The 115,343-nt window shown below is 43.3% G+C and carries 111 protein-coding genes and 1 pseudogene (1 of these 112 running past the window's edge); 86 read left to right on the forward strand and 26 right to left on the reverse strand.

The window, feature by feature from the left end:
- A partial coding sequence (locus IGI66_RS13825) for a universal stress protein (protein WP_438849302.1) occupies positions 1-425 on the forward strand: 425 nt, incomplete at its 5' end.
- 34 nt (positions 426-459) lie between these two features.
- On the opposite strand, the gene IGI66_RS13830 is transcribed toward IGI66_RS13825, so the two are convergent.
- Both IGI66_RS13830 and IGI66_RS13835 read right to left on the reverse strand, forming a co-directional pair.
- Positions 460-720, reverse strand: a complete 261-nt coding sequence (locus IGI66_RS13830; RefSeq protein ID WP_438849303.1) for a hypothetical protein — start codon at positions 718-720, stop codon at positions 460-462.
- Positions 707-961, reverse strand: a complete 255-nt coding sequence (locus tag IGI66_RS13835) for a DUF5960 family protein (RefSeq protein WP_086305276.1) — start codon at positions 959-961, stop codon at positions 707-709. Before IGI66_RS13835 ends, IGI66_RS13830 begins: the two co-directional genes overlap by 14 nt.
- A 275-nt stretch (positions 962-1,236) precedes the next feature.
- Between IGI66_RS13835 and IGI66_RS13840 the strand changes: the two genes are divergently transcribed.
- Positions 1,237-1,410, forward strand: a complete 174-nt coding sequence (locus IGI66_RS13840) for a hypothetical protein (protein WP_157777026.1) — start codon at positions 1,237-1,239, stop codon at positions 1,408-1,410.
- 49 nt (positions 1,411-1,459) lie between these two features.
- On the opposite strand, the gene IGI66_RS13845 is transcribed toward IGI66_RS13840, so the two are convergent.
- Positions 1,460-1,831 (reverse strand): hypothetical protein, encoded by a 372-nt coding sequence (locus tag IGI66_RS13845; protein WP_431380040.1) that lies wholly within the window; start codon positions 1,829-1,831, stop codon positions 1,460-1,462.
- A gap of 240 nt (positions 1,832-2,071) precedes the next feature.
- Between IGI66_RS13845 and IGI66_RS13850 the strand changes: the two genes are divergently transcribed.
- Positions 2,072-2,962: an Rpn family recombination-promoting nuclease/putative transposase gene (locus IGI66_RS13850; RefSeq protein WP_438849304.1), complete on the forward strand. Its 891-nt coding sequence runs from the start codon at positions 2,072-2,074 to the stop codon at positions 2,960-2,962.
- A gap of 198 nt (positions 2,963-3,160) precedes the next feature.
- Positions 3,161-3,598, forward strand: coding sequence for a universal stress protein (locus tag IGI66_RS13855; protein ID WP_438849885.1), 438 nt, complete (start codon positions 3,161-3,163; stop codon positions 3,596-3,598).
- 22 nt (positions 3,599-3,620) lie between these two features.
- On the opposite strand, the gene IGI66_RS13860 is transcribed toward IGI66_RS13855, so the two are convergent.
- Entirely contained in the window at positions 3,621-3,941 is a 321-nt protein-coding gene (locus IGI66_RS13860) for a DUF960 family protein (RefSeq protein ID WP_086305273.1), read from the reverse strand.
- A 191-nt stretch (positions 3,942-4,132) separates the two neighbouring features.
- Between IGI66_RS13860 and IGI66_RS13865 the strand changes: the two genes are divergently transcribed.
- Both IGI66_RS13865 and IGI66_RS13870 read left to right on the forward strand, forming a co-directional pair.
- Entirely contained in the window at positions 4,133-5,020 is an 888-nt protein-coding gene (locus IGI66_RS13865; protein WP_438849305.1) for a diacylglycerol/lipid kinase family protein, read from the forward strand.
- Positions 5,021-5,041: 21 nt separating this feature from the next.
- Complete coding sequence (locus IGI66_RS13870) at positions 5,042-5,449, forward strand: pyridoxamine 5'-phosphate oxidase family protein (protein WP_010778908.1); 408 nt, start codon at positions 5,042-5,044, stop codon at positions 5,447-5,449.
- 59 nt (positions 5,450-5,508) lie between these two features.
- On the opposite strand, the gene IGI66_RS13875 is transcribed toward IGI66_RS13870, so the two are convergent.
- Positions 5,509-6,768, reverse strand: coding sequence for an MFS transporter (locus IGI66_RS13875; RefSeq protein ID WP_288226862.1), 1,260 nt, complete (start codon positions 6,766-6,768; stop codon positions 5,509-5,511).
- A gap of 420 nt (positions 6,769-7,188) precedes the next feature.
- Between IGI66_RS13875 and IGI66_RS13880 the strand changes: the two genes are divergently transcribed.
- The 6 genes from IGI66_RS13880 to IGI66_RS13905 all read left to right on the forward strand — a co-directional run bounded on the left by IGI66_RS13880 (position 7,189) and on the right by IGI66_RS13905 (position 11,978).
- Positions 7,189-7,755, forward strand: coding sequence for a glycerol-3-phosphate responsive antiterminator (locus tag IGI66_RS13880; protein ID WP_010778910.1), 567 nt, complete (start codon positions 7,189-7,191; stop codon positions 7,753-7,755).
- A gap of 104 nt (positions 7,756-7,859) precedes the next feature.
- Positions 7,860-8,636, forward strand: a complete 777-nt coding sequence (locus tag IGI66_RS13885; RefSeq protein WP_438849306.1) for an SDR family NAD(P)-dependent oxidoreductase — start codon at positions 7,860-7,862, stop codon at positions 8,634-8,636.
- A 58-nt stretch (positions 8,637-8,694) separates the two neighbouring features.
- Positions 8,695-9,816, forward strand: a complete 1,122-nt coding sequence (locus IGI66_RS13890) for an ABC transporter ATP-binding protein (protein WP_010778912.1) — start codon at positions 8,695-8,697, stop codon at positions 9,814-9,816.
- Positions 9,817-9,827: 11 nt separating this feature from the next.
- Complete coding sequence (locus tag IGI66_RS13895; protein ID WP_010778913.1) at positions 9,828-10,448, forward strand: ABC transporter permease; 621 nt, start codon at positions 9,828-9,830, stop codon at positions 10,446-10,448.
- Positions 10,449-10,452: 4 nt separating this feature from the next.
- Positions 10,453-11,361, forward strand: coding sequence for an osmoprotectant ABC transporter substrate-binding protein (locus IGI66_RS13900; RefSeq protein WP_010778914.1), 909 nt, complete (start codon positions 10,453-10,455; stop codon positions 11,359-11,361).
- Entirely contained in the window at positions 11,361-11,978 is a 618-nt protein-coding gene (locus IGI66_RS13905; protein ID WP_086305269.1) for an ABC transporter permease, read from the forward strand. The genes IGI66_RS13900 and IGI66_RS13905 overlap by 1 nt, the downstream gene beginning before the upstream one ends.
- Before the next feature lie 23 nt (positions 11,979-12,001).
- On the opposite strand, the gene IGI66_RS13910 is transcribed toward IGI66_RS13905, so the two are convergent.
- Entirely contained in the window at positions 12,002-12,718 is a 717-nt protein-coding gene (locus tag IGI66_RS13910; RefSeq protein WP_086305268.1) for a MurR/RpiR family transcriptional regulator, read from the reverse strand.
- A 205-nt stretch (positions 12,719-12,923) separates the two neighbouring features.
- On the opposite strand from IGI66_RS13910, the gene IGI66_RS13915 reads away from it, so the two are divergent.
- The 5 genes from IGI66_RS13915 to IGI66_RS13935 all read left to right on the forward strand — a co-directional run bounded on the left by IGI66_RS13915 (position 12,924) and on the right by IGI66_RS13935 (position 18,637).
- Positions 12,924-14,411: an FAD-binding oxidoreductase gene (locus IGI66_RS13915; RefSeq protein WP_010778917.1), complete on the forward strand. Its 1,488-nt coding sequence runs from the start codon at positions 12,924-12,926 to the stop codon at positions 14,409-14,411.
- A 66-nt stretch (positions 14,412-14,477) separates the two neighbouring features.
- Positions 14,478-15,266 (forward strand): electron transfer flavoprotein subunit beta/FixA family protein, encoded by a 789-nt coding sequence (locus IGI66_RS13920; protein ID WP_010778918.1) that lies wholly within the window; start codon positions 14,478-14,480, stop codon positions 15,264-15,266.
- Positions 15,266-16,192: an electron transfer flavoprotein subunit alpha/FixB family protein gene (locus IGI66_RS13925; RefSeq protein ID WP_438849307.1), complete on the forward strand. Its 927-nt coding sequence runs from the start codon at positions 15,266-15,268 to the stop codon at positions 16,190-16,192. Before IGI66_RS13920 ends, IGI66_RS13925 begins: the two co-directional genes overlap by 1 nt.
- Positions 16,193-16,240: 48 nt before the next feature.
- A complete protein-coding gene (locus tag IGI66_RS13930) occupies positions 16,241-17,017 on the forward strand; it encodes an SDR family oxidoreductase (protein ID WP_010778920.1) in 777 nt (258 codons plus the stop codon).
- 174 nt (positions 17,018-17,191) lie between these two features.
- Positions 17,192-18,637, forward strand: coding sequence for an FGGY-family carbohydrate kinase (locus IGI66_RS13935; protein ID WP_010778921.1), 1,446 nt, complete (start codon positions 17,192-17,194; stop codon positions 18,635-18,637).
- Between the two features lie 111 nt (positions 18,638-18,748).
- Here the strand turns inward: IGI66_RS13935 and IGI66_RS13940 are convergent, their stop codons facing one another.
- A complete protein-coding gene (locus tag IGI66_RS13940; RefSeq protein WP_438849308.1) occupies positions 18,749-19,492 on the reverse strand; it encodes a homing endonuclease associated repeat-containing protein in 744 nt (247 codons plus the stop codon).
- 190 nt (positions 19,493-19,682) lie between these two features.
- Here IGI66_RS13940 and ade point away from each other — a divergent pair, with 190 nt between their 5' ends.
- Entirely contained in the window at positions 19,683-21,422 is a 1,740-nt protein-coding gene (gene ade / locus IGI66_RS13945) for an adenine deaminase (protein WP_438849309.1), read from the forward strand.
- A gap of 155 nt (positions 21,423-21,577) precedes the next feature.
- Positions 21,578-22,120, forward strand: a complete 543-nt coding sequence (locus IGI66_RS13950) for a 5' nucleotidase, NT5C type (RefSeq protein WP_438849310.1) — start codon at positions 21,578-21,580, stop codon at positions 22,118-22,120.
- A 184-nt stretch (positions 22,121-22,304) separates the two neighbouring features.
- Here the strand turns inward: IGI66_RS13950 and IGI66_RS13955 are convergent, their stop codons facing one another.
- Positions 22,305-23,321 (reverse strand): hypothetical protein, encoded by a 1,017-nt coding sequence (locus IGI66_RS13955; RefSeq protein WP_438849311.1) that lies wholly within the window; start codon positions 23,319-23,321, stop codon positions 22,305-22,307.
- Between the two features lie 543 nt (positions 23,322-23,864).
- The gene (locus IGI66_RS13960) at positions 23,865-25,631 is read right to left on the reverse strand and encodes a Na/Pi cotransporter family protein (protein WP_010778926.1); all 1,767 of its coding nucleotides are present in this window, start codon (positions 25,629-25,631) and stop codon (positions 23,865-23,867) included.
- Between the two features lie 273 nt (positions 25,632-25,904).
- On the opposite strand from IGI66_RS13960, the gene IGI66_RS13965 reads away from it, so the two are divergent.
- The 14 genes from IGI66_RS13965 to IGI66_RS14030 all read left to right on the forward strand — a co-directional run bounded on the left by IGI66_RS13965 (position 25,905) and on the right by IGI66_RS14030 (position 39,695).
- Positions 25,905-27,305, forward strand: a complete 1,401-nt coding sequence (locus IGI66_RS13965; protein ID WP_438849312.1) for a glutamate decarboxylase — start codon at positions 25,905-25,907, stop codon at positions 27,303-27,305.
- Positions 27,306-27,328: 23 nt separating this feature from the next.
- The gene (locus IGI66_RS13970) at positions 27,329-27,646 is read left to right on the forward strand and encodes a DsrE family protein (RefSeq protein ID WP_010778928.1); all 318 of its coding nucleotides are present in this window, start codon (positions 27,329-27,331) and stop codon (positions 27,644-27,646) included.
- 191 nt (positions 27,647-27,837) lie between these two features.
- Positions 27,838-29,763, forward strand: a complete 1,926-nt coding sequence (locus IGI66_RS13975; protein ID WP_438849313.1) for a BglG family transcription antiterminator — start codon at positions 27,838-27,840, stop codon at positions 29,761-29,763.
- Positions 29,764-29,767: 4 nt separating this feature from the next.
- Complete coding sequence (locus IGI66_RS13980; RefSeq protein ID WP_010778930.1) at positions 29,768-30,082, forward strand: PTS lactose/cellobiose transporter subunit IIA; 315 nt, start codon at positions 29,768-29,770, stop codon at positions 30,080-30,082.
- A 39-nt stretch (positions 30,083-30,121) separates the two neighbouring features.
- Positions 30,122-30,460 (forward strand): PTS sugar transporter subunit IIB, encoded by a 339-nt coding sequence (locus IGI66_RS13985; protein ID WP_086305258.1) that lies wholly within the window; start codon positions 30,122-30,124, stop codon positions 30,458-30,460.
- A 15-nt stretch (positions 30,461-30,475) separates the two neighbouring features.
- On the forward strand, positions 30,476-31,825 hold the full coding sequence (locus IGI66_RS13990; RefSeq protein WP_086305257.1) for a PTS sugar transporter subunit IIC: 1,350 nt from the start codon (positions 30,476-30,478) through the stop codon (positions 31,823-31,825).
- 48 nt (positions 31,826-31,873) lie between these two features.
- Positions 31,874-32,956 (forward strand): M24 family metallopeptidase, encoded by a 1,083-nt coding sequence (locus tag IGI66_RS13995; RefSeq protein ID WP_438849314.1) that lies wholly within the window; start codon positions 31,874-31,876, stop codon positions 32,954-32,956.
- On the forward strand, positions 32,940-33,986 hold the full coding sequence (locus IGI66_RS14000; protein ID WP_438849315.1) for a M42 family metallopeptidase: 1,047 nt from the start codon (positions 32,940-32,942) through the stop codon (positions 33,984-33,986). The genes IGI66_RS13995 and IGI66_RS14000 overlap by 17 nt, the downstream gene beginning before the upstream one ends.
- Positions 33,973-35,163, forward strand: a complete 1,191-nt coding sequence (locus IGI66_RS14005; protein ID WP_438849316.1) for a MalY/PatB family protein — start codon at positions 33,973-33,975, stop codon at positions 35,161-35,163. Before IGI66_RS14000 ends, IGI66_RS14005 begins: the two co-directional genes overlap by 14 nt.
- Positions 35,164-35,337: 174 nt before the next feature.
- Complete coding sequence (locus tag IGI66_RS14010; RefSeq protein ID WP_438849317.1) at positions 35,338-36,978, forward strand: BglG family transcription antiterminator; 1,641 nt, start codon at positions 35,338-35,340, stop codon at positions 36,976-36,978.
- Complete coding sequence (locus IGI66_RS14015) at positions 36,975-37,424, forward strand: PTS sugar transporter subunit IIA (protein ID WP_314575704.1); 450 nt, start codon at positions 36,975-36,977, stop codon at positions 37,422-37,424. Before IGI66_RS14010 ends, IGI66_RS14015 begins: the two co-directional genes overlap by 4 nt.
- Entirely contained in the window at positions 37,421-37,702 is a 282-nt protein-coding gene (locus IGI66_RS14020) for a PTS sugar transporter subunit IIB (RefSeq protein WP_435933730.1), read from the forward strand. Before IGI66_RS14015 ends, IGI66_RS14020 begins: the two co-directional genes overlap by 4 nt.
- 4 nt (positions 37,703-37,706) lie before the next feature.
- Complete coding sequence (locus IGI66_RS14025) at positions 37,707-38,957, forward strand: PTS ascorbate transporter subunit IIC (protein WP_438849318.1); 1,251 nt, start codon at positions 37,707-37,709, stop codon at positions 38,955-38,957.
- A complete protein-coding gene (locus tag IGI66_RS14030; protein WP_438849319.1) occupies positions 38,958-39,695 on the forward strand; it encodes an SIS domain-containing protein in 738 nt (245 codons plus the stop codon).
- 34 nt (positions 39,696-39,729) lie between these two features.
- Here IGI66_RS14030 and IGI66_RS14035 read toward each other — a convergent pair whose 3' ends face one another.
- Positions 39,730-39,909 (reverse strand): hypothetical protein, encoded by a 180-nt coding sequence (locus IGI66_RS14035; protein WP_010778936.1) that lies wholly within the window; start codon positions 39,907-39,909, stop codon positions 39,730-39,732.
- A 74-nt stretch (positions 39,910-39,983) separates the two neighbouring features.
- Here IGI66_RS14035 and IGI66_RS14040 point away from each other — a divergent pair, with 74 nt between their 5' ends.
- From IGI66_RS14040 to IGI66_RS14065, 6 genes are all read left to right on the forward strand, one after another.
- Positions 39,984-40,163 carry a hypothetical protein gene (locus tag IGI66_RS14040; RefSeq protein ID WP_438849320.1) on the forward strand — a complete coding sequence of 60 codons (180 nt, stop codon included), beginning with the start codon at positions 39,984-39,986 and terminating at the stop codon, positions 40,161-40,163.
- Positions 40,164-40,257: 94 nt separating this feature from the next.
- A complete protein-coding gene (locus tag IGI66_RS14045) occupies positions 40,258-40,446 on the forward strand; it encodes a CsbD family protein (protein ID WP_010778937.1) in 189 nt (62 codons plus the stop codon).
- Positions 40,447-40,577: 131 nt separating this feature from the next.
- A complete protein-coding gene (locus IGI66_RS14050; RefSeq protein WP_010778938.1) occupies positions 40,578-41,177 on the forward strand; it encodes a short chain dehydrogenase in 600 nt (199 codons plus the stop codon).
- A 189-nt stretch (positions 41,178-41,366) separates the two neighbouring features.
- Positions 41,367-42,281, forward strand: a complete 915-nt coding sequence (locus tag IGI66_RS14055; RefSeq protein WP_438849321.1) for an AraC family transcriptional regulator — start codon at positions 41,367-41,369, stop codon at positions 42,279-42,281.
- Positions 42,274-43,221: a glycosyltransferase family 2 protein gene (locus tag IGI66_RS14060; protein ID WP_438849322.1), complete on the forward strand. Its 948-nt coding sequence runs from the start codon at positions 42,274-42,276 to the stop codon at positions 43,219-43,221. The genes IGI66_RS14055 and IGI66_RS14060 overlap by 8 nt, the downstream gene beginning before the upstream one ends.
- Positions 43,214-44,008: a Cof-type HAD-IIB family hydrolase gene (locus tag IGI66_RS14065; protein WP_438849323.1), complete on the forward strand. Its 795-nt coding sequence runs from the start codon at positions 43,214-43,216 to the stop codon at positions 44,006-44,008. The genes IGI66_RS14060 and IGI66_RS14065 overlap by 8 nt, the downstream gene beginning before the upstream one ends.
- A 38-nt stretch (positions 44,009-44,046) precedes the next feature.
- On the opposite strand, the pseudogene IGI66_RS14070 reads toward IGI66_RS14065, so the two are convergent.
- Positions 44,047-46,140: pseudogene (locus tag IGI66_RS14070) on the reverse strand (LTA synthase family protein).
- A gap of 200 nt (positions 46,141-46,340) precedes the next feature.
- Complete coding sequence (locus IGI66_RS14075) at positions 46,341-47,084, reverse strand: epoxyqueuosine reductase QueH (protein ID WP_438849324.1); 744 nt, start codon at positions 47,082-47,084, stop codon at positions 46,341-46,343.
- Between the two features lie 237 nt (positions 47,085-47,321).
- Between IGI66_RS14075 and IGI66_RS14080 the strand changes: the two genes are divergently transcribed.
- Complete coding sequence (locus IGI66_RS14080; protein ID WP_438849325.1) at positions 47,322-48,062, forward strand: methyltransferase domain-containing protein; 741 nt, start codon at positions 47,322-47,324, stop codon at positions 48,060-48,062.
- A gap of 35 nt (positions 48,063-48,097) precedes the next feature.
- On the opposite strand, the gene IGI66_RS14085 is transcribed toward IGI66_RS14080, so the two are convergent.
- A complete protein-coding gene (locus tag IGI66_RS14085) occupies positions 48,098-48,640 on the reverse strand; it encodes a helix-turn-helix domain-containing protein (RefSeq protein WP_086305229.1) in 543 nt (180 codons plus the stop codon).
- Positions 48,641-48,904: 264 nt separating this feature from the next.
- On the opposite strand from IGI66_RS14085, the gene IGI66_RS14090 reads away from it, so the two are divergent.
- The 13 genes from IGI66_RS14090 to IGI66_RS14150 all read left to right on the forward strand — a co-directional run bounded on the left by IGI66_RS14090 (position 48,905) and on the right by IGI66_RS14150 (position 63,716).
- Positions 48,905-49,684: a radical SAM protein gene (locus tag IGI66_RS14090; RefSeq protein ID WP_431379205.1), complete on the forward strand. Its 780-nt coding sequence runs from the start codon at positions 48,905-48,907 to the stop codon at positions 49,682-49,684.
- A 77-nt stretch (positions 49,685-49,761) separates the two neighbouring features.
- Entirely contained in the window at positions 49,762-52,164 is a 2,403-nt protein-coding gene (hypD, locus tag IGI66_RS14095) for a trans-4-hydroxy-L-proline dehydratase (protein WP_367378615.1), read from the forward strand.
- A gap of 563 nt (positions 52,165-52,727) precedes the next feature.
- Positions 52,728-53,657: a thioredoxin-disulfide reductase gene (gene trxB, locus IGI66_RS14100; RefSeq protein WP_301516699.1), complete on the forward strand. Its 930-nt coding sequence runs from the start codon at positions 52,728-52,730 to the stop codon at positions 53,655-53,657.
- Positions 53,658-53,737: 80 nt separating this feature from the next.
- A complete protein-coding gene (gene trxA, locus IGI66_RS14105) occupies positions 53,738-54,055 on the forward strand; it encodes a thioredoxin TrxA (protein ID WP_010778953.1) in 318 nt (105 codons plus the stop codon).
- Positions 54,056-54,101: 46 nt separating this feature from the next.
- Positions 54,102-54,566 carry a glycine/sarcosine/betaine reductase complex selenoprotein A gene (gene grdA, locus IGI66_RS14110; protein ID WP_086305222.1) on the forward strand — a complete coding sequence of 155 codons (465 nt, stop codon included), beginning with the start codon at positions 54,102-54,104 and terminating at the stop codon, positions 54,564-54,566.
- Positions 54,567-54,648: 82 nt separating this feature from the next.
- Entirely contained in the window at positions 54,649-56,184 is a 1,536-nt protein-coding gene (gene grdC, locus IGI66_RS14115) for a glycine/sarcosine/betaine reductase complex component C subunit beta (RefSeq protein WP_438849326.1), read from the forward strand.
- A 3-nt stretch (positions 56,185-56,187) separates the two neighbouring features.
- A complete protein-coding gene (gene grdD, locus IGI66_RS14120; protein WP_438849327.1) occupies positions 56,188-57,345 on the forward strand; it encodes a glycine/sarcosine/betaine reductase complex component C subunit alpha in 1,158 nt (385 codons plus the stop codon).
- Positions 57,346-57,452: 107 nt separating this feature from the next.
- Entirely contained in the window at positions 57,453-58,778 is a 1,326-nt protein-coding gene (locus IGI66_RS14125) for a glycine/sarcosine/betaine reductase component B subunit (protein ID WP_438849328.1), read from the forward strand.
- A gap of 49 nt (positions 58,779-58,827) precedes the next feature.
- Positions 58,828-60,147, forward strand: a complete 1,320-nt coding sequence (gene grdH / locus IGI66_RS14130; protein WP_438849329.1) for a betaine reductase selenoprotein B — start codon at positions 58,828-58,830, stop codon at positions 60,145-60,147.
- A 75-nt stretch (positions 60,148-60,222) separates the two neighbouring features.
- Positions 60,223-61,686 (forward strand): BCCT family transporter, encoded by a 1,464-nt coding sequence (locus IGI66_RS14135; RefSeq protein WP_438849330.1) that lies wholly within the window; start codon positions 60,223-60,225, stop codon positions 61,684-61,686.
- A gap of 175 nt (positions 61,687-61,861) precedes the next feature.
- Complete coding sequence (locus tag IGI66_RS14140) at positions 61,862-62,560, forward strand: GntR family transcriptional regulator (RefSeq protein ID WP_316406053.1); 699 nt, start codon at positions 61,862-61,864, stop codon at positions 62,558-62,560.
- Between the two features lie 41 nt (positions 62,561-62,601).
- Positions 62,602-63,159, forward strand: coding sequence for a DUF3841 domain-containing protein (locus tag IGI66_RS14145; protein ID WP_438849331.1), 558 nt, complete (start codon positions 62,602-62,604; stop codon positions 63,157-63,159).
- Positions 63,117-63,716, forward strand: a complete 600-nt coding sequence (locus IGI66_RS14150) for a DUF3841 domain-containing protein (protein ID WP_438849332.1) — start codon at positions 63,117-63,119, stop codon at positions 63,714-63,716. Before IGI66_RS14145 ends, IGI66_RS14150 begins: the two co-directional genes overlap by 43 nt.
- 52 nt (positions 63,717-63,768) lie before the next feature.
- Here IGI66_RS14150 and abc-f read toward each other — a convergent pair whose 3' ends face one another.
- Positions 63,769-65,262: a ribosomal protection-like ABC-F family protein gene (abc-f, locus tag IGI66_RS14155; RefSeq protein WP_438849333.1), complete on the reverse strand. Its 1,494-nt coding sequence runs from the start codon at positions 65,260-65,262 to the stop codon at positions 63,769-63,771.
- Between the two features lie 637 nt (positions 65,263-65,899).
- On the opposite strand from abc-f, the gene IGI66_RS14160 reads away from it, so the two are divergent.
- From IGI66_RS14160 to IGI66_RS14195, 8 genes are all read left to right on the forward strand, one after another.
- Positions 65,900-67,648 carry a glycoside hydrolase family 13 protein gene (locus tag IGI66_RS14160; RefSeq protein WP_438849334.1) on the forward strand — a complete coding sequence of 583 codons (1,749 nt, stop codon included), beginning with the start codon at positions 65,900-65,902 and terminating at the stop codon, positions 67,646-67,648.
- Positions 67,649-67,746: 98 nt separating this feature from the next.
- A complete protein-coding gene (locus IGI66_RS14165; protein WP_438849335.1) occupies positions 67,747-68,118 on the forward strand; it encodes a DUF1304 domain-containing protein in 372 nt (123 codons plus the stop codon).
- Between the two features lie 83 nt (positions 68,119-68,201).
- Positions 68,202-68,714: a DUF1456 family protein gene (locus tag IGI66_RS14170; protein ID WP_431379195.1), complete on the forward strand. Its 513-nt coding sequence runs from the start codon at positions 68,202-68,204 to the stop codon at positions 68,712-68,714.
- Between the two features lie 243 nt (positions 68,715-68,957).
- A complete protein-coding gene (gene ppdK, locus IGI66_RS14175; RefSeq protein ID WP_438849336.1) occupies positions 68,958-71,588 on the forward strand; it encodes a pyruvate, phosphate dikinase in 2,631 nt (876 codons plus the stop codon).
- Between the two features lie 611 nt (positions 71,589-72,199).
- Positions 72,200-73,618: a dipeptidase PepV gene (gene pepV / locus IGI66_RS14180; RefSeq protein WP_010778970.1), complete on the forward strand. Its 1,419-nt coding sequence runs from the start codon at positions 72,200-72,202 to the stop codon at positions 73,616-73,618.
- A gap of 86 nt (positions 73,619-73,704) precedes the next feature.
- Positions 73,705-75,624 carry an OPT/YSL family transporter gene (locus IGI66_RS14185; RefSeq protein ID WP_010778971.1) on the forward strand — a complete coding sequence of 640 codons (1,920 nt, stop codon included), beginning with the start codon at positions 73,705-73,707 and terminating at the stop codon, positions 75,622-75,624.
- A complete protein-coding gene (locus IGI66_RS14190; protein WP_010778972.1) occupies positions 75,617-75,982 on the forward strand; it encodes a PqqD family protein in 366 nt (121 codons plus the stop codon). Before IGI66_RS14185 ends, IGI66_RS14190 begins: the two co-directional genes overlap by 8 nt.
- Positions 75,983-76,164: 182 nt before the next feature.
- Complete coding sequence (locus IGI66_RS14195; RefSeq protein WP_438849337.1) at positions 76,165-76,746, forward strand: nucleotidyltransferase family protein; 582 nt, start codon at positions 76,165-76,167, stop codon at positions 76,744-76,746.
- A 49-nt stretch (positions 76,747-76,795) separates the two neighbouring features.
- On the opposite strand, the gene IGI66_RS14200 is transcribed toward IGI66_RS14195, so the two are convergent.
- Complete coding sequence (locus tag IGI66_RS14200) at positions 76,796-77,074, reverse strand: zinc ribbon domain-containing protein (RefSeq protein ID WP_438849338.1); 279 nt, start codon at positions 77,072-77,074, stop codon at positions 76,796-76,798.
- Positions 77,075-77,285: 211 nt separating this feature from the next.
- Here IGI66_RS14200 and IGI66_RS14205 point away from each other — a divergent pair, with 211 nt between their 5' ends.
- From IGI66_RS14205 to IGI66_RS14220, 4 genes are all read left to right on the forward strand, one after another.
- Positions 77,286-79,676 (forward strand): Xaa-Pro dipeptidyl-peptidase, encoded by a 2,391-nt coding sequence (locus IGI66_RS14205; protein WP_010778975.1) that lies wholly within the window; start codon positions 77,286-77,288, stop codon positions 79,674-79,676.
- A 99-nt stretch (positions 79,677-79,775) separates the two neighbouring features.
- Positions 79,776-80,690, forward strand: a complete 915-nt coding sequence (locus IGI66_RS14210; RefSeq protein ID WP_010778976.1) for a DMT family transporter — start codon at positions 79,776-79,778, stop codon at positions 80,688-80,690.
- Positions 80,691-80,774: 84 nt separating this feature from the next.
- Complete coding sequence (locus IGI66_RS14215; RefSeq protein ID WP_086305189.1) at positions 80,775-81,719, forward strand: TMEM175 family protein; 945 nt, start codon at positions 80,775-80,777, stop codon at positions 81,717-81,719.
- A gap of 95 nt (positions 81,720-81,814) precedes the next feature.
- Positions 81,815-82,363 carry a hypothetical protein gene (locus tag IGI66_RS14220; protein ID WP_438849339.1) on the forward strand — a complete coding sequence of 183 codons (549 nt, stop codon included), beginning with the start codon at positions 81,815-81,817 and terminating at the stop codon, positions 82,361-82,363.
- 57 nt (positions 82,364-82,420) lie between these two features.
- Here the strand turns inward: IGI66_RS14220 and IGI66_RS14225 are convergent, their stop codons facing one another.
- Positions 82,421-82,750 carry a hypothetical protein gene (locus IGI66_RS14225; protein ID WP_010778979.1) on the reverse strand — a complete coding sequence of 110 codons (330 nt, stop codon included), beginning with the start codon at positions 82,748-82,750 and terminating at the stop codon, positions 82,421-82,423.
- Between the two features lie 236 nt (positions 82,751-82,986).
- Between IGI66_RS14225 and IGI66_RS14230 the strand changes: the two genes are divergently transcribed.
- Entirely contained in the window at positions 82,987-83,481 is a 495-nt protein-coding gene (locus IGI66_RS14230; protein ID WP_010778980.1) for an Lrp/AsnC family transcriptional regulator, read from the forward strand.
- Positions 83,478-84,641: an aminotransferase class I/II-fold pyridoxal phosphate-dependent enzyme gene (locus IGI66_RS14235; protein WP_010778981.1), complete on the forward strand. Its 1,164-nt coding sequence runs from the start codon at positions 83,478-83,480 to the stop codon at positions 84,639-84,641. Before IGI66_RS14230 ends, IGI66_RS14235 begins: the two co-directional genes overlap by 4 nt.
- 65 nt (positions 84,642-84,706) lie before the next feature.
- On the opposite strand, the gene IGI66_RS14240 is transcribed toward IGI66_RS14235, so the two are convergent.
- Complete coding sequence (locus IGI66_RS14240; RefSeq protein WP_314575600.1) at positions 84,707-85,897, reverse strand: AI-2E family transporter; 1,191 nt, start codon at positions 85,895-85,897, stop codon at positions 84,707-84,709.
- A 206-nt stretch (positions 85,898-86,103) separates the two neighbouring features.
- Here IGI66_RS14240 and IGI66_RS14245 point away from each other — a divergent pair, with 206 nt between their 5' ends.
- Positions 86,104-87,225, forward strand: a complete 1,122-nt coding sequence (locus IGI66_RS14245) for an AI-2E family transporter (protein ID WP_010778983.1) — start codon at positions 86,104-86,106, stop codon at positions 87,223-87,225.
- Positions 87,226-87,482: 257 nt separating this feature from the next.
- Here IGI66_RS14245 and IGI66_RS14250 read toward each other — a convergent pair whose 3' ends face one another.
- A complete protein-coding gene (locus tag IGI66_RS14250; protein WP_010778984.1) occupies positions 87,483-88,877 on the reverse strand; it encodes an amino acid permease in 1,395 nt (464 codons plus the stop codon).
- 318 nt (positions 88,878-89,195) lie between these two features.
- Here IGI66_RS14250 and IGI66_RS14255 point away from each other — a divergent pair, with 318 nt between their 5' ends.
- On the forward strand, positions 89,196-90,188 hold the full coding sequence (locus IGI66_RS14255; RefSeq protein WP_438849340.1) for a hypothetical protein: 993 nt from the start codon (positions 89,196-89,198) through the stop codon (positions 90,186-90,188).
- Positions 90,189-90,205: 17 nt separating this feature from the next.
- Here the strand turns inward: IGI66_RS14255 and IGI66_RS14260 are convergent, their stop codons facing one another.
- Positions 90,206-91,171 (reverse strand): response regulator transcription factor, encoded by a 966-nt coding sequence (locus IGI66_RS14260; protein ID WP_314575590.1) that lies wholly within the window; start codon positions 91,169-91,171, stop codon positions 90,206-90,208.
- 273 nt (positions 91,172-91,444) lie between these two features.
- On the opposite strand from IGI66_RS14260, the gene ptcA reads away from it, so the two are divergent.
- From ptcA to IGI66_RS14290, 6 genes are all read left to right on the forward strand, one after another.
- Positions 91,445-92,464, forward strand: coding sequence for a putrescine carbamoyltransferase (gene ptcA / locus IGI66_RS14265; protein WP_010778987.1), 1,020 nt, complete (start codon positions 91,445-91,447; stop codon positions 92,462-92,464).
- 121 nt (positions 92,465-92,585) lie between these two features.
- Positions 92,586-94,007 carry an APC family permease gene (locus IGI66_RS14270; protein WP_086305181.1) on the forward strand — a complete coding sequence of 474 codons (1,422 nt, stop codon included), beginning with the start codon at positions 92,586-92,588 and terminating at the stop codon, positions 94,005-94,007.
- Positions 93,961-95,058 (forward strand): agmatine deiminase, encoded by a 1,098-nt coding sequence (gene aguA / locus IGI66_RS14275; protein WP_010778989.1) that lies wholly within the window; start codon positions 93,961-93,963, stop codon positions 95,056-95,058. The genes IGI66_RS14270 and aguA overlap by 47 nt, the downstream gene beginning before the upstream one ends.
- A gap of 9 nt (positions 95,059-95,067) precedes the next feature.
- Positions 95,068-95,997: a carbamate kinase gene (gene arcC / locus IGI66_RS14280; protein WP_010778990.1), complete on the forward strand. Its 930-nt coding sequence runs from the start codon at positions 95,068-95,070 to the stop codon at positions 95,995-95,997.
- A 117-nt stretch (positions 95,998-96,114) separates the two neighbouring features.
- A complete protein-coding gene (locus IGI66_RS14285) occupies positions 96,115-96,789 on the forward strand; it encodes a lysostaphin resistance A-like protein (protein WP_438849341.1) in 675 nt (224 codons plus the stop codon).
- Between the two features lie 118 nt (positions 96,790-96,907).
- Entirely contained in the window at positions 96,908-97,576 is a 669-nt protein-coding gene (locus IGI66_RS14290; protein ID WP_438849342.1) for a CPBP family intramembrane glutamic endopeptidase, read from the forward strand.
- A 101-nt stretch (positions 97,577-97,677) separates the two neighbouring features.
- Here IGI66_RS14290 and IGI66_RS14295 read toward each other — a convergent pair whose 3' ends face one another.
- Complete coding sequence (locus tag IGI66_RS14295) at positions 97,678-100,245, reverse strand: transglycosylase domain-containing protein (protein ID WP_316406034.1); 2,568 nt, start codon at positions 100,243-100,245, stop codon at positions 97,678-97,680.
- Between the two features lie 180 nt (positions 100,246-100,425).
- Between IGI66_RS14295 and IGI66_RS14300 the strand changes: the two genes are divergently transcribed.
- Both IGI66_RS14300 and IGI66_RS14305 read left to right on the forward strand, forming a co-directional pair.
- On the forward strand, positions 100,426-101,379 hold the full coding sequence (locus tag IGI66_RS14300; RefSeq protein ID WP_010778993.1) for a hypothetical protein: 954 nt from the start codon (positions 100,426-100,428) through the stop codon (positions 101,377-101,379).
- A 546-nt stretch (positions 101,380-101,925) separates the two neighbouring features.
- Positions 101,926-103,986: a hypothetical protein gene (locus tag IGI66_RS14305; RefSeq protein ID WP_438849343.1), complete on the forward strand. Its 2,061-nt coding sequence runs from the start codon at positions 101,926-101,928 to the stop codon at positions 103,984-103,986.
- 134 nt (positions 103,987-104,120) lie between these two features.
- Here IGI66_RS14305 and IGI66_RS14310 read toward each other — a convergent pair whose 3' ends face one another.
- Both IGI66_RS14310 and IGI66_RS14315 read right to left on the reverse strand, forming a co-directional pair.
- Entirely contained in the window at positions 104,121-104,657 is a 537-nt protein-coding gene (locus IGI66_RS14310) for a YbaK/EbsC family protein (protein WP_010778995.1), read from the reverse strand.
- A gap of 61 nt (positions 104,658-104,718) precedes the next feature.
- The gene (locus IGI66_RS14315; RefSeq protein ID WP_438849345.1) at positions 104,719-106,179 is read right to left on the reverse strand and encodes a helix-turn-helix domain-containing protein; all 1,461 of its coding nucleotides are present in this window, start codon (positions 106,177-106,179) and stop codon (positions 104,719-104,721) included.
- 391 nt (positions 106,180-106,570) lie between these two features.
- Here IGI66_RS14315 and IGI66_RS14320 point away from each other — a divergent pair, with 391 nt between their 5' ends.
- Entirely contained in the window at positions 106,571-106,825 is a 255-nt protein-coding gene (locus IGI66_RS14320) for a TfoX/Sxy family DNA transformation protein (protein ID WP_010778997.1), read from the forward strand.
- Between the two features lie 69 nt (positions 106,826-106,894).
- A complete protein-coding gene (locus IGI66_RS14325; protein WP_167540793.1) occupies positions 106,895-107,065 on the forward strand; it encodes a hypothetical protein in 171 nt (56 codons plus the stop codon).
- A gap of 59 nt (positions 107,066-107,124) precedes the next feature.
- Here IGI66_RS14325 and IGI66_RS14330 read toward each other — a convergent pair whose 3' ends face one another.
- Positions 107,125-107,493 (reverse strand): YccF domain-containing protein, encoded by a 369-nt coding sequence (locus IGI66_RS14330; RefSeq protein ID WP_438849346.1) that lies wholly within the window; start codon positions 107,491-107,493, stop codon positions 107,125-107,127.
- A 126-nt stretch (positions 107,494-107,619) separates the two neighbouring features.
- Between IGI66_RS14330 and IGI66_RS14335 the strand changes: the two genes are divergently transcribed.
- Positions 107,620-108,543, forward strand: a complete 924-nt coding sequence (locus IGI66_RS14335; RefSeq protein ID WP_438849347.1) for an alpha/beta hydrolase — start codon at positions 107,620-107,622, stop codon at positions 108,541-108,543.
- A 37-nt stretch (positions 108,544-108,580) separates the two neighbouring features.
- The gene (locus tag IGI66_RS14340; RefSeq protein WP_438849348.1) at positions 108,581-109,222 is read left to right on the forward strand and encodes a carbonic anhydrase family protein; all 642 of its coding nucleotides are present in this window, start codon (positions 108,581-108,583) and stop codon (positions 109,220-109,222) included.
- Positions 109,223-109,268: 46 nt separating this feature from the next.
- Here the strand turns inward: IGI66_RS14340 and IGI66_RS14345 are convergent, their stop codons facing one another.
- Positions 109,269-110,081 (reverse strand): HAD family hydrolase, encoded by an 813-nt coding sequence (locus IGI66_RS14345; RefSeq protein ID WP_431378380.1) that lies wholly within the window; start codon positions 110,079-110,081, stop codon positions 109,269-109,271.
- A 302-nt stretch (positions 110,082-110,383) separates the two neighbouring features.
- On the opposite strand from IGI66_RS14345, the gene IGI66_RS14350 reads away from it, so the two are divergent.
- Genes IGI66_RS14350 through IGI66_RS14360 form a run of 3 tightly spaced genes read left to right on the forward strand, consistent with a single transcriptional unit; the run spans position 110,384 to position 112,315 of the window.
- Positions 110,384-111,238 carry a glycosyltransferase family 8 protein gene (locus IGI66_RS14350; protein WP_438849349.1) on the forward strand — a complete coding sequence of 285 codons (855 nt, stop codon included), beginning with the start codon at positions 110,384-110,386 and terminating at the stop codon, positions 111,236-111,238.
- Positions 111,235-112,122: a glycosyltransferase family 8 protein gene (locus tag IGI66_RS14355; RefSeq protein WP_438849350.1), complete on the forward strand. Its 888-nt coding sequence runs from the start codon at positions 111,235-111,237 to the stop codon at positions 112,120-112,122. The genes IGI66_RS14350 and IGI66_RS14355 overlap by 4 nt, the downstream gene beginning before the upstream one ends.
- A gap of 19 nt (positions 112,123-112,141) precedes the next feature.
- Entirely contained in the window at positions 112,142-112,315 is a 174-nt protein-coding gene (locus IGI66_RS14360) for a hypothetical protein (RefSeq protein WP_205242236.1), read from the forward strand.
- Positions 112,316-112,391: 76 nt separating this feature from the next.
- Here IGI66_RS14360 and IGI66_RS14365 read toward each other — a convergent pair whose 3' ends face one another.
- Positions 112,392-112,862, reverse strand: coding sequence for a MarR family winged helix-turn-helix transcriptional regulator (locus IGI66_RS14365; RefSeq protein WP_010779005.1), 471 nt, complete (start codon positions 112,860-112,862; stop codon positions 112,392-112,394).
- Between the two features lie 616 nt (positions 112,863-113,478).
- On the opposite strand from IGI66_RS14365, the gene spx reads away from it, so the two are divergent.
- Both spx and IGI66_RS14375 read left to right on the forward strand, forming a co-directional pair.
- The gene (spx, locus tag IGI66_RS14370) at positions 113,479-113,904 is read left to right on the forward strand and encodes a transcriptional regulator Spx (RefSeq protein ID WP_438849352.1); all 426 of its coding nucleotides are present in this window, start codon (positions 113,479-113,481) and stop codon (positions 113,902-113,904) included.
- A 150-nt stretch (positions 113,905-114,054) separates the two neighbouring features.
- A complete protein-coding gene (locus tag IGI66_RS14375) occupies positions 114,055-114,651 on the forward strand; it encodes a hypothetical protein (RefSeq protein ID WP_438849353.1) in 597 nt (198 codons plus the stop codon).
- An 88-nt stretch (positions 114,652-114,739) separates the two neighbouring features.
- Here IGI66_RS14375 and IGI66_RS14380 read toward each other — a convergent pair whose 3' ends face one another.
- Positions 114,740-115,343: the 3' portion of a LytR/AlgR family response regulator transcription factor gene (locus IGI66_RS14380; RefSeq protein WP_438849354.1), read on the reverse strand. The gene runs 140 nt beyond the window's last position; only the last 604 of its 744 coding nucleotides appear in the window; the start codon falls outside the window, past its right edge; the stop codon is at positions 114,740-114,742.

Raw genomic sequence — 115,343 nt, forward strand, 5'->3', positions numbered from 1 at the left:
TGAAAGAATCATACAAAAGAATTCTTGTCGCAGTCGATTCATCTGAACAGGCACGACGCGCGTTTCAAGAAGCCATCGAAGTCACTCGCAGGAATGATGCCCATTTGTATATTTTGATCGTCTCTGATACCAACCATTTAGGTGCCGAGCCCTATGCGGTAGACCAAGTCGTCAAGCAAGCGCATAAAGCAGCCGGAGCAGTCGTAGAGTCCTTGGAAGAATTGATCCCAGAAGATATTGCACACACGACGATCGTCGATGATGGCAATCCGAAAGCAAAAATCGTTGCCTACGCAGAAGAGGAAAAGATCGATTTGATTTTGATGGGCGCGACGGGTACCGGAACCTTTTCACGTCTGTTACTCGGTTCAACCACTGCATTCGTCGTGAACAATGCCCCGTGCAACGTCATGGTCGTTCGCTAACATAGAAGAAGCCAGCACATTTTTGTGCTGGCTTTTAACTTGCAGTTTGATGGGCTTGAATATCCGTCATAAGTTTGGTTTTTCCTAACACCGCGTATTTTGCGATGATCAGTTGGCCCCGCGCATTTCTTCTTCCCGATACAACGATCGTCAGCCCATTTTCCACATCCGCGAGAAAATTCAACGAGTGGGCCGCAATCAAACAGTTGGTACCAGCAAGCTGAAAATAAACCAGCGGCTGTTGGGAAAATTGGATGATCTTCAACTTCTCTACTGTTCCCTTAAGCGATTCCATCAGCCTTCCTCCTCGTATGGATGCCTTTAAAAACAAGCTCATTATTTTTACGTTCAAATTGGAAATAAATATCCTTCTTCCGCCCAGTCTTAACGGCAGGAATAACAAAATAATCGCGATCTTCCGCATCCATCTTCGCTGTGATCTGATTCAAACATAAGGCCAGCGGCAAAGAGTCCTTCACTAAGGAATCATACGTGCGGTAAAAAAGTTCAACAGAATCTGGACTAATCATAGACATGGTCATCACCTCATACATAGTATACGAACATTTGTTCGATAAGTAAAGAAAAAAGAGAGCCCTTTTTATAAAACTACGCAAAAAAAAGAAACCTCCATGTATTAATGGAAAGTTTCTTAAAAAAATACCTGTTTTACTAAAACAAAGACGATCACCCAAAAAAGCAGGCAAAAGAGCAGGGCGATTCGGTATATGATGTGTTTGGGCTGTCGATAGAGCCAGTGGGACAATTTTTTCATAGCTAAATTCCTTTTTTATTCGTTGTGGAACGTCGATTGATTGACATGAAAATCTTTCTATTGAAGAGAGAAAAACGCACACCAGCAATTTCTGCAGGCGTGCGTTTGAAAAGCGTGGACGGTTGGAATCGAACCAACACCTCTGTCTTAAATGCGGACTACATCATTGAACGAGTAAAACACCAAGTTCATCCACGCTTATCAGTATAGCGAAACGTTCGATAGATTCAAAGAACACGCGCGCTTAATTAAAAAATTATTATACTTTGCCCTTTTTCAAGGACTCTTCGGAAAATTCTTTGGCAATCATCCACCCATAGCTTTCAGTAATCGCCGCAGCGGTGGAGCCATTAACGATATTACCGGCAACAGGAAGCTTGCCTGCTAAGAAGCGGGCCGTCATCTGCCCAGCCTTTTGCGCTAAAAACTGTGTTGCCAGCGCCTTTGCTGCGCCTTGCTCCAGCTTGACGTGGAACACTTTTCCTAAGGCGATCACCATCGCTGTCTGGATCGGCAATAAAACCGTGGCATCAGGGAAAGGCAATTGCGCCATCCCCGCACCGACACCGGCAGCGGCTGTGGAGGCACTATGAATGATGAGATGGGCTTTTCTTCGTTGTGTTTTATTCATCTCTGATTCTCCTTATTCGTTCTGTGAAGAAAGTGTAGCACCCTGATCAGAAAAGGACAATTTATACAACCTGCCTTAAAGCAGTTTTAAAGAATCATGTACTCACAGGCGTCCCTTGCGAAAGATTCCTGTGTTTTTTTGCGTAGGTTGTTGTAGAAGAAAATCGAGAGCACATGCTATAATGGGGGCGAGAAAAGCCTTCCTTGCTTGCACGTGTGCTGTCTGGAAGGTCGTGAAACGATGAAAAACTATTTGCCAACAAATGATTTACTCTTTAAAAAAATGCTCACCTCTGAAGATTCCGCGTCAATCCTTAAAAATTTTGTCAAAGATCTGCTCGGCTTGGAATTCAAGTCCCTGACCCCCAAGGAAACATACCACATCGATAGTTATAAAAAAGCCTTTGAAAATGTAGAAATCGGATTGACCGAGGTCGATATCTTGGCTATCACGGAAGACGGCAGCCATGCGACGATCGAATGCCAAATTCAACCGCATCAATACTTCCAAGAACGAACCCTGTTCTATCTCGTCGAAGCCTTCCGCGCTGCTTATGGCAACAGCGATGCCGAGACATTCATAAAAAAGAACAACTTTTCAACATTGCGACCCGCCTACGGAATCAATATCATTGATTTTCATTTATTCGATAAAGAACAAGACGCCCTGCAAATCTACCGTCTGCTGAACGAGAAAACCCATCAGCCATTTTTAGGCACCAAAAAAAGAGAACTATTTGTCCTTTGTTTCCTAAGTCTAAAAAATAAACACGTCGCGCCAAACAGCGCCTCTCAATACTGGCAATATTTCCTAAAAACCGGAGAAGTCCTACAAGACGCCCCATCCTACATTAAAGCAGCAAAGAAGAAGATCAGTTATTACCAACTGAACAAGGAGGAAAGAACCATGATCATGAGAATCAATAAAGCCAAAGCCATCGATGACGCTGTACGATCAACACAGTTGATGGAGGCACGAGAAGAAGAGCGTGCGAAGAGAGACCGAGAGATCGCACTCAACTTATTAAAAACGGACCTTTCACTCATTCAGATTTCAGAAGCAACAGGAATGCCTGTGGAAGACATTAAAAAGCTGAAAAACCACGAACGCCATACTACTGAAAGCGAATAGAATTGGTTGTACAAAGGTACTGATTGCTAGGAACGGGACTTGAGGAGGGGAAGTGAGAATCTCCCCGACTTTTTTAACACGTATTCGCGGGGCTTATTTGGAGTGTCCTAAAAAAATAAAAAAACAAAGAGAAAGAAGTAGTTTTCTTTTTAGAATAGGGACCAGAATGATAAACTAAGGGGGAAAGAGGTGGCAAAAATGGTGGACGAATATAAGAATATTTTAGTTGCTGTGGATGGCTCGGAGCAGTCTAAAAAGGCCTTTGATGAGGCGATCAATATCGCAAAAAGGAACAAGGGGAAATTGATTTTGGCGACCGTGATCGACACGGCTAGTTTCAGTGGAACGACTGGGGGAAACTCGATTCCTTTGATGCAGGAAGTCCATGAGAAGGCGCAGAAAATCATCACGGATCTGGAGCATCATCGCGTGGCGGAGGAGCAAGAGGTTCATTTGACTTCGCAAATCATTGCTGGCAATCCCAAACGGGAAATCGTGGAGCTGGCTGAAAAGCTGGAAACAGATTTGATCGTGATGGGGGCGACTGGATTAGGGGCGTTATCACTGATTTTTGTCGGTTCAACCACCGCGTACGTCGTCAATCAAGCACCCTGCAATGTGATGGTCGTAAAATAACAAAAACGTTTGGCCGTAGTGGTCAAACGTTTTTTTCGTCTAGCGTCATGAGCAGCTCTTCGCCAGTATCATAGACATACATTACTTTTGGAAATTCGATGTCGTCGTAGGCTTCGACATACGGGGCGGTGATGCCATCTGAGAAATAAGGCTCACTTTGGGAATAGACGACACTGAGTGTACGGGCCATTTTGTTTTTAAAAAAGTGAAAACGTTGCGGCGAAGTCAGGGGCAATCCCTTTAGTGGCCGCATGAAGATCATGTGCCAAATTTCCTGCTGCATATGCTCAGGAATCGCAGTGAAGGGGACGTCGCTTCTTCGTGGTTTTTTCGGTTCAAACAATTTCTTCACCCTCTCTTTGCTTTATCATAGCAGTTTTTTAATAGAAAAAAAGTGAAAATGCTCAAATTCCTATGATTTAGGTCGTTAAAACAGTTTTTTTGCCTTAAAAATGATAAGGTAAAAGAGAGTAGTTTTAGTTATTTAGCGCGAAAAGAAACGTGAAAACAGCAAATGAATGAGGGTGAAAGAACATGCGCTATGGAATTTTTTTTAATCCGAATGCAGGAGACGGAGATGCGGAGGAATCAGCAAAAAAAATGCGTGAGAAGTTTGGAAAAGCGGGGCACTCGGCAGACTTTTTAACGGCACCTGATGCGGAGAAAGCAATCAAGAAAGTGAAAGAGGCGATCGACGATTACGATGGTCTTGTCGCGATCGGCGGGGACGGTTCTTTGAACATCGTGGGGACAGCGTTTGTTCAGGCTGGAAAAGCCATTCCGTTAGGCATCATCCCTGGAGGAACGATTAATAACTTCGCGAAACGCTGGCATCTTCCAATGGACGAGGAAGAGGCGATGGACGTGATCCTCGCGGGTCATCAACGGAAGGTCGGGATCGCTGCCTGCGACGATCGGCAGAAAGCCATTATCAGCTCCTTTACCTTTGGGTCCTTTGCGGATATTTCCAACGAAGTGCGGCAAAGTGAAAAGCGGAAATTCGGGTTGATCGTGTATCCGTTAAAAGCGTTGAAGCAAGTCGGGAAGGATACTTCTTATCCCGTCGAGATCACCGCAGACAATTACCACGAGAAATTGAAGGTGTGGTTCTCTTTAGCAACGACCACCCATTCGATCGGCGGCAGACCGTATGTCGATACCGATTATGATGAGCTTCATGTCAGCATCTTGCACAATATGCGTCTCAGAAAATTGCTTCAGCTCTTGCGTTTTGTATTTACGGGACGCTTAAAGGATTCAGATGCTATGACGTATCTGGAGACGAACAAGTTGGAGATCACGCCTTTGACGGATAAAAAAATCTATTCCCGTATTGACGGGGACAAAGGACCAGCATTGCCGTTAACCGTGGAATTTTTGGCAGATTTTGTGCCGCTTTATGTACCAGAAACACACGAATAGTACAAGCGAGGGGGGACAAAAATGGATAAGAATATGGAGAAGTTGTTGGCAAGTGCAGACACGTTCACAATGATCACAATGGACAATCGCGGATTTCCCCATGCGATCGCTATTTCACCGCCGTTGGAACGAAATGGGTTTTACTATTTCAAATTTTACATCAATGGCGACGGCCGAACCGCAGAGAATATTCGCCAAAATCGCATTGGCAGCTTGTTTTGCTTCAACAAAGAAAAGCATGAAAGTATCGCGTTAAAGGGGTACTTGTTTGTGGAAGAGTTGGTCGAATACAAAAAATTGGCTGCGCAGCTCAATGAATTTCAAAAAGAGCTGGATTATGAGCATCCAGTCATCGCAGTCTTTGAGACCTTGAGCGTCAAGCATTACGAAAATATGCACGGTGAATTTTTGGATGTGCCGGAAAAATAACAAAAAGGGTCAACTCTTGTAGGAGTTGGCCCTTTTGTATGTGGCTAGAGGAACGATGGTTAGTCGATGTTCGCTGAGACTGTTCCAGAAGCTTTGGCTCTCTTGATAATGACAGCCAATACTAATGAGAAGATGATACACCCAATGCCCATGGCGATCGCATACATGAACATCATGTTGAAGCCGGCTTTTCCTGGATTATTATCCAACCAGCCGCCGATCATGGTGTACATGAAGACATCCGGCAAATAGCCAAGACACGAAACGAGTCCAGAAACACGTCCGGTCATTTCCACTGGGAAGCCCGCATCATCAATGATCGCGAAGTACTGACTGCGAACTACATAGATGAAGAACAAGCCGAAGATAAAGTTCACGATGACGGCAACCAGCATCCCTGCGTTGGCTGGCAATACTAAGAAACCAGCGAAGCTGAGTGTCAGCAAGGCTGCACCGCCGATGATTACCCGCAGACGAGACCCTAATTTATCTGCGATGATCCCGCCGATGATCCCGCCGGCAGCTTGAACTAAATAACGGATCGCGCCGAGCTGTGCACCGCCTGAGACAGACAAGCCATAAACATTGATGGCAAATGTATTGATGTAGCCTAAAATGCCATACATACTGTAGGCAAAGAAGACGATCGCTACTAAGACCCATGTACGAGGGATCTTAAGCGTTTTGAACATACCGATAACTACTTTAGAAAGAGGCTCTGAATGTGTTTCTGCTTCCGTGTCTTCAATAACAAACCAATTTAAAATACCAATGACGAAAACAGTGATCGCACAAACACGAATAGCCCAAGCGGTTCCTAAAACTTCATTTGAGAAGCGGACGAATACCGCATTCATTCCAACAACCAACAACCAATTCAGCAACCCGCGTAAACCTTCTTGCCAACCAAACAAACGTCCTTGCTCCGAACTGTCGCCCAACATCCGTGTGGCTTTGATGGCCGCAGACCAATACGTGATGATCGTCGAGATCCCCATCAAAACGAAGATGAGTCGGCTGATCTGAAAGCCTGGGAATGTGGAGAACCACCAACCCAAAACGCCTGTCACTAAGAATGAAACGGTCAACAACTTCCGTGCGGAGAACTTATCCGCGACAACTCCGCCGACAAAGTACGAAAAAGTCGCCATCGTCGCATACCCTGATGAGAGCATCCCCATCTGCGCGTTGGTCAGATCCATCGCTTTTTGAATCGGTACATAAAACGTCTCCCGAATGTACGGGAGCTGGAAAATGATTCCGGCACCGGCTGACAGTAGTAACAACGTTCCCCATTTTTTAACTGCTTCTCTGTTCATATAACACCCTCCTGCTTGTGAATTTTTCTACAAAAAAACAAAAAAGAAGCAACGCTTAAAAAAGCGTTACTTCTCTCTGGTCTCCAGTAACACCCAAAGTATAGAATTATATGAAAGCGATGTCAACGTTTTTTTTGAACCTATAGTCAAATAAAGTGTCTTTTTTTTGAATGATAAGAAGGAGAAACAGTCAAAAAACGTTGCTATTTCAATAAAAGATAAGGGGTTTATTAGCTTAAGAGCGATTGACGAAATTCTTATTTTCCCGTAAACTATAAAAATAATCACTTTCAGAGATGAACAGTGAATGGACGTTTTTTCTTCTCGCTATAGCTGCTCACGGCGAATTTCTCATGAAAGAGTTTGTGAGGTATGGTAGAATGAAAGCGTATTAAATTACTTGGTAGGGACAGTAGACAGATGAAAAATAAAATTATACAAATGATGGAAGACAATCCATTGATTGCAGCGATCAATAGTAAACGCAGTTTTGAGAAAGCGTTGACCTGCGAAAGTGACATTATCTTCGTTCTTTATGGCGATGTTTGCAGCATCGTGGATATTGTCGACCAATTAAAAGAAGCTGGAAAAATCGTGATGGTCGATGTGGATCTGATCGATGGACTGGCGACCAAAGAGACAGCGGTTGATTATTTGAAGCGAGCCACAAAAGCAGATGGCATCATCAGCTCAAAGTCGATCTTGCTGCGGGCGGCGAATGCGCGGGGACTTTTTACAGTCCATCGGTTCTTTTTGATCGATTCAAAATCGTTTCACAATTTGCCTAAGCAGTTAGGAACGTCAAAGGCCGATGTCGTGGAGGTGCTGCCGGGAGCGATGCCCAAAGTACTTTCCTGGGTGCAGGAGGTCGTGGATGTTCCGATCATTGCCAGCGGGTTGGTTTGCGACAAGGAGCTCGTCATGACTGCCTTGCAGGCAGGAGCAGTAGCCATTTCAACCACAAACATGGATGTTTGGGAAATATAAAAAATAGAAAACGGTCGTTGATGCTAAGAGGAGAGAGAAAAGCGGACACCAGCTTATTTGGTGTCCGCTTTTTTGTCTGCATACGGACCGATGGGGGGACATAAATGGAAATAACAGAATTCAGCATGGATCTTTTCTCGCTGAGGGGGAAATCAGCCATCGTCACAGGAGGCAACACCGGCATCGGGCGTGCCTTCTCGTTGGCGCTCGCGCAAAGTGGTGCGAATATCCTTGTTCCGAGCTTGATCGATGATGATGGGACGACGCAGAAGATTATTGAAGAGACGGGTTCCTGCTATGTTTTCATGGAAGTGGATTTGACAGATGAAGGGGTCCCTCAGCAGGTGGTAGAGCATTGTGTCGAGGTCTTCGGAACAGTAGACATACTGGTGAATTGTGCGGGGATGTATCTTTCTGAGGAGGTTCGTCACTTCGACCGTGCCAAGTGGGACCCGATGATCCAATTGAATTTGACGGCGGCATTTGAGATGTCTCATGAGGCAGCCAAAAAAATGATTCCGCAAAAAAGCGGCAAGATCATCAACATTTGTTCGCTCTTTGCCTTCTTAGGCGGACAGTCGTCCCCAGCAAATGCGGCGGCGAAGCATGGATTGGTCGGGCTGACTAAAGCCTACTGCGACGAATTGGCGGGGCATAATATTCAAGTAAATGGCTTGGCGCCGGGGTATCTGGCTACGGATATGACGAAGCGGGATCGCGACGACCCTGTGACCAATCAAAAAGTTTTGGCGCATGTGCCCGCCAATTATTGGGGAGAGCCGGCGGATTTGATGGGGTCGCTGATATTCTTGGCTAGTTCGGCCTCGAATTTTGTGAATGGCCATATTTTACCCATTGATGGCGGGTATTTGGTTCGATAATCTCTAGCCGCCCAGATTCACTGGCGGCCTAGTACATAATGGATGGAGGAAACAGTGTATGATCGAGTTTGAACAGGTTGAAAAAAGATATGGAGAAAAAGCAATCGCCGTCCACCCGTTTGATTTAACGATTGAGGATAATCAGTTTATTTGTGTTATTGGTACGAGCGGAAGCGGAAAAACCACCTTGGTGCGGATGATCAATCGCATGATCGAGCCGTCTAAGGGCAGTATCAAGATCAATGGAGAAGACGTTACGCAGCTAAATGAAGATGAATTACGCAGAAAAATCGGGTATGTGATCCAAAACATCGGATTATTTCCCCATATGACGATCAAGGAAAACATCATGATCGTTCCAAAGCTGTTGAAATGGAGCGAAGAGAAGAAGGCGGGGATCGCGGAACGCTTGATTCAGCGGGTGGATCTGCCGTTGGACTATTTAGAGCGCAAGCCGAAAAATCTTTCTGGCGGGCAACAGCAGCGGATCGGCGTGATTCGTGCATTGGCAGCGAGTCAGGACATCATTTTGATGGACGAGCCGTTCGGTGCCTTGGACCCGATCACCCGAGACGCGCTGCAGGAGATGATCAAAGGCTTGCAGCAGGAGATGAAAAAGACGATCGTTTTTGTCACCCATGATATGGATGAGGCGATCAAGCTGGCGGACAAGATCATTATCATGGACCACGGCGAGATCGTTCAATACGACACGGTGGAAACGATCTTGGAACATCCTGCCAATGATTTCGTAGAGGAGCTGATCGGAAAACGCAAGCGAAACAGCTACTACAACAATGAAATGACTGTGGCGGACTTGATGGTGCCCCGGGTCGAAGCTATTTCCATCAGTAAATCGATCACGGATGCGATCCGCCAAATGTCGGAAAAGAAAGTCGATACGTTATTGGTCGTGGACGATCAGCGATGCTTAAAAGGATTTGTCGACATCAATTTTGTGGAGCGGAACATCTCGAAGCTGAAGCCCAATACGTCTGTTTTTGAAGTGATGGGAAAAGACACGGCCAGCGTGAATCAAAACGACCGGGTCGCAAATGTGATCGAGCCATTGATCAATCACACCTACAAATACCTGCCCGTGGTGGATGACGAGGAACATCTGGTTGGGATCGTGACCCGTTCGTCCTTGGTTTCACTCGTACAAGAACAGTTGCAATAGGAGGTGATGGTATGAATTTTTGGTCTGAATATGGCAATGAGATTTTATTGAAATTTTGGGAACATTTTTATTTATCCTTTTTTGCGATTTTTTTAGGGATTCTTGTGGCGGTGCCATTGGGGGCGTTATTGACGCGGTTGTCTAGAGGATCAGAAACCGTGATCAAAGTCGTGGGCGTCTTTCAAACGATCCCGTCATTGGCATTGCTGTCCATCATGATCCCGCTTTTTGGGATCGGAAAAATTCCGGCGGTCATCGCGCTGTTTTTGTATTCGTTGCTGCCGATCTTGCGAAATACGTATGTGGGCATCAAGTCTGTCGATGCGACTTATCTGGATGCTGCTAAGGGCATGGGCATGTCGCAAATGCAGCGGCTGCTGCAAATCGAGCTGCCGTTAGCGATGGGGGTGATCATGGCTGGGATTCGCGTGTCGACGGTCTATGTCATTTCATGGACGACGCTGGCTGCTTATATTGGTGCAGGCGGTCTGGGGGATTATATTTTCAACGGCTTGAATTTGTACCGGATGGACTTAGTTATGATGGGGACGATCCCTATCACGCTATTGGCGTTGGTCTCTGACGCGCTGTTGAAACGTTCTGAACAAAAATTAACGATGGATCGAGGGTGAGCCGATGAAAAAGCGAAACGTACTTTTAGTGGCGATGATCCTTCTTTTTGGAAGTTTTATCATGCGCAATTTTTCTACCAAAGACGACACGATCACGGTGGCTGGAGGGGTGACCTCTGAATCACAGATCTTAGGAAATATCGTCGTCGAGCTTCTCCAGCATTCAACGAATAAAAATATTGTCTATCTAAACAATTTAGGCTCTGCCAACTTGATGCACGAGGCGATGCTGCGGGGCGATCTAGATATCGCACCGACGCGCTATACGGGGACGGATCTGATCGGGACCTTGGGATTGCCGACAGAAAAAGAGCCGGACAAAGCATTAAAGATCGTGCAGCGGGAGTTTGATAAACGCTTCGGCTTTGATTGGTTCCCAAGCTATGGGTTTTCCAATCAGTTTACCTTTATGGTGACGCAGGAAACCGCAAAAAAATACGGGCTGAAAAAAGTCAGCGACCTGCAAAAAGTCGCTGGGAAAATGCGGCTAGGCTCTGACCAAACCTGGTACAAGCGGGAAGGCGACGGCTATAAAGGGTACACCGAGGAATACAATACGACCTTTCAACGGGTCTATCCGATGCAGGTGGGGCTGCTTTATGATGCGCTGGTGTCAAATGAATTGGACGTGATCTTGGGGTATTCGACCGATGGACGTGTGGGAAGCTATGATCTGGTGATGCTGGAGGATGATTTGAAATTCTTCCCGCCGTATACAGCGAGTGTCGTGGTTTCTGGCGAGACATTGAAGGCATATCCTGAACTCAAGCCGATTTTATTGAAATTGCAAAACACGATCGACACGGAAACGATGCAGCGCTTGAATTATGAATCAGACAACGAGCTGCTGGAGCCGAAGATCATCGCGCGGCGCTTTTTGGAACAGCACAATTATTTTGAGGAGGGAAGCTGATGCTGGATAATTTGATGCAATACTTGAGTGAGAATTCCTCCTATTTGATCGAGCAATTTGGGATTCACGTCTACATTTCGGTGATTGGCGTCGTACTGACCTTTCTGATCGGCTTTCCATTAGGGATCTTGCTGTCGGAACGCCCAAAGCTCTCAGATTTTGTGATCGGCATCATCAATGTGATCCAGACCGTACCGTCGATCGCGATGCTGACTGTTTTGCTGATATTGATGGGCTTGGGACAGAATACGGTGGTCGCTACAGTGGTGCTGTATTCGTTATTGCCGATCGTCAAAAATACGTATGTCGGGTTGGTCAATGTCGATCCGATGTATATCGATAGCGCCAAAGGAATCGGGATGAATCGCTATCAAATCCTGTATATGATCAAGATCCCGTTGGCGATGCCGGTAATTTTGGCGGGCATCCGTAATGCGCTGGTGATTTCTGTCGGGATCACGACGATCGGTTCCTTCGTCGGCGCTGGCGGTGTCGGGGATGTCATTTTGCGGGGAATCGCGATCACAGATGGCGCACCCATCATCATCGTCGGGGCGGTCCTGTGTGCCTTCATCGCGATCATGATGGATTGGCTGTTTGATTGGATCATGAAATAAGCACAAAAAAAAGGCCTCCGCAATTATTCATTGCGGGGGTCTTCTTGCGTCAGCTTACGAATCACTTCTTCGATATACATCAATAAGATCGTTCGCGTCTTTTCATGAGACTTCAACTGCTCGTTCTGATGCGATTTTGTCAGAAAAATGATCTCACTGCTATCCAGGGAAAGGTCTGTATTTAATTCTTCCATCACCAGCAATGATTTTGCGTGGTGTTTTTTTGCTTCTTCAAACAAAGGATCAAAGTTGGCGAATTTTCCGGCGACGGAAAAAACCAACAGCAACGAATCCTCTGTCAACAGATCAGGAATCAAGGATGGCTGACTCACGCGAATGACATTTTTATTCAGGGTGAAATTTAGTTTGTATTCAAAGTATTCCATACAAAAATTTGTCGGGCCATAGCCGAAGAGCAATATTTTTCCAGATTGCTGAATCAGCTCTGCTAAATAATCGACGGATGCTTCATCAAAGTTTTCCATGAACTCTTTGATGCGGGCAAACTCACTATTCAACCGTTTCTGTTTGACCAATTCTTTGCCGGTCAAGAAGCGGAAATATTCTTTATACCCGGAAAAGCCCATCTTCTTTACCATTTTTGAAATCTTCGAAGGGGAAACATCGGCGAGTTTCGCGGCTTCGGTGATGGTCAAGTTCGTCTTTTCTCGGCTTTCTTCTAACAAACGAGCATGGATAGTGCGTTCGAGCTCATTCATTCGATCCAACTGAATCTTCATCGCGGGGCCTCCTTTGTATCTTGACACAAGCATAGCACGGCCATCTTCTAAAAAGCAAATATAAAGCGGAAAATTTTCCTATAAATACAAAAAAATTTAAAATAAATAGAAAATCTAATCAAATTTTAATGAAAAAGCGGATTCTTCACTTTATACTGAACTCAGGAAAAGCGCTTTCGAAAAAAAGATGAATGGGGTTATTTGAATGAGTTCTGAGACATTAGTGAAAGAAGCAATCATTAACGACGTAAAAAACATCGTTTCTGAGGAACAGGTAGTGACGGATCATGAAACATTGTACGATGCGGCCTCTGACCGTTACCGTAAATACATGAAAGCAAAAGGTGTTTTGGACAATCCATTGCCAACGGCGGTCGTTTATCCGAACAATCCAGAAGAAGTCAAAGAATTATTGATGTACTGTAATGAAAATGATATCAATGTGATTCCGCGCAGCGGCCAAACAGCGACAGAGGGCGGACTTGAAAACTGGAAAGACCTGGCATTAGTGATCGACGGTTCTCATATGAACAAAATCTTAAAAATCGATGCGTACAACATGCAGGCGACGGTTCAAGCAGGTGTGCCTTTGCAGGCGTTGGAAGATGAATTAAGAAAAATCGGCTATACGACAGGGCATTCACCGCAATCAAAACCGATCGCACAATACGGCGGCTTGGTTGCTACCCGTTCGATCGGACAATTTTCAACTTTATACGGCGGGATCGAAGACATGGTCGTTGGGTTGGAATGTGTCTTCCCGAATGGGCATATCTCGCGCATCAAAAATATTTCACGTCGTGCCGGCGGACCAGACATTCGCCATATCGTTATCGGGAATGAAGGAACGCTTTGCTACATCACTGAAGTAACGGTGAAAATCTTTAAATATTACCCAGACAACAACAAATTCTACGGCTATCTAGTGAAGGATGTAGAAGACGGGGTAAAAGTTCTCCGTGAAGTGATGGTCAATGGCTACCGTCCATCGGTTGCTCGGACGTATTCACCAGAAGACGCACGTCAACATTTCTACCATTTCTACGAAGGGCAATGTGTCTTGATCTTCATGGCAGAAGGACCTGAAGGCATTGTGGAAGCAACAGGCAAAGGCATTGAAGAAGCTGTTGAAAAATTCAAAGACGGCATCGTGAAGCAAGTGGATTCGCAATTGATCGAAAACTGGTTCAACCAATTGAACTGGACGCAGCAAACGATCGACGATGAGATCCAGGGCATGATCGACAATGACAAGCACGATGGCTATACGACTGAAGTTTCTGCGGATTGGGAAACCATCACAAAAATCTACAACAATGTGATTGAACGGATTCGCAACGAATTTCCTCGTGCGGACGATTTGACTATGCTGGGCGGGCACTCTTCCCACAGCTACTTGAATGGAACGAATATGTACTTCGTGTATAACTACGATATCAATTGCGAACCAGAGGATGAAATGAAAATTTACCACCATCCGATCCAAGCGATCATCGTTGAAGAAACATTGAAATTAGGCGGTTCGATGTGTCACCATCACGGAATCGGTAAATACCGGAACGAATGGACCAAAGACGAGCATCAATCGGCTTACTATATGCTGGAAACATTGAAAGAAGCGTTTGATCCAAAAGGAATCATGAGCTTCGGGAATATCTATCCAGTCCAAGAAGGCTACAAGTACCAAAAATAAACGTACATTTCTCGGCAAGGAGGCTTTTGCTTCCTTGTCAGAGAGTGTAAAGAGAAGGGGTTTACTGTGAAAATCATTTGCTTAGTCAAATTCGTTCCAGACACGGAGAAATTTGAATACGATTATGAGACAGATAAGATTGATCGAGACGCATCAAAGCTTATCCTGAATCCAGATGATAAGAACGCTGTGGCCTTTGCGATGCGGCAAAAAAAACAGGACCCTTCTACTTCTATTGAAATTGTCACGATGGGCCCGATGAAGCTTGAAGAGGAAATGAAAGACTTTGTGCGCTTAGGTGCGGATCATGCTGTTTTGATCAGCGATCGCCGCTTTGCCGGCAGTGATTCTTTGGTAACGAGCCGCATCCTCGCACGGTATCTTGAGACGACGTCTTTCGACCTTTTGCTTACTGGCACCCACACTCTGGATGGCGGCACCGGACATGTAGGTCCTCAGATTGCTGAATTGATGGGGATCAATCAGTTTTCGACAATTGTTGCAATCCCAGAAGTGACGCGGGAATTTTCGATCGTTGAAGCGTTGCAAGAGGAAAAAACGTACCGCTTGAAGATCAAAAATCCAAGTGTTTTAAGTGTGACGCACCAAATGAATTTGCGGTTAGGGTTTGTTCGTTATGAAAACATCGGGAAAAATGTGGACGATCACTTTTCACTGGTGACCAACGACACGCTGCAATTGCCTCTTGATGCAATTGGCGGCAAGGGTTCACCCACGAAGGTGAGAAAAAATGTGGTCGTAAAAAGGGAACAGGTCGCCCATAAAGTGGTGAAGGTGGACGACGAAGGCATCGAAGAAGTGGTGCATTTTCTAAAGGAAAAGGGGTACGTATAATGTTCAAGGGACTCATTGTGATCGACAACGATCGGGTCGCTGATTCACTGGATCTGGTGGCTGTTGTGGAACGACTGGCAGGAGACGAAGAATCCTTTATTTACGGCTTAGGCATCAATTTGACGGAAGACGTAAAGGGATTGGATGCTGTGATCGCGGTGGATGCGCCGACGATCCAGTCGAAGGATAGTCAGTTAGTGACGACGATCATTGAACAGGTGCACAGAGAGTATCAATTTGACAGTATCATCCTTTTAGCGACAGAATTTGGGCGAATGGTGGCCCCGAGAGCGGCGATGCGTCTTGAGGTAGGATTAGTGGCTGATATTACCGATATAGAGGTCGACAAACGCGGGAAAAAATTGATTCGCCCAGCCTTTTCAGGCAACATCATGGCGAGTATCGTCTGTGACTCTTCACCGATCATGGCGAGTGTCCATCCCAATGTTTTTCACGCAGCAGATCAGACGAAGATTCCGCAAAAGATCCCCTTTGTTCCGGTTGAATTGAAAGCGTCATCAATCGAAGTGTTAGAGGTTGTCGAAAACGAACAAAGCGCGGTGGATATTCGGGAAGCCTCTGTCCTCGTCTCAGCGGGAGGCGGCTTCAAGCGACCCATCGCGGAGCTGCAGGAGCTGGCGGAGGAGCTGTCGGGTGCAGTCTCCGCGTCGAAGCAATTAGTCGATCGCAAGAAAGCGCCGAGAGAGATCCAAGTTGGTCAATCCGGCAAAACGGTCAGCCCCGATCTGTACATTGCGTTAGGCATTTACGGATCGACGCAGCACATTGAAGGCTTAAAAAACGTCAAAGAGATTCTTTCGGTGAATACCGATCTTGGTGCACCAATGAATTATTTAGCCAGCCTCGTCGTCCATGGCGATGCGGCAGAATTCGCACGAAAACTAAGTACCAGACTCAAGGGATAACCCCCAAGCGGGTGAAAAAACAAAAATAAAGGAAAAGAAGGTAGAAAAATGGAAATCAAAGATTTTAAAATGGACATGTTTCATATCAAAGGGAAAAACGCGATCGTCACAGGCGGAAATACTGGATTAGGCCAAGCATTCTCATTGGCGTTAGCTGAAGCAGGAGCGAACATCTTCATGCCTTCGATCATGCCGGATGATCCAGAATTCAATGCGGTGTTAGAAGAACGCGGTGCGAAAACAGCGTACATGGAAGCAGACATCACGAAAGACGGCGTGTGCCAAGAAGTCGTTGAAAAATGTGTCGCTGAATTCGGCTCTGTCGATATTTTAGTAAACTGTGCGGGCATTTGCCCATGTGACGACGTCGTCAGCTACGGCCGCGACAAATGGGACCCAACCATCAACATCAATTTAACAGCTGCTTTTGACATGAGTCATGAAGCTGCGAAAGTCATGATCCCGCAAAAGAGCGGAAAAATCATCAACATCTGTTCTATGTTCTCTTTCTTAGGCGGACAATGGGCACCTGCCTATGCCGCGTCTAAACACGGGTTGGCTGGGTTGACAAAAGCTTACTGTGACGAATTGGCACAATACAATATCCAAGTGAACGGGATCGCACCAGGCTACTTCAAAACACACGCGGCGAAAGCATCGATTGAAGATCCAGAACGCAGCAAATGGATCGTTGACCATACACCAGAAGGACGTTGGGGCGATGTGGCGGACTTGATGGGTGCCACAGCCTTCTTAGCATCTGAAGCGTCACACTTTGTGAATGGCCATATCTTAGCAGTCGACGGCGGTTTCCTCGTACGCTAAAGCCTGTTCCTTTTTAAGACTGAGAACCCTATTCTCAGTCTTATTTTGCCAGTTAAGGACGAAGAAAAAATGACGGGTCCTCAACGGATTAAAGGAAACGTTTTGTTGAAGGACATACTGCACGGGAAGCATTATATAATAGAAGAAAAAAATCAGATGGGCAAGGAGAGGCATATGGAAAAGAAATATATCGTTGGGATCGATGGCGGCAGCCAAAGTGCGAAGATCGTGATTTTTGATCTTGAAGGAAACATCGTGGGTGAAGGAAAAGAAGCAACGCGGCCTATGATTCTTGGAGAGGATGTTTTGGTTGAACATCCAGGTGACGATCTATGGGATGCGCTATGCAGTGCGTCGAATAAAGCAATGGATGAATTCGGTGTACGGAAGGAAAATATTGTTGGGATCGGGCTTGGGTTTATTCGCTGCTGCCGTGTCCTGCTGAAAAAGGATGGAAGTCTAGCGCAGCCGGTCATTAGCTGGATGGACAAACGGACCTCGACCCCTTATGTTCATGAAAATCCAGAGGTACAATACGTCACTTCGACAAGCGGGTACATCACCCATCGTTTGACCGGCGAATTCAAGGACAATATCGGAAACAACTTTGGGCAATGGCCGGTGGATTACGAAACATGGGATTGGTCAAAAGACGAGGACGTTTTAAAGCAATACAACCTGCCAGAGGAGATGCTGTTTGAAGCGGTGAAACCTGGCGATCAGTTAGGAACGGTCACGAAAGAAGCGAGTGAAAAAACAGGTCTGCCAGAAGGCTTGCCGGTTTTTGCCACAACGAGTGACAAGGCGGTTGAAGCGTTAGGTGCCGGCTTGATCCAAGACACGAGTGCGGTGGTGTCGCTGGGAACATATATTTGCAGCATGATGATGGGCAAAACGATGCCGCCAAGCGATGCAGTGAATTACTGGGGGATCTTATCTTCGATGCCCGGTCGTTACATCTACGAAGGCTATGGGATTCGCCGCGGCATGTGGACCGTTTCATGGTTCAAGGATCTTTTAGGCGAAAAAATCAGTATTCGTTCAAACTATCAAGGCATCAGCGAAGAAGAATATTTGAACGAGCAGGCAAGTAATATTCCAGCCGGCAGTGACGGACTGATGACGAAATTGGATTGGTTGGCGAATCCGTGGGAACCCTTCAAGCGCGGCGTGATGATCGGTTTCAATGCCCATCATGATTATCGCTACTTGTATCGTTCGATTTTAGAAGGCATTGCTTATACCATGAAAAACAATGTGACGAACATGACGGATGAAATGAACCATCCTATCGATGAAGTCATCGTGACAGGGGGCGGCTCCAACAGCGATCTTCTGATGCAGATTTTTGCGGATGTGTTCAATTTGCCAGTCAAACGAAATGTCGTAAATGGCAGTGCCAGTGTCGGTGCAGCGATCAATGCGGCCGTTGGCTTGGGAATTTATGAGAGCTATGAAGAAGCCGTGGAAAAAATGGTCAAGGTAAAAGATGTCTTCACGCCGAAACCAGAAAACGTGGCGGTCTACAAACGCTTGAACGAAGAAGTGTACCAAGGATTAACGGATTACACGGACGAAGTGTTGAAGAAAACTTACAGCGTGCTGCATCCAGAAGGATAATAGCACACGAAAAAAGAGCCCTTCCTTATTGCTGGAAGGGCTCCTTTTTTGAGCAATCGTTCATAATTGATCGATCGACGCGCGAACACAGAGAGGGACACGTCTGAAGGTCTATTCCTTTTCTACAAGCGAAGGCTCGTACTCATTCTCCTTGGTAAACGCTTCAAATGACCCGTACAGGCGCTCCACGTGATCCAAATAGCCGAATTCTTCCTCAGTCGGTAATCGTTCTTGGATCAGGACGAAGGTTTTTAGCTTGTTTACGAGCTCTTTTTTTGAGAGAGGGGCGATTTCTTCTTTATGCAGTGCCAAACCTTGGCAGTGTAGGAATTTCTCGTAGGAGCCGAAATATCTTTTTATTTGTCTTTCGCTATAGCCAAATTCCTTCGCTGTTGGGATCTGGCCGTACTCTCTTACGAAAAACGCCAGCTCCTCCAGCAAAAATTTTTCGGTGATCTTGATGCCCATCATCCCCGCGGTTCTATGTCTCTCTGTTGGGGTTGGCTGAGAGCGGATGTGCATCAAGGTGTACCCGGTATTTTTAAGAAAGCCTAAATAATTGCGGTATTCCTTTTTGATCGATCGGGTATGTGCGAACTCCTGCTGCGTCGGGGTCCGTCCTTTTGATTTGATAAATGATTTTAGCCGCTGCTCCATCTCCTCTCTAGTCAGCAGCTTCGGTTCGACGCGGTAGGGAACGAGTCCTTGACTGAGAATAAATTCCTTGTAGGAGCCAAAATGTCGATTGATCGAACTAGAATTTCCAAATTCAGTCAGGCGAGGCGGCCGCCCTTTTTCCTTAACAAATGCCATTAGCTTTTCGATTAATTCTTCCTTTGTAATTGATTTAGCCAAGTATACCAGCCTCCTTTATTTTTTTATTACCATACTATTAATGTACAGAAAATAATTAGCAAAACCAATAATAGTTGCGTGATTTCATACTCTTTTTACGCGGCTTTTTTGATATTTTTGAATACTTTTTTACAGCGAAGGCTTCAAGGGTGCTATAATAGAAAAAATATTTTAAAAGGGGTGCAGGAATATGAACAAAAAGACATTGAAACGTTTGATCGACGTAGCCGCAGGGCGTTTGCCAGCAGATATTGTTTTAAAAAATGCACGCGTGATCGATGTGTACCAAGCAGAAATCATGGAAGGCGACGTTGCCATCGTGGATGGACGAATCGCTGGCGTCGGGGAAGCGTATGAAGGAAAAGAAACCCTCGATCTACAGGGCAAATTTGTGGCACCAGGCTTTATTGATCCTCATATTCATGTGGAATCCTCTTATGTGACACCAGAAGAATTTGGCAGATTGCTGGTTCCCCACGGCACAACGACTGTTCTAGCTGATCCCCATGAGATCGTGAACGTTCTTGGGCTGGAGGGGCTGACCTATATGGTAGAGGCGGCGAAGGAAACCGCGCTGGACATCCGATACATGATGCCTTCTTGTGTGCCGGCGACGAACATGGAGAATGCGGGGGCAGTCATTGAAGCCGAAGATATGATCCCTTCATTTGAAGAGAATCATGTCGACGGCTTAGCGGAATTCATGAATTTTCCGGGCGTGATCCATGCAGAAGACAGCGTTTTGGACAAACTTTTAGCCGCAAAATCACGGGGCTTACGGATCGACGGGCACTCTCCAATGGTGTTCGCCAAAGACCTTAACGCCTATGCGGCAGCAGGAATTTCCAATGACCATGAATGCTCCACGGTGGAAGAGCTGAAGGACCGTATCGCGCGCGGGATGTATGTCTTTTTACGAGAAGGCTCGGTCACACAAAACTTGCGGACGCTGCTGAAAGGCGTAACAGAAAATAATTACCAACGATGCGTGTTGTCTGCGGATGATTTGCAGGCAAAAACGATGCTGGAAAAAGGCCACCTGGATAACAGTATTCGTATTTGTATCGAAGAAGGGGTCTCACCGATTCGAGCGATCCAGATGGCAACGATCAATGCCGCGCAATGCTGCCAATTGTCCGATCGCGGCGCTGTGGCGCCAGGCCTAAGAGCCGATTTAGTTATTTTTTCTGATTTGACAAATCCGACGATCGAAGCAACATATATCGCTGGAGAATTGATCGCTGAAAATGGCGACTATTTGCCGACAGTGAACCGAATCTCGACAGAACAAGTACAATCCAGCGTGCACATCAACAAATTCCAGCCGGAGCAGCTAGCACTCACGCTCACGAGCGACAACGCACGAGCAATCGAAGTCATCCCTCAAGAAGCGTTGACCAATGAAGCCATTGTTTCGGTGAAAAGAGACGAAAACAATCACTTTGTCTTTGATCTGAGTCAGGATGTCACGAAGATCGCAGTCATTGAACGGCATCATGATACAGGAAATGTTTTTGTGGGACTGCTGAAAGAGTACGGATTGAAAAAAGGTGCGATTGGACTATCGATCGCCCATGATTCCCATAATTTGATCGTCACAGGAGCAACGGATGAAGACATGGCTGTCGCTGTCCACGCCTTGAAGGAACAAGAAGGCGGCGTGGTGCTGGTTGAATCGGGAAAAGTGATCGGAAGCATGGCCTTGCCGATCGCGGGATTGATGAGCGATCTTTCCGGGGAAGCAGTCGCAAAACAAGAAGCAGAGATCAATCACTTGGCCCATCGCGTGTTAGGTGTCTCAGAAAAAGTCGATCCGATCATGACGTTGGGCTTTATGTCATTGGCGGTCATCCCAAATCTAAAAATCACGGATATCGGGTTAGTCGATGTCACGAAGTTTGAAATCGTGCCTGTATCTGTAGAAGCGTAAAAAAAGAGCAAGAGGAAAAGAGGGTATCTTTTCGTCTTGCTTTTTCATTTTTGATAAACAGTAAGATTGACGAAGCCTTGAAATTAGAGGAAAATATTCACAAAGAAGGCCTCTTTATTTGTAGAAGAGAACCTACGTTTTAATAAACTAGAGGAGTGAGATTATTGGTAAGAATCGCAGTTGATATGGATGAAGTGATCGCTGATTTTGTTTCCAAAGAGATCCGGCTGTTTAATGAAGCAAACGGGACAACGTACGTGAAAAATGATCTGGCGGGGAAGAAATTACGAGAATTGCACCCCGAGCATGAAGAAAGCATTCGCGAACGCGTTAAGGATACCCGCTATTTTTCGGACCTTCCGTTAATTGACGGAGCGAAGGAAGCCTTAGAGAAATTGTCTGAAAAGCACGAAATTTTCATTACCACTGCGGCAATGGATTTTCCTACCTCCTTTAATGCAAAGTACGCGTGGCTGCAGGAGCATTTCGCCTTCATTCCGAAAAGCCATTACGTTTTTTGCGGAGACAAGTCGATTATTTCTGCGGATTATTTGATCGATGACCATAAGCATCATTTGGAAGATTTTCAAGGCCAAGGGATTCTTTTCGCGGCGCCCCACAACTATTATGAAGAGTACCCACTAAAAATGAATAGCTGGGATGAAATCTACGAGTATTTTGTTGAAACATATGGATAGTCAGCTATCCCACGTTCTTTTTTGATCAATCTATCGTCTGAAAAATGAGGCTACACGCCTCTTTTTTTAGGCGTATTTTGCGTTCTTTAAGAAGTCCTGAGGAAGAGGACGGGAGCTTCTCTCCAGCAGGCGCCAATTTTTAGCCGCACGAAATACGCCTTTGATGGCTGTCATCAAAGCGCGATCACCGTCTTTTTCGTTTGTTTAAGGCCTTTTTGATCTTTCGCTGCCGCTTTCGTTCCTCTCGAGCTTCCTGAATCTGTTCTTTGGTTTTTCCAATTTTCATATAGGAGGTATCCGGTTTTTGCAGCGATTCAGGGACGTATTTTGTGGAGGAGGGGGCTTTTTCTGAAGCGCCGCGTGTTTTCGAACTGCTGGGAGGTGCAGCAGAAATACTAGCGGTATCCAGCGAAGCTTCATCTGGGAGCGCGGTGCTTGTTTGTTTAACCTTCTCTTCGCAGAACAGAGCTGCGGTGTTCTTCCCGGTAGAAGCCGCGACTGCTTGTTTTCGTGCAGCGGAACGCTTCGGTTTCTCAGGTGTTTTGGCAGCAGGCGTCTGCTCCTCTTTGATAGTCACTACCGGTTCGACATCTTCAGCATCGACGCGTCCCTTTACGCTTTTATATCTAACGTATTCCGCAAAACGGCGGACTCCTGCAGTTTTGAAGATCGTCAACGTGGTCAAGATTTTCAAAATGCCGCGCGTTTGCTCTGTGGATTGGACCCTTTTGATATTCTGAAGCGCCCACGTGTGTCGTTTTCCCGTCACATCTTTAAATACGGAGACCAGATTAAATTGATAATCAGAAAGGATCGGTACTTCGCGGTTCTTCTCATCTAACAGGGCTTTATAGGCACTCGCTTCCCGAGTATAGTCACGAAACGCCGCCTCACTTGCAAATAAACGCTGAATGACCGTTTTCCAGTCCTTTTCATCTGGAAAATAATCCTGAAAATAAACACAATGCTGGCGCAACGTATCCGTAGGTTCAGAAGTTAGAAAAATGTTGCGGATCAAGTCGGACAACTCATTGATCGAATAATCGCCGACACTCAAGGCATGACGAACCAAGACCGCAACAAAATATTCTACGACCTCCCCAGCATTATTGGTTTCCTCAAAATACGTGCTGATCCGTTTCAATAAATTATCTTTCTTGATTCCAAATAATTGTCTTTGTCCAAGGCTCGCTGCGTTCATCCTGATCATCCTCCATGTCTCTTTTGTGTAATCGGTTACAACTGATTTATACCAGCATGATAATATAAAATAACTAGCTTGTAAATAGGTTTTGAAATACCTTTTTCCTTTAAAAAAGCTAAAAAGTTTGAGTAACGAGTTATATAACATAAATTATTATATAAATGAACGTGCTGCTTTAACTATAAATAACAAATAATCTGTAAGTGTGTCGGGAAGAGGAGGAAGAGAAGTTTTTATTTGGTAAATTCAAATTTATGCAGGAGATAGTGATGTGTTTTGCTTTTTATGTTGAAAAGAAAATTATTGAAGCGTTTAAATAGAAAAATAGTGTTAGATGAAAGAAATGAAGAAATAAGATACGCAATATTTTTTTGATACGAGGAGGATGTCTTATAAGCTCCTTGTTATTCACTCGGATTTTTTTACTCTCATAGTTTCTACAACAATAATGTACCGCGTTTCTTTAATCATGCATCCTCCATTTCGCACATCAAAAAAACTCAACCTGCCCCTCTTACTGAGAATGGCAGGTTGAGTTTTTTAATCCAATACCTCGCTGGTATTCGTGAGTGGCGTCTCCGCTGGTTCTTCGGGGACTTCATAATGGAAGTTCGAGGTATCGTATTTGAAGTTGTATTTATTTCCTATAATGTATTTCGCGATGTGGAGGGTACGGTCGCTGGAGCGTTCTAAGTTTGAGCTGATGTCGATCAGTAGAACCCCATCTGCGGCGCGTCCTTCTCCTTTGGTCATGAGCCTGATGTATTTCTTTCGTAAAAGTTCGACTAATTGATTGATCTCCGTTTCGCGCTCCAGCATTTTTTGTGCGAGGGCGATGTCATCGTTTTCTAGTACTTGAAGGGCGTCGCGGACATTTTTCAGGACCTTATCGAATAGGCGCTCCAGGTCTTCGTCTTGAAGCAGGAAGGTTTGTCGCCCGTTCGTGGTGCTTGTTTTGTTGCGCTTGTCTTTTGCCCGCTGCTTTTCTTCTAAGGCGATGGATTCTTCGACATAACGCAGGATATTCATCGAATGATCCCCGATTCGTTCGAAGTCTTTCGTGAATTCCAAAAGCATGGCTTGTTCTTGACTTTCTAGAGGCGAAAGCTCGGCCATGGAGATTTTCACTAAGTATTCGGTCAATTCAATGTCGCATTGATTGATCGCGTCTTCGTATTGCTGGGCGTCGTCGTGCCATTCTTCTTTGTTTTCATGATAATATTTTCGGGCAGCTTCTAAAGAAGAAATGACGTAATGCCCCATTTGAACGATCTCGCCTTTGGCTTGTTCGATTGCCATGACCGAAGACGTGTGGATGATCGGCTCACTCAGCGTAACTGGGCGAATGTTCAAATTTTTCTCGCTGCCAGGAACGATCTTCTTCACGAGGATTTCAATTTGCGGGATGAACCAGAATTGGATCGCCAAATTTGAAAGATTGAAGAGACCGTGAGCGAAGGCCAGCTGCATGGCTGGATTCAGCCCAAGGGTATCCGCGATCATTACGACGACTCCGGTGAAGGGCGTTAACAAGATCGTAAACAGGACAGCCCCGAATAAATTGAAGATGACGTGAGATGCAGCCGTTCTTTTTGCGGCAACACTGGCGCCAAGGCAGGCGATGACAGCGGTGATGGTCGTGCCGATGTTGTCGCCAAATAAAATCGGCAGTGCCGCACCAAGGGTCACACTTCCTTGCATGTAGAGTTGCTGCAAAATCCCGATCGTGGCACTGGAGCTTTGCAGGACCATCGTCAATAAGGTCCCGATCCCTACACCGAGAATGGGGTGATGGGAGACACTGATCATCAAGTCATTAAATTGCGGCAGTTCCTTTAGCGGGTCCATTGCGGAACCCATTAATTTCAATCCATAAAAAAGTGCGCCGAAGCCAAAAAGGATCTGTCCGATCGATTGAAGCGAGGGCCGTTTTGCAAAAAAGAGCAGGATCGCCCCAACACCGATGATCGGCAGGGCATATTCACTTAAGTTGAACCCAATGATGAAAGCGGTAACAGTTGTCCCGACATTGGCTCCCATGATGACACCGATCGCCTGCCGCAAGGTCATGAAGCCGGCACTGACCAGACCAACGGCTAGAACGGTCGTCCCTGAACTGCTTTGAATGACTCCAGTGACGAGCAGTCCTGCTAGTACAGCGCGAAAAGGCGTTGAGGTAAAACGATTTAGGATTTCTCTCAGCCGATTTCCGGCTGCTTTTTGAAGTCCATCTCCTAAATACTTGATCCCGAAAAGAAAAATTCCTAATCCACCTAAAAAGGTGAAAAGCATTTCTTGATAAGACATAGTGCGTCCTCCGCTAATTATTTTTTTGCATGCTACTACCAAAATAATAGATTCACAAGTAAAAAGAAAGCCTTTTATTCAAAAAAATCATAAAAATATTTAAAAAATCTGCTTTTTTTGAATGAAATCGAAAAAAGCGTGTGGACGCTGAAATAAATGAGAGGAATTCTTTTGTAATTTATAGCGCTTTCAGCTACTCTTAAGAGGAAGGAGTATTCGGGAAATGATTGGATAAATTTAGGACATTTTTGACTAAAAAGGGGACGTGATCAGATGCTTTATGGAAAGAAAGATCGACGAGAGGCCAGTTATTTAGAACCCATTTTTGGGTCGCGAAACGAAGAGGAGACGCTGCCGTCCTATCGGCTTGGCGAACAATCGATCGAACCGCGGATCGCCTATCAAATGATCAAGGACGGACTGTTGGATGAAGGGAATTCCCGTCAGAACTTGGCAACGTTTTGTCAGACTTTTATGGAGCCGGAAGCGGTCAAGCTCATGAGCGAGACACTGGATAAAAACATGATCGACAAGTCCGAATACCCGCGTACCGCCGAAATGGAAAATCGCTGCGTCAATATCATCGCGGATCTGTGGCATGCGAAGGGGCCAGAGAAATTTGTCGGGACCTCCACGATTGGTTCCTCTGAAGCGTGCATGCTCGGGGGGATGGCGATGAAATTCGCCTGGCGCAAGCGAGCAGAGAAGCTGGGTGTGGCGGTTCAGGCGAAAAAACCGAATTTGATCATTTCTTCAGGCTATCAGGTCTGTTGGGAAAAGTTTTGTGTCTATTGGGATATTGAGCTGCGAGAGATCCCGATGTCCGAGGATCATTTGTCCCTAGATGTCGAAAATGCGCTGGAAGCGGTGGACGACTATACGATCGGGATCGTTGGGATCTTAGGCATCACCTACACAGGACAGTACGACGACATCCAGAAGCTGGATCAATTAGTAGAAGAATACAACCAACAGACGGATCACAAGGTCTATATCCATGTCGATGCAGCGTCAGGCGGGTTGTACGCGCCTTTTGTTGAACCCGCATTGGTATGGGATTTCCAATTAAAAAATGTGGTCTCTATCAACACGTCGGGGCATAAATATGGACTGGTCTATCCTGGGGTCGGCTGGGTCGTATGGCGAGACGAAGCGTATCTGCCGGAGGAATTGGTGTTCAAAGTCAGCTACCTTGGCGGGGAAATGCCCACGATGGCGATCAATTTTTCCCACAGCGCGTCGCAAATGATCGGGCAATATTACAATTTCGTCCGTTTTGGCTTTGACGGGTATCAGAGTATCCATCAGCGCACCCATGATGTCGCCGTCTATTTAGCCAAAGAAATCGGACGGTCCCGTCATTTTGAGATCATCAACGATGGCACGCAGCTGCCGTTGGTTTGCTACAAGCTGGCGGAGGACACGAATCGCAGCTGGACCTTGTATGACTTGTCGGACCGGCTGCTGATGAAGGGCTGGCAAGTGCCGACCTACCCGCTGCCTAAAAAGTTAGACAAGCAAATCATTCAACGAATCGTCGTACGAAGTGACTTTGGAATGAATATGGCCCACGATTTTGTCGAAGATCTGAAAGCGGCGATCAAGGAATTGGAACACAGTCATTTGGTTTTTCATGAAGAGACAGAACGGAAGAATTATGGCTTTACTCATTAAATCAATCAAAGGAGGCGCTAGTGATGAAAGTTGTTTTTCATGTGGATGAGTTAGGAATGATCCGAGAGGCTCGGCACAATATCGAGTATGTGCTGTTGACGGAGCCGGAGGCAGAAATCGTGTTGTTAATGAATGGTGAAGCGATCCAAGGGTATCTATTGCCGCGGGTGATCAAGTTTATGAAGGAGTATCCTCACGTGACTTACCAAGCGTGTCACCGTTCCATGCGGAATTTCCATGTGCGTTCGAAGCAAATGCATGATCAAGTGGACATAGTTGAATCCGGGGTGATCGCTCTAGTCGGGCTGCAGGAAAACGGGTATTCGTATATCAAATGTTAAAAAAGAAGTCCTTCAATTTGAAGGGCTTTTTTTGATGATTTCCGAAAAAAACATCGGTCATTTTTGACGAGTGTGCTTTAATAAGAGAGGCACAAAGCATTCAGACTTTTTTTGCATAATTAATTAGAAAAAGTTGCCATTTTAAGTAAAGGGCTTACATTGTATAGTTTATTTGTAAGCGGGAGGTCGTTATGAGACAAGAAAAAATTGTTGAATACTTATATGCGAAGAAGCACGCGATTGCGCCTAAGGCATTAGCGGCTGAATTTCAAATATCCGAACGCACACTTGCAAACGATATCAAATGGTTGAAGGATATCGGAGCTGCGGAGGGCTTTACGATCGAACGGATTCGATCGGCGGGCTATCAGTTAAAAATTTTTGATTCGGGAAGGTTTCGCAGCTACTTGTCCCAGTCAAAGCAGCAGGAGCGGGTGGATAATTCCAGTCCGCAGGAGCGAATCAAAAACATCGAATTGCTGCTATTGTTCAATGAAGATTACATTACGATGCAGCAGATCGCGGAATGGCTGGACATCAGCTTATCGACGGTGAAGGCCGATATCAAGCAGGTAGAACAGTTCTGTGAGCAGTACGAGCTGTCCCTCTTCAGCAAGGCCCATTATGGCTTGAAGATTCTTGGGACAGAGACGAGAAAACGGCGGGCGATTCTTTATTTGATCCGAAACACGATCCACACGCCGGTGTTGACGGAAAAGTACAAAGAGTTCAACTTTGTGTTCGATGAGACAGACTTGCGCCAGTTTTTACAGGAGCAGCTTCAGCGCAACCAATTGAAGATCAGCGACATCGTCTTTGAAAATATCGTTCAGCATATTCGATTACTCAGCTTTCGGATCATGCAAAACAACACATTGAGTCATGAGGAGATCGAGGAGCCGGCGATCGTAGATGGGTATGATCGGCTGACGGAGGAATTAGTCAGCTATTTAGAAACAACGTATCACTTGGTATTTTCTAAGGAAGAAAAAAGATACCTTGAAGAACAGTTGAGGGGCAAATTTGCGGTACTAGACGATGTGGTCAGCAATCAGTCTCTACGGTCATCGATCGAGAAGGCACTGGATTTTGTTGATCGGCAGTACCATACACAGTTTCGCAACGATCAGGAGTTAGCCAACGCGCTGCTGATGCACGTGGCACCGTTATTGCAACGGCTTTACACCGGCCACCAATTGGAAAATCCTTTAATTGAAGACATTTATACGCAATATGCCAACGTGTTCAACGTGGCGATGGTTTTTATCAATGAATTGAACAAGGATCTGGATGCGGACATCAGCAAGGATGAGATCGGCTACGTCGCGATTTATTTTGCGGCGAGTTTGGAAAAGCAATCCAATCAAGTGATTGAGGATTACCAAAAGATCGCGGTGATCTGTTCGACCGGAGGCGGGGCGGCGTATCTGCTAAAAGTCAATTTGGAACGATTGTTCAGCAATGCGGAGGTCTCGACCTTTGCGCTAAACGAGAGGGATCAAATTGATTCAAGCTTTGATCTCGTGATTTCGACAGTTCCGCTGAATCAGGCGGTCTTTGAGATCCCGATCATTTACACGAAGACGATCCTTAGTCATGCAGAGATCACAAAAATCGAGAAGGATCTGAACCTTCTGCGAGAATCGCAAAACAAGCTCTTCGACGTCCACCACGTCATTCTCAGTCTATTTGATCCTGAATGGTTTCAAATCCAGGAAGGCGGCAACGCGTATTTACAGCTTCTTGAAAATGAAGGCGCTCGCTTAGAGGAAGCGGGCTGGGTCGAAACTGGGTTCAAGGAAAGTGTCCTGCGGCGGGAGAAAATGATCGACACGATCTATCAGCATGGGGTCGCTGGACCGCACCCGATGGAGCAGGCGGCGATCAAGGAAGTCATTGATGTGGTTTTACTGAAAAAACCGCTAACCTATCGAGACAAGCAGGTCCGAATCATTTTCCTGATCACTATTAAAAAGGACCATTTAAATCTTCACAAAGAAATCAGCCGCTTGATGATCAAAATGATGGACGATCCGTCATTAGAACTGCAATTGGCAAAAATAACGAATTTTCAAGACTTTGTGTCTTATATGAAAAGCTTAATGAAAGAAGGATAACCCAATGAACGAACAAGAAATGGATATTTTTAAGATTATTTCCGCGGCAGGCGACTCTCGTGGGTCCGCGTTTGAAGCACTGCGCTTGGCTCGCAAAGGCAAATTTGACGAGGCGGATGCCAAGATGAAGGAAGCCAAAGAAAAAAGCATTGACGCACATGACGTACAGACGAAATTGATCACTAGTGAGATCAATGGCGACAAAACGGAGACCAGTTTGTTGATGGTCCATGCGCAGGATCACTTGATGACCAGTATTCTGGCGCGTGATCTGATTGAAGAAATGATCGGTATGCTACGGGAACAAAGTGAAGCATAGGCTTTACATGAAGATAAAAACGTTTAGGAGGAAAAGAATATGAAGACACTATTAGTTTGTGCAGGAGGCTTTTCAACGACCATGATGATGGAATCGATGAAAAAAGTCGTCAAAGAATCAAAAAGCCTAGAGGAAAGTGATTACCCAATGGAAGCCATCGGGGTGGATAAATTGGAACGCTACATCAATGATTATGATGTGATTTTGGTTGGGCCGCAGTTGAGCCACAAATATGACTTCATCAAAGGCGAAGCAGAAAAAGCAGATAAGCCGACGGTGCTGCTGACTTCAGACATCTACGGGTCAATGGATGGCGCGACGGTCATGAAGCAGGCGTTGGTGGCGTATCGTAAAAACCAAGCAATGAAGACGCAATAGACAGGAGGAAAGAAAATGGAAAATCCAAAGAAACAGGGTGCCTTTGAAAAGGTTGAAGGGTTCATTCGGAAAACATTGGTGCCGATCGCTAATAAAGTGGATAGCAATCCCTATTTGACAGCGATCAAAAAAGGGATGGTCGTCATGACCCCGGTGCTGTTGTTAGGGTCGATCGCAGCTATTTTTCCATCGATCCCTGAGTTTATCAAGACACAGGCGGTCGCGAATTGGTTTGAGAATTATGGGTATATTTTTGGGATCATCTCTAAAGTTTCCTTAGGCTTGGTCGGCTTGTATGCCGTGTTGGCCATTTCGTATTTCTTGAGTGAACATTATAAGCTGTACACGGTGGGTTCCATGATGCTTTCTGCGATCGCCTTTCTGATCGTCGCCATGGATGTCGATGACAACGGCAATATCGTTGCTGCGTATCTCGATTCAAAAGGCTTGTTCACCGCTATTTTTGTCGCTATTATTTCGGTAAAATTGTATCAGTTCTTCACGAAGCATAAATTGGTGATCAAGATGCCTGAAGGGGTGCCGGATTTTGTCTCTAGCTCCTTTGAATTGATCACCCCAACCGCAGCCATCGGGGTCTTGTTCATCGTGATCCGTGCCATCACAGACAGCTTGTCAGGCGGGGTCTTGTTGCCGCAGGTCATCATGGATGTACTGGCACCAGCGATCGGCAGCCTAGATTCATTGTGGATCATCTATATCGTCTTGGTTCTGCGTCTTGTGTTCTGGTTCTTCGGTATCCATTCTGCTGTATTGTCACCGATCCTGTCACCGATCGCCGTACAATATCTGTCTGAAAACATCGCGGCTCACGAAGCGGGACAGCCTTTGCAGCACGTGATTACAAATGGAACGTTGTCGGCATTTGCGAACTTTTCTGGCTCAGGAGTCACGATCGGGTTAGTCTTAGCGATGCTGATCAGCAAGTCCTTACGCTACAAAAAAGTCGGTGCGGTGGCCCTGTTGCCGTCGCTATTCGGAATCAACGAACCGGTCCTCTTTGGTGTACCGATCATCTTGAATCCAGTGTTAATGATCCCCTTCATCTTCGGTGGCGCACTGGTGGGAATGTTCCCGATGATCTGCATGAAATTAGGATTACTGAACTATCCGCTTTTTGACCCGCCGTATGTTCCTGTCTTTATGGAAGGCTTTTTAACAGGCTTTGACTGGCGCGCCATCGTGATCCAGGTGATCCAAGTAGCCATGTCCTTTGGCTTGTACCTGCCATTCTTTAAAGTCTTGGAAAAACAAGAATTGGAACGTGAAGCTTTATTAGAAGCGGAAAAATCAAGCTCTGTCATTTCAGATGACGACGAACAATATTTGACCGATATTGATTTCTAGCCAAAAAGGACAGTTGCGACTGTCCTTTTTATTTTAGGAGATGAAAAAATGAACATGGACGCATTACGAAAACGATTAGTAGAACAAAAGCTGGACGGTCTCTTAGTGACGGACAAAATCAATCGCCGTTACTTGTGCGGCTTCACTGGATCGAATGGCCTGCTCGTGGTCACTGAAAAAGAGGCGCAGTTATTTGTGGACGGGCGCTATACCAAACAAGCACAACAACAAACGACCAATGTAGAAATCTGTGAGATTCCTGTTGGGGGCGATCTGTTCTCCCTGTTGCGGCGATCTGTCACTGGCTTAACGTTGGGGTTTGAAGCGGGCACGATCTCCTATGACACTTTTACAGGCTTCCAGTCATTGATGGCAGAAGTCGGAGGGACACTCATTGCTACGAGACAGCTAGTCGAAGGCTTACGGATGATCAAGTCCGAAGCGGAGATCAGCGCATTACGAAAAGCGGCTGCCCTCGCGGATCAAACGCTGGAACGCATTTTGCCTATGATTCGCGTCGGCATGACAGAACTAGAGCTGGCGAATGAGATCGACTACCATAGTAAAAAGCTCGGGAGTGACGGTCCTGCGTTTGAAACGATCGTCGCCTCGGGGGAGCGGACCGCGTTGCCTCATGCCCATGCCAGTCAGAAAAAAATTGCGGCGAATGAATTGCTCATGATCGACTTTGGTGCGATCTATCAAGGCTATTATTCTGATATCACGCGGACGTTTGCTTTTGGCGAAGTGAAAAAAGAAATCGAAGACACCTACCAAAAAGTTTTAGCAGCGCAAAAACACGCGATCGAAGCCGTCGCGTTTGGAAAAACCTTGGGAGAGCTTGACCAGACCGCGCGGCAGGCACTTGAACAAGACGAACTGGCCGACTATTTCAGTCACAATCTCGGTCACGGCATCGGTCTTTCTTGTCACGAATATCCAGCACTGGCACCAAAAGAAACCGTCACGATCGAAAAAAATATGACCTTCACGATCGAGCCGGGCGTTTATTTGCCGAATGCTGAGTTTGGTATTCGGATCGAAGACGACATCCTGGTGAATGACGCGGGTCACGGGGAACGCTTGACACATTTTAACAAGGAGTGGATGACAATTGACTGCAACCGATAGCTTATTAATGGCTCTATCCAATTTAGATGCGTTGCCGGGACAAGAGATGCAGGTGCAGCAGGCGCTGCAAGAAATCATTGATGAACCGGCGACAAAGGACGCCTTTGGGAATCTTTATTTCGGAGAGGTAAAAACAAAAAAGAAAACAATCGCCTTATATGCCCATATGGATGAGGTGGGATTTTTCGTGCATCGCATCAGCGACGACGGGTTTGTCTCTTTTTACCCGATCGGGGGCTGGTGGGGACATGTGATTTTAGGGCAGCAAGTACGGGCGACTTGTCGTAAAAACGGTGCTGTATTAGAAGGAATCGTGGGAACATTGCCCAAAACAAGCCATAAAATGACAGAAGTCGTACCAATCAGCGAGATGTACATTGATTTTGGTGCCCATTCAAAAGAAGAATTAGAAGAAGCCGGCTTGCAGGTGGGGGACATGATCTTACCGAATACGACAGCCAAGAAAAGCTTTAACCAAAAGAAAATCATCGGCAAGGCACTGGATGATCGTGTGGCCTGTGCGGTGATGGCGCAACTCAAAAACCAAGTGGAGACGAAGAATATTGAGGTGATCGGTGTTGGTACAGTCCAAGAAGAAGCGGGAACACGCGGGTCAAAAGTCGCGGCCGCTCACGTGGATGCAGACATCAATATTGTCATCGATGTTGCGAATGGCAAAGATACACCTAAAGCGGCGGAGGTTCCGAACCGCATCCAAGGGAAGGGTCCGGGACTCGTTCTGGCAGATAAAACAGCACTAGGCAACATAAAATTGATCGATTACTGCAAAGAAGTGGCAGAAAAGAATCATCTTCCTTGGCAGTACGATTTACTTGGCGGTGGTGGAACAGATGCCGGTTCGGTACAGCTTTTTGCAGGGAAACCGACCCTGGTTTTTTGTGTGCCGGTTCGGTACTGCCATTCATGGCAGTCGATCGTAGAGATCGCGGATGTGGAAGCGACCATTGATTTATTGTCGGCAGTGATCCGATCCTTCGATGAAGGAGGAATCGACCTTGAGCAATTTTAACGAGCAGCGTTCGCGCTACGGCACCTATTCTACCCAATGGGATTACGTGCAGGACCGTTTTGGGGAAAAAGACTTGCTGCCGTTTTCTATTTCGGACACCGATTTTATGATTCCTGACGGCACGATCGCCGTTTTGGATGAAGCCGTGACAAAGGGATTTTTCGGCTACACGCGCTGGAATCATCTGGACTATAAAGAAAGCATCGGTCATTGGTTCAAGCAGGAATTTGATTGCTCTATCGATCCAGAATGGTGTGTCTATTCACCAAGTGTGATCTACAGCTTGTCCGTCTGTCTTCAATTACTCAGCCAAAAGGGGGAGAAAGTCATGACCTTCACCCCTTGCTACGATGCCTTTTTCAACTGTATCGGCGGCAATCAGCGAGAACTCCTCGCCTTCTCGCTGACCAATCAGAACGAAGAGTTTACGATCGACTTTGCAGCATTGGCAGACGCCTTTGAGACGGAAAAACCGGCGATCTTCCTCCTATGTAATCCCCACAATCCAACTGGGCGGGTGTTCACAAAAGACGAACTGACCCGTTTGATTGCGCTCTGCAACCAGTACGAAGTGGCGATCATCAGCGATGAGATCCACATGGATGTCCGCCGACCAGGAAAACAACATTTGCCCATCTTACAGTATGCTGATCAAATCGAGGTTCCAGTGGTTTTGCTGTCGTCCGCGTCTAAAACCTTTAATTCTCCAGGATTGGGCGGCTCCTACGGCATCTTTTCAGATGAAGGATTGCGGGAACAATTCTTAAGTGTATTAAAAGGACGCGACGGCTTGTCCTCGATCCCGTATCCAGCACTGTTAGCCACGATGGATTGCTACAGAAATCAGAAAAAATGGGTGGAGGAATTGAATCAGACAGTGGACGAAAACTTCGCCGAACTGAAAAAAATTTTGGCTAGTGACCCACGTCTTCGCTTTACGATTCCCGAAGCCACCTATCTAGGGTGGATCAATATTGAAAACGTACCCTATTCAATGGAGGAACTACAAAGGGTTTTAGTGAAACAAGAGAAGGTCGCCATCATGAAAGGCGAGACCTATGGACCCGAGGGGGCGACCTATCTGCGCTTCAACCTCGGTGCTCCAAAAGAAAAAATCATCGACGGGGCAGAACGGTTGATGCGTGGGATTCGGTATTTGGATGAAAGACTCTCTTAAATAGAGGGTCTTTTTTTTTGACTATTTTACGAACATGTTATATTAAAAAAATAGATTTTATTATTCTATTTAAAGGATTGAGGTGTACAGCGTTTTTTTATATTTGAAAACTATTTTTTGGTCTACTCGGTTGTTTGAGAGAATGATACATTTAGTAAGAAGGTGAGGATGAGAATGGATAATGGGATTATAGATAGTAAACAGCGTAAATTTTTAATCATAAAGCGTCTGTTGAATCAGGAACATCTAAGTTATCAGCAGTTATCGGAGGATTATTATGTTTCACGAAGCAGCATCGCGAATGATATTTCTTATATTAAAGATTTATTTTCTAAAGAAGATCTATTATTAACGTTTGACAATTCAGGTACTTTTTTTAAGGGGTCAGAAGTTCAAATACAACGTGTATTGAAACGAGTAGTTCTAAATTTGCTGAACAATGATCAGTCAACAGCATTATTTATAGATGCTGTATTACTGGATAAAGTTTCAAAAGGTTTTTACCGAGCATTGAACGAAAAGAAAATTGAGATACCTGAAAGTTATATTCAAAATATTATCGTGTCTATTGTATTGATTATTCAACGGTCAAAAGAGAAGCATCACATTCGTTGGGAAGGAAACAATCAATACGGAAAACTTTTTCTCGAATTTGATAAGTATCCATTAATCTACGGTCTTCTAAATGGACTGGAAGAACAAAACATCTACACTTTTTCACAAGAGGAAATCCAATATTTAACGTACTTAATTGTCGGCAGCGGATTACGATTTTTTATGAAAGATGATGCTATTCCGTTTAGTTTTCGAGGAAAAGTGCGACTTTTGATCCAAAAAGTCAGCGAAGGGTTGCAAGCAGATTTAACTCAAGACGGGCGACTAGAAGAGGATTTGGTTGTTCATCTGTATCAACTGATTTTACGACTAGAAGCACAGTCCTCCGTGATCAATCCCTTAATCGAGGAAATAAAGCAAACATATCCATCACTTTACGGTGTTGTCTGGTTTGCTTTGACAGATTTCTGTAAGCCTTATCAAATTGCATTGTCCGATGACGAAGTAGGTTTTGTCAGTATCCATTTCCAAGCAGCATTGGAGAGAATCAAAAAGATGCATAAAATTCTATTTGTTTGTCCAAATGGAATAGGGACAAGTTCCTTCGTTTCCGCTAAAATTCGGCGCATCCTCCCTGATGTTGACAGCATTGAAACTGTATCAATAGTAACACTGGAAAAATTGGATCTTTCAGATGTGGATTTTATTATTTCTACTGTAAAGATTCCTGATTGTGAAAAACCAGTTGTTCGGATCAGTCCAATGGTCACAGTGAATGATATGAAACGAATCATGAATCATTATATTGATCTGATTATCGTAAAAGAGAAGAATCGTTTGCAAAAAGTAGAAATAACTCATACGACACAAGCATTTATTGATCAGAGTATTCTATTTAAAAACTTTTCAACTAAAAAAGAAGCTCTTGATTTTATGATTGATCAACAAGCATTTTCTGATGTGGAGCTGAAAAAATCGTTTGAATCTTCTGTTTGGGAGCGTGAAAAATTACAATCAACTTATTTAGACAATGGTTTTGCAATTCCACATGGTTCTCCGGAGTTTGTTGAAAAGACGGCGATTTCGATCGTTATCTTGGATAAGCCAATTAATTGGGGAAATCAAAAAGTCGATATTATCGTTCTTTTGATGATCAAGGAAGAGGAAGTGCGAAAAGTGGAACCTGTGATGGAATTGATTATGCAAGGAATAGAAGATAAAAATTGGTTTATTTCAAAAATGATGGAGGTTAAAAAATGAGTTTAGCAGATACGTTATTGCCAAGAGAACAAATTCAAGTTGTGGAAACATTAAAAAGCTGGCAAGAAGCAGTCAAACTAGCCAGTGAACCATTGTTAAAAAGGAACTTTATTACCCCAGCTTATATTCAATCAATGATCGACAGTGTAGAGGAACATGGACCGTATATGGTTTTAACAGACTATTTTGCTTTGATGCATGCACGACCGGGAGTTGGGGTAAATCAACAAAGCGTAAGTTTGTTAGTAGTGCGTGAATCGGTAAATATGCTTGAGAAACCAATAAAGGTTTTTTTAGTACTTGCAGCGATGGATAATCAAAGTCATTTGGAAAGCTTGCAGAAGATTATGACGATATTTATGGATACAAAAAAATATCAGCTTATTTTAGAGGGGAATAAAGAAAAGATTATTGAGTTATTCAATGAAGGAGGAAATGAAAGATGAAAATTTTAGCAGTATGTGGATTTGGTGTAGGAAGTTCGATGGTATTGAAGATGACGATCGATAAAGTAGTGAAGGAATTAGAATTGAAAGCGACGGTTGAAAATACGGACCTTTCGACCGCCAAAGCGACACCGGCTGATGTTTATTTTACGAGTAATGAATTGTTAAATGAATTAAAATCGTCGGTTAAAACGCCTGTTTATCCGATTAAAAAATATATGGACGTTACTGAAGTTCGCGCGCAAATGGAAAAATTTTTGAACGAAAGAGAGGGATAGGATAATGGGGTTTATTACAGATCATATTCTAAAAAATCCACCAGTGCTGTTAGGATTAATTGCTATGATTGGGTTAGTCATTCAACGTAAGTCGGTTTCTGAAATTATTAAAGGCTCGATGACAGCAGCATTCGGAATGGTGATTTTAACGGCTGGAGTCAATATGTTAGTGGGGACAATTGCACCAATCAATGTAGCCGTTCAAACACAACTAGGCGTAAAAGTCGCTGAAGGTCTTTCTGATGTTACTTTTACTGCTGAATATGGTGGTACTGTAGGGCTAGCCATGTTTTTGGGTTTAGTTTTACATTTAATGATCGCACGATTCACACCTGTTAAAACAATTTTTTTAACAGGTCATATGCTATGGTGGTTTCCGTTTGTTCTAGTAGCAGGTGGTGTAGAGGCAGGCATGCGTGGGACAATGTTGATTGTTGTTAGTGCGATTTTATCCGCTATTTATTGGTCCTTCATGCCATGGATCATGAGAAAGTATGTTTGGGATGCTACGGGGGATGATTCCTTCTTAATAGGTCACCCTACAGGTATCCTATCTTTGATATCGGGATTCGTTGCGAAGCGTGTAGGAAATAAAGAACGCTCGACAGAGGACTTGAACATCCCTGAAAGCCTTTCTTTTTTCAGAGAAATATCTATTACCGGTGGACTAGTCATGTTTCTTATGAATCTCATTGTGGGATTCATTGCACCTGTTTTGATTCCAGAGGGCGGAAATATCATCATGTTTGCGATTGAAGCAGGATTAAATTTTGGTGCCGGATTACTCATCATGCTTTATGGCGTTCGTCTCTTGATCAATCAGATTATCCCTGCTTTCCAAGGAATTGCCGAAAAAGTCGTTCCGGGTGCAAAACCAGCATTTGATGTGCCGATTCTATTTAATTATCGACCAAATGCTGTAATTATCGGCTTTATTGTCGCAATGATTACATCAACGATTTTAGTTATTCTAGTTAATAGTTTTGATTTATTTGGAATTTTGATTGTCCCATTAGTTATTACTAGCTTTTTCGAATGTGGAGGCGCCGCAGTAATTGGTGAAGGTCAGGGTGGACTAAGAGGTGCTGTTATTGGAACAATGGTAGCTTCTGTCGCTATGGTATTTTTAGTAGGTGTATCAGCTGTTATTTTTAGTACAACAATTCAAAACTGGATTTTGATTTTTGGAGGCAATGATCTCTCTTTATGGGGAATGGTAGGTAAATTAGTAGGAAGCTTGTTTGGAGGAATCTAAATGTTTCAATATTTTGATAGAATTCAGAAAATCGTAAGAGAAGTTGAGCAAGTAGAAAAAGAAGGAATATGTAAAGCCATCGATTTACTGGCGGCTGCTAGTTTGAATGGGGATGGGGTCTATATATTTGGTGCGAGTCATGCAGGGATTTTATCTGAAGAACTGTATTATCGTGCCGGTGGAATGATGACCATCAATCCAATTTTTGGACGTGAGCTGATGCTGGATCAGTCACCAATAACGGTAACTAGTAAGATGGAGCGTTTAGAAGGGTACGGGATGGCTCTCGCCTCCAAGGTCAATTTTGAAAAAGGGGATGTCCTGATTCTGCATTCCGTATCTGGAAGAAATCCAGTCACGATTGATCTAGCGTTAAGTGCGAAAGAAAAAGGAGTCACGATTATTGCGCTGACAAATATGAAGTATTCAGAGCAAGTTTCGAGTAGGCATTCCTCTGGAAAAAAACTATATGAGGTTGCAGATGTCATTTTGGATAATCATGGAGACATTGGAGATGCTTGTTGCGAGATCGAAGGGATTGAACAAAAAGTTGGTCCCAGTTCAACAGTTGTTGGGGCGTTGATTTTAAATACAATCATTGTTGAAGTAACAAGAAAACTAATAAAGAGCGGCATTGACTACCCGCCCATTTTTTATTCCGCCAATTTGGACGGAGGAGATCAACTGAATCAGGAATTGTTTAAAAAATATGAAAAAGTTATTCACTATCGTTTATAAAATAAAAAAACAGAGAAGCAGCCAACGTTTTTGGCTACTTCTCTGCTTTTTCGTTCCATTTTTTAGGGCTCCAGATATTGCCTTCCAGAGCGATCTGCAAACTTTCATTGTCGTCTTCTAATTGTTCGATATATTTCACCGCTTCGTCAACGACGAATTGGTACTTTTCCTCTGAAATAGCCCCTAATTGTTCCTGTAACCATGTATTTCGCATTTACTTCACCTCAGAAGCAGTGTAGCATAGAATCAAGAAGAGATTGGTGCGCGGTGCTTGGGAGGAAATGTACAATGGAGATGAATGAAAGCGTTCTTTTAGTTGTGAAAGCAGAGTTAGTTGCGGCAAAAAATGAATTGAGAAGGCTGGAGCAATTGACGCTTTCCAGTGAACTGAAAACGGAGCGGATCAAGGCGTTGCAGTGGGAGATCGAACAGGCGGAAGCTGTATTGACAACGCAAGCAGATTCTTAGCCATCTTATTTTCCTGGTGGTAGAATAAATTTAGAGATAGAGTCAAATGTATTTTTCTCTAAGAAAAATAGAAGAATCATTAGGAGGGTTTATTATGGCAAACAACGATGAGCTAAAAGGTAAAGTGAACGAAGCTAAAGGAAAAGTAACCGATGATGAATCAACTGAACTAAAAGGGAAAATCCAACAAGGCTTCGGTAAAGCGAAAGACAAAGCAAAAGAAACAGCAGATGATGTTGCTGGTAAAATCAACAAAAAGATCGACAAGAACAAAGAAGATTAAGTCTTAGACCTGCGATGGCGGGTCTTTTTTTCATGTCAATTTATGCTGAAAGCTTTTTTTGATTGTTCTATAATAGAAGAAGCAAATCATACGATCAAAAATTTTTTATGGGAGAGAAGGAGTGGACAATCATGCGGATATTGATAGTCGGAGGAAATGGAACGATCGGTCAGGCGGTCGTTGAGAAATTAAAAGAAAAACACGAACTGATCCTGGCGGGGAGAACGAGCGGGGATGTGCATGTAGATTTGACTTCGGTGGAAAGTATCGAAGGTCTGTTTAAAAAAGTCGGTCATGTTGATGCGATCGTCAATGCCTCAGGTGCGGCGACCTTCCGCGGGGTAGAGGAGATGACACCGGAGGACAATATGGTGGCGGTGCAAAGCAAATTACTGGGACAAATCAATCTGGTTTTGATTGGACAGAAGTATTTGCGCAACGACGGCAGCATTACCTTGACGACTGGGATCATGAAGGACGACCCCATTCCTGGCGGCGCCTCTGCGGCCATGGCAAATGGCGGTGTGATGGCCTTCGTAAAATCAGCAGCCATTGATTTTACCCACGGCAAAAGAATCAATTGTGTCAGCCCCAATGTGTTAGTGGAGTCCTACGACGACTACCAAGACTCCTTTAAAGGCTTTGTTCCAGTGCCAGCAGAGCGGGTCGCAATGGCATATGTAAAAAGCGTCGAAGGCAAACAAACCGGACAAGAATACCAAGTCTATTAAGGACGATCACTTTCGCAGGCGCGGGAGTGATTTTTTTTGTTATTAAACGTGCGCGGTCCTTTTTTTAAATAGAATAAGAGCCTATCAATTTGTAAACGAATGTTCAATTATAAAAAAATAGTTTCAAAATAACGATGAAAACGCTATAATAAATTATCATACTATAAAAATAGTTTCGGATGTGATGCGATGTTTTCGAAAGAGCTTTACTTAGATAGAAATCTGAAAGAACTGATGGTGTTTCCAGACGATGCGTTTCCTTTTGGTGTCTGGCAGGATGATTTTAATGATTCGGTTGGTCAGATATTGAATTACCATTGGCATGAGACGATCGAGATGAATGTGCTGCTGGAGGGAACATTGGATTATCGATTGAACGATCAGCAATTTGTTTTAAATGAAGGAGACAGCGTCGTGGTTTTTTCGAATAGCTTGCATGGGGCGGCTTTGCAGGGGAAAAATCGCTCCGCCAAGATGCTGACGATCGTTTTTTCTACGGATCTATTGACCGGCGGTGGTGCGGGAACGATCTACCAAAAATATTTTCAATCATTAAGGGACGAAGGCTTTCTTGGAAGACTATTCGAGAAGCGAACGGCGATAGGCGCAGAGATGTTTCAGCGATTGGTAGAACTGGCGACGATCGAAGAAGGAACGGGCTATGAGCTGCGTGTTCTCTCTAAGCTTAGTTCGATCTGGGAAACAGTATTTCTTCATTTATTCCAACAGCAGAAAAAAACGTTGACGAAACGACCAGAAAAACACGAAAAAGAAATCAAAGCAGTGATGTATTACATCCAAAAAAATTATATGAAGCACGTGACGATCCAGACCATTTGTGAAGCGACAGGCATCAGCCGCTCCGAATGCTTTCGCATCTTTGCTCGCTTCACTCAAAAAAAGCCGATGGAATACATCAATGACTACCGAATGTCCATGGCCGCGGCGCTAATGGTGAATACAAATTGGCCCATCGAGCAAGTGGCAAAGGCGTGCGGCTTCAAAAATGCCAGCTATTTCGGAAAGCTGTTTAAGGCACGATTTAATCAAACGCCGAAGTATTATCGAAAAAATCAACGAAAAGAGGACGAAGTAAGTGGATAAAATTGCCGTACTGATCCCCTGCTACAATGAAGAGCAGACGATTCAAGCAGTGATTGACGACTTCAGAGCAGAGCTGCCGGAGGGGACCATTTATGTTTACGATAATAATTCCACCGACAATACCTATGCCATCGCTAAAGCAGCAGGGGTGAAGGTAAAAAAAGAAAGTCGGCAAGGAAAGGGAAATGTCGTACGGACAATGTTTCGTGAAATCGACGCACTATGTTATTTATTAGTGGACGGCGATGATACCTATCCCGCAAAAGATGCCCGCAAGATGTGCCGTGAAGTGCTTGAAAACGGTGCGGACATGGTGACGGGGGATCGCCTCTCTTCAACGTATTTCTCTGAAAATAAGCGGCCCTTTCATAATTCTGGAAATGTCATGGTGCGCCGCCTGATCAATTCTTTCTTCAATGGGAACATCAAAGATATTTTGACCGGGTATCGCGCCTTGAGTCCGCTATTTGCGAAAAGTATGCCCGTTTTGAGCAAGGGTTTTGAGATAGAAACGGAAATGAATATCCACGCGCTGGATAAAAATTTTGTGATCAAAACTGTTGAAGTCGATTACCGTAATCGTCCAGCAGGCAGTGAATCAAAATTAAATACAGTCTCAGACGGAGTACGGGTGATCAAAACGATAGTTCAGTTATTTAAAGATTATCGTCCACTTCTGTTTTTTAGCACATTGGCCACTCTTTTGGCTGTAGGTGCTATTGGATTGGGCACACCCGTTTTTATCGCCTATTTCCGTACAGGGTTCGTCGAGCGGATGCCGACATTGATCACAGCAGGATTCTTAATGCTGGCGGCATTGCTCAACTTGTCCTGCGGATTTATTTTAGATACAGAAAACAAAAAAGCGCGGCAAAATTTTGAATTGCAGTTAAATGTGCTGCATCAATTATTGACGAAAAAGGAGGAAACAAATGATTAAAGCAGTAGCAGTAGACATGGATGGAACCTTTCTGAACAGTTTAAACGACTATGATCGTCCCAGGTTTGAGGAACTCTATTCGAAGATGCGGGAAAATGGTGTTCGTTTCATCGTCGCCAGCGGGAATCAATATTACCAGTTACGTTCCTTTTTCAGCGGCGATCGAGGAATCACCTATGTCTCCGAGAACGGGGCATTGGTTTTTAATGATGACGGCCTGCAGCAGGAGCATCATTTTTCTAAAGAGCTGACCAAAAAAATCATGGATTCACTCATTCAAAGTGAACATGAGTTGGAATTTGTTGCCTGTGGGATCGCCTCTTCCTATATGCTAAAAAGTGCCAGTGAAGACTTCAAAAAATTTGCGCGCATCTATAGCTATCGTTTGGAAGAAGTGACGGATTTCGACACCCTGCCAGACGATCCCATCGTAAAATTTGCGTTAGATGTCGAAGTAGAGAAAACATACGCGATCGCGGCTCATCTGAATGAAACCTTTGCAGGAGAGATCACCGCCGTCACCAGTGGTCACGGCAGCATCGATATCATTATCCCGGGAGTCACAAAAGGACGCGCGATCAAGCAATTACTGGACGAATGGAGCATCGAACCCAATGAATTGGCGGCCTTTGGCGATGCCAACAATGATTTGGAAATGCTCGCATTAACAGAACACAGTTACGCCATGAAAGAATGCAGCCCCGAGGTGTTCGCAATGGCAAAAAACCAAGCACCTTCTCATAATGACTCAGGTGTGATGCAGGTGTTGGAAAAATTGTTGAAATAAGAAGAAACGCGAGCCTAAAAATCAAGGGCTCGCGTTTTTTATTCGTATTCTTCCATGTATTCCTTGTAAGACCGTGTTTTGTAGAATTCTTCAGTGGATCGCTGCCCATTTTTTGAAAAAACGCTGGTCGAAGCGTTAGCCAATTTTTTCTCAATACGATTCAGAGTTTTTACTGAGTCCTTATAGTTGAATTGGTCTGTTTTGACTGGCTCAAGTCCGCTATCATAATAAAACCGCAGTAGATCGCCATGATTGATTTGGTCAGAAATATCTAATTGTGTATCCATTTTTTGTTTGTCCGCGGTTGCTTTTTCGACCAGTTCAGGATGACTGAAGTTTAAAAAGGCACCCGTTTGGCTATCATAAAGATCCCCTTTGATGTACGCGTAATCCTTTGTAACAAAATTGCGATTCCGAAAAGCCACGAGCTGCTCATTGTTTGGTGAAAGCAGATCGTGTCCAAGCATCATCAATTCATCCGTTTTATCGTAGCCAACTAAGTTTAGCAACGTTGGCAACACATCGACCTGCCCACCGTAAGTGTGGTTGATCGTGCCTTGGTCTTGACCAGGAATGTGAATAATCAGCGGGACTTTCTGAGCTTGGAGTGTGTCAAAATCAGACCATTCTTCTTTGCCAAATAAATCTTTCGTCTGTTTGATACGAGATTCAGAAATTCCGTAATGGTCGCCATACAAAATGATCATGCTGTTTTCATAAAGTCCGCTTTGCTTTAAATAATCAAAAAATTCTTTAATCGCGGTGTCAGTGTAATTTGCTGTTGCGAAGTACCCATCAATTGTGGAATCCCCCGTAGTAACTTTTGGAAACCCGTTCTCTTCTTCCGGCAATTCGGAAAAAGGATAATGGTTCGAAACGGCTAAAAATTTGGCATAAAAGGGTTGTTGAAGATGCTCTAAATACTTCACTGATTGCTGAAAGAAGGGCTTGTCGTGCAACCCGTATTGAAACGAATTTTGATCATTCAATTTATAATAACTAGAATCAAAGAAATGCTGATAGCCGAATTTCTTATAGGTTTCATTTCGATTCCAAAAACTGCCGGCGTTGCCATGGAAGGCAGCGGTCGTATAACCGAATTTCTGATTGAAAATAGCTGGTGCAGCATTAAAGGTATTTTTTCCGCCTACCTGTGAGAAGAGGGAGCCTTGATTCAAACCAAATAGCGAATTTTCCAAAAGCGTTTCTGCGTCACTCGTTTTTCCAGCACTGACCTGATGGTAAAAATTATCGAAACTAAACGAGCTGTTACTGTGATAGAGGCTGTTCACAAAAGGCATCACTTCATGTTCTGTTCCTTTTTCATCCTTCAGTTTGTAATCAATCAGGAACTAGTGAGCACTTTCCAGATGGACATAGATAACATTTTTACCTTTAGCGATGCCAAAGGTTTCCAGATTTCTTTCTTTTGGCTGTTGTTTGATTTTTTCTGCTAAAAGTGTCATATCATTCGGACTGGCTTGAGCACGTATTTGAGAAACCTGATACGTTTTTATTCCATCGTAAATAGTATAGGCATTGATCCCCAGATACTTCACTAAATAATCTCTGGAAAACGTTCGGGTCAATAATCCTGGTCGGCTGGTCTCCGCTAATAAAATATTTCCCCCAAGCAAAAGAAGAGCAGCAGCAGTAATTGAAAACGCGATTTTTCGTCGAAGTGGTCGAAAGTCTAAGGGTATTTTTTTCAAAAGTAAAAGCGCTAACAACAGAAGACAATCCAAAAAGTACAAAAGATGATGGGGCTTGAATAAGCGGACAGCACTCTCACCCAATCCGCTTGCGACTTTTCCCGTCCCTAAAATCGTATCGATGGTGAGAAAATCGGTAAATTCCTGATAATAAACGACATTGGCAAAAAGTAACACACTTAAAAGCAGGTAGATACTATAACCAGTGAAATACGCAAGTTTCGTTCGTTTGACAAACAAAGGGATAGCTAAAAAAAGCAACGTGGTTGCCAGTGGATTGATTATTAAAATAAACACCTGAAGTGGGTTGTCTAACCGCAAATCAAAATCGACAAAGTAGGCAAATAAGTTTTTTCCCCATAGTAAGAGTGTCAATACTAGAAAGAAGAATAAACGACTGTTTAATTTGGACTTGTCCATAACAAAACCTCTCTTAATAAGTTATGTAATTCATTCATTGTACCGAAGAAGAGAAGCGTATGTAAAGAAATTATTTGACATGAACACTGTAATTTATAACAAATTAAATGATAAATGAATGTAGTTTAGATTTTTTATGTATGTTGAATTTTTAAATCCTCAAAAAAACCGATAGTCAATGACTATCGATTCTATGTAGTCTATTCTTCTATCGTTTCTCTCCGATGTTCTTTCACATAGGCTTTGGCTTCCTTATTGATCGTTTTCAAATCACAGCCCTGTTGCTTTGCGGCAAACACACATCCGCAGTAGCATTGACGGTAAACATCGTATTCTTTACACATTTCGATCGACCGTTGATAGCCGGAATTTTTCTTAAAATCGCTTGGCAGATAATGGGTATTGTAAATTTTTTGAATATCCATCCCGATCTGATTGATCAACTGGCTGTTCTTTTTCGGCGAGATCGTCAAGGCACTGCCGAAATAATCGTACCCGCGGTCTAGTGCTTCTTTTGCGGCCAAATCTAGGCGCATATTGAAACAAGCCGTGCAGCGTTTTCCGCCCTCGGGCTCTTCAGTCAGTTCTTTCTTCTGCATCAATTGAATAAATTCATTCGGCTTATAATCATCAATGATCAAATCTACATGATTCCCCGTTGCCGCATTAAAGTCATTGATAAACTTTTCTTGGACCAAGACGCGACGTTGGTATTCACTTTCAGGATGGATGTTTGAATTTGAGAAAAAGATCGTCACATCCGCATGCTGGGTCAAGAATTCCAATGTATAGGTACTGCAAGGTGCGCAACAAGAATGAATCAAAATTCGGGGGCGAAGGTCTTCGTTTTCCCACGATTGGATCATCTTATGGAGCACACGATCATAATTTATTTTCTGATTGCTCATTTTTTCAACGATTTCCGTTGCATCTATTGTATTCATCAAATCACCTGAAGGTATTATAAGCGAAAAAACTGTGGAAGGAAAGATAGACTACGATTCAGTTGCAATTAATTATTTTATTAAAGTTGGCAATTCGCGATCATTATAGAATTAGGCTGTAGTACTTATTTGTTGAAGCAGATTGGACAGGATATAATGAAAGACTACTATTATAAAAGAGAATGAATCCATTCAAAGGCTGATGTGCTGAGACATGGGATAGAGAAGGAGAAGACAATGACCGATCGTAACGCGTTTACGCGGAAATTATTACTTGATTCAGGGATAGAAAATGGAATGAGAGTGCTAGATGTTGGCTGTGGCAACGGTGAGGTGAGCTTCTTGCTTCAAGATCTCATGGAAGGAACGGGTGAAATCATCGGTATTGACAGCAACGAGGCTGCGATTGCGGCAGCAAAGAACATGGCGGATGAAAAGCAGTTGATCAATGTGCGATTCATGGCAATGAATATAGAGGATGTGGCAGCAACGTTAGGGCCATTTGATAGGATCGTCGGCAGACGCATATTGATGTACTTGCCTGATCCGTTGCAGGCGATCAAGGCATTGGCGAAGGTGTTAGACGAAGAAGGCCGCATGATTTTTCAAGAAAGTGATGCGACGGGTTCTGGATCGCAGAGCGAGACTTTTCCGCTGCACACCATGGCCCAGCAGTGGGCCTGGCAAACAGTAGTTCATGAAAAGGGCAACAGTCATATTGGCACAGAGATGTACACGTTATTTAAAAAAGCGGGCTTACAGGTGGAAAGTGTCCGTGCAGAGCCTGTGCTGCAAACGGCTGAAACAGGGAGTGATCTAGGCTGGTTGCTAGGTGTGATGCGTGAGCGGATCGTTGCGGCAGGAGTCTCTGAGTCAGAATTGGCACGTGTGACAGAAACGGCTCTATCGGAAGAAATGGCATATTCTCAAGCGATCTTCATCAGAGATATGAATTTCGGGATTTGCGTTTCTAATTAAAAAAAGCGTTCGATCATCAGTGATCGAACGTTTTTTTAATAATCATTTGGGTAATGGACCACGATGAATTTAACGATATTATTGGTTTGATTGTCCCAATTGTGGTTGATGGTTGAAAAATAATGGGCGGAGTCACCTGGGTATAGCTGGTACGTCGCCTCTTCGATCACTAACGTTAGAATCCCTTCTAATACATAGACAAATTCCTCTCCATGATGTGGGTAGGTCGTTGGAAGCTCTCGTTTTTCATGAGGCATGATCTCGATCATTTTTGGTGCGATTTTTTTGTCCTGTGGCGTGCGACTTAGTTGTTTGTAGATCATGTTATTCAATTTATGGATCACAGGCTGATCATAGCCGCGAACAATGGGTTCGACCTCAGCTTCCTCTTCAAAAAAGTAATTGATTTTTACCTTGAATAACGCCGCGATCGTTGCCAAATGTTCGACTGCGATGGTGGTGATTCCGCGTTCAAATTGGGATAAAAATCCCGTTGATAAGCCTGTAGCTTCAGAAAGTTGTTTGAGGGTCATTCCGCGCTCGTTGCGTAAATTCTTAACTTTTTCACCAATAGTCATATGTATGCTCCTATATTCTCGTTCGGTTTAAAAAACGTTCCGTCCATTCATTTTACCAAATGAATCGGGGAATCGAATAGCGAACTAAAAAATTTTTTTGAACAGTAAGAAAAATGAAGATGTATAGTAAGTATACCTGAAAAGCGCATAAGCGTCATTTAAATGAAAAAACACAGAAAACAAGCGCTAATAATTCACTATTATGAATAAAGCGCTTGCAACTGTTGTGGTGAGACTTTATAATAAAAGGTGGGAGGGAAGCACGTGAAAAAGCCGACGATTTTTAATATTCAGAAGTTTTCGACCCATGATGGGCCGGGCATACGTACGACGATTTTTTTCAAAGGGTGTCCGATTAGATGTGAATGGTGTCACAATCCTGAAAGCCAAATGTTTGGACCAGAGATCATGGTAAACAAATATGGGAAAGAGGAGCTAATCGGGAAAGAGTATTCATTACGAGAATTAGTGAAAAAGATTCAATCTGACCAAATTTTTTATGATCAATCCGGTGGCGGTGTGACGTTTTCTGGTGGTGAGGTCATGGCACAAGATATGGATTATGTCGTGGCTTTGGCGCAGGAGTGTCAGCGTTTGGGAATCACTGTGACGATCGATACGTGTGGGGTAGCGCCAACGGAAAATTACCGCAGGATTCTGCCATATACGGATTTATTTTTATATGATTTAAAGTTCATAAATTCACATATCCATCAGTTGTATACAGGCGTAGGCAATCAGTTGGTTCTGGAGAACTTGCGATTTTTATCTGAACAACAAGCGGAGATCAACTTGCGACTGATCCTATTAGAGGAAATCAATGCCGATGAAGTCGATGCTAAGGAGATTATTGATTGGCTGGCAAGTGAAAAAATTCATGTGAGTGAAATCTCGCTGCTTCCGTATCATGATTTTGGCCGAGACAAGTATGAGCGGTTAAAACGAGTATGCACGCAAAACTTTGTCAAACCATCGGATGATAAAGTCGCTGCACTTCAAAAGGTTTATCAAGACGCAGGGTATCAAGCGACGATTGGCGGCTAAGTTGCAACATAAAGCCTAAACGTCAGGGGAAATAGTTTTTATCAGTCATTCCTAAAAATGGGACAGGAGGAAAATTAATGGCGGAATTAACACTGGAACCAACGAGAAGAGGAAGCACGGAACGGATCAAACGATTGCGGGAAATCAGCGACAAGGAATGTACACCGAGTATTTCTATGGAACGGGCAGTCCTATTGACGGAAGCCTATAAAAAATGGGAGGGCAAAGTTTCCGCGCCTGTATTACGAGGGAAAGCCTTCAAGTACATTATGGAAAATCGGACGAATTATATTGAAAAAGGGTCTTTAGTTTTAGGAGAAAAGGGCGATAAGCCGTGGGCGGCTCCGACGTTCCCAGAACTGTGCTGTCACACCTTAGAAGACTTTGAAAACATGAACAATCGTGAGAAAGTCTTTTTCCGTGTAAGTGAAGAAGATCGTCGCATTCAAGAAGAAGTCATCATTCCTTATTGGCACGATCGTGCGATGATGACTCGAATGAATCGTCTGCTGCCGGAAGAGTGGCATTTGTTGTTTGATGCAGGATTATACACTGAGTTCTTGATGCAGCGTGGGCCAGGACATACGGTAGCCGATGGAAAAATGTATCAAAAGGGCTTTGCGGATTTCAAAGCAGATATCCAGCAAGAAATTGACAATCTAGATTACAACAAGGACATGGAGGCGTTGAACAAACGGGAAGAGTTGGAAGGCATGAAGCTGGTCTGCGAGGGCATGATCATTTATGGAAAACGCTACGCGCAGCAATGTCGAGACCTAGCTGAAAAAGAGACTGATCCGCAATGGAAACAAGAACTGCTGGATTTAGCAGAAGTCTGCGATGTGGTACCGGAACACGCGCCGCAAACCTTCCGCCAAGCAATCCAGATGTATTGGTTCACCCACATTGGCGTGACGGTGGAGATGAACAACTGGGATGCTTATTCGCCAGGGAAATTGGATCAGCATTTAGAACCCTTCTATGAAAAAGATATTGAAGAAGGGCGGTTGACGCGAGAAGAAGCGCGGGAATTATTAGAGAATTTATGGATTCAATTCAATAATCAACCGGCGCCGCCAAAAGTCGGGATCACACTGAAAGAAAGCGGCACGTATACAGATTTCTGTAATTTAAATACGGGTGCGTTGCGTCCAGATGGAACTAGCGGCGTGAGTGATGTGAGTTATTTGATCTTAGAGGTCATGGATGAAATGAAGCTGCTGCAGCCAAGCTCAAATGTACAGATTTCTCGCAAATCACCAGAAAAATTCTTGCGGGAAGCCTTAAAAGTCTCTCGCAAAGGCTGGGGACAGCCAGCGATGTATAATTCGGAAGCCATTTTAGCAGAATTAAGTTATCTAGGGAAAACGGTGGACGATGCCAGAGAAAGCGGGATCTGTTCAGGCTGTGTCGAAGTTGGGGTGGCAGGAAAGGAAGCTTATGTATTAACAGGTTATTTAAACATTCCGAAAGTCTTTGAGCTGGCGATGAATCGAGGCTACGACCATTATACAGACAAGCAGGTGGGGATCGACGTAGGAGACTTCACCAAAATGACCACCTATGAGGAAGTATTTGACGCCTTCCATCAGGAGCTGCAATACGTAGTGGACGTGAAGGTGGCTGGGAATAACCTGATCGAACGGATGTATATGGAATTCATGCCCGTACCGCTGCTTTCCGTTATGTCGGATGACTGTATCAAAGTCGGCAAAGACTACAATGCAGGCGGTGCCCGGTATAACACGAGCTACATTCAGTGTGTTGGGATCGCAACGATCACCGATTCGCTGGCTGCGATGAAGCACAATGTCTTTGAAGAAAAAACGATGACGATGCAGGAATTATTGGCAGCCTGTGAAGCAGATTTTGAGAATTACGAGGAAATCTACGACAGAGTGTACAATGACACACCAAAATACGGCAATGACGACGAGTACGCGGATACCTTACTGCGAGATGTCGCAGCCTCTCTACAAGAAGTGATCGCTGGTCGTCCGACACCAAAAGGCTCTAAAACCGTGGTGGAATTTTTACCAACGACGTGTCACGTGTACTTTGGTCAAGTGATGGAAGCTTCGCCAAATGGCCGTCACAAAGGAATCCCATTACCAGACGGCATTTCTCCTGAAAAGGGCGCCGATCGCAATGGGCCGACAGCAGTCATTAAATCGGCCTCTAAAATCGATCAGACAAAAACTGGCGGCGCACTGTTGAATCAGAAGTTCACACCAAGTGTGGTAGCAGGAGAAGCAGGAATCACCAATATGGCGTCACTTGTCCGCAGTTATTTTGCTTTGGACGGGCATCATATCCAATTCAACGTGATTGATCGGGACACCTTGTTAAAAGCACAAAAGCATCCAAAAGAATACGAAAACTTGATTGTACGTGTAGCGGGTTATAGCGACTATTTCAACAATTTAGAGAAAGCACTTCAAGACGAAATCATCTCAAGAACGGAACAAGCTTTTGGGTAAATCTTACTTTTATACGTGTTAAAAGCCAGAGTAAAATCCTCTGGCTTTTTTTTATTGAAAATAAAAAAACAGTTGTGAAAGAAGATTTTCAATTTTTTTAGTTAGTTAAAAAAACAAATTGAGAACGAAAAATTATTCCTATTGAAATGTCGATTTAGGAAGATAAGGGGACTATTCAAAGAATGAGATAAAAGTGAATTATGTAACAAAATCGAGTTTCTAAATTAAAAATAGACAATAAGACAACAAAATAAATCGTCATTTCTACCAAATAAATAACGAAAAATTTGGATTAAAAATACATTGATTAGCGCTTCCAATACTGATAGAATAGTTTTTGTACAAATAGTCGTTTGTCGACAATCGACGTTGATCAGCGAAATACATAACGATAAATCGAGCATACGTGCTGCACATAGTTAGTTTTTTATTTCACAATTATAAGGCGATGAAATTCTCTCAATAGAGAGTCTACGTTTTTTTACAAAGGAGCAGAAAAAGAGTCATTTCGTAAATCACGATGATTGTTCATCGTAGGTTATAAAAAAGAATGGGGGATAGGTATGCAAGTGTATGACGTTATCATCATCGGTGCAGGACCAGCGGGCTTGTCAGCAGCTATTTATGCTGGTCGAGCAAGGCTAAAAACGTTATTGATCGAAAAAGGAAAGGATGGCGGACAGATTATTTTGACTTCCGAGATCGAGAACTACCCAGGAAGTCTCGAAGAAGAATCAGGGCGTTCGCTGATTCAGCGTATGTCTGAGCGGGTGGCCTCTTTTGGCGTTGAGAGAGCAGCAGACACGATTGTTGATGTTGAGCTTTCCAGCGAAGTAAAGGTTCTTAAAGGGAAAAAGGAAGAATACCATGGCCGTTCGGTCATTATTGCTTCAGGAGCATTTCCCCGTCCGATCGGTTGCGAGAATGAAAAGGAGTTTATGGGGAAAGGTCTTTCTTATTGTGCGACATGCGACGCTGCCTTTTTCGAAGATATGGAGGTATTTGTTATCGGTGGGGGAAATTCGGCCGTAGAAGAAGCACTTTTCTTAGCCACATTTGCTCGAAAAGTAACGATTATCCAAAACTTAGCGGAACTAACAGCAGACGCGATCGCGATCGAACAAGTGATGGCCAATGACAAGATTCACTACATTTATCATTCGATCGTGGAACGTTTAGATGGGGATGGGATCGTCGAGTCTATTACGATCCGCAATACCCAAACCAATGAGACCACTCGTTTTGACGCTGACGAAGAAGACGGGTTGATCGGTGTTTTCAGTTTTATTGGCTATTTACCCCAATCGAAACTCTTTGAAAACATGATTGACATGGAGAACGGCTATATTAAAACCGATGAAAAAATGGCAACAAATGTTCCCGGTGTTTACGCAGCAGGCGATGTGCGTGTGAAGAATGTTCGCCAAGTGGTGACCGCTAGTGGTGATGGGGCCACAGCAGCCGTCGCAATTGAGAAGTATCTGCATCACTAAAATTTTTCTTGAAGGAACCATCTGAGCTGTCTTTTATCAGGAGAGACAGCTACATCATAAGGGTAAGGGGTAATGAACCAATGAAAGTTTTAGACAAAAAGAATTTTGAAACAGAAGTAGTGCAAAGTGAAGGGACGATGCTCGTGGATTTCTTTTCAGAAACCTGTGAACCCTGTCAGGCTCTGATGCCGAGTATCGAGGCGCTGGATGCGAAATACAGCGATAAGATGCCCTTCGCAAAGCTGGATACTGCGAAAGCGAGAAGAGTAGCGATCGGGCAAAAAATTCTGGGTATCCCGGCGATCGCCATATATCAGGATGGAAAAAAAGTTGAAGAACTGGTAAAAGACGATGCGACGCCAGAAAGTGTAGAAGCAATGATTCAAAAGTATATTTAACGGGTCACACCGATTAAATAATATAAAAAAACAAGGAGGAATCATTATGTTGCTGAAAGACAAAAAAGTTATCATCCTCGGCGACAGAGACGGCGTTCCTGGTCAAGCCATTGAAGAATGTGTGACACCACTAGGCGCAGATGTCGTATTCTCATCTACAGAATGCTTTGTCTGAACGGCCGCGGGCGCAATGGATCTGGAAAATCAAAAGAGGGTAAAGGAATTTACAGAGGAATTCGGTGCTGAGAATATTGTTGTTGTTCTTGGTGCGGCAGAAGGTGAAGCTGCTGGATTAGCAGCCGAAACTGTAACCTTAGGAGACCCTACGTATGCCGGTCCATTAGCGGGAGTCCAGTTAGGACTTGACGTATATCATATCGTTGAACCAGAAATGAAAGAAACGATCGACTCTGAGCTGTACGAGGAACAAGTTGGCATGATGGAAATGGTACTAGATGTTGACGATATCGTTGACGAAATGGCTTCCATTCGAAGTCAAATAGGTGAATAAGTTTGATGTGCAGCTTTTTATGATACTGGACATTGACTTGTTCAGTATCATTCCAAAATTGTGAAAAGAAAGGATGTTTCTATTGTATAGCGTATTGAAAGGGTCGAGCTATTTTCTTGCCCATACCCCAGATATGGTAGTACACAATGGTACTACTCAAACACTTCAAAGAAAAATTGATCCTGATTCAGAATACTTAAAAAACATAAGCGAACACTTGCGGGACTATGACACTTGTGTATCCTATCCACCGAATCAAGTCTATATTGGCAATATGACACCAGAAGAACTCGAAGTATTCGAGACCCCTTGGTATGATAAAAAAGCTGAAAACAAACGACAAGGGAATTTCGGCGAAATCATGCCTGAAGAGGAGTTTATCGGCATGATGAAATATGTCGATGTCTTTGACTTGGTTAAGTTAGAAGATCGTTTTAGTCAATCAGTAAAAAGTAAATTGGATAAGCATCCTTTATTGGATGAACAAATCTTAGAAAAGCTCTCGGAAAAAGTAACAAAGGAAGATATTGACGGGTTCATCAAGAATGAAAAGGCGGAACCAATCTATTTTAATGGAGACACGGTTGGTTGTGTAAAAGCCGCTCATAATTTAGATGATACCTTATTTGCGCATGTCATTTTTGAGAACTTAGTCTCAAAAGCCTCCTGTACGATCGCGATTTTACATTTGCTAGAACAAACGGGCGTTGATAAAAATGAGATCGAGTATGTATTGGAATGTTCAGAAGAAGCCTGCGGAGATATGAACCAACGAGGCGGCGGGAATTTTGCAAAAGCAGCAGCGGAAATGGCAGGCCTGGAAAATGCGACAGGCAGCGATGTCCGTGGTTTTTGTGCTGGACCTACGCATGCACTGATCCAAGCAGCTTCCTTGGTTAAATCCGGTGTTTTCAAAAATGTTATCGTTGCTGCTGGCGGATCAACTGCCAAGCTTGGCATGAACGGAAAAGATCATTTGAACAAAGGTCTGCCGATTTTAGAAGATTGTGTGGCAAGCTTTGCGGTATTGATCTCTAAAAACGATGGGATCAATCCAGAATTGAATATCGACATCGTTGGTCGGCACACGGTTGGAACAGGAGCGTCACCTCAGAAGGTGATTTCGTCATTGACGAGTATCCCTTTGGAAAACGCTGGATTAAAACTAACAGATATCGATAAATACTCTGTAGAGATGCAAAATCCAGATATTACAAAACCGGCGGGGGCTGGGAACGTGCCGGAAGCAAATTATAAAATGATCGGCGCATTGGCAGTAATGAAGGGACAAATCCAAAAAGCGGAGTTGCCTGATTTCGTGAAACAGCACGGTATGGTCGGGTGGGCACCAACGCAAGGACACATTCCTTCAGGGATTCCTTATTTAGGTTTTGCAAGAGAGAATATGTTAGCAGATGGTATCAATCGAGCAATGTTTGTCGGGAAAGGGAGTCTTTTCCTAGGGAGAATGACAAATTTGTTTGATGGGATCTCTTTTGTCATGCAAAAAAATAGCGGCAAACAAGAAGAAACAATTTCTGAAGATCAAATCAAGCAAATGATCGCGGGATCTTTACGAGATTTTGCCAATCATCTTGCTGGAAAGCTTGAGGAATAGTTTATGGCAGGAAAAGAAACCGATCAACTCATTGCAAAGGTGTTTCAAGAGCTTGCGGACACCTTGGAAACGGGGCGAAAAACTACTTCAACAGTCGCCTTAACTGCTCTAGGAAGCGAACACGATGAGTCTGAGCTGATTGAAGCGGCGAAAATGGCCGCAGACAAAGGGATTTCAATAAAAGTAATCGGTACGAAAACCGTAGACTATTCAGGGGTTGAGACGGTTTTGGTTTCTGATTCAGAGGAAGGCCATCAGAGGCTCGAGGAGCTGTTAACAAAAGGACTTGCGGATGCAGGAGTCACGATGCATTATCCTTTCCCTATTGGAGTGTCTACTGTTGGCAGAGTCATCACGCCTGCAAAAGGCAGACAAATGTACCTTGCGACAACGACTGGAACATCTGCGTTGACACGCGTGGAAGCACTGGTGCTGAATGCGTTATATGGCATCATTACAGCCAAGGCTTGCGGTATTGCAGCGCCGACAGTCGGTCTATTGAACCTTGATGGCGCTCGCCAAGCGGAGATCGTGTTGAAACGTTTGGCAGAAAACGGCTATCCGATTCATTTTGCAGATTCCAGCCGCAGCGAAGGTGGTGCGATCATGCGAGGCAACGATGTTCTCAACGGAACCTGTGATGTTATGGTAATGGATTCATTAACCGGAAACGTCTTGCAAAAAATATTTTCTTCCTATACTACAGGCGGAAATTATGAATCGTTAGGTTTCGGCTATGGTCCGGGCGTTGGAAAAGGCATGGATAAATTGATTATGATCGTTTCAAGAGCTTCAGGTGCGCCGGTCGTTCGTGGTGCGATCGAATTTGCGGATGAATTGGTTCGCGGAAATTTCAAAAAAATTCAGGAATCAGAGTTCATTAAGCTCGAACAAGCTTCTTTAAGCAAGCTGTTAAAGGAAGCACAGCCGCAAAAAGAAAGTCTTCAAGAAGAAGCAGTTCCTCCAGAAAAGGAGATCGTCACAGAAGAAATCCATGGTGTAGAAATTTTAGATCTAGAAGAAGCTGTACAGCATTTATGGAAGAAAAACATATACGCTGAAAGCGGGATGGGCTGTACAGGTCCAGTAGTGATGATCGCTGAAAAGAACCTTTCTGAAGCAAAAATATTTTTAGCAGAGGCAGGCTATATCGGAAAGTAAGTTCAATATCTGGAAAATCATATTCATGGCTAAAAGGGTACAGGAATCGCAAATCAAATGATTTTTTCTAAAAACCGATTCCTGGGAATGGGAAAGGAGCAAGAAACATGAAATTGAATATCGCAAATTTTCATGTTAATGAGATTCAATTCGGTGAGAAAACAACCTACACGAATGGTCTCTTGACAATAAATAAAAAAGAAGCGTTAGACGTTGTGTTTGAGGATGAACACATCACGGAGGCAGAATTGCACATCGTTAACCCGGGAGATCACGTTCGGATCGTTCCAGTAAAAGAGGCAGTTGAACCACGGTATCGCGTCGGTGGTGGTCCTGTATTTCCGGGAGTGACAGGAAAACTGATGCAGGCAGGAGACGGTGTAACCCATGCGTTGAAGGGAATGAGCGTGCTAGCTGTCGGCAAACATTGGGGCGGCTTTCAAGACGGACTGATCGACATGAGTGGCGAGGGCGCGAAATATACGTATTACTCTCAACTCAAAAATGTAGTATTAGTAGCCGATACAGATGAAACATTTGAGCATCACGAACAGCAAAAGAAAAACCATGCTTTGCGCTGGGCAGGAATGCGTTTAGCTGAGTATATCGGTGCTTGTACGAAAGGGTTGAAATCGGATGAGGTAGAAACCTATGCCTTGGACCCAATAACGAAGCGTGATGAGGCTGTAGCTAAATTGCCAAGTGTTGTCTTTGTTCTGCAACCGCAGTCTCAAATGGAAGATGATGGGTACAACGACTTAAATTACGGCTGGAATTGCAACTGGATGCTCCCAACGCTTATGCATCCGAATGAAGTGCTGGATGGCGCGATGATTTCAGGATCATTTATGCCATGTTCATCGAAATGGTCGACCTATGATTTCCAAAATTTTCCGATGATCAAACGCTTGTATGAAGAGCACGGACAATCAATCAACTTTCTGGGAATCATTATGTCGAATCTAAACGTTGCTTTAGAGCAAAAGGAACGCGCAGCACTTTTTGTTGCACAACTGGCGAAAAGCTTGGGCGCAGACAGTGCAATCGTTGCCGAGGAAGGTTATGGCAATCCTGATGCTGATTTTACAGCGTGCTATGTGGCATTGGAGGATGCGGGCATCAAGACTGTCGGATTGACCAATGAATGTACTGGACGCGACGGCGCGAGCCAACCGCTGGTATCAATGGATGAAAAATGCGACGCGATCGTCTCTGCTGGAAACGTCTCGACATTGATCGAATTACCGCCGATGGAAACCGTGTTAGGTGAATTGGAAGCTTTGGCGCGGGACGGACTTTCTGGAGGCTGGTCAAATGATGAGATTCTTGGTGCGTCTGTGAAGCCGGACGGTTCTATTATTATGGAAAATAATGCCATGTTCTGCGGCGATCAAGTAGTGGGCTGGTCAACAAAGACGATGGTGGAATTCTAACAAGAGAATAGACACGTCTAGTAGTTAAGTAGGAATTAGGAGGGAAAATATGAAAGCGATTTTATATATCAATCAATTTTTCGGACAAATCGGCGGGGAAGAATTTGCTGGTCATGAGCCGGAAATAAGAGAGGGAATCGTCGGTCCGGGTATGGCTTACGCTAAGGCGTTGAAGGACGAAGTAGAGATCACCCACACGATTATTTGCGGGGATAACTTTATGGGTTCGGAAACCGATGAAGCAATCAAACGAATATTGGAATTTCTAGATGATAAAGAATTTGATATTTTCTTTGCGGGACCAGCGTTTCGAGCGGGACGTTACGGGGCTGCCTGCGGGCATATTTGTTCTGCTGTTCAAAAGAAATTCGGTGTACCCGCAATCACGTCAATGAACGAGGAGAATCCGGGCGTAGAAATGTACCGTAAAGAAATGTACATCTTTCAAGGCGGTGCTAGTGCTGCGGCGATGCGTAAAGATGTAGCGAAGATAAGCGCGTTTGCTTTGCGTTTATTATATGGAGAGACACTTTATTCGGCAGAAGGAGAAGGGTATTTTGGGCGCGGTGTTCGCGACCAAATTTGGTTGGACCCGCCAGTTCCTGCGACGGATCGTGTTATGGATATGTTGCTGAAGAAGGTGAATGGGGAAGCGTATCACTCTGAATTGGTTATTCCAAAATCTGAGAGAGCTCCTATCGCTCCAGCTATTTCTGCCGAAGAATTGACAAAACTGAAAGTTGCTCTCGTTACGTCAGGCGGGATCGTTCCCGTTGGCAATCCGGATCGTATTCAATCGGCATCGGCAACAAAATGGGGGAAATACAATGTGGAATCGATGGATAGCCTGAGAAAAGGTGAATTTATGACGATCCATGCGGGATTCGATCCAGCCGCAGCCAATGATGACCCAAATGTTGTCCTGCCATTAGATGTATTGAAAGAGTACGCAGAAGAAGGCAAAATTGGCGGCGTATATCCTTATTTTTATGCGACTGTCGGCACAGGAACGACTCAAGCTGAAGCAAGTCGGATGGGACAAGAGATTGCAGAGGAACTGATCGAAGATGGCGTTAAAGCTGTTATTTTAACCTCCACCTGAGGCACCTGTACTCGTTGCGGTGCAACGATGACCAGAGAAATTGAAAAAGCAGGAATCACGATCGTTCAAATGGCGAACTTGATCCCAGTTGCTCGAACCGTGGGCGTCAATCGAATCGTGCCAACGATCTCAATCCCGTACCCATTGGGAGACCCTGCGACACCAAAAGAAGTTCAACATCGCCTGCGTTACCATCGAGTAGGGGTCGCATTGGACGCTCTGTCGACAGAGATCGAAGAACCTCGACTTTTTGAAGTGAAAGTTTAATTTGTACACACGGACGAACCGCCAATCCGCGGTTCGGCTAATAAAAAAACTTTAAAGAGAAGAGGAGACCTACAGATGAAAAAAAATATCGTTTTTTATGTTTCGCTGTTGATTACTGGGATAATCGTACTGATCGGCTTGATTGCTCCAGACCCATTTGCGCAAGCGATGAATAGCACAAAAGCTTTTTTGGTGGATACGTTTGGCTGGTTTTATTTGATCGCGATGTTTGTTTTTGTCATCTTCTCGTTACTTATTGCTTTTAGTCGTTTTGGGAAAATAAAGCTTGGACCAGATGATTCGGTTCCAGAATATAGCAACCGCTCGTGGTTTGCGATGTTATTTGGTGCAGGAATGGGGATCGGATTGGTTTTCTGGGGTGTTGCGGAACCGCTGAATCATTTTACGACTTTTGGCGGTACGGAAAAAGCAGCAGATATGGCGATGCAAAAATCCTTTTTACACTGGGGATTTCATCCGTGGGCAGCCTATTCGATCATTGGAATGGCACTGGCCTATTTTCAATTTAGAAAAAATACGCCTGGACTGATCAGCAGTATTTTTTTACCGATTCTAGGAGAAAAAGGCGTGAGAGGACCTATTGGTAAACTCATTGATATTTGTGCAGTTTTTGCGACCGTAGCGGGAATCGCTACATCGTTGGGACAAGGAACCTTGCAGATAAATTCAGGGCTGAACTACCTATTTGATATTCCAACGACGAGGTTGGTTCAGATAGTGATCATCGTCGCGCTGACCATTGTCTATACGTGGACCGCAGTCAGCGGGATCGATAAAGGAATCAAGCTGTTATCAGATATTAATTTGTTTTTAGCGATTGCGATTTTGCTCGGCGCATTTTTGGTAGGGCCTAAAATCATGGCTTTGAATATTTTTACGAACTCATTTGGCGGCTATATCAATACGATCGTGTCAGAAAGCTTTTCAATCAATCCTTTCGGGGACAATGCGTGGCTCGGATCGTGGACGATTTTTTATTGGTCGTGGTGGATCGCCTGGGGGCCGTTTGTTGGAACGTTCATCGCTAGAATCTCAAAAGGAAGAACCATCAAAGAGTTTGTTTTGGGCGTCATCATCGCTCCTTCAATGGTGTCGTTTATTTGGTTCTCGATTTTTGGCAGTCTTGGCCTTCATTTAGACATTGAGATCATTAACAAAGCAAAAGAGGTCACAGAAACGGCTCTTTTTGTTGTTTTTGCTGAATACCCATTAGGCATGCTCTTTTCTATTATCGCGATTTGCCTATTGTGTACCTTCTTCATTACATCGGCCAATTCCGGTATTTTTGTTCTATCAATGTTCTCATCGGAGGGCGACTTGAACCCCGGAAACGATAAAAAGATTTTGTGGGGTGTCATTCAGGCGATGTTGGCCTTAGTTTTGCTGATGACAGGCGGATTGGATGCGCTACAAACGTGTTCGATCGTAGCGGCGCTCCCCTTGACGGTGATCATGCTGTTATGTGCGGCTTGTTTGTTTAAAGCCTTGCTGCTAGAAAAGCCTGAATCAATAGAATGATCTAACTGTTCATGTGAATACAGGCACAATTTTACTTTGCTCATTTTCCGTAAACGAGTGCGGAGGGATGGTTGTAATAAAAGGCAAAAACAATCAAATCCCGAACGACAAGAGACTTAGTAAAGGCTTTCTGATATAATTAATAAGATATATCAGAAGGGATGCTGATTCATTTATGGATATTATGCCTAGATACGAAAAGCAAAGTTTAAGCGACATGGTCGTGTCGTATGTGAAAAACAGAATCTTGTCGGGCACATTAAAAGGCGGCGACCGTTTGATTGAGACAGACATTTCGAATAACTTCAATATTAGTCGTGCGCCTGTGAGAGAAGCGATGCGCATTTTAAATGAGCAAGGATTGATCACGTTTTCCCCTCGTAAGGGAAACCACGTGATTGAAATGGGACCAGCAGAGATCATGGAAGTGTTTGAGATCCGAACTTCTCTTGAAACGCAAATTTTACGTAAAATTTTGCGGAATCAAATGATCAAGGAATCACATTTTCAGAAACTAACGGAAATTGCTTTAGAAATGAAAGATGGCGAAGAGCGTTGCCGCAATGAAGAGGACAAAGTCTTTTTGTTCAATACGCTTGATTTGTCGTTTCATAGATACATCTGGCAATTGTCAGGGAGCGTCAGACGGGCGCAGATTTTAGAAAGTCTATACTATCAATTGCTTATCGCAATGAATGAAGACCTGTCCTCTTTAGGAATCCTTGAAAAAAAATCGGAGGAACACTTGGCTTTTGTAGAGGTTTTACGGAAAAACGAACTGCCATCCGTGGTCCGCGCGTTCCACACGCATATTCAAGATTATGTCAGAGCTACGTTGCCAAATGAAGAGAAAAATTTTTGTTTGGATTGTTAAGAGAAACCGATTTTTTGTCTCTTTCAATCTAAGGAGGAGACATGGCAAATAAAGTAAAGGTTTGGACGAAACAGCATGAAGGCATTTTGCAGGTGCTAGACCAAACAGGGCGTTTTCTGGCGCAAAAAAGCTATATTCAGAAGAAAATGGAAGACTATGCACCGTTGTACCTTGGTGTGTATGAATGGTATTTTCATAGAGCTTCAAAGATTGTTCCGCCGCCCATCGATGCAAAATACCCGATCTGGGTCTCCCTTTCGAAAGAAGAAAGGATCGCGAACAGTGAAGGGAATGTTATTTTAGAGGTCGAACTGGAGGAAGAGCAGCTGCTCATTGTTGATCTGTTGAAGTGGGGCAATATCGTCAATCATTTGTATATCCCTAAAGATTTAGCGGATCAAAAGGACCATGCCAGAATGCTGAATACGTATGGAATTGATGATGTGACTGCCTTTATGACACCGTTTTATCCCAATATCAAACGAAAAATCGAACAAAGCCATGACCGCCTTTTCGACGACACTAGTGTGTTAGGAGAGAGGAAAGTGGGGACGATATGGGAAATTCGCAAGGAATGGATTACGAAGATAATAAGGTAACACTGTACACGTCTCAAAGCCAAGAGGTTGTTGCGAACCTACTCGAATCGGGCAGGCATTTAGTTAAAAATGCGTATATAAAGGAAAAGTATGGGGAGACTTCACAAGTATTCCTGCAAGCCTATGGGTGGTATCGTCAGCACGCCGCACAGATCGTTGAGCGACCGCCAGCAGCAGAGTCTGCGATCTGGACGTTTTTAGATGCGAAATATGTCAATCATTCGCTGGACTCACAAATAATTAAATTACGTGTTCCAATTGAAAAAATCGTTTTTTTCCGTATGTCTGATTGGAATAAAATTTTGAATTTGCGATTATTGGGCACGCTTGAAGAGCAAGCGGCCTATGCTGCTCAGTTAAAAAAATATAGGATTCGTTATGAAGGCGACGTGTACACCACTGGTTTTTATCCGCATCTGAAAGCAGAATTGGTGCGCAGCTGGCAAAAGCTTTTTCAGTATGATCAAGCGATCAAAGAAATGAAATGCTTGCCATTTGAAGATATCCAAGGGGGAATCTGGGAGATTCAAGCTTGTTGGATCGATGCAATTTTTTAAATCAGAGACAAGAATAAAACGAACCGGCTGAGGAAAACTCGGCCGGTTCGTTTTATTTTTTCAGAGGTTGCTGCTGGGCGTGGATGTTTTCCAAAAATGTTTGGTCGTGTTCTACGATCAGCATCGTAGGCTTCACTTGCAATAAGAGGTCCTCCAGTTGTTTTTGATTAAAGACGTCGAGGTAGTTTAGTGGTTCATCCCAGATATACAGCTCTGCCTCTTGCGCGAGGGATTTGGCCAGCTCGACTTTTTTACGTTGGCCCATACTCATTTCCTCAATTCGATTTTGAAACACATTTCGTGCCATGCCTAGTTTTCGCAAGTTGTTCAAGAAGGCAGAGTAATCCAGCCGATGGGCCTCCGCAAAATCTTGCAGGGTCCCACGATTGTTTTCGTAATTCTGTCGAACATAACTGATTTTTATTTCTGGGTGAAGGCATATTCCCTTCGCTTCGCCTGAAAAAGTTCCCAACAGGTAATGAAGAACACTGGATTTTCCAATGCCATTGGGACCGGTCAAGGCAACGATCTCACCACGCCTTAGCTCAAGAGAAAGAGGTGAAAATAGCGCGTCGTGATCAGGATAGGACAAACTCAAATCTTCTACCTTTAATAGTTGCGTGTGTCGGCTGGCTTGGTAATGCATCGTTAAGCGGTCGACATCTTCCAAATCCTTCAAGAGGCCTTCTTTTGCTTCGATTTGATCGTACATTCGTTGTTCGATGTTTTTTGAACGCTTCATGGTACGTGCAGCACGTGCGCCGATAGCTCCAGTATCAAAAATGCCGCCGCTGCCTTTTTCTGTAGATTTTCCGTATTTATCTTTTTCTCGTGAACGAGACCATTCCGCTTTTTCAGCCGCCGTTTTTTTCAAGCGGCTGACTTCTTTTTTTATTTTTCTATTTTGAGCCAGTTCAAATTCATCTCGCAACGCCTTTTGTTCTTCATAGGTTGCGAAATTTCCTTGATAAAGAACGAGCTGACTTTTTTCAATCGCGAGGGTATGGTCGGTCACCTGATTTAGAAATTGGCGGTCGTGGCTGACGATAATAAAGCCGTCCTTTTGGTTCAAGTATTCCGCCACATGCTGCCGTCCTTGCAGATCGAGATGATTGGTCGGCTCATCGATCAAAGGAAAGAAATTTTCCTGAGTAAAAAGCAAAGACAGTAAGACTTTTGTTTGTTCGCCGCCCGAGAGTGTCTGATAAGGCTGCCACAAGACTTGCGGGTCTAAATGGATCAAATTCATTTCCCGTTCGAGCTTCCATAATTCAAAATCGGCCGCTTCTTGCAAGGCGTAATAGGTTAACTGTTCGGCCTCTTCAATCGCGGTGGGAAAATAAATAGGGTGTAAAGGAAACTGAATCTCTCCTTGATACGGGTAGTTTCCTAATAGTAACTGCAACAATGTCGTTTTTCCACGACCGTTGCGGCCGACTAACCCTAATTTCCAACTGCTATCGATGGTTAAATTGGCTTTGTCAAACAAGGGTTCTACTTGTTTATCAAAACCAAACGTTAACTGTGTAATTTTAATTGTAGACATAAAAATTCCTCCTCCTGTTCCACCAGGGAACAAAAAAATCCTCCCCATTTTCAGGAAAGGAGTAGGAGTTTGATAGTCGTTTGCGGAAATAGTTGAGAAGCTGGCAGCTCGCTTAGGAAAGAAGAATGCTTTCTTCTAGGGTCGGAAATCAACTTTATTTTCCTGCACCGATTCCTCTGTTAAACTGCGTAGTCACTAAATGCGCGAATTGATTGAATGCCTGCTTGCGCTCAGCGAATTGCGACCGCAAACCGACAAAAAAAGACCATCCGTTGAAAACCTAAGCCAGTCCTGAAAATCTGCCCACTGATCCCATCAACATAAGTCAATTCTAGATCGGTTTGCAGCTTCCAACAGTCGCTTAGTTTTTCAATGGCATGATCCCTCGTTTCAGTAATTATTATAGTAATTAAAACAAAATTACTTGGCTTTGTCAAAAAAATACGGACGCAGCCGCTTCCCCAAACATGCTACGCCCTGGAGTGATCCTCGATAAACGAGGCGAAGAAAATTTTTTCTTCTATAATTATAGTAGCATATTTCAAGGAAAAAAATGTATTTGAACGCTCGAAAAAGGTCAAAGTGGAGTCGCTAACATTTTTTTTGGTACAATAAAAGTAGAAATGGAGGTGGAGGGATGAACGAAGCAGGAATATATCATCGTCCCGAAAGTGAATTTGCGTTTCTTTACACGAAAGAACGGATGAGGATTCGCTTGCAGACAGCTCGTAATGAGATAAAGAGCGTCGGATTGATCGGTGGGGACTTTTATCTCTTTGCCGAAGAGCAATGGTACCATCAGCAGCGGCCAATGGAGAGAAATTATACGACGGATACCCATGATTTTTGGGAGATTGAAGTTATGGCTCCCCATCATCGTTTGGCTTACGCTTTTTGTATTACGGATTATGCGGGAAAACAGGTTTTTTATACAGATCAAGGACTATTTAGCTACGACGAGGATCACCTGACACAGGATAATTTGTATTTTCGGATGCCTTATTTTCAAGAGATTGATCGTTTTAAGGTTCCAGGCTGGGTCCATCAAACGGTCTGGTATCAAATTTTTCCAGAACGTTTTTACAACGGAGATGCTTCGAACGATCCTGAAAATGCTCTTGCTTGGGGAAGTGAAAAGCCGACACGGGAAAACTTTTTTGGCGGTGATCTGCAAGGAATCATCGACAAGCTGGATTACTTGGAGGAGCTGGGGATAAATGGCTTGTATCTCTGTCCGATCTTCACTTCGCCGTCGAATCATAAATATGACACGGTCGATTATTATGAGATTGATCCTCATTTTGGTGATAAGCGAATTTTTCGTGAGTTGGTGGAAAAAGCTCATGAGCGCGGCATGCGTGTAATGCTGGACGCGGTCTTTAATCATCTTGGCGCGAGCGCTCACCAATGGCAGGACGTCATCTTGCATGGGGAAGAATCCGATTACGCGAATTGGTTTCATATTGAGACTTTCCCACCACGATACACGGCGGTCGAGAATTCAGAAAATGCGAAAAATCTAACTTACGATACGTTTAATTTCAATCCGCACATGCCGAAGCTGAACACGGCGAATCCAGAAGTGCAGCGCTATTTGCTTGATATAGCGACGTATTGGATTCGCGAATTTGACATCGATGGCTGGCGGTTAGATGTTGCCAATGAAGTCGACCATCATTTTTGGAAAAAATTTCATGAAACTGTGTTGAAGCAAAAGGAAGACGTGTATATTTTAGGAGAAATTTGGCATTCGTCACAGCCCTGGCTGCAAGGAGATGAATTCCACGCGGTCATGAACTATGCTTTTACCGACAGTATCAAAGGTTTCTTTGTGGAACGATCATTGTCGATCTCGCAAATGATTTTTGGGATGAATCGCCAGCAATTGCTTTATCGTGATCAAACCAATGAAGTCAGCTTCAATCTTTTAGATTCTCATGACACTCCACGAATCCTAACGTTATGCAACGGAAACAAGGACATGATGAAAGCAGTCTTAACGTTTATGTTCATCCAAAAAGGCACCCCTTGTCTGTATTACGGAACCGAGGTGGGGATGGAAGGAGCGATGGACCCGGATTGCCGGCGGTGTATGATCTGGGAAGAGCAAGACCACGAGCTGCACACCTTCTTTAAGCAATTAATCGCTTTGCGAAAGCAATTTTCTGAAGTATTTAGTTACGGAACGATGACGTGGCACTACGATGATGATAGACGAGCGGTTTCTCTAACGCGAACGTATAAGGAAAAAACGGTGGTCGCGACTTTTAATGAAGGCGACATGCTAGAAACGAAAAAGCGCGGCCGTCATTTATTTGGCGCCAATTACCATGAAGAAGACGGGTATCAGTTACGGACTCATGGATTTATTATCGAAGAGGTGTAAGCATTTTTGTTTGGAGAATCCGAAGAAGATGACTATAGTAGAGGGATAAACGAACGCTGCCGCAATGAATCGGCAGACGTCTAAGGGAGAAAACAACCATGACAGTTATCATCTTGCTAGTATCAGGAATCATCGGTCTCCTTCATTTGGTGATCATGGGATTAGAGATGTTTGCTTCATCAGAAAAACAGGCAAAAACATTTGATATGCCCTATGAATTTGTTACACAAAAGAATGCGCAGATCGCCTTGAAGAATATGGGGATTTATAACGGCAGCTTAGGTCTGGCGATCTTAGCAAGTCTTCTCATGTTTGAAGGGGATGTACGGCTAAAAATCTTGCTGCTGTTGAATCTTTTTGTGGTGATCGTAGGGATCTACGGCGGGAAAACTGTCACAAAATCCATTTATGTGATTCAAGCAGCGCCCGCGATTCTTGCGGTTCTGTTGATCCTCCTGCATCTTATGTAACAAGATTCGACTAGGATTAACTCCTTAGTCGAATTTTTTTTGTGGTATAGTAAAAGGATCAGGCGAAGGTACGGAGGAAACCGATGAATAATAATGATTTGTTGTTACGATTAAGATATGCGCTGGACATTAAGGATACAGAGATTGTAAAGGCATTCCAGCTTGGCGGCATGACGATCTCCAGAGAAGAAGAAAAGTCGATGCTGACGAAAATAAACAACCAGGATGAAAACGAGAGCGACGGCTTCGACAAAAATGTCTATGAAAAAATGATCAACAATAAGACACTAGACACTTTTTTGAACGGGTTTATTCTTTTGAAGCGGGGCGAGCCGAAAAATACAGCCGCACAACCACCGGCACCGAAAAGCTCGGAACTCAACCACATGAACAATGTGCTGATCAAAAAGGTAAAAATCGCGCTGGCCCTAACTAGCGATGATTTGCTGGATATTTTAGCAGAGGCAGGGGTGTATCCTTCGAAGGGAGAACTTGGAGCGATTTTGCGAAAAGAAGGGCATCGTAACTTCAAGCCTTGCGGCGATAACTATACACGGAACTTTCTAAAGGGATTGGGTCTGTGTTATCGAGAGTAGCATCATGAAAGAAATAAGAAATTCGACAGACGATTCTTTTTATAGAGAATCGTCTATTTTTTTGTACGTTGCGAATGATCAGGGATGCGATTGAAGGATGTAAGTGTCTGATTTATTATGTGCGGCACTTTTTATACGCATATATAAACGTAATAAATTTATATAAACATCTTATTGACTTTATATAATACTCGTATTAAACTGAAAATAGATTAAATAAAACTTTTTTAAGAGGAGAAGCGCATGAATCGTTGGGTTTATTTATTTTCAGAAGGATCAAAAGAACAAAAAGATCTATTAGGCGGAAAAGGAGCCAATTTGGCAGAGATGACGAAATTAGGTCTGCCTGTACCGACCGGGTTCACCGTCACAACAGAAGCGTGTTTGTACTATTTAAATCACGGCAATCATTTGACCGATGAAATGAAGGACCAAGTGATGGCTGCTGTGGAGCAGTTATCTGTAAAAACGGGGAAACGATTTGGAGACGTTACGAACCCATTGCTGGTTTCGGTCCGAAGCGGATCAAAGTTTTCAATGCCTGGTATGATGGACACGGTGTTAAATTTAGGATTGAATGATCAAACGGTAGCAGCTCTCGCAGAAAATAGTCAAAATGAGCGCTTTGCTTACGACTGTTATCGTCGCTTGCTGCAGATGTTCGGCAATGTCGTGATGGGGATGGACAACAACGATTTTGAACATCGCATCACCGCGTTGAAAAAAATAAATGGCTTGTCGTTTGATAATGAGTTGACGGCTGACCACTGGAAACAAATTGTAAGCGAGTACAAGGAGATCTATCGAAAAAAATTGCAACGGGAATTTCCGCAAAATCCGATCGAACAGTTACAATTAGCGATCGAAGCGGTCTTCGGGAGCTGGAACAACCAGCGCGCGAAAACGTATCGTCGTCTTCATGACATCAGCGACGATCTAGGAACTGCTGTAAATATTCAGGAGATGGTTTTTGGGAACTTTGGTGAAAGTTCGGGGACAGGTGTGGTCTTTTCACGCAATCCGTCATTAGGAGACCCAGGGTTGTTCGGGGAATATTTGATCAACGCTCAAGGAGAAGATGTCGTTGCGGGCGTTCGGACACCGAAACCGATTCAGGTGCTGGCGGATGAGCTGCCAAAACAGTACAGCCAGTTAAAAGAAATTTGTGAAGACTTAGAAAAGCACTATCACGACATGCAAGATGTGGAGTTTACTATTGAGCGGGAAAAATTATTTATTCTGCAGACCCGCAGCGGAAAACGGACCTCCAAAGCGGCGCTCACCATTTTACTTGATCTCCATAAAGAGGGGATCATTGACGAAAAAGAATTAGTCCGCCGCATCGAAGCGAAGGATTTAGAGGCGGCCTTGCATCCAAACTTTGATGAGCAAGAATTGAAGAACCACGAATCTTTCTTATCTGGCTTGGCGGCTAGCCCGGGCGCTGCAACAGGAGCGGCATATTTTACTGCCGAAGCAGCGACCGAGGCCAAGGCGCGCGGCGAAAGAGTCGTGTTGGTTCGAGAAGAAACATCACCAGAAGACATTGAAGGAATCGCGGTCAGTGAGGCGGTCATCACCAGCCGTGGCGGCATGACCTCCCATGCGGCAGTCGTGGCGCGCGGAATGGGGATTTGTTCCGTCGTCGGCTGTGAGCGGTTGACCGTATTGGAAGAAAATAAAGCTGTGGTGGGGGATAAGGTCATCGAAGAAGGGGCGATCCTATCTGTCGATGGAACAAGCGGATGTGTCTATTTCGGTGAGATTCCGATGGAGGAAGTGACAAATACCGTGGCCTTGGATGAATTGCATGTCATCTGGGATCGCCATGCAGCCATCAAGGTGCGGGCGAACGCGGAAACACCGAACGACATTGAGACAGGCATGGCGTTAGGCGCAGTGGGCATCGGTCTGGCTCGAACGGAGCACATGTTCTTTGAAAGAAGCCGGTTGCTGCAATTTCGGCAGTTGATCCTTGCAGACAGTCTGGAAGAACGACTGGACGTACTGAAGGATCTCAAAGAAGTTCAAAAGCAAGATTTCAAATTTATGTATGAAGCCGCTCAAGGAAAATCCACCACTATTCGTTTGCTTGATCCGCCATTGCATGAATTTTTACCAAAAGGAACCGAAGAATGTCGGGAAGTCGCGAAGGAATTAGGCAAAACATTCAATGAAGTAAAACGGAAAACGGATAATTTGGCAGAGGTCAATCCAATGCTGGGATTTCGCGGACTGCGCTTAGGCGTTGCCTATCCAGAAATCTATCAAATGCAGGCAGAAGCGATCATTGAAGCTGCCTGTGAAGTGATCTTAGAAAAGGGGTACCCGATCGCGCCGGAGATCATGATTCCCTTTACCATCGATGCCGAAGAATTTGCCCGCGTGCGTACCTCTATTGAAGGGGCGATCCAGAAGAGTCTTTCTGCCCGTAAACAGGTTTTAGAGTATCAGATCGGAACGATGATCGAGATTCCGAGAGCCTGCTTTGTAGCGGATGAAATTGCGAAGCACGCGGATTTCTTCAGTTTTGGAACCAATGATTTGACCCAGATGGCTTTAGGCTTGTCTCGCGATGATTCTCCAAGGATCATCAATCAATACATGGAGGCGGGGATCTTTGCGGATGACCCATTTCAAGTGCTTGATGTAGCGGGTGTGGGTGCGTTGATGAAGCTTGCCATTGAAAGGGGAAGACAGGTCAATCCACAATTGAAGATCGGTATTTGCGGAGAAGCAGCAGCACATCCAAAATCAATCGCCTTTTTGAACGACCTGTCGATCGATTATATTTCGTGCTCGCCTTTCAGAATTCCGCAGGCGAAAATGACGCTGGCGCAAACAGCGGTGAAGGATCAAAAGCAAGTGGGATAAAAAAACAGATATATGAGTTTTGGATTAAAAAATTATAGGAATTTGAAAAGAGAGCGCACAATTACGTGTGCTTTCTTTTTTGTTATTGTCTGGATAATTCAAAAATTTAAAATTAATAATAGATAACAAATAAATGAGAGAAACAGATCCTAAATGAATGAAATATAATTTGTAAACGGATTCAACCTTCGTTATACTTCTTATAGGCTTTAAATATGTCATGTCATCTAAAAAGTACCGTTTTTTAGTCAGCTTGAATAACAAGAGAAATATAAGTCGAAGCTTTATTTTTAATGAAAATCAACTTATTTATATCAAATGATGGTTTCTTCACAATGACTTATGAATAAAAATACGGTATAATGCTAACTTGGGAGGTGAAACAAACTGCGGAATTAGGAATCATAGAATAACATTTTAACATTCATGAGCGGTCTTTTCCGTTGATTGTTTTGACGTAGTTCATCCTCAAAAGGGACCGTGAATTCGTCCAATAAAAAATAGTTATTCTACGCTGTCAAAATTTGAGAACTTTATTTAGACATGATCTTTCTAATGAATCTAACAGGTTTCAATACTTGTTACAAAAAAAAGAAAGCAGGGATTAAACAATGACAATTGATTGGCAAAAAGAAGTAGACGCACGTAAAGACGACTTAATGAAAGACTTAGGCGATCTTATTCGCATCAACAGTATCCGCGACGTGGAACATGGAACAAAAGAAGAACCTCTTGGACCTGGACCAGCTGCCGCTTTACGCAAAGTACTAGAATTTGGTGACCGTGATGGCTTCGTTACGAAAAACATCGAAAACGTTGCTGGACACATTGAATACGGTGACGGAGAAGAAATGTTCGGTCTGTTAGGACACGTAGACGTTGTTCCTGTCGACGACAACTGGGATACAGATCCATTTGAACCAGTAGTTAAAGATGGAAAATTATACGCTCGTGGTTCTGCCGATGACAAAGGGCCTTCGATCGCTGCCTATTATGCAATGCGCATCATTAAAGATCTAGAATTACCGATCTCTAAAAAAATCCGCTTTATCTTCGGTACTGACGAAGAAAGTGAATGGGTAGGGATCCACCGTTATATGGAAGTGGAAGAAATGCCAAAAGTTGGATTTTCTCCAGACGCACAATTCCCAATCATTAATGGTGAAAAAGGAATCTTATCTTATGAAGTAACTTTCGCAAACAAAGACAACGCTGCATCTGGCGACTTTGATCTAGTAAGCTTCAAATCAGGCTTACGCACGAACATGGTACCAGGAGATGCAACAGCAGTTCTTAAAGTCAACGACGAAGCAAAAGTTGCGGATATGAAAGCAGCATTTGACGCGTTTATTGAAAAATCAGACGTGAAAGGCGAATTCGCTGAAACCAATGGCGAAATCACACTTACTGTAATTGGTAAAGGTGCCCATGCACAAGAACCAAAATTCGGTGTCAACTCTGCAACCTTCTTAGCAACCTTCTTAGTGGACTACAAGTTAGACGGCAATGGTGCGAACTTTGTTCAAACAACTGCTGAATACATGCACTTAGATTACAACGGTAAGAAATTAAATGCTTACACAAAACACGATGTAATGGGTGAAACAACTTCTTCAGCGAACTTGTTCGACTATACTTCTGAAGGCGACAAAAAGATCACGATCAATGTTCGTCATCCAGAAGGCATCGACAAAGATACGATCTTAGCGAACATGGAAGACGTTCTTAAAGATGCAGGCGTTTCGATCGCGATCATTGGTGACGTGAAAACGCCTCACTATGTTCCAGCAAGTGATCCATTAGTGAAAACATTATTGGACGTTTACGAAGAACATACAGGTCTTGAAGGCCATGAAGAATCAATCGGCGGAGGTACTTACGGTCGAATCCTAGAACGTGGTGTCGCATACGGCGCAATGTTCCCAGGAGAAGAAAATGTAATGCATCAGCCAAACGAATTTATGCCTATTGATAGCTTGTTCAAAGCAACAGCTATTTATGCTGACGCTATTTATCGCTTAGTTAAATAGTCGGTATTGAGAGGACAGGAATCCTGTTCTTACAGGATTCCTTCACTCATTGGGGAAAAGATAGTAAGGAAGGAATTTCAAAGATAATGAAAAAACTCTCAAAAGACGCTTTTGGTGGAGTAGCTGGGAAAGATTATGTCCCGTACGTAGCTGATAAACCTAAAAAATCTGGTTCACCGATCATTATGGTTTTAGGTATTTTGCTTGCTGCACTTTTTGCTGCATCGACCGCTTATTCAGGTATGAAGGCCGGATTAACTGTAGCAGCTGGTATTCCAGGCGCAATTATTGGATCAGGGCTAGTCGCTCTATTTGTAAAACCTAAAACGATTTTAGGTAAGAACTTATTGCAATTGATGTCAAGTGGTGGGGAATCTGTAGCATCTGGGATGATCTTCGTATTACCAGCCGTAATTTTAGTCGGTGGTAAAGTGAATTTCATCGAAGGTGTTGGTTTAGGAATCGGTGCTGTTTTACTAGGTGTCGGAGTCTTCTCAATCGTTCAAGATTACATGTTGGTCAGCGAACACGGTAAATTAGTTTACCCTGAAGCAATGGCTATTTCAGAAACACTCGTTGCTTCTGATACTGGTGGCGATTCGTTGAAATACATGGGTATCGGTTTTGGTATCGGTGGTGTTTTAACTGCGTTGACGGGTTCAGTTTTCGGTGTGATGAACAATGTCATCAGCTTCGTAAACGAAAGCTTCTACAAATGGAAATTTGAAACAGAAGTGAATCCGTTATTGACAGGTATTGGTTTTATCGTTGGGATGGATGTTTCTGTCTTGATGTTTGCTGGTTCGATCTTAGCGAACTTCGCGATCGCACCATTGCTTGGTTACTTCATGGAAATGGCCAACAGCAACGCACATGTTTGGGACAACGCGTCTCAACTATTAAGTGCATCAAACTTTGCTGTGATCTCAGGTTCTTATGTGAAATACATCGGAGCGGGTATGATGATATCTGGTGGATTGATCGGCGCGATCAAGTTGATCCCAACAATCATTTCATCTATTTCTGCAACTCTGCAAGGTCGTAAAGATGGCGTTGAGCAAGAAGGCGGCGGAATGCTTCCATTGATCGCTGGCGCTGTTATCGGAATCATCATGGGCTTCATCATCACTGGAAGTGTTGCTATGGCACTTGTTGGTGGGCTGTTGTCAATCATCTTGAGCTTCCTATTCGTTATCGTTGCTGGTCGTTTGACTGGTACGATCGGTACGTCAAACTTGCCAGTATCTGGTATGACGATCGCATCAATGGTTATCTTGACATTGGTTTTTGTTATGATGGGCTGGACGTCAGCTGAAAATACACAACAATTATTAATGTTTGGTACTTTTATCGTATTAGCGATCTCAGTAGCTGGTGGTTATTCACAATCACAAAAAGTGACATTCGTAATGGGCGGAAACTTCAACGAAGGACGCCGTTACTTCTTGATCTCTAACATCGTTGGTGTGGTTATCGTAACAGGTATGATGGTGATCTTGTCACCACAATTAGCGATCACTGGTTCAAATCCTCCATTTGGTTTGCCGCAAGCAAACTTGATGGCAACACTGACTTCAGGGATCACTTCTGGTTCATTGCCATGGCACATGGTTATTGCCGGTATCGTAATGGGTATCGTGTTGCACTTCATGAAAGTGCCGATCATGACATTCGCCATTGGTTTCTACTTGCCAATCTCAACAACGTCAATCATTTTAGTTGGTGCGTTGATCCGTCAATTGATCGATGTATTGAATAAAAAAGAAAAAGAAGAAGTTGCTGAAGAACGTATCACTCTGGGTGTCAGCTTGTCATCTGGTTTGATCGCTGGTGGATCGATCGTTGGTTTGATCGGAATCATCTTGCAAGTATCTGGTGTCATTACTCCAGGAACGCCAACAGGCTTCTTAGGATCTAACTGGGCAGCATTCTTGCTACTTGCAATTTTAGTTGTTGCAGTCATCGTTCCATTGTTAAGTGTGAAGAAAGTGAAACACAATGACTAATCAACAGCAACCTGCTGTGAATCCGGAAACGGAAGAGCTGTTGACGCGAGTGTATCGACTGAGAGACGGGCTGCATTATGAGGTACGTGATGGCATCGTGTTTGTCATTACCGAACAAAATGCATGGATTCAACGCGTGTTACGCAAAATCCACTACAAAATCCCGGAAACCTCTGAGATGGAACTCGACAAATACGGCAGCTTCATTCTTCAACAGATCGATGGAAAACGGACAGTCAAAGAAATTGGTGAAAACCTTGGCGCAGCCATCGAAGAAGCCAATGATCAATTGTACGACCGTTTATTGATTTACTTGAATCATTTAGAGAAGAATGAAAAATATATTGAGTTAGTTTAACGAAAATGGCCTTCAAGCGTTCGCTTGGAGGTCTTTTTTTTTGATTGTTCAAAAAGAGAGCAATAAAAAAAGTTTTCTTAAGTGCTATACTTTATCCATAAAGTTAAATGAACGTAGGCAGGAAGAGGCAGTTCTGAGTCTCGATTTATTGTTATCATCGAAATGATAGGGGGATCATTGATTTGACAGAAGAAGAAATAAAGGAGTTATTGTTGGAAAACGGACAACTAGTGGACCTATTTAAAATCATTGAACAATTGGCTTTATCGGATTGCTGGTTATGCGCGGGGACAATTCGCAACTTTATTTGGAATCATTTATCTGGGAGGACAGGGATGGATCATTTAAATGATGTCGATGTGATTTTTTTTGATCCTGCTCTTTCATACGAAGAAACGGTAAACCTTGAGACCCAATTGAAAGAGGAGCATCCTGAATTCAGATGGGAATTGAAGAACGAACGTTACATGCATCTGCATAATCCTAAAACAGCGCCCTATGAAGACTGTTACGATGCTGTTTCAAAATTTCCAGAGACTTGTACGGCGATCGCGGTGCGCATGGAAAAGGGGAAGCTTGAATTGATAGCACCTCATGGTGTGGATGATCTTGTAAATTTTGTCGTACGTCCAACGCCTCATTTTATGGAGCATGATGCTAGAAAGAAAATCTATCAGGAACGAGTAAACAAAAAGGAATGGCAAAAAATTTGGCCGCAACTGACAGTTAAAGAAGTAGAAAAGCAATCTGGAGGCTTATTGTAAGTTTCCGAGTTGCTTTTCTACCTGTTGATCAAAGAAAGAACACCGTATTCTACGATGTTTTTTTCCAACGCTTCAACTCTGGGAAGAAGTCGTTCATAAATGCTAAGGCTTCTTCCTCGGTTTTTCCCTGTTCTTCTAATATTCCTGCTTCTTTCATGTGGGTCAAGCTGATCGCGATCATTTCTTCCATTGTATGGTCATCGACAAAACCGCCGTGCTTGTAGCAGTAAAGGCAGTACTCCTTATTTTGAGAGCCATCGTGTTCTGTCCCGTGTGTTCCGCTTGTTAGGGGCATGCCGCAACTTTGGCAGTAAGTCATTTCTTCCATTCTTCTTCCTCCTCAGATAATGATCGGTAATCGTTTTCATTGAACTTTAACGAACTTATCGAAAGTATTTGTTATAATTATTTTATCAGAAAAAAGGGGAATCGGTCTGTTTTTTTATTGTTTATTTGAGCGATTGGATAAATGGGATAAAGAAAGAGTGAGAGACCCCATCGGTGTATCTGACAATCTGACTATACGAGGAGAAATGTACATGAAAATCAATCAATTTGGTTTAAAACGAGTCTCACTTGAAGAAGCGAAGAAAGAGTTGATGGCGGCAGGCTTTCTGACGATCGACGCCTCAAAGGACGCGACGAAATTATGGTTTGCGTTTTTACGAAAGAGTTTTTTAACCGTACGGGACGAAAGCGGCTTTATCAGCAAACTTGGCAATTTTTTGGCCGATGAAACGACGGATTTAGCTGATTTCTATCGGTCAAAACAACCGGTCACAAAAGAAGTGTTTTATATGATGGGGTTGCAGCAGCTTGATTTTGAGCCGACGATCGATTTTGATCCCGGAAAAGTTTTAGAAGAAGCAGCTAGAATTGGCATCCCGATGATCGACAGTGACTTTTCCCATAGCGATACCCTCATTGAAGCGTGGTATCTCTTGTTGACGAGTCACACTAAAAATGGATTGAATTATTTGGATAAGCTTGCCTCAGAGGGGTATTACGAGAACAACGAAGTGAGCAGACCGTTCTTTTTTAATGGCAAAGCGCAGGCAGTGTTTGATACGGCGAAACTGATTCGTGAAGTCGTTTATGTGGAGGCACCTCTAGATACGGACAACGATGGGCAGCTGGATTTATTAAAATTAGAAATTTTACGGCCGATTGAAACAGAAGACGGGTTGCAAGTAGGGACCTTATTTACAGCGAGTCCCTACAGTCAGGGTGTCAACGGACCTGCCGGTGAAGCATTGACCTACGATGTCAACGTGCCATTGGAACGAAAAGAACCGACAGAGACGACGTATGAAGAAATACAATACCAACCAACACCAGTGGAATTGCCAGCAGAACGAGAGGTCAAAGGGAAGGCGACTCATGGGACCGAGACCTTTAGCCGTGAAAACAATCATAGCTTAAATGATTTCTTCTTGGCGCGAGGGTTTGCGGTAGTCTATGGTGCCGGGATCGGAACGAGAGACTCTGACGGTATCCAAACCTGCGGCTCTGTCGAACAAACAACGGCTATGGCAGCATACATTGAATGGTTAGCGGGAAACCGTCGTGCCTTTACGAACCGTACAGACAACATTGAGATCAAGGCGTGGTGGAGCAATGGCAAAGTTGCCATGACCGGAAAATCATATCTAGGGACGCTGGCAACGGCGTGCGCGACGCGCCAGATCGAAGGCTTAGAAACGATTATATCTGAAGCCGCGATCTCTGATTGGTATCAATATTACCGCGACAACGGCTTAGTCATCGCACCGGGAGGATTCCCTGGAGAAGACGCGGATGTACTGGCGATCGAGACCTTCAGCAAAATGCGCAATGCGGGCGATTGGCTTCATAGTAAGAAATTCTTCATGGATTATCTAAACGAGATGGCGAAGCTGCAAGACCGCAAAACAGGAAATTATTCTACTTTTTGGGATGAGCGAAATTATCTTCCCTTTATTAAAGATATCAAATGTGATGTCGTGATGGTCCACGGATTGAATGACTGGAATGTGAAGCCGCGTCAAGTTGCAAATTTGTGGGATGCCTTGAAGGAGGTTCCTGTTGCGAAGAAGTTGATCCTGCATCAAGGACAGCACATCTATATCAACAATATGCCTTCTTTGGACTTCCAAGACATGATGAATCTTTGGTTGAGCCACAAGCTTTACGGTGTAGAAAACGATGCGAAGGCTCTCTTGCCAGACATTGTTTATCAAGAAAACACTGCGCCTGAAACTTGGCATACGTTGACCGACTGGGCACCGGCTAGTGAAAAAGTCTATCATTTGGGGGCACAGGAATTAATGGATGCTGCTGCGTCTGGACAGGTGACTTTCAACGACCAATTACCAAAGGAGCAATACGAAGGGTACACCAAAAACATCCCGCTCTGGGAGAAGGAACTAAAAGAAGCGGGACCGATGGATGGGCACCGCTACTTAGCGAAAACAGAGGTATTAAAGGAAGCTATTTTCTTGAATGGACGACCAAGAGTCTCTATAAAAGTAGCTTCGAGTGTGGATTTGGGCATGCTGAGTTTTGAATTGATTGATTTCGGAACGGCGAAACGATTGAAACCTACTCCAGATGTCTTAGCGCCACATGGCTTGCCACTAGGAAGAAATTGGCGTGAAGATAATCTTGTCGAATTCAAATTAGGCGCAGAGGATGAGTACAAGCTGATCACTCGTGGTCATATCAATCTGCAAAATCGGGAGAATGCTTGGAAGAACGACGACCTGAAGGCCAATGAATTTGTCGAGATCGACGTAGTCTTGCACCCAACGATGTATCATTTACCCGCAGGACGACAAATCGGTTTAGCGGTCTACGGGACTGATTTTGGAATGACTGTACGAGGAAATCAAGATATTGCGTACACGATTGACTTAGCAGAGTCGCAAGTGATCTTGCCACTCGGAGAATAAAAAAAGGAACCAATCACAAGGCGTTTTTTGTGATTGGTTTTTTGTCTGTCTGAGAATGCTATAATGAATCAACAAGAAAAGGAATGGAAGGAGTAAAAAATGAAGTTTAAAGGTGTGTTGCTGGCGTGTTCGTCAGGTGCTTTGTGGGCCTTATCGGGTATTATGTGCCAAATTCTTTTTGAGGAGTATCTTGTTTCGCCGGAATGGCTGGTCAGCGTGCGTCTTTTGTCAGCAGGGGTGCTGTTGACTGGATTGACGCTCCTTCAAGAAAAAGGCCGACGCAAGCGGAAAAAATTTACGCCGCGAGATTTTGTCGGTCTGCTGCTGTTTTCTTTGATCGGGATGCTGGGTGTTCAATACACCTACTTTAAGGCGATTCAATATAGCGGTGCAGCGATCGCGACGATTTTGCAGTTTACAGGGCCGATCTTTATCTTTCTATTTTTAGTGGCAAATAAGGAAAAACGGCTTAATTTTTTTGAATTTGTATTGATGGCAGCGACCTTTATTGGTGTTTTCTTTATCGTGATGGAGGGTGGTACGGCATCGCTCAGTCTGTCGACGATGGGCTTTTTTATGGGCATCGCGTCAGCGGTCACGCTCGCCTTCTACACGATTCAGCCGCGGCTGCTGCTAATAAAATACGGGGAAATGCGGATCGCGGGATTAGGGATGCTCATCGCTGGTCTGGCTTTTCAACTGATTCATCCAGTCTGGCGTCCAGATTTCCAGATGGACCGCTATTCAGTTGGACTGGTCATCAGCATCATTATTTTTGGGACGGCACTGCCTTTTTTGTTCCAATTGTCGAGCTTACGGTTCATTGAGGCCTCTTTGGCTAGTGTGCTGACCGTAACGGAGCCGATTTTGGCAACGATCTTGAGTGTGCTGCTTTTTAATAGTCAATTCGCTGGGATGCAGGTCGTGGGCTTTGGCTTGGTTCTCTTCTCCGTCATTTTTCTGACACGGTTGTCTGACAAGAATGAGCAGCCGAAAGAGGAACGAGTAGACTAATCGTTTCATCTGCTTCCTTATCTTTATTCTTTTTTGCCTGTTTGTTATATGATAGGTCAGAAGTATGAAAAAGAGGTGGCAGAAATGAAGGAACGCGTGGTGGTTTTCGGTGATGCGATCATTGCGATCATTTTGACGATCATCGTTTTAGAATTACCGATCCAGACGGCGGCGAACGGTGCTGTCGATATGGTGTCGCTGTTGCGAGCAGTGGGGATCTATTTTATTAGTTTTTGTTTTGTCGCGAATTTGTGGTTTCAGACAGGGTACGCGTTTAACAAAATTGATCAAGTGAAGAACAAAGAATTGGTCATCTACTTATTGTTACTGTTTTTCTTATCGCTGGTCCCTTCAGCGACAAGACTGCTGATCGACGATACGACGAAGCAGACGCTATTGATCTATGGGGTGTTGACCTTGATCGTGACCTTCGTCATGCGTCGATTGATCGTCGCGCTAACAGGGCAAGCATTGAAGGATGAGGAACAGCGCAAACGTCGGGTGAACGAGCTGAACAAACAAGACATGGGGGCGATCGCCTTTCGAATTGTCTGGTTGTTTTTAGGAATGTTCTTTGTGAAGCCGACCTTGATCGTTTACTTAGTCTTGCCGATCATGGCATTTTTACAAAATATCGTGGACCGCGAGGAAGACAGTTTGATTGCCTCGCTGGACGATGAGCAGCAAGCCGATTATTTCCAAGACCGCAACCAGGTGTGGGGGAATTCCGTTCGGCGGTATTCAACCTTGCTGCGAGACTCGATGAAAGCTAACGGTGGCGATGACCCTGATCGCTGGAAGCAGGTCATGGCTGACTGGGAAAGCCACATCAATCATGAGATCGATAAACGCCAGCAGCAATTGTCTTCCTTAGATGGGACGGACAAGCGGCGAGCGGAGAATGAAATCGCCCGCTTAGAAAAGCAAAAACAGAAACTGGCGATGCAAAAAGCCATGACGGAGCGCCGATTCAATCAGCAAAAGGGCTCAAACGATCCGCGGCTAAAACAACCGAAAAATCGTGATTAACTACTGAGGCGAAGAGAAGCTATTCTTTCGCCTTGGTATTTTTTTGTGCCCATTATATAATGAAGTATAAATATCGCAAAGGAGTTAAGTGGACTATGTCTGGAACAATGATCGAACACCCAATCAAAATGTACATTCGACGAGATTTAGGCATCACAGTCGAGCAATTCGGCAAGGTCGCGGGTATTCCGCAATCAACATTGGCTACTTGGATCAAACGGGAACGACGGGTAGAAAAATTGCCGATTGATTTTTATAGCGCGTTGGCAACCGTTCGCAAGCAGCCGATCGAGAGTGTTTATGGTGAATTGTTAGGCTGGCAGCAGCGCTATGATCGCTACAAGCAAGAAAGCTTACAGGCTATTGCCCAGGAGCAGCCGTTGTTTTCTTTGGCGGCTGAAGAAGGACGCAAAGTTTATCGGAAGTATCGAACCCGTCAGATGGAAAGTCAGTTGCTAGAACCTGCGAGACGTCTGCGTAAAGCGATCGATCAGTTGGACACGCAGGCATTTATTCAAGCAATGATCGAAATCTATGGAAACATTGAGTTGGCGATGCCGACGTGGGTCGCGAAATCATTTAATAAAAGTGAGTTAAAGGAAATAGGCCAAGCCTTTTATAATGAACTCTTGATGAAAGGCTAAGCAGCTTTTTTAAGTCATGAAGGGACAAAAAAATTGTAAAGAAGCGGGTGCGCTTCTTTACAATTCTTCTCGAACTGTATTCGTGATTTTTTTAAGATCGTCTGTCATTTGTCCAGAATGTCTGATGATATCGGATACGCGCAAGAAGCTGTTTTTATACATCGCTACTTCGCGAAACTTCTTATATTTTTCTTCGATCTCATTAAAAGTTGCTGGTTTACGATCGTCTTTTTCGACGGTTTCTGACCCGTTTACGTAATACATCCCTAAAAATGAAAGCGCGTCGTTGATGCCATCTAAGAAAGCCTCGTACTCTTCTTGGCGAATCTTTCCGTCAGCTAAACGCTGCCTCTGTTTTTCAATAAATATTTCGATTACTTGTTCCATTCTCAATCCTCCTGTCTCTACACCATTTTCTTATTGCTCATCTCATTTATTGTACTATGAAACCCGGTACTTGTGTTATAAAAAAAGAAAAAATTTTAGTATGGATAAAATACAATGAATCGTTCTCGCGTATTTAGCGAATTTTCAAAATCATTTGACAGTTTTTCTTTTTTTGGGAATAATAAACGAAAGATTAAAATAATCTAACAAATGGATAAATCGAAGGAGACCTTTCTATGGAACAGAGTAAACGCAAACAATTGTTGAAACTAATTGAATCCGATTGTCGGTTAAGCGTAGAAGAATACGCCGTGATGTTAGGCGAAGATGAAGTGATCGTTTCTGCAGAAATAAAACGAATGGAAGAAGAAAAAATTATTTGCGGCTATCGGGCCTTGATCGATTGGGATAAAGTAGAAGACGATTGGATCGAAGCCTTAGTGGAAGTGCAAACGATCCCTAAAGGCGAGGATGGGTATCGTGAGATCGCGGAGCGCGTACGAAAATTTCCTGAAGTCAAATCCTTCTTTTTTGTCAGCGGTGGCTTTGATTTTATTTTACTGCTGCAAGGACGCAATATTAAGGAGATCTCAAAATTCATCTCCACCAACCTCGCGTCGATCCCAGATGTTTCCGGGACGCAAACGCATTTCTTGTTAGACAAATACAAGGAGTGGGGCATCGATATGTATCAAGATGACTCTGATCCTAGAATTCAGGTGAGCCCATGAGAAATTTTTTAACGAAAAAAATCACAGATATTCAGCCTTCGGGCATTCGGAAATTTTTTGATATCGTTTCGGAGCAGCCGGATGCGATATCTCTAGGGGTGGGTGAGCCGGATTTTGACACGCCGTCCCACATGACGCAAGAAGGGGTTCGATCAATTCAGGAAGGACGAACATTTTACACGGCAAATGCCGGGATGATCGAGCTTCGAGAGAAAATCAGCGACTACCTGCTTTTCAGGAACAAAGTTCAGTATGATCCTAAAACCGAGATCATCGTAACAGTCGGCGGCAGTGAAGCCATAGACATCGCTTTACGGACCTTTGTTGATCCGGGGGATGAAGTCATTATTCCTCAGCCTAGTTTTGTCTGCTATGAACCAATCACACAAATGGTCGGTGGAACGCCAGTGACCATTGATCTTCAATCAAACAATCATTTTATGCTGACGGCGGAAGAGCTGGAGAGCGTATTGACGGAAAAAAGCAAAATTTTGATTTTGTCATTTCCTAACAATCCAACGGGGGGCACGATGGACCGCGAAGCGTTGATCAAAATCGCGGATGTTGTGAAGAAGCATGATCTATTAGTTATTTCCGACGAAATCTACGCGGAATTGGTGTATGATGAGCCGTTTACCAGTATTTCAGAATTACCGGGAATGCGTGAACGGACGATCGTCATCAATGGTTTCTCGAAGGGGTTCGCTATGACAGGCTGGCGGTTGGGCTTTATGGCCGGACCAGAAATGTTCATAGAGCAATTATTGAAGCTTCATCAATACACGATCATGGCAGCACCGACAGCAAGTCAGTACGCAGCCTTAGCTGGATTGAAAAATAATTGGCAAGAGACAGTCGAACCGATGCGCTTATCCTATGAAGAGCGGCGCAATTATTTGCACCATGCACTAGAGAAAATGGGGTTGCCGTGCTATAAAGCCAAAGGCGCTTTTTACCTTTTCCCGCAAATCAGTCAATTCGGCATGAGCAGCGAGGATTTTGCTTTGCGTCTGCTTGAAGAAGAAAAATTAGCAGTTGTACCGGGGTCGGCATTCGGCAAGAGCGGCGAAGGATTCTTACGACTTTCGTATGCTTATTCGATCTATGAATTAAAAGAAGCGATTCAACGGCTGGAACGATTTGTTCAACGGTTGAACTAACAAGCTGGAGCGGGAAATCCGCTCCTTTTTTGATGCAAAAAAACCTGCTCGAAAGCGAGCAGGTTTTAGTTTGCCGGGTATTCTTCTTGCGAAAACTCCGTATCTTCATATTCGCCATCGTCTTTGCCATAATAGCGGTTGTATCGCTGCTTGAACTTACGGAAAAGAAAGACACCGAAAGCTTTGAAAATCGTGTAGGTCGGGATACCAAAAACAAGACCAAACAATCCGAAGAGATTTCCCATGACCAATAGGACTAAAACGATCGTAACAGGATGGACCTTTAATTGATCCCCTAAAACTTTTGGTTCAATCACATTGCCGTTTAAGATTTGCTCGACGATCCACACAAGAACCAATCCAATCAGCATTTGGAAAGAGTGGAGCAGGGCAATCACTGCACAGGGTACAAAGGCGATGAAAGGCCCGATATAAGGAATCACGGAAGTAATTGTGACGAGAATCGCTAAGGGCAGAGCGTAGGGCATACTGATGATCAAAAAGCCGATAAAGACGATCACGCCGTTGGCTAAAGCGACAATAAATTGACCCTTCAAATAATCCCCCACTTGACTATTCAAAATTCCCCCTAGTTCTTTGGAATCCTCACGAAACTTCGGCGGCAGTAATTTCAAGAAATAGCCGTGAAAATTGTGAGCATCTTTCAATAGAAAGAAAGTGATGATGGGTGCTGTAAATAAAATAACGAAAAAGCCGCTGACCGTCGAAAAGAGATTTCCAACAAAGGTCTGGATGTCTCCAAGAGAATTGGATAAAGTGCTGATGATCTGATAAACGACATCCTCTAAAGAATCAAAGATTTCTTCGATGGGGCTCTCAAAAACCGTTCCGGCCGCGAGATCCTGTAAGGTTAAATTGAAATTTTCTACATGTTGCGGAAAATCATTGACCAAACTAGCGGTTTGGCTGTAAATTCTCGGGACAGCCCAAACGAAGAAGGCGCCTAAGAGCAATAACAAAACAACGACGATCCCTAAAATCGAATACATTCGTTTGACGCCTTTTTTTTCAAAATAATTCACGATGGGATCTAGTAAGTAATACAAAATCAGTGACAGCAGTACAGGTGCAAAAACCGTTTTAAAAATGATCGCTAGCGGGGTGAAAATGAACCGTACATGATAGAAAACAAAAATTAGTGCCCCCAACAGGACACCGGCAATCAATGTAAAAATTAGGTTCCGGCCGCCGATAAACTTGATCCAACGGGTCGCTTTTGTCGATGGTCGTTCCATTTTTATCAAATCCTTTTTTCTTTTAATTGTAGCGGATAATGAAGACCTACACAAAAAATAGGCTTAACCAATTAAAAGAAAAACCAAAATAATGCGTAAAATTCACAAAAATTATTTTTTATTTTTACAAAAATCGCTCTTCCTCCACGCATAAATGATAAGATGAAGCCATACCATACAAGGAAATTTTTTTAGAGGAGGCGTTTATGCTGACACGTTTCAAACAGTCCAAGCTATTTTTTTGGACAGCGGAAATAGTCTTAACGATCATAGGTATTTATTTTCTTCTACAAATGCCGAACATCTTCAAACCGGTGATTGGGATGGCTTCGGCGATCTTGCTGCCGTTGGTGATTGCAGGATTTCTTTATTACATGTTTGATCCAATCGTTGTATTTTTAGAGGAGCGAGGCGGACTGCCGAGAGTGATCGGGTTTCTCCTGTCCTTTATCGTGATCGCTTTTGTGATTGCTTTAGTATTGATGAATGCAGTTCCTAAAATGATTGAACAAACCGTTCAGCTAACGCAAAATTTACCGATCTATGCGGAGGAAACGGGCCGCTGGTTAAATGAACTTGCAAATAAGGAAGAGTTTAAAAACTTCCATTTAGGGGAACAATTGGCCGCAGCGAACTTAACGATCAATAATTTGATCAAAGTCGGGATCGTCAGTGTGACCTCTAGTTTGTCACGAATCGTGGGATTTGCGATGAAGTTCTTTGTGCTGTTGTTCACAGTACCCTTTATCTTGATTTTCATGTTTAAAGATGGACACAAATTTTTAGATGCTGTTTCACAGTTTTTCCCGCTAACGATCCGCAAAGAGCTGCGGCAAACGGTACGTGAATTGAACGAGACGCTGTCTGCCTACATCAGCAGTACGGTTTTAGATGCGTTCATCATTGGGATTCTAAGCTTTTTAGCGATGACGATCTTCAAACAGCCCTACAGTTTGTTGTTGGCTATTTTTTGCGGCGTCACGAACATCATTCCGTATGTTGGGCCATTTATCGGTGCGGTGCCGGCGGTGATCGTCGGACTGTTCATTTCGCCGCTTCAGGCACTGTACATGGGACTATCGATCCTAGTTATCCAGCAGTTGGACGGCAATTTGATCAAGCCGCTGCTATTCGGGAAGTCCTTGAACGTCCATCCGCTGACCATTATTTTAGTGTTGATCGGGGCTGGGAGTGTCGCGGGCATCTTGGGCATGTTGATCTGTATTCCAGTGTATGCCGTCATAAAAACGTTGGTCATCAATATTCATAAGATTTACCAGCTCCGCCGCGAGAGCCATTTACTGAAAGATCCTAGAGAAGAGCAATAAGAAAACACGAAAACGTCTTTTTAGAAAATCGATTTTTTGTTTGTGTAGGCTCTACAGTAGGATTCATTTTACACCAATCAAAGGCATACCAAAAAGGAAGCAGTGAGCCACTGCTTCCTTTTTCGTCTTCTGATAACGTGAATGAATTCAAGACTCATGAGCGATTTACAATTGAGTTTAACGTATAGACCAATTCTGTAAAAATCGTCAAAAGACAAGCGTTTTTCACAATCAGTGTGTGAAATAAATAACTGAATTTACTCTCGCTCGTCAAAATCATGCAAAATTTTGGTTGATATCGGTTTATTTCGCTCGAATTTGAAATGGTAAATTGCCAGTAGTGCGATAAACCAGATCGGTGAGAAAATCAACGCTTCCCGCGTATCTGAGGCAAGTGCCAAAACAAACAAGACAAAGGCTAAAAAGGCGAAGACCAGATAGTTTGCATAAGGGAACAGCGGCAATTTAAACGAACTTTTTGCTGCTAGCTCAGGTTTTGTTTTACGAAAACGCATATGGGTAAAGACGATCATGCCCCAGATAAAGATAAAGCAAATCGTTGCGATGGAGCTGATCATCGTAAAGATATGACTTGGAACGAAAAAGTTCAAGATCACCGCGATGAAGATCACCAGAGTAGAGAATACTAACGCATTTCCAGGGACGCGGTTTTTAGTTAATTTTTTGAAGCGACTAGGCGCGCTGCCTTCTTGTGCCAATGAACGAACCATCCGGCTCGTACTATAGATGGCGCTGTTACAGGCGGACATAGCGGAGCTTAACACAACTAAGTTGACGATCGATGCGGCCGCTGCGATACCGATCTCGGAAAAGACTTGGACAAAGGGGCTTTGATCGGCCGACAGGCTTGTCCAAGGATAGATCGACATGATCATAAATAAAGAGCCTAAATAGAAGAGAATGATCCGTACAGGGATCGTATTAATGGCCTTTGGTAAAACCGATTTCGGATCAGAGGTTTCTCCACCAATCAAGCCTACCAATTCCACACCGCAAAAAGCGAAGGTCGCCATTTGGAAGGAGAGGACGAAACCGCCAGCACCTTTCGGGAAAAACCCGCCGTGACTCCACAAATTAGTGACGGTCACGTGACCTGCGCTTGTTTTGAAACTTGTGAGGATCATAAATGCGCCAGCAAGAATCAGGGCAATGATCGCCACGACTTTGATCAACGCGAACCAAAACTCCAATTCGCCAAACAATCCAACGGCAACCAGATTCAGCCCAAGCAACAAGACCAAAGCAATAATTTCAGGCAGCCATTGTGGAATATCTGGCAGCCAGTAATTCACATACATCCCGGTGGCTGTTAAATCTGCCATCGCAATCGCGATCCAGCAAAACCAATACGTCCAGCCGGTAACAAACGCAGCCTTATTGCCCAAGTAGTCCGCTATAAAATCTAAGAAAGAATGGTAATTCAAATTTGATAACATTAATTCACCTAACGCACGCATGATTAAAAAAATGATGCAGCCGGTAATTGCGTAGGATAGAAGAATCGACGGCCCCGTTAGCTGGATCGTTCTCCCTGAACCGAGAAACAATCCAGTGCCAATGGCTCCCCCAATTGAGATCAATTGGACGTGACGGCTTTTTAAACCTCTATCCAATTCTTCATGACTTTCCAATTAAATCAGTCCTTTTTTTAAGATTAGAACGAGTTTATCAGAAAAAAGACAGCGATTAAAGAAATCCATGAAAAATAAAAAAAGAGTAAAAATATTCTAATTTTTTTAAAATAACAAAACAATTAGAAAGAGTTACTAAAGTTTCACTATTATTTGTGCTTTGCAGGTATTAAAATGCTATAATATTGGCAGCTTGGCCGTTCAATCGTTTGCTGCCTAGAGATAAGCTAGACAAAGTGTTTGAATCTAAGGTCAATAAAAATAAAACGTATTTTCCACTTTCGGAGAAATAAATACCTGAATGAAGGGGGAGCCGGTTTGAATAAGAAAACAATCGGTTGGGTGGTACTCGGACTGGTTGTGTTGGGCGCCGTTGGTTTTGCCAGCTATCATATCTATCAAGAAAAAGTGATTCAATCAGAGAACGAAACCAAAAAAACACTGAATGCTCGTCTGACCAATCTTTATGAAGATCAAAAATCAGGCTATTTCAAAGCAGACATTTCAGCATCTGCATTTGACGACCTTGCCACTGAAGTAAAAAATCAGCGCGGGGAAAGCAGAACGCTTGAGGACATTGATCAAGCAAAGAAAAATTTTTATATCCAAACAGAATTAAATGCTCTTTTTGAAAAAAGTGTCCTCAATGGTTTGGATCTATCCGCACATCCTGTATTGAAAAAACCAGATGGGGAGCAGATCAGCAAAATCAAAGAGCAATTGGACCAAAGTTCCGCCAAGGAGAAAGACTGGGGGCAGGACATCAGCATGCTCCTAGGGATCGCGGAAAATCAGTCGAAGGATTTTTCAAGTGCCGAAAATGATGTCACAACGCTTGTTAATAAAGGAAGCAGCTTGTCCTTGTCGGATTATTTGGCGGGAATCAAAACGTTGGCAGTGTTGCCGGACGGTAAATTCAAGCAGCAGCTTATAGATAAGCTGACACCGGTAAAAAATCAATTGGCAAATGAGAATGCGAGTTTTGCTTCGCAAATCCAGCAAAGTGACGCCTCGATGGCTGCAGCAGAAAAAAGCTATCAAGAACGGCAGGCTAAAGCTTTGGCAGATCGTACAAAGGAACTGAATGAGCTGAAAAAGACATTGGCAGAAAAGCAATCAACCTATGATTCTTACAAAGACATTTTGGATTCCATCAGCGACAGTCGCAAAGACGATTCTTCGCGTAAAAAATCTGAAGAGGATTCACGTTCTCGCGAATCGGATACGTCTCGTTCCTCCGGTTCATCAAGTTCCAGCTACAGCAGTTCATCAAGCTCGTCCTCTGAACAACGTCAACCTGAAGACGATTAAAAGAGCAACGATTTCTTCTAAGAGAAATCGTTGCTCTTTTTTAGCGTCATCTTTTGATTGGCGGCTTGTTGGTATTCTTCAAAAAGAGGAAAGATCTGCGTTCGTTTCTTAATGTCGAGTTTTATGAAGATGTTATGGACATGGGTCTTTACGGTTCCTAAAGAGAGGAACAGGCGGTCCGCAATTTCCTGATTCGTACAGTGAAAAAGTAAAAGCTCGAAGACTTCAGATTCCCTCTGCGTGAATTGGTGAGCATGACAAAACCGTTGAATCAAGAGTGCTTCCTCTTGTTCTTCTGAGGAGAGTTCTTCAGAATGCTGCCGTTCCTTTAGGAAATAATGGCAGAGCAGAAGACAGACGGTGATCGAAAAAATATCCTCTGAAATACTTCGATTATAAATTTTCGTCGTTAAAGAGCTGTATTGATCAATATTGAAAATCACGAAGCTGTCCTCAATGACGATCAGGACACTAAAAAGAAAACTGATAATGGACAACTTTTTCAAATACCCGATATTTAAATCGGGAAGCGGCAATCGCGTCCCTCGCCAGCAATAAAAACCGAGATAAAATAGGAAAAGCTGATTGCCCAAATAATAGAGCCAGACTTTAAATGCAGAGTTGGCCATTAAAGGAACTGTGATCATCCAAACAGCCAAAGCGATCAGCAGGCCATAGTGGGGAGCTTTGAGCTTTTCGTTTCGCAGATCGGCGATGATGGAGATCGAAAAGAAGGCATTCCCCATAAAAATGATCGTTTTGATGGCAGGACCGCTCATAAACGATTGGTCATAGCTTTGCGCAAAGGAATTGATGAATTCGGTCATATAAATAATGACGTTGTCAAAAATAAAAAAGGCCAGATAGAAACTAATCAGTAAAAACACTTTGTTTTTTTCTTTTAGATAGGAATTTATTGCGAAAGCCATAGTGATGGAATATAGAATGATCAAAAGTATATTGTAAACGAAGATAGCAATCATATTGAATCCCCTTTCATTAAAGAATTATTAGACTCCTTTTTTCTTTCTAAGTATAACACCATTTATTCCGTCTTCGCTCCTAAAATCGCTAAACTTTTTTCTAAACTTTTCTAAACCCTTGTAAAATAAAAGGTTTATACCTAAAAATAAACCGCATGAAAATGTCTATTTTTCAAAATGTTAGCGTTTACATCCTTTGGCTTATCGTAAACTTGCTTATTTATCAGTAAATTGAAGGAGCAAAAGCAAACAAATTACTTAGGAGGCGTCAACATGGCAAAAAGAGATTTCATTACAACAGAAAATTACACGAAGGAGGAAATTCAATACATCGTCGATTTATCTTTGAAAATCAAAGCTTCTATTAAAAACGGTTATTATCCGCCATTATTAAAAAATAAAGTATTGGGTATGATCTTCCAACAATCTTCTACTAGAACACGGGTTTCATTTGAAACAGCGATGACACAATTAGGTGGACACGCAGAATACTTGGCACCAGGCCAAATCCAATTAGGTGGGCATGAAACGATTGAAGATACGAGCCGCGTATTGTCTCGCTTAGTCGATATCTTGATGGCACGGGTAGAACGTCATCACAGCGTGTACGACTTAGCAAATAATGCAACGATCCCAGTTATTAATGGGATGTCTGATTTCAACCATCCAACACAAGAATTAGGCGACTTATGTACAATGATCGAACATTTACCTGAAGGCAAGAAAATTGAAGACTGCAAAGTATCCTTCATTGGCGATGCGACACAAGTATGTTTCTCATTAGGCTTAGTAGCAACAAAAATGGGCATGGAATTTGTACAATTCGGTCCTAAAGGCTTCCAATTGAATGAAGACCACCGTGAACGATTAGATGCGATCTGTAAAGAATCAGGCGGATCATACACTGTATCTGATGAGATCGAATCTATCGAAGGCTCCGATTATGTATACACAGACGTTTGGTACGGATTGTATGAAGCAGAATTATCTGAAGAAGAACGGATGAGCACATTCTATCCGAAATACCAAGTAAACGATGAATTGATGAAACGTGCTGGCGAAAATGCGAAATTCATGCATTGCTTGCCTGCAACTCGTGGCGAAGAAGTGACAGATGAAGTGATGGACGGACCAAACTCGATCTGTTTCGATGAAGCAGAAAACCGGTTGACATCGATCCGCGGCTTGCTGGTTTACTTGATGCACGATTATGCAGAAAAGAACCCAACTGATGAAAAGAAACAAGCAGAAGCAAAAGCAGATTTGGAAGTCTTCTTAGGCAAAGCATTATAGACCCAAAAGGTGAGGACGGAAATGATCTGCGGCATTCAGTAAATTCATCAGGATTATTTCCATTCGGGGATTGAGGAAATCCTCAATCCCCGTTTCCCTTGTACCGGAAAGGAAGAAAACAATGGGAGAAAAAAAGAAAAAATTTAGTTTGATGAGTGCAATCTTATCCGTTATCTGTGTCGTATTCGTAGCGGAGGCGGCAGCGCCAGTGGCAGCAATCGGGAATTCACAGTTTTTTTGGTGGATCTTCTTACTGATCGCGTTCCTTTTGCCATACGGGTTGATTTCGTCAGAATTAGGAACGACCTATATTGGCGACGGCGGGATCTACGATTGGGTGACGCAAGCATTTGGTCACCGCTGGGGTTCACGCGTGTCTTGGTATTATTGGATCAATTATCCATTATGGCTGGCTTCTTTAGCGGTGGTTTGTCCAGATTTATTAACAACGATCACGGGCATTGAGTTTCCAACGATCGCGGCAATTCTGATCGAACTGGTCTTTATTTGGGTGATCGTGTGGATCAGTTTTTACCCAGTCGCGGACAGTGTGTGGATCTTAAATGGGGCAGCAGTCATTAAAATGCTTTTAGCGATTTTGATTGGTGCATTAGGACTCTATACGTTTGTGACAAAAGGCGCAGCGAATGAATTTACTTTGTCTTCAATGCTGCCAAGCTTTGACTTGAACAGTTTATCCTTTATTTCAGTAATCATCTTTAATTTACTTGGGTTCGAAGTTATTTGTACCTTTGCAGACGATATGGAAAATCCAAAGAAACAAATTCCGCAATCCATTATTGCCGGCGGTCTAGTGATCGCAGCAATCTACATTTTCTCTGCATTCGGGATCGGGGTGGCGATTCCAACCGATCAAATCAGTACCGGCAGCGGTTTGATGGACAGCTTCAAGCTATTGACAGGTTCGACTGGCGGCTGGTTCATCATCGCGATGGCCTTCTTATTCTTGCTGACGTTGTTCGGCAACATGATCTCTTGGTCATTAGGTGTAAACAATACCGCTTGCTACGCAGCAGAAAACGGCGATATGCCGAAAATTTTTGCAAAACGCGGCGGGAAAGACGAAATGCCGATCGGCGCAGCTATCATGAACGGGATCGTTGCAACTGTGGTAGTCGTTATTGCACCGATCTTACCAAATCAAGACCTATTCTGGGCGTTCTTCTCATTAAACCTTGTAATGTTCTTGATGTCTTATGTTCCAGTATTCCCTGCATTCTACAAATTACGCCAAATCGATCCAGACACACCGCGACCATTCAGAGTCGGCGGCAGCGACGGCGTATTGAAGCTTCTAGTGGCATTGCCAATGATCATGATCGTGATTTCGCTGATCTTTACTGCCTTGCCATTGCAATTTGATCCAGAAACATTGAGCCAACAACTTCCGATCACGATCGGAGCAATCGCCTTTACCATTTTCGGTGAAGCGATCATATGGGTGAAAAAAATCAAAAAAGAAGGAGTAATTTATCATGGCGAAGAGAATCGAAAAGACAACACCGAAGCAAGACGGGTTTAGAATGCCCGGCGAGTACGAACCACAGGAAAAGGTTTGGATGATTTGGCCAGAACGTCCAGATAACTGGCGCGACGGAGGAAAACCGGCTCAAGAAGCCTTCACGGAAGTAGCGAAAGCAGTCAGCAAATTTACACCAATGAACGTGGTCGTTTCGCAGCAGCAATTCCAGAACTGCCGTCGTCAATTACCAGAGGACATCACGGTTTACGAAATGTCTAACAACGATGCATGGATTCGTGACTGCGGGCCGAGCTTCGTGATCAACGGCAAAGGCGAATTGCGCGGGAATGACTGGGGCTTCAATGCTTGGGGCGGACTTGTCGATGGGTTGTACTTCCCATGGGACCAAGACGATTTGATCGCACAAAAAATCTGCGAGATCGAACACGTCGATTCCTACCGCACAGATGAGTTCATTTTAGAAGGTGGTTCTTTCCACGTGGATGGCGAAGGGACTGTCTTGACGACTGAAATGTGTTTGTTAAGTGAAGGGCGCAATCCTCACATGACGAAAGAGGAAATCGAAGAAAAATTATGCGACTATTTGAACTGTGAAAAAGTTCTTTGGTTAGGCGACGGAATCGATCCAGAAGAAACCAATGGACACGTAGATGACGTGGCGTGCTTCGTTCGTCCAGGAGAAGTCGCATGTATCTATACGGAAGATGAAAACAGCCCATTCTATGAAGCAGCACAAGATGCATACAAACGTCTGAATGAAATGACAGACGCAAAAGGCCGCAAGCTAAAAGTGCATAAGATCTGCTGCCCAATCGAAAATGTGACGATCGACGGCAATTTCAAGATCGATTACGTGGAAGGAACAATGCCGCGTGAAGACGGCGATATCTGTATCGCGTCATACATGAACTTCTTGATTACCAATAACGGCGTGATCGTGCCTCAATACGGTGACAAGAACGATGCGTTAGCTTTAGAACAATTAGAAATGATCTTCCCAGATAAAGAAATTGTGGGCGTAAATACAGTAGAAATCGTGTACGGCGGCGGAAACATCCACTGCATCACGCAACAACAACCACAAAGATAGGAGACCCTCATGTCAAAAATCGTAATCGCTTTAGGCGGAAATGCGTTAGGAAATTCTGCCAATGAACAATTAACAAAAGCAGAATTAGCAGCGAAATCCATCGCGGATCTCATTACAGCCGGACACCATGTCGTGATCGCTCACGGCAATGGCCCGCAAGTCGGAAAAATCCGTCTGGCCTTCGAAGAAACCAGCAAGACGGCGGAAGATACGATGCCGTTCCCAGAATGTACAGCGATGAGCCAAGGCTACATTGGCTATCATTTGCAGCAAGCCATTGATGAAGAATTGGTTTCCCGCGGAATGGAAGACATTCCAGTCGTTTCGATGCTGACACAAGTTGTTGTTGATCCGAAAGATCCAGCCTTCTCAAATCCAACAAAACCCATCGGCGGGTATTACACGGAAGAAGAAGCCAAAAAACTGATGGATGAAACAGACGACGTGTATGTGGAAGACGCAGGACGCGGCTGGCGGCGGGTCGTTCCATCACCAAAACCAGTAGATATCTACGAAAAAATCAGTTTAAAAACCTTAGTCGATGCGGGGCAAGTCGTCATCGCCTGTGGTGGAGGAGGTATTCCGGTTATCTATGAAGGCTCACGCTACAAAGGCGTCGACGCCGTCATCGATAAAGATTTTGCCGCAGCTAAAATGGCTGCGCTGATCGACGCAGATGTCTTCATTATATTAACAGCTGTCGACCATGTCTTCGTCAACTTCGGCAAACCTGATCAAAAGGCGTTGGAAACAACGACTGTCGCTGACATGCAGCAATACATTAGCGAAGACCAATTCGCTCCGGGCAGTATGCTGCCAAAAGTCGAAGCGGCGATCGACTTCGCTGAATCAAAAGCAGGCCGTCAAGCCATCATCGCTTCTTTAGAACAAGCATCAGAAGCCGTGAAAGGCAACAGCGGAACGAAAGTACAGATGTAAAAAGGGCAACTCATTTTCTCTTTAGTTAGGGGAAGATGAGTTGTTTTTCTATTAAAAGGATAATCACAGTTGCAGAGTAAAGCAGTATAATAAGAGAAAAGAAAGCGGGAGAAAGCAGTGGATGATTCGACGATCGAGCGTGTTTGGAAGGCAATTATAGGATCAGGTTTAGGTATCCTTTTTGTGGTTTTGAATATACTTCTAAATATGAGTGTGACAGCTATTCAAACGATTGATGGAGGCATAGGTAAAATTGTTGCTGAACTCTTGTGCTGCCTTTTAGCTGTTATTTGTGTAAGTGTGCTATTGGTGGCTTTAAAAAAGCTGAATGTCAGTACGCTTAAATTTAGTTTTCCTTCTGCTAAAACCTTGACGATTATTTTAATTGGTTTAGTGCTCTATCGTTTGCTTGTATTACTCTGTTCATATTTAATGTTACAAAAGGGAATGGGAAGCACGGCAAACGATCAGATGCTTAGTCGGGGATTCAATGGATTATCTATGATTGTGATCCTATTTATTTATGCTATTTGCACGCCAGTCATGGAAGAAGCAGTTTTTCGAGGGGGAATCATTGGATTTGTTTTCAAAGAGCATCAATTCCTTGGATTACTTCTTTCAAGTATTATTTTTACTGCATTGCATAATCCTACAGAAATATATAGTTGGCTCATTTATGGCGGCTTCTCATTGATTGTTGGCTATGCTTATCTCAAAACAAATCAACTCAGTGTTCCTATCGCTATTCACTTACTGAATAACCTGATTGGAATAATAGGACTGATTCTGTAATGGTTATAAGAGACAGGAAGTAATTAAAATCCCGATTTCTTGGTATATTTTCCAAGGAATCGGGATTTTTTGCGTGTGTTTGCACGGTACAATAAAAGAAAAGGGAGTGAGAGGAGCCATGAAAAATCAAACAGTCGATAAATTATGGAATGTGATGATTTGTATAGGATTAGGCGGTTTGGTCGTATTTTTTTCGGCGATGTTCTCCATGTTTTTAGTGATCGCCCAAAGAAACAACGATCATAGTTTTACGACAATTGATAGTTTTGCACTCTGTCTGTTTTGCTTATTTGCCTCATTTATACTCCTACGGCTTTCTCAAAGTTTAGATTTGTTCTTTTTTGATTTGAAATTTTTGACCAAGAGAAATATTCAAATCATTTTAACAGCCACGATTTCTCTACTTATTCTCTCCGTGTTGGAATCCGTCCTTATCGATCACAAAGTCATTATTGAAAAAGCGTTAAATCCATTAGACACGCAGGTTCTATCTACAGTTCCGCTAGTGATCATTGTACTTTTTACGTTTATCCTTAGTCCAATTATGGAAGAAGTTGTTTTCCGAGGAGGAATTATTGGGTTGGTTTTCAAGGATCACGCGTTTTTAGGTGTATGGGTATCGAGTATCTTGTACAGCATTTTATTGCAGCCAGAAACCTTCATCTGCGGACTCTTATATTTACTAGTGAATGGTATTCTAGGTCTCGCTTACGTGAAGACAGGAAGGCTGATTGTTCCGCTGCTTATCAAAATAAGTGCATGTCTGATAGTTTTTTTTCTCATATAGTGAATGGGATGGCGGCTGCTTTAAAGGAGTTTAATATCCGCAATTTGTCTATCTCATGTCACTAAACTAGAAAAACAGCCGCCGAATCGGCGACTGTTTTTTTAGTCTTTTTCTGCTTGCTCGACTTGTTTTTTCAAATCATTGATTCGTTTGTCTAAGTCTTTGCTTTGGTTCTTTGTGTCTTGAATTTGGTCTTTGACCGTATTCAGTTCAGAGTCTCGTGCGGCTTTTTCATGGGCGTACTCTGCTTCTTTGTTGCGGTAGACATTGGTGTATTGGTCCGAAAGGGAACCGCCCGATGGCTCAACCTGTTGGACCAGAGCAAAGACTTGTTGTGCATACTGATCGAAGGTCTGCCAATTGTCCTGACTGTCTGTGACGATGATCTCGAATTGACTCAACGTATCGATTCGTTCAGAAATCAATTGATTGCTGAAGGTTGAAGCTTCTTCAACCATTGGCGTATTCAACTTCGCCGCCGTTAATTCGTTGGCTTTTTGTTTCGCCAAGGTATCGATGTTCGCTGTCGAAGTCTGCAACGCATTCTTACGTGTTGCTAAGACTTGCTTGGTTTGACTGGAACGAGTCACCAATTGGTTGCCGACTTTTTGCACGGAAGAGGGCATTTGGAAATCAACGTCTTCTTTGCCATTATTTAAAAGATCCATCGTTTGTTTGAAAATTTCCTTCGTTGCCTGTCCCACGCTGCTGTTGTCCTGTGGTTGCGGCGTGTCATCGCCGGCCCAAACAGCTACGGTGTAATACGGGGTGGCGCCGACCGTCCATAAATCCTTTGCTTCATCTGTCGTCCCGGTCTTGACCGCCCAATTTTGATTGTGGGCCAAGGCCAGACCGTTTGCCGTACCGTCGGGGTCTTGATGGACAGCTTTCATCGTATCGATGGTCAAATAGGCAGCATCGTCGCTGTACACCTTTTGTTGCGCAAGATCGTTTTGCGCGAAGATCTCTTGTCCATTGTCTTTTCGCTTGATCGTTTGGATGTTTAATGGTGCGCGGTAATTCCCTTGATTAACTAAAGTAGCGATTCCACTCGCCATTTCCTGTGTGGTGGCACCATAGGTCATCCCGCCGACAGCGATGATCGGGTTATCGTCTTGGACATCAAGTCCGGTAAATTGCATTTGCGCTAATGGCTGATAGACAGGCTCTTTTAATTCTGCCCGATTTTCTTCCGCTAATTTGTACGCAACGACGTTTGAAGATATCGCTAAGGCATTTCTTAAGGTCAAGTTTCCCTTAGAGCCATTGTAAATATTGTTTGGATACGTGTCGTTTGGTCGATCATCTGAAACGGCATTTGTCTCAAGCAAACCGCGCTCATACGCAGGCGCATAAGAGACTAGTGGCTTGATCGCTGATCCAGGTTGTCGGAAGGAGAGAAAGGCCCGATTGTAGTGGTTGCCCTCTTCGCCGCGCCCGCCGATACTTGCGACGACATCGCCTGTCTGATTGTCAATGACTGTCATCGCCGCCTGCTTCGTAAAGAAATCATTTTCTCCACGGTCTTGCCAAGCGTTCATGACGTTGCTGACGATTCCTTGCAGTTGATCATGAAGCCCCGTATCAATGTTCGTGCTGATTTGATAGCCTCCGGAAAGGATTCGCTGATACACTTTGTTATACGCCGTCTTGTATTCTTCGTTGTAGCGATCTTCTTCTTCCTTTGAGTCAAATTGATACTGGAAGCGGAAGTCCTGTTGCCCCATTAGAATCTTCGTGGCTGAATCAACGGCTAAAGCCACTTCATTATTGTCTAGCTGATTGTTCAGGGCGTTACTATGAATCTTCGCGGAGATATCGTCTGATTTCGCTTTTTCATATTGCTCTTTCGTGATATAGCCCTGCGCGTTCATCTGTTTTAAAATCAGCTTGGCACGCTTTAAGGCATTTTCCTTATTGGTCGTAGGGTCAAAAATCCCTGGATTGTTCGTAATCCCTACCAGTGTTGCTTTTTCTAAAAGACTGGTGTCATTGATGGATTTTCCGAAATAGACCTTCGCCGCCGCGTTGATCCCATAGGCACCATGACCAAAGTACACGTTGTTTAAGTAATATTCTAAAATTTGGTGTTTTGTAAATCTTTTTTCCAGGGCTTGAGCCATGACCATTTCTTCGATTTTTCGAGAAATAGACACTTCAGGAGTCAAATAAATATTTTTGACTAATTGCTGGGTAATCGTAGAAGCCCCACGGACGCCGCGACCTGTAGCAGCATTCAATGCAATCGTCAAAAGCCCTTGCGTATCGACACCATGATGTTCGTAGAAGCGCTTGTCTTCAATCGACATCAACGCCTGGGAAACAAGGGGGTCCATTTTTTTATACGTTAAATAGTCCCGCTCCTGCGTTTTTAACTCTTTGATGACTTGCCCGTTTTTATCGAGAATCGTGGTGGGGTGGTATTGCTTAAAGTCGCTTTCTTGAATTTTCGCCGCATGCTCTTCACCTGCGTCGATCGCTGCGGTCACTTCTTTGCCATACTTTTGGAAAAAGAACACCGTTCCTGCGAGGAGCATTAAAAGCATCACGGTAAGTATGCCTAATGAAATCTTAGTAGATTTCGCCAGCTTGATCCGTGAAGGCTTGTTTCGTGTAGGTTTCTTTTTGAGTTCTTGTTTTTTTTGATGCCGTTCTTGTCTGTTTGCCATATCCGCCTATCCTTATAAATCATTTCTTCTAGTGTAATAGAAATTGACAAGAATAACTATCATAATCCTATTTTTGCAAGGAAAATTTTAGATAATTTCATAAAAATAGGCAGTTATTCACTAGAAATACTTGACGCTTTTGCGATTAGTCGCCACAATAAGGAGGAGACGAGGTGACCTATGAACACAGCAAAAAAATGGTTGATCTTTTGGGGTGTCCTGGCAGCGTTGTTTGTCGGCATTTTTGGTATCGTATTGAGCGGAAATTTCCCACAATTCACGATTCCCTTCAGCGTGTTCGCAAGCGACGACAAAGCACAGAAAAAAGAAGAATTGCCAAAACTTAAAACTCTGGCATTAAAAGATATCAATGATCAAACGTTAGTAGAAGAACAAACAAAAAAAGTGGATGCACTGAATACAGCCTTTGAGGATGCAAGCAGCTTCTCTAGTTCACAGGCAATGGCAAGCACGATCGAAAAAATTTACGGGTCGGCGAAGGATGGCAAAAACATCTTTGATCTTTACCGCAAGATTTATCCGATGGTAAGCTCTGAAGAGAGCGGCTTTGTGAGTGTCAGCTTGATTGGCTTTGGTCAACGACTGATCGATGACCAGCCCATGATGACCCAGCGGCAGGTTTGGAGCTTTACCGATACAAACGGGACGCGCCATGATTATACGGTGAGACTGCGTTTCAATGATAAAGAACTGTCGGAGCTGACCGCAGAAGACGGCAGTGATATGAAGTCTGTCATCACAAAGGATGATACGTACCTTGATAAATCCGCAGACTTTGAGACAGCATGGACGGAAATAGTCCGTAAGGGAACAGATACGCAGTTGTATCGACAAATGCAAAAAGCAGGAATGAACAAGGACCAAATAGAATTTAAGGCATTAGAGAAAAGTATCTCTGTGAATGATCCAAGCGGCTTCTTTGAACTATTCAAGGATACCCGTGGGGACCTTACACACGCCTACCTTTCCGGTTTTTACCATACAAACACGCCAACAGACGGCCAGTCGGATTACTACTTCCGAGTACCGACGTCCGAGAAAAAAGTTTCAGAATTCGTTGTTGTCTACGATCGCTTGCAGCAAAAGATCGTTTCGATCAATCGAAAAGAATAGGAAGAATTCTTTTAGTTTTACAAGATATACTTAATTAAAAATAATAATTATATGATAAAGGCCATCAATTTTTTTGAGGGTCTTTTTTTTTAGCGATCGATTGTTCTTAAAAGACAACTTTCTCAAAAAAGCGAGTTACTCCCAGTAATTGAATGCCCTCAGCCAACCAATTAATTAAATATATTATTAAATATATGGGATGTAGGAAAAACTTTTCATCATAATTCAAAGAATATTTTTGATTTTTGAGGGATTATAGAAATATATTACAATAATTGTTATATTTATGCCAAGAGGAAAATACCCCGAAGAATCACATTCTAAGAGGCGGGGAAAGTTGAGAGAGGAATCCTCTAACCTAAACATACGTGGTGGTATGTTTACTTGATGGGGGGTGGTACATGGGATTCTACTTCTGTTTTTGGCCAAAAACAATCTCTTAAAAAATAGACTGCTGCTTTTCTAAGGTAGTAGTCACTATAGTTAGGGTAGGGTTATTTGTTGTGCACTTTTTGCACTTGGGTAAGAGCAGAAAAGGAGAGCGAAATGAAAAAGAAGAGACTAATGAAAAAGTTTAAAGGGATCATGTCGTTGGTAACGTTACTGATCATGACGGTATCTTCATTGGGGATACCAGCGGAAGTTTTTGCGGCAGATAGCGACAAGCCGGAAAATCTGACGGTCAAATACAACAATGAACAAAATTGGACAACTATTCAATTTGATAAGGTTGCGGATGCAGAAAGCTACAACGTCTATCGTGGGGAAGAACAAGACGGTGAATTTGAAAAAATTGCTTCATTGAAAAGTGATAAGACCTTTACCGTAGACGATTATATGACGTTGAAGGTAGCAGGCACGATCAAATCGGATTATCTTTACTACTATAAAGTAGCAGCGGTCGTTGATGGGAAAGAAGCAGATGCTGCTGGACCAATCGCCAACCAGGACGTTGCTAAAAAAGAAAATGAAGAGGGAATCGATGCTGCTGCGGAAGCACCGCAAGTTGAGATCGCCGAATCTGAAGAAGCAGAAGAAGACGCTAGCAGCCGTATCTTTGGATCGTTCAAGCATAAAACAGGATGCGATACAAAGCATAGTGGAAGTGGCTGCAACAGTTATAACAAGCATGATTCACATTGTGATAGAAACCATAGTAAATACCGCAAATGCAATTCAAACAACTGGAAACATGGCGATCACTGCGACAAAAATCACGGCGGGAAAAACTGTAACGAAAACAATTGGAAACACAAACCCGACTGCGACAAAAACCACAGCGGGAAAAACTGTAACGAAAACAACTGGAAACATAAACCTGACTGCGACAAAAATCACAGTGGGAAAGAGTGCAACACGAACAATTGGAAACACAAACCTGACTGCGACAAAAATCACAGCGGGAAGGACTGCAACACGAACAACTGGAAACATAAACCTGACTGCGACAAAAATCACAGTGGGAAAGACTGCAACACGAACAACTGGAAACACAAACCTGATTGTGACGAAAAGCATAGCGGCAAAGACTGCAACCATAATTGGAAGCATGGCGAGCACTGTGATAAAAACCACAGCGGGAAACACTGTAATGAAAACAACTACAAAGAAAAATGGGATGCAGTTAAAAATGTTTGTGTGAGTGAAACACAGCATCATTGGCTGAAGCTTAGCTGGGAATCAAAAGGCAGCGATGCGGAATACAAGATCTATCGGGCAGTCAACAAGTGTAACGATTACAACTCTGGAAACTTCAAAGAGATCGCTACAGTAAAAGGACAAACGACCTATAATGACATCAAATTAGACCACAACACAACTTATTGCTACAAAGTCATGGTAAGACGTCCGAAGACATGTCCGTATACGATCGAAACAGTATCTAGCTCAAATATCGGTAAATTCACCGTTTGCGGAAAGACGCTGAATCCAAGTATCAAAGCTTCTGCTGTCTCTGAGAGAGCGATCAAAGTAACTTGGACAAATACGAAGAGTGACAATGGGTCTACTCGCTATGCAACAAGCTATACACTGTATCGCAGTACAACGAACAATATCAACAATGCAACAGCGATCACAGTGAATGGCAAGCAAGACGGTTCAGAAATGTCTTACCTAGACGATTGCTTGAACCAATGCACGACCTATTACTACTGGGTGAAAGCAAACTATGGTCAATGGAGCAGCTGGGTAAGTCCTCAATGGGGCCCAAGCTGTGCAACCACATTGAAGAAAAAGGAAATCGGTACTGGATTAAAAGGCTGCATCAAAAATTATTTAGTGTGCGGCTGTATTCCAACACGCTATTATGGCGCACAGATTTTCTTAGGTACGCAAAATCCTAGTACGTTAGATTATTCGAAAGTTCGCGTTTATCGAAGAACCGCTAGCGGAGGATATGGCTCTGCTTACACGACCATCGATGTTCGCTATGCCAAATATATGAATGGCGCTTTTGGAAAAGGTTATTACTTGGATTACACATTGAGCAAGGTCTGCTTATCTAGAGGGACTTACTACTTCGCAATTCAAGCTGTCGGCACAGATTGCGGAAAAGAGATCACTGGTCCGATGAAAGAAATCGGCTGTGTGACTGTAAGATGTTAAGCACCTCGCACGTGTGATCCATTAGGGTCGGGGGAAAAAAGTGTTTCAAAAAAAGGAAAGAAACCGTTTTTTGAGTGGCTTTCTCAAAAAATCGTCCAAAAAAAGTGTTAGGAGAGGGGTCTCCTAACACTTTTTTAATTGATAAAAATAGCTTCGTGACCTGTGTAAGGCAAGAATTTATCAAACACATCGGTCATTCGAAGTTTCATATAATTTGTAACAGAGCCAGAACTGCAGGCGTACCATTCCCGTTCAGAGACCGATTGATCGAACACTAATTGAATCTCATGATCGGGATCTTTAAGAAGTCCAAAGATCGTCGCCGCACCAGGAATCACACCTAAGCGTTCCTTCAACAAATCAGCAGAGGCAAAGGAAACGCGAGGAATCTCCATTTTTTTGCCAAAGTCCTTGGTGACAAATTTGAAATCAGCCGGCGTGATGTATAGGTAAAATTTCGTTTTCTTTTGATTGCATAAAAAAATCGTCTTTACCACTTCAACACCTAAGCGATCATCGATGTCAATGCAGTCCTCCATCGTCAAGGCTTCTCCAGTAGCGACTTGGTAAAAAGGAATCTCCAACTTTGCTAATGTGTCATAGGTTTTTTCTTCTAATTCCGAACCAAATTCAGTCGGCGGGGTAGTATGCATCTCACTAACGTAAACCATAGCGGCCTCCTCTTTCTTTGTGATAAATACTACAATACCTGTTTTTGGTCAGCTTCACAAGCTAATTTAATTCGATTTGATTGTTTTCCAGATCCTTTTTTACAAGAGAATCAAGAATCTGCTCAATATCATGGTAATCTGCTGGTGAAACGTTCGATCGGATCACGACAGATTTTTGATTTTCCAACAAGAAATTGTTGCAGGTAGGAGAAGTCCCGATGATTAACTGGGCCTCTTGAGGCGCTTCAACAAAATCTAAATGGTATTGATTTTTAAAATGCAGGTCGATCTTTTGCTGGATAAAGCTGGCAAAAAGTTCACTCAGCTCTGAAAAGACATAGACCGATATTTTCGGCAGACAATTTTCAAGCGGGTACAGGGTCATACAAGTAAGGATCGTGTACATTTGCAACTGTGGGCGGTCGTATTCTGGCATTTTCCGAGTGAAGTCTTGCCAAAACGCTTGGAAGCGACGGTAATAATAAGGAAATTGTGTTTCCACACGGGTCAATCCCACATTGATACTAAGCTGTGTAACGAGAGGAAGGTTCAGCCTGAAAAAAGAGAAGGCTGAATAATGCTGTCTCAGCTTTCGTCCGACACTTTTTTGCTCCTTCAAGTTCAACGAACGGAAATGCGTAGAGAAGGCATCGATCCAGCAGGCCGTCGCCTCAGTGAAAAATCGTTCTTTGGAAGCGTTCTTCGGTTGCAACTCGAAATCATTCAACAGAGAACTATAAATCGCATATAAAAAGAAGCGCCACTCATCATTGTCCCACATCTTCAAAAAATCAGGTTTCTTCGGGTATTTGAAGCGATTCAATTGCTCTACCTCAGTAGCATTGAAGACAAGCGGGCTTTTTTTAATGAGGGATTGATTTGTGATCAATAACCAAAAACTGATCATTTCCAAGTTCGTCGGATTGTTTTTGATCTTTAGGTAGTCTTCGATTTGATCGGCCAATTGTAAATAGCTGTCCGTGTTTATCCCTGCAACTTGCGTAAATTGATGATAAAGTCCTCGAACGAAAACATAATAAAAACGACGGATATCGACTTCCCGTCCCTTGAGACTAATTTTCGCAGAACAAGAGATATAAAGGTCCGAGTCCTTCAATTCTTGATTGATTTCTTTTATTTTTCGTCTCAGCTTGGATTCACTGATATTTTTATCCATACAAAATTGAATAGCTGAGATTTTTCGTTTAACCAGTATCGTACGAATGATCTCACATGCAAGATCATGCTGGTAAAGATAACTCGTCAATGTTTGGAGATTCGTCGAGGAGCGATCCAGTTGGATACCGCGCCCATTGTTCATGCGAAGTTTTAACGAATAGTCTTCCTCCGTATAAAGCTGATCAATGATAATCTGCAGCTCTTTGCAGTTCATACGAATCGTACCAAGACTTGCGTATCCGATCTTCTCCTGTAGTTCTTTTAGAGAAATCGGCGCTTGGAGACCGTCTAATATCTCAATGATCTGAATCTTTAATAAAGTATTTCTATCCATCCCCAGCATGAAAAAACGCCTCCATTTCCATTTGTTAATAATTAAGCTCACTTCTTTATATGATAAATTAAAATATCATATAGTACAAATAATAACCTAATAAAAGACAAAAAATAAAGTTTTAACCTAAAAAAATCTTTAAAAATACTTTGCAAAAAAGAACACCAGTTATATTTTCTTCTTATTTGAAAGAGAAGAAGTATTAAAAATGAGTGGATAAAAAAGTTTGAAAAATAATAAAAACCTATGTAAAGAGAAGCACAGCGAGCAAAAAAATACGAGGATTTTATAAATTATGATTCCAATGATACCGCAAATAAAAATCTTCGCAGCACTTTTTTATGAAAGCGGTCGTTTCCGCTTACATTCTAAGGTATAATATATCTAAAAGGAGTAAGCAATGAGAATCTCAGAAATGAAAAATATTGGTGTGGTAAATGAAGAAAAATTAGCACAAGTAGGGATCGTTGAACCGGAGCAGTTACGGGATTTGGGAACAGAGGGTGCGTTTCTGAAGATCCGTCATTTGGTAGATGACGGTGCGTGTTTACATCTGTTGTACGGATTAGAAGGTGCCATCCAGGATATTCCCAAACGTGAGCTGAGTGAACGACGAAAAGCGGAATTACGAGATTTCTTCAAACAATTAAATTAGATTTCTTTGACTTCGCTTGCTGGTGTAATTGTTTCACGGTACACTACAATTAAAAAGGGAAGTGGCTTTTTGTATCTAACAGCATTAGTAATCTTCATCATTTTAGTAGGTGCGTATAATATTTTTCTTAGCCTCGCAAAGCGCAAGAAGAAAAACATCTCTTCATTGATGGTAAACATTCAAGTAACGCTGAATATCGTATTAGTAGTTGCAGGATTGCTCTACTTGATTTTCGGATAAGAAAAAGAGGAAGACTGCGGTCTCCTCTTTTTATATTATTCGATTTTAGCAACATTCGGTCAGCGAACTGGAATAATCTCGGCCCCGAATGGCAGCAGCGCCAACCGTGCGAGCTTCACAGATTGCATAGCAAACGGGATGCCGACGATCGTGAGGCATAGAAAAAGAGCGCTAGCCAGATGGCCTAATGCCAAAGGAACTCCGGAAACAATCAGCCAAATAATATTGACGAACAAATTTATCCCTGTTGTATGGTACACAATGTCTTTGCCAAAGGGCGCAAAACTTAACGACGCAAATTTGAAACATTGCAGTCCGATCGGAATACCGATGATCGTGAGGCACCATAAAGCACCCGCGAGGCACCAAAGCAGCCCGCCAACCAAGCCGCCAAAAATAAACCAGATGATATTACCTAAGCAAGACATATTCTATCCCTCCATTTTAGTAATAGTGTATCATTTATTTAGAAAAGTACCTCCAACTTAAGATGGATTTATGACGTGAAAATTTGCGAATAAATTAAAACGATGTGTAGAAGAAGGGAGTCTCTTATGTTAGAAACCGTTGAATTGCTTTCTGTTGATGAAACCACCCGGCTGCAAGGCTATCATTGGTCCTGTGATGAGCCGTGGGCAGTCTTACAAGTCACACACGGCATGGCCGAGCATTTATTGCGCTATGAAGCTTTGGCCGAATACTTGAATGAACAGGGAATCGTCGTGGTCGGTCATGATCATCTAGGCCACGGATCATCCATCCAGGAAGCCCCGAAAGGCTATTTTCATGATGAAACGATCAAGCATGGGTTGGTCCAAGATTTGTATGAAGTGACCCAGTGGGGAAAGAAACAGTATCCGAAGCTGCCCTTTTTTATTTTAGGCCACAGCATGGGTTCCTTTGTTTTGCGCAATTATATTTACGACTATGGAGAGGAGATCCAAGGCGCGATCTTAGTCGGAACGGGGCAGCAGCCTGTTTGGCTGACGCGAATGGGTCAGAAATCAGCGAAGCTGTTGAGCAAGATTCAAGGGGAAAAGCATCCTAGCAAGCTGATCGATCGCTTGGCATTTGGTAGGATGAATCGCAAAATAGAAGCTCCAAGAACGGACAAAGACTGGCTGGTCAGTCTGCCGGAGGAGGTCGACGCGTACCTTGCAGATCCTAACTGCGGGTTTTTATTCACATTAAGCGGGTACCACGAATTGTTTACATTGATTATTCGTGCGCAAAACGCGGAGTTAGTCCACAAGGTACCTAAAAATTTACCGATCCTTTTATTGTCTGGAAAAGAAGACCCTGTCGGAGAGTATGGAAAAGGTGTAATGAAAGCGGCCCGCGCGTATCGAGCTGCTGGCGTACAACAAGTGACCGTCCGCCTCTACGAAAAAGCACGCCATGAACTGCTAAATGAAACCCAAAAACTTTCAGTTTTCAATGATATTTGCATATGGATGGAAAAAAATTCTGGAAAATGATATTATTGTAAAAATTTTAAGGTAATTGAGGTATCCTATGAAAGCAGAATTTTTAATTGATTATTGCCACCAGGGAGATTGGCATCCGCAAGGCGGTCAGACCCAATCACCGATCGACATCCAAACGAGCATGACTGAAACCTACGAGGCGCTTGCCCCAGTGCAAGTGAACTTTTCTGATACGACCGCTACTTTTTTTAATAATGGACAAAACCTGCAGCTTTTAGGTGCGGGGCAGGCGCTCATCAACCATCGCAGGTTTGACTTTGTCCAAGTGCATTTTCACGCGGATTCAGAACATCGCTTAAATGGCGAGATTTTTCCATTGGAAGGTCATTTTCTCTTCCAATCGCCTAACGGTCAAACAGCAGTTTTGGGTGTTTTTTACCAAGTTGGAGAGCACAACCCAGATTTTGAACATATATTGGATCAATACGACAAGCAGCAATGCTTCGGCGAATTTTCTGTAGACGGATTGATTCCTGAAAATAAAAGCTATTATCACTATATCGGCTCATTAACCACACCGCCATTGACTGAAGGCATCGAGTGGTATGTGATGCAGACCATTATGGAAGTCTCAGCAGAACAGATCCTGCGCTTCATGACGATCCACGGAAGAAACAACCGCACGTGTCAATCATTAAATGGTCGTAAAGTGTTGAGCTACAATGAATAAAGAGGCTGCCGATTTCGGCAGCCTCTTTATTTGTGTAGTGGGAGGGTTAGTCGAGGTAATCCTTTAATGCAAACGCGACACCAGACTGATCGTTGGAGCGAGTCATCTTATGGACTATTTTTTTTACAGCAGGGGCTGCGTTAGCCATCGCCACGCTGGTCCCGCTCATTTTCAACATCTCCAGATCATTCTCTTGATCACCGATCGCCAGAATATCCTTTGCTTCAATGTCTAGGTGGGCAGCTAAAAAGTTCAGTGCGGCACCCTTATTGACACCATCTCCCATCACTTCGAGCCAATAGGTATCAGAATAGGAACTGTTGATCTCGTGCTTTTCTAATTGCGCACGGAGTTTGACCAGCTTGCGTGTGTCGTTATCTGTAAAGGCCAATTTGAAATAACGGATCTCATTTTCCTCGATTTCCTTCCATAAATCTTCAACTTTTGATTCTTTCAAATTGAATTGTGCATAGTAGGGGCTGTTCTTTTCATTCTTATCCTGAGCAAAGGACATGCGGTCGTCTTGGGTCGCTCTGCTGGCTACGACAGTCACTTCCGCTTTCATCGCAAGTGTGAGAGCAGTTTTCACTGTATCAGAATCAATGGTATAGTTTTTCAGAACATCGGCGATTTCGCCATCTTCAATGCGTGCCACATAGGCACCATTCGAAGCCAAAGTATATCCTTGTATCCCCAAGTGGGCGAACACTTCTTTTGCGGAGTGTATCGAGCGTCCCGTAGCTAACGCGATGACTCCGCCTTGTTCGTCAAATTTCTTTAGTGCGGAGGCGTTCGCTTCAGTGACAAGACCGTCTCTATTTAGCAAGGTGCCGTCAAGATCTACTGCAACTAATTTCATCTATATCCGTCCTTTTTTGTGCTTTATCTATCCTAAGGGTAGTCTAATAAGGAGAAAATGAACAATTAAACGCTCATATGAATAATATTCAATAAGATTACAATAAAATAAATAAAAACTTTAGAAAAAATTAATAATTTATACAAAACAGCCAAATATAAGTACTTTTAGCCCGTTTTTTGAGTAAATGGAAGAGGTGTCAAGGCAGTAATTTTGCTTAATTGTTCGGAGGGGTCTACTCTGAATTTTGTAGAGAACTGTTATTAATAGCTACGAAAAATTCAGATAGGAGTGAAGGTTCTATGTTCTCAAAAATTGAGGAAATCCCTGTAGTCACAGCAGCTGATGAAAATTATGCTCCTTATCTTAGTGTAATGATCTCAACTTTACTGAAACAAACATCAAGGAGTACACCCATTCGCTTCGTTATTATCGACGACGATCTTTCAGTCGCAAGTAAAGAAAAATTGATCCAGACGGCGCGTAATCATTCAAATGCCGCTGTTATTCAATTTGTGAAGGTTGATGAAAGTGTGTATGAAGACTTTTTAGTGAGTGATCATATTACAACGACCGCTTATTTTAGAATCTCGATGCCAAAGATTTTGGCAAAAAAACAATATAAGAAAATTTTGTATATCGATGCAGATACGCTTATTTTGGATGATATCCAAAAACTTTACCAACAGGATCTAGAAGGAAAAACGATCGGAGCGATCATTGATCCAGGCCAAACGAAGGCACTAGAAAGACTCGGCGTAGATTCAGAAGACTACTATTTTAACTCCGGCGTGATGGTGATCGATGTTGATCGATGGAACCAGCAAGAAATTACAGATAAAACGATCAGTTACTTGAAAAAGCATGGGGATAAAATCATTTATCATGATCAAGATGCCTTGAATGCGGTGTTGTATGAGCAGTGGCATCCGTTCCATCCTCGTTGGAATATGCAGGCGTCATTGGTTTCGGACAAACATCCAGCACCGACCGAAGCCTACAAAAAAGCATACAAGGAAGGACGGGAGAATCCGGCGATTATCCATTTTACAGGACACGACAAGCCTTGGAATACGTTAGAAGACCATCCTTTCCAAGAGAAATATATGGAACTGCTAAACGAAAGTATCTTTATGAAGACGGTGAATGTAAAATGAAAAATGAAAAAATGACAGTGGTTTCAAGTAGTAATGATGGCTTTGCGGAGCACGTTTCGGCACTATTTGTTTCCATTTTAGAGAATACGGAACAACCGGTATCAATGATCGATTTTTATGTGATCGATGATAAGATCAGTATCGGAAATAAACGATTGATGCGAGAAACGCTTAAGGAGTACGGCGAAAAACTGCATTTCCTAACGATCGATAAGAATTATTTTTCGGATGCTGTAGAAAGTGATCGAATCCCTGAAACGGCGTATTATCGAATCGCGATCCCTGAACTCTTTAAAGATAAAAACGTGGAGAAAATTCTCTATTTGGATTGTGACATGATTGCGCTGGCCGATATTTCAGAGCTTTGGGAGATTGATCTCGGCGCATACACGCTAGCTGCTGTTGAGGACGCAGGCTTCCATAATCGTCTCGAAAAAATGGACATCGCTTGTGGATCGACAACGTACTTTAATTCCGGCTTTATGCTGATCAATGTGGAAAAATGGCTGAGTGAGAATGTAACGAAGCGTGTGTTACGCTTTATCCATGACAATCCTGAAAAGCTTCAATTTCATGATCAAGACGCGTTGAATGCCATTTTACATGACCAATGGCTGCAACTGCATCCTAAGTGGAATGCCCAAAGCTATATTATGAAACGTGAAGTGGAGCATCCAGACCCAGAAGGCGAAAAAGAATATTTTCAAGCACGGCGAGACCCAAAAATTATTCATTACTCGGGCCATGTAAAACCGTGGGACCCAGAGTTCACCTCTTCGCTGAAAAAATATTATAAAGAGTACGAAGATTTGACCGCTTTTGAAGACGCAATTGAGACAGAAACGACGCCAACGAAACGACCACCGACAAGAAAATTAGGGTAAAATAGGAGGAATTTAGGATATGAAAAATCTATTAAGACACGGCGGCCAGCAAAAAAATCATTTCCATCACAAACAATCAGGAAAAAATCAAAGCAAGCAACAGGACAGCGCGGTAAAATCATTGATGTTCAAAATTTTATCTGTCTTTGTTATTGGTTTTTTAACAAAGAAAATCAGAAACCGAAAAAAATAAGCAGACGGACGTATTTCAATCACGAAATACGTCTTTTTTCTGCTTAAAAATAATTCTATAGTATAGAAGAAACACGTCACGGACGCCCGAAACGATTTCGGGGTTTGTGCTTGACCTGCGGTTCCAATTCATGGATCAGCTTGGTCAATATATGATCAAATTGTTCCTTTTCCTCAGGGGTTAGGACGTCAAGGACCACTGGTTGAAAATCGTCGCTCTGCTGCGCGGCGATTTTTCCGCGTGCAGTCAAATGAATAGTCATCACCCGTTTATCTTCTTGCGATCTCTCGCGCGTAATGTATTCTTTCTTTTCAAGCTTGCGGATCATCTCGGAGGCTGATTGCGGGCGCATATCCAGCCGCTGTACCAGCTCTTTTTGAGAGATACTTCCGTGTTCCCGGACGATGCTCAGTATTTGCCCCTGACCACGGTTGCGATTCTCAAATTTGAAGGGGCCGCGAGAATTTTCACGGAAAAATTGCATGAATAAGCTGCTCAATTCAAAATACTTATGGGTAACGGTTATATTTAGTTCTTTTTCATCCATTGAGTGCTTCCTCCTATTCCAATAGATTCCTACACAAATAATATTTTATCAGGTTACCGAAATAAATCAAAGACTTCTTATGATACCCACACGCCACCGATGCAACTTCTTAGATTCACCGTCTGGATTTTGGTTTGATACTGGCCGCTAGAAGTGGCGGAGGATCGAGATATTTAGTCAATAAGCCGGCTCAGAATAGTAATAATCTGAAAATTGGAAACATACTAATGGACAAATGGATAAATCATCCAATAGTGATAGAATTCGGTTTTTATGATGGATGCAAACAATAATATCATCTATTTTTGTAATGATAAATGATACTTATTGTCAAATAATCATATTTTTACTTCGCGTGGAAATAATTGAGTCATTTCACAGGTGTCGATTTCCTTCTGTTATTGAAATTGGCGTAAATTCATTTATACAAGGGTTTTACGGTCGTTAATCTAGTTCGAAATTAGTTATAAAATGACAATTTTTAGTCTAAAATAAGCAGCGGATTTAAGGGAGCTTTTTAGAATTAGGTTAACAACGGCGAATCAGTGCTGTATCGTAATAGGTGTAGATAACAGGCGTATTTAAAAAATGATTTTTTTAGAAAGGTGAGTTAAATATGATTAAATTATATGGGTCAGCCAGTTGCAATTCATGCAGAAAAGCGAAGGCATGGTTAGAAAAACAAGGATTGGATTTTGAGGAAAGAAATATCATTTCTGAACCACTTACGAAAAGAGAGCTGAAAGAAATTCTTTCATTAACGGAAACCGGAACAGATGAGATTATCGCGACACGTTCGAAGGTTTATCAAAAATTTTCTTTTGATTTTAACGAGTTATCCTTCAATGAATTGGTTGCTGTAATTGAAGAAAATCCGAGCTTGTTAAAACGCCCGATCATTATGAATGAAACCAAATTGCAGATCGGGTACAGCGAAGATGACATTCATCAGTTTGTCCCTAGAAAAGTACGAAGAGTCTATTCAAAGAAGATGACGGAAGCTCTCTTCTATTTAGAATTGGAAAAACAAAAAGTCGTATAGCTGACTTCTTCTAATAGCGCATAATCAGTTTTTTTAAATAGAGTAGTCACCAACTATGCACCCGAGAGGACTAACGGTTGTGAGGGTATCGTCTTTTTCGTCAAGGACCAAAGAGAAGAATGCCAGGACGAAGGTTGAAAGGGGCTTACAATGACTGAAGATTTTGTAAAGAGTGCACTGGATCGCATGCTGGGGGCAGGAATCAGTAGAGAGCGCATCCAGCTTCAAAAGAAGATCATTTTTCAGGGAACACATCGAGAGTATTACTATGACAAAGTGGAAAATAGTGAAGAGTCCTGTGAGACCATTCCTGTGGAGAAAATCCTTGCGATGAAAGACGTAGAGGCTGCCGAGGGCACGTCCGTTTATGATCTTTTTGTAAAGATCGGAAATGCTGAAAAAACTGCCAAAATAATTGAGGAGCAATTAGACTCTTTAGAGAAAAACGGGCTGTTGTCCCAACAGACTTCTTATTCAGGAAAAATCAATATAGAAGGGCCATCGCCTCTGTTGATTAATTATTATAAGGACGAGGATTGCTTCATTACTCAAACGGATACGCGTTACCAGACCGTCGCTGCTAAAATGTTTGATGCCCCTTTTTTATCAGGAATCCTGACGACCTATCAATTAAACGCGGAAAAAAAGAAACTGTATGATGAATACGAATCTTTGCGAGACCTGCTGCGATTAACAGATCTCAGAGGACTTACCATGGATATTTTTCAAAACAAAAAAAACACGTAGCTGATCGACAACTACGTGAGTAATAAGTGGAATACAAAGAAAGGCAGTAAGACCACTCTTTCAAAGAAGGGTCTTACTGCCTTTTGGATTATCCTAGACGGGAGGTATCCATTTTCTCAAGAACGGTTTTGATTTTTCTTCTAGAAATGGGGCAAAAATGATTTTTGTCAAAATAAATAATGCCTTCGTTTCGCTTGATCTCCGTGATGTTGCTTAGATTGACAACAAATGCACGATGGACCTTATAAAAACGATCATCCAGCTTCTTTATTTCTTCTAGGGTCGCATAGAAATTGACCAATCGAGACTTGCAAATTAGTCGGACTTTATGAGAAATTTCCGTCGTTTCAAAATAAAGAATATCGGAAAAAGGAACTTGAAAACTGGTATTTTGATTACGAAAGACAAATAATTCTTCGCCGTGCTGAGTCGTGTTCATTGATCGCAAATGGGAAAGACCTTCAAAAATGTGTTCCTGAATCTCATCGATCGAGCTGTCTTTGTCTATAAAATCAAAGGCGGAAACCTTGTAAGCATAGGTGATCGGCGCAAATTCAGAGTGGGTCGTAATGAAAATAATGATCCCGTATTTATCGTATTTTCGAATTTCTTTGGCGACGTCCAATCCTTTTCTTTTCTCACCATGTAATTCAATATCTAAAAAATAAATATTTTGATCAACAGTTTCTCGT

This window comes from Enterococcus sp. AZ048 (genome assembly GCF_051715125.1).
Taxonomy (GTDB): Bacteria; Bacillota; Bacilli; order Lactobacillales; family Enterococcaceae; genus Enterococcus_A; species Enterococcus_A gilvus.

Bases quoted from the DNA above. Each gene is read 5' to 3' on its own strand.
- IGI66_RS13910 (WP_086305268.1), bottom strand. From the start codon at position 12,718: ATGAAGATTCAGTTGGATCGAATGAATGAGCTCGAACGCACTATCCAT.
- IGI66_RS13830 (WP_438849303.1), bottom strand. From the start codon at position 720: ATGGAATCGCTTAAGGGAACAGTAGAGAAGTTGAAGATCATCCAATTT.
- IGI66_RS14085 (WP_086305229.1), bottom strand. From the start codon at position 48,640: ATGACTATTGGTGAAAAAGTTAAGAATTTACGCAACGAGCGCGGAATG.
- IGI66_RS13935 (WP_010778921.1), top strand. From the start codon at position 17,192: ATGGAAAAGAAATATATCGTTGGGATCGATGGCGGCAGCCAAAGTGCG.
- IGI66_RS14040 (WP_438849320.1), top strand. From the start codon at position 39,984: ATGGAGATGAATGAAAGCGTTCTTTTAGTTGTGAAAGCAGAGTTAGTT.
- IGI66_RS14075 (WP_438849324.1), bottom strand. From the start codon at position 47,084: ATGAATACAATAGATGCAACGGAAATCGTTGAAAAAATGAGCAATCAG.
- IGI66_RS14365 (WP_010779005.1), bottom strand. From the start codon at position 112,862: ATGGATGAAAAAGAACTAAATATAACCGTTACCCATAAGTATTTTGAA.
- IGI66_RS13835 (WP_086305276.1), bottom strand. From the start codon at position 961: ATGTCTATGATTAGTCCAGATTCTGTTGAACTTTTTTACCGCACGTAT.
- IGI66_RS14165 (WP_438849335.1), top strand. From the start codon at position 67,747: ATGACAGTTATCATCTTGCTAGTATCAGGAATCATCGGTCTCCTTCAT.
- IGI66_RS14345 (WP_431378380.1), bottom strand. From the start codon at position 110,081: ATGAAATTAGTTGCAGTAGATCTTGACGGCACCTTGCTAAATAGAGAC.
- IGI66_RS13845 (WP_431380040.1), bottom strand. From the start codon at position 1,831: ATGAATAAAACACAACGAAGAAAAGCCCATCTCATCATTCATAGTGCC.
- IGI66_RS13995 (WP_438849314.1), top strand. From the start codon at position 31,874: ATGAACATGGACGCATTACGAAAACGATTAGTAGAACAAAAGCTGGAC.
- IGI66_RS13990 (WP_086305257.1), top strand. From the start codon at position 30,476: ATGGAAAATCCAAAGAAACAGGGTGCCTTTGAAAAGGTTGAAGGGTTC.
- IGI66_RS14215 (WP_086305189.1), top strand. From the start codon at position 80,775: ATGAAGGAACGCGTGGTGGTTTTCGGTGATGCGATCATTGCGATCATT.
- IGI66_RS14315 (WP_438849345.1), bottom strand. From the start codon at position 106,179: ATGCTGGGGATGGATAGAAATACTTTATTAAAGATTCAGATCATTGAG.
- IGI66_RS13985 (WP_086305258.1), top strand. From the start codon at position 30,122: ATGAAGACACTATTAGTTTGTGCAGGAGGCTTTTCAACGACCATGATG.
- spx (WP_438849352.1), top strand. From the start codon at position 113,479: ATGATTAAATTATATGGGTCAGCCAGTTGCAATTCATGCAGAAAAGCG.
- IGI66_RS13975 (WP_438849313.1), top strand. From the start codon at position 27,838: ATGAGACAAGAAAAAATTGTTGAATACTTATATGCGAAGAAGCACGCG.
- IGI66_RS13900 (WP_010778914.1), top strand. From the start codon at position 10,453: ATGAAAAAGCGAAACGTACTTTTAGTGGCGATGATCCTTCTTTTTGGA.
- IGI66_RS13895 (WP_010778913.1), top strand. From the start codon at position 9,828: ATGAATTTTTGGTCTGAATATGGCAATGAGATTTTATTGAAATTTTGG.
- IGI66_RS13955 (WP_438849311.1), bottom strand. From the start codon at position 23,321: ATGAACGCAGCGAGCCTTGGACAAAGACAATTATTTGGAATCAAGAAA.
- IGI66_RS13880 (WP_010778910.1), top strand. From the start codon at position 7,189: ATGAAAAATAAAATTATACAAATGATGGAAGACAATCCATTGATTGCA.
- hypD (WP_367378615.1), top strand. From the start codon at position 49,762: ATGGCGGAATTAACACTGGAACCAACGAGAAGAGGAAGCACGGAACGG.
- IGI66_RS14065 (WP_438849323.1), top strand. From the start codon at position 43,214: ATGATTAAAGCAGTAGCAGTAGACATGGATGGAACCTTTCTGAACAGT.
- IGI66_RS14360 (WP_205242236.1), top strand. From the start codon at position 112,142: ATGAAAAATCTATTAAGACACGGCGGCCAGCAAAAAAATCATTTCCAT.
- IGI66_RS14050 (WP_010778938.1), top strand. From the start codon at position 40,578: ATGCGGATATTGATAGTCGGAGGAAATGGAACGATCGGTCAGGCGGTC.
- IGI66_RS14295 (WP_316406034.1), bottom strand. From the start codon at position 100,245: ATGGCAAACAGACAAGAACGGCATCAAAAAAAACAAGAACTCAAAAAG.
- IGI66_RS14055 (WP_438849321.1), top strand. From the start codon at position 41,367: ATGTTTTCGAAAGAGCTTTACTTAGATAGAAATCTGAAAGAACTGATG.
- IGI66_RS14225 (WP_010778979.1), bottom strand. From the start codon at position 82,750: ATGGAACAAGTAATCGAAATATTTATTGAAAAACAGAGGCAGCGTTTA.
- ptcA (WP_010778987.1), top strand. From the start codon at position 91,445: ATGGCAAAAAGAGATTTCATTACAACAGAAAATTACACGAAGGAGGAA.
- IGI66_RS14310 (WP_010778995.1), bottom strand. From the start codon at position 104,657: ATGGTTTACGTTAGTGAGATGCATACTACCCCGCCGACTGAATTTGGT.
- aguA (WP_010778989.1), top strand. From the start codon at position 93,961: ATGGCGAAGAGAATCGAAAAGACAACACCGAAGCAAGACGGGTTTAGA.
- IGI66_RS14010 (WP_438849317.1), top strand. From the start codon at position 35,338: ATGGATAATGGGATTATAGATAGTAAACAGCGTAAATTTTTAATCATA.
- abc-f (WP_438849333.1), bottom strand. From the start codon at position 65,262: ATGTCTACAATTAAAATTACACAGTTAACGTTTGGTTTTGATAAACAA.
- IGI66_RS14080 (WP_438849325.1), top strand. From the start codon at position 47,322: ATGACCGATCGTAACGCGTTTACGCGGAAATTATTACTTGATTCAGGG.
- IGI66_RS14210 (WP_010778976.1), top strand. From the start codon at position 79,776: ATGAAGTTTAAAGGTGTGTTGCTGGCGTGTTCGTCAGGTGCTTTGTGG.
- IGI66_RS14220 (WP_438849339.1), top strand. From the start codon at position 81,815: ATGTCTGGAACAATGATCGAACACCCAATCAAAATGTACATTCGACGA.
- IGI66_RS13870 (WP_010778908.1), top strand. From the start codon at position 5,042: ATGGATAAGAATATGGAGAAGTTGTTGGCAAGTGCAGACACGTTCACA.
- IGI66_RS14020 (WP_435933730.1), top strand. From the start codon at position 37,421: ATGAAAATTTTAGCAGTATGTGGATTTGGTGTAGGAAGTTCGATGGTA.
- IGI66_RS14185 (WP_010778971.1), top strand. From the start codon at position 73,705: ATGAAAAAACTCTCAAAAGACGCTTTTGGTGGAGTAGCTGGGAAAGAT.
- pepV (WP_010778970.1), top strand. From the start codon at position 72,200: ATGACAATTGATTGGCAAAAAGAAGTAGACGCACGTAAAGACGACTTA.
- ade (WP_438849309.1), top strand. From the start codon at position 19,683: ATGAACAAAAAGACATTGAAACGTTTGATCGACGTAGCCGCAGGGCGT.
- IGI66_RS14170 (WP_431379195.1), top strand. From the start codon at position 68,202: ATGAATAATAATGATTTGTTGTTACGATTAAGATATGCGCTGGACATT.
- IGI66_RS13890 (WP_010778912.1), top strand. From the start codon at position 8,695: ATGATCGAGTTTGAACAGGTTGAAAAAAGATATGGAGAAAAAGCAATC.
- IGI66_RS14190 (WP_010778972.1), top strand. From the start codon at position 75,617: ATGACTAATCAACAGCAACCTGCTGTGAATCCGGAAACGGAAGAGCTG.
- arcC (WP_010778990.1), top strand. From the start codon at position 95,068: ATGTCAAAAATCGTAATCGCTTTAGGCGGAAATGCGTTAGGAAATTCT.
- IGI66_RS14355 (WP_438849350.1), top strand. From the start codon at position 111,235: ATGAAAAATGAAAAAATGACAGTGGTTTCAAGTAGTAATGATGGCTTT.
- IGI66_RS14035 (WP_010778936.1), bottom strand. From the start codon at position 39,909: ATGCGAAATACATGGTTACAGGAACAATTAGGGGCTATTTCAGAGGAA.
- IGI66_RS13865 (WP_438849305.1), top strand. From the start codon at position 4,133: ATGCGCTATGGAATTTTTTTTAATCCGAATGCAGGAGACGGAGATGCG.
- IGI66_RS14150 (WP_438849332.1), top strand. From the start codon at position 63,117: ATGGGAAATTCGCAAGGAATGGATTACGAAGATAATAAGGTAACACTG.
- IGI66_RS14350 (WP_438849349.1), top strand. From the start codon at position 110,384: ATGTTCTCAAAAATTGAGGAAATCCCTGTAGTCACAGCAGCTGATGAA.
- IGI66_RS14305 (WP_438849343.1), top strand. From the start codon at position 101,926: ATGAAAAAGAAGAGACTAATGAAAAAGTTTAAAGGGATCATGTCGTTG.
- IGI66_RS14125 (WP_438849328.1), top strand. From the start codon at position 57,453: ATGAAATTGAATATCGCAAATTTTCATGTTAATGAGATTCAATTCGGT.
- IGI66_RS14235 (WP_010778981.1), top strand. From the start codon at position 83,478: ATGAGAAATTTTTTAACGAAAAAAATCACAGATATTCAGCCTTCGGGC.
- IGI66_RS14340 (WP_438849348.1), top strand. From the start codon at position 108,581: ATGAAAGCAGAATTTTTAATTGATTATTGCCACCAGGGAGATTGGCAT.
- trxA (WP_010778953.1), top strand. From the start codon at position 53,738: ATGAAAGTTTTAGACAAAAAGAATTTTGAAACAGAAGTAGTGCAAAGT.
- IGI66_RS14030 (WP_438849319.1), top strand. From the start codon at position 38,958: ATGTTTCAATATTTTGATAGAATTCAGAAAATCGTAAGAGAAGTTGAG.
- IGI66_RS14045 (WP_010778937.1), top strand. From the start codon at position 40,258: ATGGCAAACAACGATGAGCTAAAAGGTAAAGTGAACGAAGCTAAAGGA.
- IGI66_RS13960 (WP_010778926.1), bottom strand. From the start codon at position 25,631: ATGTCTTATCAAGAAATGCTTTTCACCTTTTTAGGTGGATTAGGAATT.
- IGI66_RS14025 (WP_438849318.1), top strand. From the start codon at position 37,707: ATGGGGTTTATTACAGATCATATTCTAAAAAATCCACCAGTGCTGTTA.
- IGI66_RS14300 (WP_010778993.1), top strand. From the start codon at position 100,426: ATGAACACAGCAAAAAAATGGTTGATCTTTTGGGGTGTCCTGGCAGCG.
- IGI66_RS14335 (WP_438849347.1), top strand. From the start codon at position 107,620: ATGTTAGAAACCGTTGAATTGCTTTCTGTTGATGAAACCACCCGGCTG.
- IGI66_RS14245 (WP_010778983.1), top strand. From the start codon at position 86,104: ATGCTGACACGTTTCAAACAGTCCAAGCTATTTTTTTGGACAGCGGAA.
- IGI66_RS13915 (WP_010778917.1), top strand. From the start codon at position 12,924: ATGAGTTCTGAGACATTAGTGAAAGAAGCAATCATTAACGACGTAAAA.
- IGI66_RS14135 (WP_438849330.1), top strand. From the start codon at position 60,223: ATGAAAAAAAATATCGTTTTTTATGTTTCGCTGTTGATTACTGGGATA.
- ppdK (WP_438849336.1), top strand. From the start codon at position 68,958: ATGAATCGTTGGGTTTATTTATTTTCAGAAGGATCAAAAGAACAAAAA.
- IGI66_RS13850 (WP_438849304.1), top strand. From the start codon at position 2,072: ATGAAAAACTATTTGCCAACAAATGATTTACTCTTTAAAAAAATGCTC.
- IGI66_RS13965 (WP_438849312.1), top strand. From the start codon at position 25,905: ATGCTTTATGGAAAGAAAGATCGACGAGAGGCCAGTTATTTAGAACCC.
- IGI66_RS14270 (WP_086305181.1), top strand. From the start codon at position 92,586: ATGGGAGAAAAAAAGAAAAAATTTAGTTTGATGAGTGCAATCTTATCC.
- IGI66_RS13875 (WP_288226862.1), bottom strand. From the start codon at position 6,768: ATGAACAGAGAAGCAGTTAAAAAATGGGGAACGTTGTTACTACTGTCA.
- IGI66_RS14260 (WP_314575590.1), bottom strand. From the start codon at position 91,171: ATGATTGCTATCTTCGTTTACAATATACTTTTGATCATTCTATATTCC.
- IGI66_RS14330 (WP_438849346.1), bottom strand. From the start codon at position 107,493: ATGTCTTGCTTAGGTAATATCATCTGGTTTATTTTTGGCGGCTTGGTT.
- IGI66_RS14015 (WP_314575704.1), top strand. From the start codon at position 36,975: ATGAGTTTAGCAGATACGTTATTGCCAAGAGAACAAATTCAAGTTGTG.
- IGI66_RS13905 (WP_086305269.1), top strand. From the start codon at position 11,361: ATGCTGGATAATTTGATGCAATACTTGAGTGAGAATTCCTCCTATTTG.
- IGI66_RS14320 (WP_010778997.1), top strand. From the start codon at position 106,571: ATGAGAATCTCAGAAATGAAAAATATTGGTGTGGTAAATGAAGAAAAA.
- IGI66_RS14230 (WP_010778980.1), top strand. From the start codon at position 82,987: ATGGAACAGAGTAAACGCAAACAATTGTTGAAACTAATTGAATCCGAT.
- IGI66_RS14200 (WP_438849338.1), bottom strand. From the start codon at position 77,074: ATGGAAGAAATGACTTACTGCCAAAGTTGCGGCATGCCCCTAACAAGC.
- IGI66_RS13925 (WP_438849307.1), top strand. From the start codon at position 15,266: ATGTTCAAGGGACTCATTGTGATCGACAACGATCGGGTCGCTGATTCA.
- IGI66_RS14375 (WP_438849353.1), top strand. From the start codon at position 114,055: ATGACTGAAGATTTTGTAAAGAGTGCACTGGATCGCATGCTGGGGGCA.
- IGI66_RS14290 (WP_438849342.1), top strand. From the start codon at position 96,908: ATGAAAAATCAAACAGTCGATAAATTATGGAATGTGATGATTTGTATA.
- IGI66_RS14240 (WP_314575600.1), bottom strand. From the start codon at position 85,897: ATGGAACGACCATCGACAAAAGCGACCCGTTGGATCAAGTTTATCGGC.
- IGI66_RS13885 (WP_438849306.1), top strand. From the start codon at position 7,860: ATGGAAATAACAGAATTCAGCATGGATCTTTTCTCGCTGAGGGGGAAA.
- IGI66_RS14140 (WP_316406053.1), top strand. From the start codon at position 61,862: ATGGATATTATGCCTAGATACGAAAAGCAAAGTTTAAGCGACATGGTC.
- IGI66_RS13855 (WP_438849885.1), top strand. From the start codon at position 3,161: ATGGTGGACGAATATAAGAATATTTTAGTTGCTGTGGATGGCTCGGAG.
- IGI66_RS14160 (WP_438849334.1), top strand. From the start codon at position 65,900: ATGAACGAAGCAGGAATATATCATCGTCCCGAAAGTGAATTTGCGTTT.
- IGI66_RS13930 (WP_010778920.1), top strand. From the start codon at position 16,241: ATGGAAATCAAAGATTTTAAAATGGACATGTTTCATATCAAAGGGAAA.
- IGI66_RS13980 (WP_010778930.1), top strand. From the start codon at position 29,768: ATGAACGAACAAGAAATGGATATTTTTAAGATTATTTCCGCGGCAGGC.
- grdD (WP_438849327.1), top strand. From the start codon at position 56,188: ATGGCAGGAAAAGAAACCGATCAACTCATTGCAAAGGTGTTTCAAGAG.
- trxB (WP_301516699.1), top strand. From the start codon at position 52,728: ATGCAAGTGTATGACGTTATCATCATCGGTGCAGGACCAGCGGGCTTG.
- IGI66_RS14205 (WP_010778975.1), top strand. From the start codon at position 77,286: ATGAAAATCAATCAATTTGGTTTAAAACGAGTCTCACTTGAAGAAGCG.
- IGI66_RS13970 (WP_010778928.1), top strand. From the start codon at position 27,329: ATGAAAGTTGTTTTTCATGTGGATGAGTTAGGAATGATCCGAGAGGCT.
- IGI66_RS14145 (WP_438849331.1), top strand. From the start codon at position 62,602: ATGGCAAATAAAGTAAAGGTTTGGACGAAACAGCATGAAGGCATTTTG.